Annotated in this window: 97 protein-coding genes, 5 tRNA genes and 3 pseudogenes; 33 read left to right on the plus strand and 72 right to left on the minus strand. The window is 66.9% G+C overall.

The genetic code is table 11. The features are described from left to right. Positions 1-3: 3 nt before the first annotated feature. The 4 genes from DIE03_RS27340 to gltX form a co-directional block, all read right to left on the minus strand. Positions 4-80, minus strand: a tRNA-Asp gene (locus tag DIE03_RS27340). A 78-nt stretch (positions 81-158) separates the two neighbouring features. Then, positions 159-234, minus strand: a tRNA-Glu gene (locus tag DIE03_RS27345). Positions 235-371: 137 nt separating this feature from the next. Further along, a tRNA-Ala gene (locus DIE03_RS27350) sits at positions 372-447 on the minus strand. A 128-nt stretch (positions 448-575) separates the two neighbouring features. After that, on the minus strand, positions 576-1,985 hold the full coding sequence (gene gltX, locus DIE03_RS27355) for a glutamate--tRNA ligase (protein ID WP_124455399.1): 1,410 nt from the start codon (positions 1,983-1,985) through the stop codon (positions 576-578). A gap of 279 nt (positions 1,986-2,264) precedes the next feature. On the opposite strand from gltX, the gene DIE03_RS27360 reads away from it, so the two are divergent. Continuing rightward, on the plus strand, positions 2,265-3,179 hold the full coding sequence (locus DIE03_RS27360; RefSeq protein ID WP_124455400.1) for a patatin-like phospholipase family protein: 915 nt from the start codon (positions 2,265-2,267) through the stop codon (positions 3,177-3,179). A gap of 150 nt (positions 3,180-3,329) precedes the next feature. Here the strand turns inward: DIE03_RS27360 and DIE03_RS27365 are convergent, their stop codons facing one another. The 6 genes from DIE03_RS27365 to DIE03_RS27390 form a co-directional block, all read right to left on the minus strand. Then, positions 3,330-4,004 (minus strand): C40 family peptidase, encoded by a 675-nt coding sequence (locus DIE03_RS27365; RefSeq protein WP_124455401.1) that lies wholly within the window; start codon positions 4,002-4,004, stop codon positions 3,330-3,332. A gap of 128 nt (positions 4,005-4,132) precedes the next feature. Then, complete coding sequence (locus tag DIE03_RS27370; protein WP_124455402.1) at positions 4,133-5,755, minus strand: ABC transporter ATP-binding protein; 1,623 nt, start codon at positions 5,753-5,755, stop codon at positions 4,133-4,135. Next, a complete protein-coding gene (locus DIE03_RS27375) occupies positions 5,752-6,849 on the minus strand; it encodes an ABC transporter permease (protein WP_124455403.1) in 1,098 nt (365 codons plus the stop codon). Before DIE03_RS27375 ends, DIE03_RS27370 begins: the two co-directional genes overlap by 4 nt. 48 nt (positions 6,850-6,897) lie before the next feature. After that, positions 6,898-7,941 (minus strand): microcin C ABC transporter permease YejB, encoded by a 1,044-nt coding sequence (locus DIE03_RS27380; protein WP_124455404.1) that lies wholly within the window; start codon positions 7,939-7,941, stop codon positions 6,898-6,900. A 50-nt stretch (positions 7,942-7,991) separates the two neighbouring features. Next, entirely contained in the window at positions 7,992-9,875 is a 1,884-nt protein-coding gene (locus DIE03_RS27385) for an extracellular solute-binding protein (RefSeq protein WP_124455405.1), read from the minus strand. A 164-nt stretch (positions 9,876-10,039) separates the two neighbouring features. Further along, positions 10,040-10,393 (minus strand): hypothetical protein, encoded by a 354-nt coding sequence (locus DIE03_RS27390; RefSeq protein ID WP_124455406.1) that lies wholly within the window; start codon positions 10,391-10,393, stop codon positions 10,040-10,042. A gap of 296 nt (positions 10,394-10,689) precedes the next feature. Between DIE03_RS27390 and DIE03_RS27395 the strand changes: the two genes are divergently transcribed. The 4 genes from DIE03_RS27395 to DIE03_RS27410 all read left to right on the plus strand — a co-directional run bounded on the left by DIE03_RS27395 (position 10,690) and on the right by DIE03_RS27410 (position 16,849). Next, a complete protein-coding gene (locus tag DIE03_RS27395) occupies positions 10,690-13,908 on the plus strand; it encodes an efflux RND transporter permease subunit (RefSeq protein WP_124455407.1) in 3,219 nt (1,072 codons plus the stop codon). Beyond that, positions 13,898-15,073 (plus strand): efflux RND transporter periplasmic adaptor subunit, encoded by a 1,176-nt coding sequence (locus tag DIE03_RS27400; RefSeq protein ID WP_124455408.1) that lies wholly within the window; start codon positions 13,898-13,900, stop codon positions 15,071-15,073. Before DIE03_RS27395 ends, DIE03_RS27400 begins: the two co-directional genes overlap by 11 nt. Continuing rightward, positions 15,066-16,481, plus strand: coding sequence for an efflux transporter outer membrane subunit (locus DIE03_RS27405; protein ID WP_124455409.1), 1,416 nt, complete (start codon positions 15,066-15,068; stop codon positions 16,479-16,481). Before DIE03_RS27400 ends, DIE03_RS27405 begins: the two co-directional genes overlap by 8 nt. A 110-nt stretch (positions 16,482-16,591) precedes the next feature. After that, complete coding sequence (locus DIE03_RS27410; protein WP_124455410.1) at positions 16,592-16,849, plus strand: DUF4148 domain-containing protein; 258 nt, start codon at positions 16,592-16,594, stop codon at positions 16,847-16,849. Positions 16,850-16,907: 58 nt separating this feature from the next. Here DIE03_RS27410 and DIE03_RS27415 read toward each other — a convergent pair whose 3' ends face one another. The 3 genes from DIE03_RS27415 to DIE03_RS27425 are packed head-to-tail and all read right to left on the minus strand — an operon-like array spanning position 16,908 to position 19,670. After that, entirely contained in the window at positions 16,908-17,573 is a 666-nt protein-coding gene (locus DIE03_RS27415) for a response regulator transcription factor (RefSeq protein WP_124455411.1), read from the minus strand. Positions 17,574-17,592: 19 nt separating this feature from the next. Beyond that, on the minus strand, positions 17,593-18,984 hold the full coding sequence (locus DIE03_RS27420; RefSeq protein ID WP_124455412.1) for a HAMP domain-containing sensor histidine kinase: 1,392 nt from the start codon (positions 18,982-18,984) through the stop codon (positions 17,593-17,595). 11 nt (positions 18,985-18,995) lie between these two features. Then, entirely contained in the window at positions 18,996-19,670 is a 675-nt protein-coding gene (locus DIE03_RS27425; protein WP_124455413.1) for a response regulator transcription factor, read from the minus strand. A 218-nt stretch (positions 19,671-19,888) separates the two neighbouring features. On the opposite strand from DIE03_RS27425, the gene DIE03_RS27430 reads away from it, so the two are divergent. Next, a complete protein-coding gene (locus DIE03_RS27430; protein WP_124455414.1) occupies positions 19,889-20,188 on the plus strand; it encodes a DUF4148 domain-containing protein in 300 nt (99 codons plus the stop codon). Positions 20,189-20,298: 110 nt separating this feature from the next. Here DIE03_RS27430 and cyoD read toward each other — a convergent pair whose 3' ends face one another. The 8 genes from cyoD to DIE03_RS27470 form a co-directional block, all read right to left on the minus strand. Next, entirely contained in the window at positions 20,299-20,631 is a 333-nt protein-coding gene (gene cyoD, locus DIE03_RS27435) for a cytochrome o ubiquinol oxidase subunit IV (RefSeq protein ID WP_011352504.1), read from the minus strand. Beyond that, the gene (gene cyoC, locus DIE03_RS27440) at positions 20,632-21,240 is read right to left on the minus strand and encodes a cytochrome o ubiquinol oxidase subunit III (protein ID WP_034188894.1); all 609 of its coding nucleotides are present in this window, start codon (positions 21,238-21,240) and stop codon (positions 20,632-20,634) included. Beyond that, a complete protein-coding gene (cyoB, locus tag DIE03_RS27445; protein ID WP_124455415.1) occupies positions 21,240-23,246 on the minus strand; it encodes a cytochrome o ubiquinol oxidase subunit I in 2,007 nt (668 codons plus the stop codon). Before cyoB ends, cyoC begins: the two co-directional genes overlap by 1 nt. Positions 23,247-23,249: 3 nt before the next feature. After that, on the minus strand, positions 23,250-24,137 hold the full coding sequence (gene cyoA, locus DIE03_RS27450; protein WP_124455416.1) for a ubiquinol oxidase subunit II: 888 nt from the start codon (positions 24,135-24,137) through the stop codon (positions 23,250-23,252). Between the two features lie 276 nt (positions 24,138-24,413). After that, positions 24,414-25,943, minus strand: a complete 1,530-nt coding sequence (locus DIE03_RS27455) for a NuoM family protein (protein ID WP_124455417.1) — start codon at positions 25,941-25,943, stop codon at positions 24,414-24,416. A gap of 481 nt (positions 25,944-26,424) precedes the next feature. Next, entirely contained in the window at positions 26,425-27,807 is a 1,383-nt protein-coding gene (locus tag DIE03_RS27460) for a hypothetical protein (protein WP_311767313.1), read from the minus strand. Positions 27,808-27,941: 134 nt separating this feature from the next. After that, positions 27,942-28,035, minus strand: a tRNA-Ser gene (locus DIE03_RS27465). Between the two features lie 110 nt (positions 28,036-28,145). Further along, a complete protein-coding gene (locus tag DIE03_RS27470; protein WP_124455418.1) occupies positions 28,146-29,399 on the minus strand; it encodes an aspartate kinase in 1,254 nt (417 codons plus the stop codon). Here DIE03_RS27470 and DIE03_RS39090 point away from each other — a divergent pair. Then, positions 29,382-29,670 (plus strand): annotated as a pseudogene (locus DIE03_RS39090) (hypothetical protein). The gene DIE03_RS27470 and the pseudogene DIE03_RS39090 overlap by 18 nt on opposite strands. Positions 29,671-29,742: 72 nt before the next feature. On the opposite strand, the gene tilS reads toward DIE03_RS39090, so the two are convergent. The 4 genes from tilS to cysS all read right to left on the minus strand — a co-directional run bounded on the left by tilS (position 29,743) and on the right by cysS (position 34,554). Next, on the minus strand, positions 29,743-31,164 hold the full coding sequence (tilS, locus tag DIE03_RS27480; RefSeq protein ID WP_124455419.1) for a tRNA lysidine(34) synthetase TilS: 1,422 nt from the start codon (positions 31,162-31,164) through the stop codon (positions 29,743-29,745). Positions 31,165-31,210: 46 nt separating this feature from the next. After that, a complete protein-coding gene (locus DIE03_RS27485; RefSeq protein ID WP_006478433.1) occupies positions 31,211-32,182 on the minus strand; it encodes an acetyl-CoA carboxylase carboxyltransferase subunit alpha in 972 nt (323 codons plus the stop codon). Between the two features lie 103 nt (positions 32,183-32,285). Then, the gene (locus DIE03_RS27490) at positions 32,286-33,113 is read right to left on the minus strand and encodes a DNA-3-methyladenine glycosylase (RefSeq protein ID WP_124455420.1); all 828 of its coding nucleotides are present in this window, start codon (positions 33,111-33,113) and stop codon (positions 32,286-32,288) included. Positions 33,114-33,156: 43 nt separating this feature from the next. Further along, positions 33,157-34,554 (minus strand): cysteine--tRNA ligase, encoded by a 1,398-nt coding sequence (gene cysS / locus DIE03_RS27495; protein ID WP_124455421.1) that lies wholly within the window; start codon positions 34,552-34,554, stop codon positions 33,157-33,159. A 233-nt stretch (positions 34,555-34,787) separates the two neighbouring features. On the opposite strand from cysS, the gene DIE03_RS27505 reads away from it, so the two are divergent. From DIE03_RS27505 to DIE03_RS27520, 4 genes are all read left to right on the plus strand, one after another. Next, on the plus strand, positions 34,788-35,510 hold the full coding sequence (locus DIE03_RS27505) for a tetratricopeptide repeat protein (protein WP_185658229.1): 723 nt from the start codon (positions 34,788-34,790) through the stop codon (positions 35,508-35,510). A gap of 39 nt (positions 35,511-35,549) precedes the next feature. Beyond that, positions 35,550-36,125: a peptidylprolyl isomerase gene (locus tag DIE03_RS27510; RefSeq protein WP_059233797.1), complete on the plus strand. Its 576-nt coding sequence runs from the start codon at positions 35,550-35,552 to the stop codon at positions 36,123-36,125. Positions 36,126-36,213: 88 nt separating this feature from the next. Next, on the plus strand, positions 36,214-36,705 hold the full coding sequence (locus DIE03_RS27515; RefSeq protein WP_006478428.1) for a peptidylprolyl isomerase: 492 nt from the start codon (positions 36,214-36,216) through the stop codon (positions 36,703-36,705). A 23-nt stretch (positions 36,706-36,728) separates the two neighbouring features. After that, positions 36,729-37,529, plus strand: a complete 801-nt coding sequence (locus tag DIE03_RS27520) for a UDP-2,3-diacylglucosamine diphosphatase (protein WP_124455422.1) — start codon at positions 36,729-36,731, stop codon at positions 37,527-37,529. A gap of 46 nt (positions 37,530-37,575) precedes the next feature. On the opposite strand, the gene cysE is transcribed toward DIE03_RS27520, so the two are convergent. Together cysE and DIE03_RS27530 are read right to left on the minus strand one after the other, a co-directional pair. Next, on the minus strand, positions 37,576-38,349 hold the full coding sequence (gene cysE, locus DIE03_RS27525; protein WP_124455423.1) for a serine O-acetyltransferase: 774 nt from the start codon (positions 38,347-38,349) through the stop codon (positions 37,576-37,578). Between the two features lie 296 nt (positions 38,350-38,645). Next, complete coding sequence (locus DIE03_RS27530) at positions 38,646-39,470, minus strand: RNA methyltransferase (RefSeq protein ID WP_124455424.1); 825 nt, start codon at positions 39,468-39,470, stop codon at positions 38,646-38,648. Positions 39,471-39,749: 279 nt separating this feature from the next. On the opposite strand from DIE03_RS27530, the gene DIE03_RS27535 reads away from it, so the two are divergent. Together DIE03_RS27535 and DIE03_RS27540 are read left to right on the plus strand one after the other, a co-directional pair. After that, positions 39,750-40,553 (plus strand): inositol monophosphatase family protein, encoded by an 804-nt coding sequence (locus tag DIE03_RS27535; RefSeq protein ID WP_124455425.1) that lies wholly within the window; start codon positions 39,750-39,752, stop codon positions 40,551-40,553. Between the two features lie 316 nt (positions 40,554-40,869). Beyond that, positions 40,870-42,492 (plus strand): NAD(P)/FAD-dependent oxidoreductase, encoded by a 1,623-nt coding sequence (locus tag DIE03_RS27540; protein ID WP_124455426.1) that lies wholly within the window; start codon positions 40,870-40,872, stop codon positions 42,490-42,492. Positions 42,493-42,609: 117 nt separating this feature from the next. Here DIE03_RS27540 and DIE03_RS27545 read toward each other — a convergent pair whose 3' ends face one another. Then, on the minus strand, positions 42,610-43,305 hold the full coding sequence (locus DIE03_RS27545) for an isoprenylcysteine carboxylmethyltransferase family protein (RefSeq protein WP_124455427.1): 696 nt from the start codon (positions 43,303-43,305) through the stop codon (positions 42,610-42,612). 491 nt (positions 43,306-43,796) lie between these two features. Here DIE03_RS27545 and mutS point away from each other — a divergent pair, with 491 nt between their 5' ends. Next, positions 43,797-46,454, plus strand: a complete 2,658-nt coding sequence (gene mutS / locus DIE03_RS27550; RefSeq protein ID WP_124455428.1) for a DNA mismatch repair protein MutS — start codon at positions 43,797-43,799, stop codon at positions 46,452-46,454. Then, complete coding sequence (locus DIE03_RS27555; protein WP_124455429.1) at positions 46,435-47,706, plus strand: hypothetical protein; 1,272 nt, start codon at positions 46,435-46,437, stop codon at positions 47,704-47,706. The genes mutS and DIE03_RS27555 overlap by 20 nt, the downstream gene beginning before the upstream one ends. Here DIE03_RS27555 and DIE03_RS27560 read toward each other — a convergent pair. Continuing rightward, the gene (locus tag DIE03_RS27560; protein ID WP_059554208.1) at positions 47,686-48,228 is read right to left on the minus strand and encodes a peptidylprolyl isomerase; all 543 of its coding nucleotides are present in this window, start codon (positions 48,226-48,228) and stop codon (positions 47,686-47,688) included. The two genes, DIE03_RS27555 and DIE03_RS27560, sit on opposite strands and share 21 nt — an antisense overlap. 32 nt (positions 48,229-48,260) lie before the next feature. On the opposite strand from DIE03_RS27560, the gene DIE03_RS27565 reads away from it, so the two are divergent. Beyond that, entirely contained in the window at positions 48,261-49,481 is a 1,221-nt protein-coding gene (locus tag DIE03_RS27565; protein WP_124455430.1) for a cupin domain-containing protein, read from the plus strand. A gap of 56 nt (positions 49,482-49,537) precedes the next feature. Further along, positions 49,538-49,784 (plus strand): annotated as a pseudogene (locus DIE03_RS39015) (hypothetical protein). Here the strand turns inward: DIE03_RS39015 and DIE03_RS38410 are convergent. The 11 genes from DIE03_RS38410 to DIE03_RS27625 all read right to left on the minus strand — a co-directional run bounded on the left by DIE03_RS38410 (position 49,692) and on the right by DIE03_RS27625 (position 59,161). Further along, the gene (locus DIE03_RS38410) at positions 49,692-50,048 is read right to left on the minus strand and encodes a hypothetical protein (RefSeq protein WP_185658230.1); all 357 of its coding nucleotides are present in this window, start codon (positions 50,046-50,048) and stop codon (positions 49,692-49,694) included. The pseudogene DIE03_RS39015 and the gene DIE03_RS38410 sit on opposite strands and share 93 nt — an antisense overlap. A 43-nt stretch (positions 50,049-50,091) precedes the next feature. After that, positions 50,092-50,868: an MBL fold metallo-hydrolase gene (locus tag DIE03_RS27580; protein ID WP_124455431.1), complete on the minus strand. Its 777-nt coding sequence runs from the start codon at positions 50,866-50,868 to the stop codon at positions 50,092-50,094. Between the two features lie 4 nt (positions 50,869-50,872). Further along, positions 50,873-52,018, minus strand: a complete 1,146-nt coding sequence (gene bamC / locus DIE03_RS27585) for an outer membrane protein assembly factor BamC (RefSeq protein WP_124455432.1) — start codon at positions 52,016-52,018, stop codon at positions 50,873-50,875. A gap of 111 nt (positions 52,019-52,129) precedes the next feature. Further along, the gene (dapA, locus tag DIE03_RS27590; protein ID WP_124455433.1) at positions 52,130-53,032 is read right to left on the minus strand and encodes a 4-hydroxy-tetrahydrodipicolinate synthase; all 903 of its coding nucleotides are present in this window, start codon (positions 53,030-53,032) and stop codon (positions 52,130-52,132) included. 46 nt (positions 53,033-53,078) lie between these two features. Further along, entirely contained in the window at positions 53,079-53,681 is a 603-nt protein-coding gene (locus tag DIE03_RS27595; RefSeq protein ID WP_124455434.1) for a bifunctional 2-polyprenyl-6-hydroxyphenol methylase/3-demethylubiquinol 3-O-methyltransferase UbiG, read from the minus strand. A gap of 8 nt (positions 53,682-53,689) precedes the next feature. Beyond that, positions 53,690-54,892, minus strand: coding sequence for a tryptophan--tRNA ligase (locus DIE03_RS27600; protein WP_006487046.1), 1,203 nt, complete (start codon positions 54,890-54,892; stop codon positions 53,690-53,692). Positions 54,893-54,900: 8 nt separating this feature from the next. Further along, a complete protein-coding gene (locus DIE03_RS27605; RefSeq protein ID WP_124455435.1) occupies positions 54,901-55,563 on the minus strand; it encodes a site-2 protease family protein in 663 nt (220 codons plus the stop codon). 47 nt (positions 55,564-55,610) lie between these two features. Further along, positions 55,611-56,243, minus strand: coding sequence for an L-threonylcarbamoyladenylate synthase (locus tag DIE03_RS27610; protein WP_069744852.1), 633 nt, complete (start codon positions 56,241-56,243; stop codon positions 55,611-55,613). 69 nt (positions 56,244-56,312) lie between these two features. Beyond that, entirely contained in the window at positions 56,313-57,143 is an 831-nt protein-coding gene (locus DIE03_RS27615; protein ID WP_185658232.1) for a 3',5'-nucleoside bisphosphate phosphatase, read from the minus strand. Between the two features lie 82 nt (positions 57,144-57,225). Beyond that, positions 57,226-58,116, minus strand: a complete 891-nt coding sequence (locus DIE03_RS27620) for an alpha/beta fold hydrolase (RefSeq protein ID WP_124455437.1) — start codon at positions 58,114-58,116, stop codon at positions 57,226-57,228. Between the two features lie 178 nt (positions 58,117-58,294). Further along, positions 58,295-59,161 carry a ferritin-like domain-containing protein gene (locus DIE03_RS27625; protein WP_124455438.1) on the minus strand — a complete coding sequence of 289 codons (867 nt, stop codon included), beginning with the start codon at positions 59,159-59,161 and terminating at the stop codon, positions 58,295-58,297. 143 nt (positions 59,162-59,304) lie between these two features. On the opposite strand from DIE03_RS27625, the gene DIE03_RS27630 reads away from it, so the two are divergent. The 3 genes from DIE03_RS27630 (at position 59,305) to DIE03_RS27640 (ending at position 61,296) form a co-directional block, all read left to right on the plus strand. Next, complete coding sequence (locus DIE03_RS27630) at positions 59,305-59,829, plus strand: gamma carbonic anhydrase family protein (RefSeq protein WP_124455439.1); 525 nt, start codon at positions 59,305-59,307, stop codon at positions 59,827-59,829. A 25-nt stretch (positions 59,830-59,854) separates the two neighbouring features. Beyond that, the gene (gene hslO, locus DIE03_RS27635; protein ID WP_124455440.1) at positions 59,855-60,805 is read left to right on the plus strand and encodes an Hsp33 family molecular chaperone HslO; all 951 of its coding nucleotides are present in this window, start codon (positions 59,855-59,857) and stop codon (positions 60,803-60,805) included. 134 nt (positions 60,806-60,939) lie between these two features. Further along, on the plus strand, positions 60,940-61,296 hold the full coding sequence (locus DIE03_RS27640; protein WP_124455441.1) for a hypothetical protein: 357 nt from the start codon (positions 60,940-60,942) through the stop codon (positions 61,294-61,296). An 82-nt stretch (positions 61,297-61,378) separates the two neighbouring features. On the opposite strand, the gene ftsB is transcribed toward DIE03_RS27640, so the two are convergent. From ftsB to DIE03_RS27685, 9 genes are all read right to left on the minus strand, one after another. Then, on the minus strand, positions 61,379-61,804 hold the full coding sequence (ftsB, locus tag DIE03_RS27645) for a cell division protein FtsB (protein ID WP_027784847.1): 426 nt from the start codon (positions 61,802-61,804) through the stop codon (positions 61,379-61,381). Between the two features lie 81 nt (positions 61,805-61,885). Then, entirely contained in the window at positions 61,886-63,169 is a 1,284-nt protein-coding gene (gene eno, locus DIE03_RS27650) for a phosphopyruvate hydratase (protein WP_011352544.1), read from the minus strand. A gap of 106 nt (positions 63,170-63,275) precedes the next feature. Further along, positions 63,276-64,130 carry a 3-deoxy-8-phosphooctulonate synthase gene (gene kdsA / locus DIE03_RS27655; RefSeq protein WP_047898480.1) on the minus strand — a complete coding sequence of 285 codons (855 nt, stop codon included), beginning with the start codon at positions 64,128-64,130 and terminating at the stop codon, positions 63,276-63,278. Positions 64,131-64,133: 3 nt separating this feature from the next. Then, positions 64,134-65,786: a CTP synthase gene (locus DIE03_RS27660; RefSeq protein WP_124455442.1), complete on the minus strand. Its 1,653-nt coding sequence runs from the start codon at positions 65,784-65,786 to the stop codon at positions 64,134-64,136. A 181-nt stretch (positions 65,787-65,967) separates the two neighbouring features. Next, positions 65,968-66,813: an alpha/beta fold hydrolase gene (locus tag DIE03_RS27665; RefSeq protein ID WP_124455443.1), complete on the minus strand. Its 846-nt coding sequence runs from the start codon at positions 66,811-66,813 to the stop codon at positions 65,968-65,970. A 92-nt stretch (positions 66,814-66,905) separates the two neighbouring features. Then, a complete protein-coding gene (locus DIE03_RS27670; RefSeq protein ID WP_124455444.1) occupies positions 66,906-69,389 on the minus strand; it encodes a DNA internalization-related competence protein ComEC/Rec2 in 2,484 nt (827 codons plus the stop codon). Between the two features lie 57 nt (positions 69,390-69,446). After that, positions 69,447-70,235 (minus strand): TatD family hydrolase, encoded by a 789-nt coding sequence (locus DIE03_RS27675; RefSeq protein ID WP_124455445.1) that lies wholly within the window; start codon positions 70,233-70,235, stop codon positions 69,447-69,449. Between the two features lie 67 nt (positions 70,236-70,302). Next, complete coding sequence (gene lolD / locus DIE03_RS27680; RefSeq protein ID WP_034174517.1) at positions 70,303-70,998, minus strand: lipoprotein-releasing ABC transporter ATP-binding protein LolD; 696 nt, start codon at positions 70,996-70,998, stop codon at positions 70,303-70,305. A 58-nt stretch (positions 70,999-71,056) separates the two neighbouring features. After that, a complete protein-coding gene (locus tag DIE03_RS27685; RefSeq protein WP_069744837.1) occupies positions 71,057-72,310 on the minus strand; it encodes a lipoprotein-releasing ABC transporter permease subunit in 1,254 nt (417 codons plus the stop codon). A gap of 162 nt (positions 72,311-72,472) precedes the next feature. Between DIE03_RS27685 and DIE03_RS27690 the strand changes: the two genes are divergently transcribed. The 5 genes from DIE03_RS27690 (at position 72,473) to DIE03_RS27710 (ending at position 79,198) form a co-directional block, all read left to right on the plus strand. Further along, positions 72,473-73,537 carry a regulator gene (locus tag DIE03_RS27690; protein WP_124455446.1) on the plus strand — a complete coding sequence of 355 codons (1,065 nt, stop codon included), beginning with the start codon at positions 72,473-72,475 and terminating at the stop codon, positions 73,535-73,537. A gap of 13 nt (positions 73,538-73,550) precedes the next feature. Continuing rightward, positions 73,551-75,248 (plus strand): single-stranded-DNA-specific exonuclease RecJ, encoded by a 1,698-nt coding sequence (gene recJ / locus DIE03_RS27695; protein WP_124455447.1) that lies wholly within the window; start codon positions 73,551-73,553, stop codon positions 75,246-75,248. A gap of 155 nt (positions 75,249-75,403) precedes the next feature. Then, a protein-coding gene (prfB, locus tag DIE03_RS27700) for a peptide chain release factor 2 (RefSeq protein ID WP_124455448.1) occupies positions 75,404-76,508 on the plus strand; the annotation gives its coding sequence in 2 pieces (ribosomal slippage) (positions 75,404-75,484 and positions 75,486-76,508; 1,104 coding nt in all). Positions 76,509-76,581: 73 nt separating this feature from the next. Continuing rightward, the gene (gene lysS, locus DIE03_RS27705) at positions 76,582-78,108 is read left to right on the plus strand and encodes a lysine--tRNA ligase (protein WP_043190322.1); all 1,527 of its coding nucleotides are present in this window, start codon (positions 76,582-76,584) and stop codon (positions 78,106-78,108) included. A gap of 346 nt (positions 78,109-78,454) precedes the next feature. Next, positions 78,455-79,198, plus strand: coding sequence for a glycine zipper 2TM domain-containing protein (locus DIE03_RS27710; RefSeq protein ID WP_124455449.1), 744 nt, complete (start codon positions 78,455-78,457; stop codon positions 79,196-79,198). 145 nt (positions 79,199-79,343) lie between these two features. Here the strand turns inward: DIE03_RS27710 and iscX are convergent, their stop codons facing one another. From iscX to DIE03_RS27770, 12 genes are all read right to left on the minus strand, one after another. Then, on the minus strand, positions 79,344-79,553 hold the full coding sequence (gene iscX / locus DIE03_RS27715; RefSeq protein WP_059583326.1) for a Fe-S cluster assembly protein IscX: 210 nt from the start codon (positions 79,551-79,553) through the stop codon (positions 79,344-79,346). Between the two features lie 19 nt (positions 79,554-79,572). Beyond that, entirely contained in the window at positions 79,573-79,914 is a 342-nt protein-coding gene (fdx, locus tag DIE03_RS27720; protein ID WP_006478392.1) for an ISC system 2Fe-2S type ferredoxin, read from the minus strand. A 90-nt stretch (positions 79,915-80,004) separates the two neighbouring features. After that, positions 80,005-81,873 carry a Fe-S protein assembly chaperone HscA gene (hscA, locus tag DIE03_RS27725; RefSeq protein ID WP_124455450.1) on the minus strand — a complete coding sequence of 623 codons (1,869 nt, stop codon included), beginning with the start codon at positions 81,871-81,873 and terminating at the stop codon, positions 80,005-80,007. Positions 81,874-81,927: 54 nt separating this feature from the next. Further along, on the minus strand, positions 81,928-82,455 hold the full coding sequence (hscB, locus tag DIE03_RS27730; protein ID WP_124455486.1) for a Fe-S protein assembly co-chaperone HscB: 528 nt from the start codon (positions 82,453-82,455) through the stop codon (positions 81,928-81,930). 94 nt (positions 82,456-82,549) lie between these two features. Continuing rightward, positions 82,550-82,873 (minus strand): iron-sulfur cluster assembly protein IscA, encoded by a 324-nt coding sequence (iscA, locus tag DIE03_RS27735; RefSeq protein WP_012492710.1) that lies wholly within the window; start codon positions 82,871-82,873, stop codon positions 82,550-82,552. Positions 82,874-82,938: 65 nt separating this feature from the next. Next, positions 82,939-83,346 carry a Fe-S cluster assembly scaffold IscU gene (gene iscU, locus DIE03_RS27740; protein ID WP_006481982.1) on the minus strand — a complete coding sequence of 136 codons (408 nt, stop codon included), beginning with the start codon at positions 83,344-83,346 and terminating at the stop codon, positions 82,939-82,941. A gap of 67 nt (positions 83,347-83,413) precedes the next feature. Then, the gene (locus DIE03_RS27745; protein WP_124455451.1) at positions 83,414-84,637 is read right to left on the minus strand and encodes an IscS subfamily cysteine desulfurase; all 1,224 of its coding nucleotides are present in this window, start codon (positions 84,635-84,637) and stop codon (positions 83,414-83,416) included. A 69-nt stretch (positions 84,638-84,706) separates the two neighbouring features. Continuing rightward, a complete protein-coding gene (gene iscR, locus DIE03_RS27750; protein ID WP_009691731.1) occupies positions 84,707-85,246 on the minus strand; it encodes a Fe-S cluster assembly transcriptional regulator IscR in 540 nt (179 codons plus the stop codon). Between the two features lie 114 nt (positions 85,247-85,360). Further along, complete coding sequence (locus DIE03_RS27755; RefSeq protein WP_124455452.1) at positions 85,361-85,843, minus strand: low molecular weight protein-tyrosine-phosphatase; 483 nt, start codon at positions 85,841-85,843, stop codon at positions 85,361-85,363. A gap of 101 nt (positions 85,844-85,944) precedes the next feature. Next, entirely contained in the window at positions 85,945-86,172 is a 228-nt protein-coding gene (locus DIE03_RS27760; RefSeq protein ID WP_124455453.1) for a hypothetical protein, read from the minus strand. Positions 86,173-86,301: 129 nt separating this feature from the next. Beyond that, entirely contained in the window at positions 86,302-87,714 is a 1,413-nt protein-coding gene (locus DIE03_RS27765; RefSeq protein ID WP_124455454.1) for a lactate utilization protein B, read from the minus strand. 35 nt (positions 87,715-87,749) lie between these two features. Next, positions 87,750-88,472 (minus strand): (Fe-S)-binding protein, encoded by a 723-nt coding sequence (locus tag DIE03_RS27770; RefSeq protein WP_124455455.1) that lies wholly within the window; start codon positions 88,470-88,472, stop codon positions 87,750-87,752. Positions 88,473-88,655: 183 nt separating this feature from the next. Here DIE03_RS27770 and DIE03_RS27780 point away from each other — a divergent pair, with 183 nt between their 5' ends. After that, positions 88,656-89,465 carry an IclR family transcriptional regulator gene (locus DIE03_RS27780; protein ID WP_059233713.1) on the plus strand — a complete coding sequence of 270 codons (810 nt, stop codon included), beginning with the start codon at positions 88,656-88,658 and terminating at the stop codon, positions 89,463-89,465. 105 nt (positions 89,466-89,570) lie between these two features. Here DIE03_RS27780 and pbpG read toward each other — a convergent pair whose 3' ends face one another. Then, on the minus strand, positions 89,571-90,740 hold the full coding sequence (pbpG, locus tag DIE03_RS27785; RefSeq protein WP_124455457.1) for a D-alanyl-D-alanine endopeptidase: 1,170 nt from the start codon (positions 90,738-90,740) through the stop codon (positions 89,571-89,573). Between the two features lie 654 nt (positions 90,741-91,394). Between pbpG and DIE03_RS27790 the strand changes: the two genes are divergently transcribed. Further along, the gene (locus DIE03_RS27790; RefSeq protein WP_124455458.1) at positions 91,395-91,961 is read left to right on the plus strand and encodes a phasin family protein; all 567 of its coding nucleotides are present in this window, start codon (positions 91,395-91,397) and stop codon (positions 91,959-91,961) included. 206 nt (positions 91,962-92,167) lie between these two features. On the opposite strand, the gene lpdA is transcribed toward DIE03_RS27790, so the two are convergent. The 4 genes and pseudogenes from lpdA to DIE03_RS39095 form a co-directional block, all read right to left on the minus strand. Continuing rightward, entirely contained in the window at positions 92,168-93,937 is a 1,770-nt protein-coding gene (gene lpdA, locus DIE03_RS27795) for a dihydrolipoyl dehydrogenase (protein WP_124455459.1), read from the minus strand. A 282-nt stretch (positions 93,938-94,219) separates the two neighbouring features. After that, on the minus strand, positions 94,220-95,863 hold the full coding sequence (gene aceF, locus DIE03_RS27800; RefSeq protein ID WP_124455460.1) for a dihydrolipoyllysine-residue acetyltransferase: 1,644 nt from the start codon (positions 95,861-95,863) through the stop codon (positions 94,220-94,222). A gap of 68 nt (positions 95,864-95,931) precedes the next feature. Continuing rightward, positions 95,932-98,628 carry a pyruvate dehydrogenase (acetyl-transferring), homodimeric type gene (aceE, locus tag DIE03_RS27805; RefSeq protein ID WP_124455461.1) on the minus strand — a complete coding sequence of 899 codons (2,697 nt, stop codon included), beginning with the start codon at positions 98,626-98,628 and terminating at the stop codon, positions 95,932-95,934. A 136-nt stretch (positions 98,629-98,764) separates the two neighbouring features. Continuing rightward, a pseudogene (locus tag DIE03_RS39095) lies at positions 98,765-98,982 on the minus strand (hypothetical protein); the annotation flags it as partial. Between DIE03_RS39095 and fixL the strand changes: the two are divergent. The 4 genes from fixL to DIE03_RS27830 all read left to right on the plus strand — a co-directional run bounded on the left by fixL (position 98,902) and on the right by DIE03_RS27830 (position 105,509). Beyond that, positions 98,902-101,418 (plus strand): oxygen sensor histidine kinase FixL, encoded by a 2,517-nt coding sequence (gene fixL / locus DIE03_RS27815; RefSeq protein ID WP_124455462.1) that lies wholly within the window; start codon positions 98,902-98,904, stop codon positions 101,416-101,418. The pseudogene DIE03_RS39095 and the gene fixL overlap by 81 nt on opposite strands. Beyond that, positions 101,415-102,053 carry an oxygen response regulator transcription factor FixJ gene (gene fixJ / locus DIE03_RS27820; protein ID WP_006493245.1) on the plus strand — a complete coding sequence of 213 codons (639 nt, stop codon included), beginning with the start codon at positions 101,415-101,417 and terminating at the stop codon, positions 102,051-102,053. Before fixL ends, fixJ begins: the two co-directional genes overlap by 4 nt. A 246-nt stretch (positions 102,054-102,299) precedes the next feature. Then, positions 102,300-103,160, plus strand: a complete 861-nt coding sequence (gene folD, locus DIE03_RS27825; protein WP_124455463.1) for a bifunctional methylenetetrahydrofolate dehydrogenase/methenyltetrahydrofolate cyclohydrolase FolD — start codon at positions 102,300-102,302, stop codon at positions 103,158-103,160. Between the two features lie 261 nt (positions 103,161-103,421). Then, positions 103,422-105,509, plus strand: a complete 2,088-nt coding sequence (locus tag DIE03_RS27830) for a M3 family metallopeptidase (protein ID WP_124455464.1) — start codon at positions 103,422-103,424, stop codon at positions 105,507-105,509. 58 nt (positions 105,510-105,567) lie between these two features. Here DIE03_RS27830 and dinB read toward each other — a convergent pair whose 3' ends face one another. Next, complete coding sequence (gene dinB, locus DIE03_RS27835) at positions 105,568-106,731, minus strand: DNA polymerase IV (RefSeq protein WP_124455465.1); 1,164 nt, start codon at positions 106,729-106,731, stop codon at positions 105,568-105,570. A 151-nt stretch (positions 106,732-106,882) separates the two neighbouring features. Between dinB and DIE03_RS27840 the strand changes: the two genes are divergently transcribed. Then, positions 106,883-107,575 (plus strand): aspartate/glutamate racemase family protein, encoded by a 693-nt coding sequence (locus DIE03_RS27840; protein ID WP_124455466.1) that lies wholly within the window; start codon positions 106,883-106,885, stop codon positions 107,573-107,575. Between the two features lie 108 nt (positions 107,576-107,683). On the opposite strand, the gene DIE03_RS27845 is transcribed toward DIE03_RS27840, so the two are convergent. Beyond that, positions 107,684-107,760, minus strand: a tRNA-Met gene (locus DIE03_RS27845). A 183-nt stretch (positions 107,761-107,943) separates the two neighbouring features. Here DIE03_RS27845 and xth point away from each other — a divergent pair. Further along, a complete protein-coding gene (xth, locus tag DIE03_RS27850; protein ID WP_124455467.1) occupies positions 107,944-108,720 on the plus strand; it encodes an exodeoxyribonuclease III in 777 nt (258 codons plus the stop codon). 19 nt (positions 108,721-108,739) lie between these two features. Here xth and DIE03_RS27855 read toward each other — a convergent pair whose 3' ends face one another. From DIE03_RS27855 to glnA, 4 genes are all read right to left on the minus strand, one after another. Continuing rightward, positions 108,740-110,848: a prolyl oligopeptidase family protein gene (locus tag DIE03_RS27855; RefSeq protein WP_124455468.1), complete on the minus strand. Its 2,109-nt coding sequence runs from the start codon at positions 110,846-110,848 to the stop codon at positions 108,740-108,742. An 89-nt stretch (positions 110,849-110,937) separates the two neighbouring features. Beyond that, positions 110,938-112,455, minus strand: a complete 1,518-nt coding sequence (ntrC, locus tag DIE03_RS27860; protein ID WP_124455469.1) for a nitrogen regulation protein NR(I) — start codon at positions 112,453-112,455, stop codon at positions 110,938-110,940. A gap of 45 nt (positions 112,456-112,500) precedes the next feature. Further along, entirely contained in the window at positions 112,501-113,643 is a 1,143-nt protein-coding gene (gene glnL / locus DIE03_RS27865; protein WP_031399495.1) for a nitrogen regulation protein NR(II), read from the minus strand. A gap of 160 nt (positions 113,644-113,803) precedes the next feature. Further along, positions 113,804-115,219, minus strand: a complete 1,416-nt coding sequence (gene glnA, locus DIE03_RS27870; protein ID WP_124455470.1) for a type I glutamate--ammonia ligase — start codon at positions 115,217-115,219, stop codon at positions 113,804-113,806. Between the last annotated feature and the right edge of the window lie 124 nt (positions 115,220-115,343).

Here is a 115,343-nt window from a genome sequence, read left to right on the forward strand (position 1 = left end):
TTCTGGCGGAGCGGACGGGACTCGAACCCGCGACCCCCGGCGTGACAGGCCGGTATTCTAACCGACTGAACTACCGCTCCAGCTTTCTTACCCAACCTGCAGGACGTCGGTTACGTTCCTGCAAGCCTCGCGACACTTCTACGAAACGCCGCTGAATCTGGCGTCCCCTAGGGGATTCGAACCCCTGTACTCACCGTGAAAGGGTGATGTCCTAGGCCTCTAGACGAAGGGGACATGATCTTTTCAGACCTGTCTGACTTTCGCTATTCACTTCTGGTCAACAGCGAAGGCCGAAATTCTAACTGCTTTGAATCATTTTGTGAAGCATTTATTACTACCGCTGCTTCGCAAATCAATCCAGCTTGTTCTGTTGGTGGAGGTAAGCGGGATCGAACCGCTGACCTCTTGCATGCCATGCAAGCGCTCTCCCAGCTGAGCTATACCCCCTTGCAGAACAGAAATGAGATTATATGGACCTACTTTGAACTTGTAAATACCCTTTTTGCGATTCGCGCGAAATATTTTGCGAAGCTGCCGCGCGCTCACGCGCAGACAGCTTCATCGACGCACGAACCTCAGGCGAGCGCGCCCTCGATGCGCGACACCACGACGTCCCGACCGAACAGCACCAGCACCGCATCGATCGACGGCGTATGCGTGGTGCCGGCCACCAGCAGACGCACCGGCATCGCGAGCTGCGGCATCTTCAGCTTGTGCGTGGCGAGCGTCGCCTTCAGCGCAGCGGACACCGCCTCCTTCGTCCAGTCGGCCGCCTTCAGCGCGGCGGCGAGATCGGCCAGCGCCGGCCGCACGGCATCGGTCACGTGCTGCGCGAGCGCGTCGGCTTCCGGTGCCGGCACACGATAGAACATCGTCGCGCCCTCCGCGATCTCCTTCACCGTCGTCGCGCGATCCTTCATCAGGCCGACCACCGCGTCGAGCGCCGGGCCCGTCGCGATCGCCGCGTCGTCGATGCCGAGCGCATCGAGGAACGGCTTCGCGAGTTCGGCGAGGCGTGCGTTATCGGCTTCCTTGATGTAGTGCGCGTTCAGCCAGCTCAGCTTGCTGTGGTCGTACTGCGCCGGCGACTTGCCGAGATGCTCGAGATCGAACCATTCGACGAACTGCTCGCGCGAGAAGATCTCGGCGTCGCCGTGCGACCAGCCGAGGCGCGCGAGATAGTTGACGACCGCTTCCGGCAGGAAACCCGCGTCGCGGTACGCCATCACGCTCATCGCGCCATGCCGCTTGCTCATCTTCTCGCCCTGCTCGTTCAGCACGGTCGGCAGGTGCGCATAGACGGGCGGCTCGCCGCCGAGCGCATTCAGGATGTTGATCTGGCGCGGCGTGTTGTTCACGTGGTCGTCGCCACGGATCACGTGCGTGATGCCCATGTCCATGTCGTCCACCACCACGCAGAAGTTGTAGATCGGCGTGCCGTCCGGGCGCGCGATCACGAGATCGTCGAGTTCCTCGTTCGAGATCTCGACGCGCCCCTTCACGGCGTCGTCCCAGACGACCGTGCCCGTCAGCGGATTGCGGAAGCGCAGCACGGGCTTCACGCCGGCCGGCGGCTCCGGCAGCACCTTGCCGGGCTCCGGACGCCACGTGCCGTCATAGCGCGGTTTCAGGCCGGCCTCACGCTGGCGTTCGCGCAGTGCGTCGAGCTCCTCGGCCGACATGTAGCACGGGTACGCGAGACCCTTCTCGAGCATCTGCGCGAGCACTTCGCGATAGCGGTCCATCCGCTGCATCTGGTAGATCGGGCCTTCGTCGAAATCCAGGCCGAGCCATTGCATCCCTTCGAGGATCGCATCGACCGCTTCCTGCGTCGAACGCTCGACGTCGGTATCCTCGATGCGCAGCACGAACGTGCCCTTCATCTTGCGGGCAAACGCCCAAGGATAGAGTGCGGAGCGGATGTTGCCGAGGTGAATGAAGCCGGTGGGACTCGGCGCGAAGCGGGTACGGACAGGACGGGTCATAAACGGTAACTCGAACGCCTGGGGCGCATGAATGATTCGACGCGGCGCGACGGCGGCAGCCCGGACAGCAACGGAGCCGGCGACGCCCGGAACGGGAAAGAAGCCGGAATTATACTCGCGCCGGACATCGCGCCAAGCGCACCGCTTGCTTTATGATGTGCGCGCCGCGGCCGCCAGCCGGCGCGGCGCCGGCCGCACGGAACCCGCCGCGCGGCCGCTCGGAACCTATCGCCGCCGCGGGCCGTGTGACCCGCCGCCAAGCCGCCGGAGAACCATTCGATGTCGTCCCCTCGCCTGTCGCGCCGCCACTTCACGATCGCCTGCGCGTCCGCCAGCCTCGCCGCCTGCACGTCATTCGGCGACAAGTCTCGCCCCGGCACCGCCCAGCCGCAAGAGAAGCCCGTGAAGATCGGCATCGCGCTCGGCGGCGGTGCCGCGCGCGGCTTCTCGCACATCGGCGTGCTGAAGGCGCTCGAGGCGCGCGGCATCCCGGTCGAGATCGTCGCCGGCACGAGCGCGGGCTCGGTGGTCGGCGCGCTCTACGCGTCGGGCATGAACGCGCTGCAGATCAACAAGATCGCGCTCGACATGGACCAGGCGGCCATCAGCGACTGGGCGCTGCCGTTCCGCTCGCGCGGCCTGCTGCAAGGCGTCGCGCTGCAGAACTTCCTGAACAAGACGCTGAACAACCGGCCGATCGAGAAGATGGCGAAGCCGCTCGGCATCGTCGCGACGGACCTGCAAAGCGGCCAGCCGATCCTGTTCCAGCAGGGCAACACGGGCCTCGCGGTCCGCGCGTCGTGCAGCGTGCCGTCGGTGTTCGAACCGGTGAAGATCGGCAACCGCGAATATGTGGACGGCGGCCTCGTGAGCCCGGTGCCCGCGTCGTATGCGCGCAAGATGGGCGCGAGCTTCGTGATCGCGGTCGACATCTCGGCCCGGCCGGACGGCGCGGCGACCAACAACCCGATCGAGATGCTGCTGCAGACCTTCACGATCATGGGCCAGACGATCAAGACCTACGAGCTCGACAAGTACGCGGACGTCGTGATCCGCCCGAACCTCGCGGCGATGGGCGGCAGCGACTTCAACCAGCGCAACGCGGCGATTCTCGCGGGCGAGGAAGCGGTCGCGCGGATCATGCCGGAACTGCAGCGCAAGCTGGCGGCCGCGCGCGGCGTGGCTGCCGCGTAGTCGCACCCGTCAGCGCGGGGGCGGCCCAGGTCGCCGCCCCGCTGCGGCCAGCCGTGCGAGATCCAGCCGTCGCCCGCTCGGCCCCCAAAACAAAAAACCCTGCCGCCTTTCGGTGACAGGGTTTTTTTTCGGCCTGACCGACCGCGAACGTCAGTTGTTGCCGTTCGCCGAATCGTCGCCGATCGTCGCGCGCACGCGCTGACGGAGATCTTCGGGCTTCATCGGGAATTCCGATTCGATCCGGCGCGCGCCGGTGAAACGCTTTTCCCAGTAGCCGCTGTCGAGATCGTCGACGCGAACGGTGCTGCCCGTCGACGGCGAATGCACGAACTTGTTGTCGCCAATGTAGATGCCGACGTGCGAGAACGTGCGGCGCATCGTGTTGAAGAACACGAGATCGCCCGGCTTCAGGTTGCTCATGCTCACCTTCTCGCCGACGCGGCTCATCTCTTCCGCGCGACGCGGCAGCGACATGCCGAGCGTGTCCTGGAACACGTAGCGGACGAAGCCGCTGCAGTCGAGGCCCGAATCCGGCGAGTTGCCGCCCCAGCGGTAACGGACGCCGATCATGTTCAGCGCGCCGACGACCACGTCGCCTGCCTTGCCCGCCATGCCGGCAAGGAACGACTTCGCGCCGCCGCTCGACGGCTGTGCGCTGGCCTGCTGGAGGGAGGAACCCGACCCGATCTGAGTCGAATTGCTGACATTCTGGTTAAAACTGCTGACTTCGTCGGCGAACGCGCCGGGAGCAGCTGCGAACAGGGCGCCGATGAACAGCCCGGCGATGGTGCGCGCGCATGCCTGGGTCAGGGATCGATGCTGCATTGGTCGATGGAATGTGCTTAAAAATCAGCTGATTGGCGGAAAATTTCGGTCGATACTAGCCAGCGCGTAATCGTTTGTCAAAACAAATTAATAAATACAATCGAGATGGTCAGACCATTGGACGCCTATCACGCTTTCCAGACCGCTTTCAACAGCTTTTGTGTGTAAGGATGTGACGGTCTCGCGAAGATGTCGGACACCTCCCCCGACTCGACGACGGCGCCGTCCTGCATCACCGCGACGCGGTGCGCCATCGCGCCGATCACCTCCAGGTCGTGGCTGATGAACACATAGCCGAGGTTGTATTTCTGTTGCAAATTCGCGAGCAGTTTCAGCACCTGCTGCTGGATCGACACGTCGAGCGCCGACGTCGGCTCGTCGAGGATCAGGATCCGCGGTTCCAGCACCAGCGCACGGGCGATGGCGATCCGCTGGCGCTGCCCGCCCGAGAATTCGTGCGGATACCGGTGCAGCACCGTGCGGTCGAGGCCCACTTCGCGCAGCACCTGGAGCGACTTCGCGCGGCGCGCGTCGGGCGTCATGTCGGGGCGATGCAGCTCGAGCCCCTCGCCGACGATCCGCTCGATCGTATGACGCGGAGAAAGCGAACTGAACGGGTCCTGAAAGACCACCTGCATGTTCGAGCGCAGCGCGGTCTGCTCGCGCCCGCGATAGGTCGACAGCGCGCGCCCCTGGAATTCGATCTCGCCGCCGGCCGTCTTCTGCAGCCCGAGCAGCGCCATCGCGAGCGTCGACTTGCCCGATCCCGATTCGCCGACGATGCCGAGCGTCTCGCCCTGCCGCACCGACACCGACACGTCGGCTACGGCCGTCACCGGCACCGTACCGAACCAGCCCGCGATGCCCGGCCGCTTGCGCGCGAACTGCACGCTCACGTGGCGCGCGTCGAGCACGACGGGCGCGATCGGCATCACCGGCATGACCGTGCGCTGCGGCCGGCTGTTCAGCAGCCGCTGCGTATACGGATGCTCGGGGTTCGCGAAGATCCGCTCGACCGGCCCGCTCTCGACGAGCCGGCCGTGCTCCATCACCGCGATGCGCTCGGCGAAATGTCTGACGAGATTCAGGTCGTGCGTGATCAGCAGGATCGCCATCCCGCGCTTTTCCGCTTCCTCGCGCTGCAGCTCCAGCAGGAGATCGACGATCTGGGCGCGGATCGTCACGTCGAGCGCGGTGGTCGGTTCGTCGGCGAGCAGCAGCCGCGGCCGGCACGCCAGCGCCATCGCGATCATCGCGCGCTGCCGCTGGCCGCCCGACAACTGATGCGGATAGCTGTCGACGCGCTTGTCCGGCTCCGCGATGCCCGTGCGCGCGAGCAGCGCGATCGCGCGCTTGCGCGCCTCGGCCGCCGATACGCCGTCGTGCAGCACGATCGTCTCGCCGATCTGCACGCCGATCGTATACAGCGGGTTGAGCGCCGTCATCGGCTCCTGGAAGATCATCGCGATGTCCGAGCCGCGCAGCCCGCGCATCTCGCGCTCGCTCTTGCCCACCAGGTCCTGCCCCGCGAACCGGATCGCGCCGCCGACTTCGGCGTCGCGCAGCAACCGCAGGATCGACAGCGCGGTCACGCTCTTGCCGGAACCCGATTCGCCGACGAGCGCGACGCGCTCGCCGCGGCCGATCGCGAGCGTCACGTCGTCCACCGCGACCGTGTCGCCGAAGCGCACGTGCAGACGCTCGAGCGACAGCAGCGGTTCGCTCTGCGTCGATACGGTCGTCTCGCTCATCGCTGGCCTCCCGCCGCGCGCACCGAATCGGCGATCCGCGTGTCGAGCGCGTTGCGCAGCGCGTCGCCCATGAAAGTGAGCAGCAGCAGCGTCGCGACCAGCACGCCGAACGTCGACAGCGAGATCCACCACGCGTCGAGGTTGCCCTTGCCCTGCGCGAGCAGCTCGCCGAGGCTCGGCGTCGGCGGCGGCACGCCGAGCCCGAGGAAATCGAGGCTCGTGAGCGCGAGGATCGAACCGCTCATCCGGAACGGCAGGAACGTGATCACCGGCGTGAGACTGTTCGGCAGCACGTGGCGCCAGATGATCTGCCCGTTCGTGAGCCCCATCGCGCGGGCCGCGCGCACGTAGTCCTGCGTGCGGTTGCGCAGGAATTCCGCGCGCACGTAGTCGGCGAGCCCGATCCAGCCGAACAGCGACAGCAGCACGATCAGCAGCAGGAAGCTCGGCTCGAAGATCGACGCGAAGATGATCAGCAGGTACAGCTCGGGCAGCGAGCTCCAGATCTCGATCAGCCGCTGCCCGACGATGTCGATGCGCCCGCCGAAGAAGCCCTGCACCGCACCCGCGGCGATCCCGAGCAGCGTGCCGATCACGGTCAGGATCAGCCCGAACTCGACCGAGATGCGGAACCCGTACACGAGCCGCGCGAGCAGGTCGCGCCCCTGCGCGTCGGTGCCAAGCCAATTCTCGCGCGACGGCGGCGCCGGGTTCGGCACGTTCGAGAAGTAGTTCAGCGTGTCGTAGTAATAGCGGTTCGGCGGATAGACGACGAAGTTGCCGGGCGCCTCGAGCCGCTTGCGCACATACGGATCGAGATAGTCGGCCGGCGTCGGGAAATCGCCGCCGAAGGTCGTTTCCGGATACGCATGGAACATCGGGAAATAGGTCTGGCCGTCGTAGCGCACGACGAGCGGCTTGTCGTTCGACCACAGCGGCGCCGCGAGGCTCGCGGCGAATGCGACGACGAAGATCACGAAGCTCCAGTAGCCGAGGCGCTGCTGCCTGAAGCGCTGCCACACGCGCCGCGCGGGCGACGGCGACACGCGCGCGCGCGCGGCGTCGATGCGGGATGATGCGATGGCCCGGTTCATCGCGCGCCTCGCCCCATGGCGCCGGACAGGCGGATGGATCGTTTCATGTCAGCGCTCCAGGTTGTCGAATTGAATGCGCGGATCGACCCACACATAGCAGAGATCGGAGATCAGCTTGGTCGCGAGCCCGATCAGCGTGAACAGGTACAGCGTGCCGAGCACGACCGGATAGTCGCGCCGCACGACCGACTCGTACGACAGCAGCCCGAGGCCGTCGAGCGAGAACAGCGTCTCGATCAGCAGGCTGCCCGTGAAGAACGCGCCGATGAACGCTGCCGGGAAGCCGACGATCAGCGGCAGCATCGCGTTGCGGAACACGTGCTTCCACAGCACGCTGCGCTCGGAGAGCCCCTTCGCGCGCGCGGTCAGCACGTACTGCCGGCGGATCTGGTCGAGGAACGCGTTCTTCGTGAGCATCGTGACGACCGCGAAGCTGCCGACGACCGACGCCGTGATCGGCAGCGCGATGTGCCACAGGTAGTCGAGCACCTTGCCGACGAGCGACAGCTGCGCGAAGTTGTCCGACGTGAGGCCGCGCAGCGGAAAGAGCTGCCAGAACGAGCCGCCGCCGAACAGCACGAGCAGCAGCACGCCGAGCACGAAACCCGGGATCGCATAGCCGACGAGCACGACGAGGCTCGTCGCGACGTCGAACGGCGACCCGTTGCGCACGGCCTTCGCGATGCCGAGCGGCACCGCGATCAGGTACGTGAGGAAGAACGTCCACAGCCCGATGCTGATCGACACCGGCAGCTTCTGCACGACCAGCGACCACACGCTCTGGTGGCGGAAGTAGCTCTCGCCGAGATCGAATCGCGCGAAGCGCTTCAGCATCAGCCAGTAGCGTTCGAGCGGCGGCTTGTCGAAGCCATACAGCGCCTTGAGCTGCGCGAGCTGCTGCGCGTCGACGCCGGTGTGCGCACGCATCCCGAACGGCACCGCGCCCTGCTCCGTCGCGCCCTTGCGCAATTCCTGCACGGCCTGCTCGACGGGCCCGCCCGGCACGAACTGGATCACCGCGAACGTGAGGGTCAGCACGCCGACGAGCGTCGGGATCATCAGCAGCAGGCGTTTGAGGATGTAGCTCCACATAGGGCGTCGACTCGTGATCTGTGGCGGGTTTGACGAAGGGGCGGCGCGGGTCAGTGATCGGGCTTTGCCCACCAGGTCGACACGACCCAGCCTTCGGCCGAATAGTACAGCGGCAGCGTCTGCGGATAGGCCAGCGTGCGCCGGTACGCGATCCGGTGCGTCGTGCTGTACCACTGCGGCACCGCGTAGTAGCCGTGCATCAGCACGCGGTCGAGCGCGTGCGTCGCATCGAGCAGGTCTTCGCGCGTCTGCGCGGTACCGAGCGCGTGCAGCAATGTATCGACGGCCGGTGACTTCAGTCCGATGAGGTTGTCGGAACCCGGCTCGTCAGCGAACTTGCTCGCGTAACGCGAGTACTGCTCGGAGCCCGGCACCTGCACGCCCGGCAGGCGGATCGTCGTCATGTCGTAGTCGAACGCGTCGAGGCGCTTCTGCAGCAGCGCGTAATCCGCCGTGCGAAAGCGTGCGTCGATGCCGAGCTTCGCGAGATTGCGCTGGTAGGCCGTCACGATACCTTCCATCGCGGCGCCCGAATCGTCGAGGATCTCGAACGTGAACGGCTCGCCCTTCGCGTTGCGCAGCGCGCCGTCGCGATAGGTCCAGCCCGCCTGCGCGAGCAGTGTGCGCGCCTTCAGCAGGTTCGCGCGCAGCGAGCCCGGCGGGTTCGTGTCCGGCTGCGTGACCATCGGGCCGAACACGGCCGGGTCGAGCTGCGCGCGCAGCGGCTCGAGCAGCTTCAGCTCGCCTTCGCCCGGTGTACCGGTGGCCTGCAGGTCGGTATCGGCGAAATAGCTGTCGAGGCGCGTGTACGCGCTGTAGAACACCTGGCGGTTCAGCCATTCGAAGTCGAACGCGAGGTCGAGCGCCTGGCGCACGCGCACGTCGCGAAACAGCGGCCGGCGCAGGTTCATGAAGAAGCCCTGCATGCCGGCGCCGTTATGCTGGCGGAATTCGCGCTTGACGAGTTCGCCGCTGTCGAAGCGCTTGCCGACGTCGCGCCGCGTCCAGTTGCGCGCGATGTACTCGACGAGCACGTCGTATTCGCCGGCCTTGAACGCCTCGAGCCGCGCGACGCCGTCGCCGTACAGCTTGTAGACGATCCGCTCGAAGTTGTAGGTGCCGACCCGCACCGGCAGGTCGGCGCCCCAGTACGCAGGGTTGCGCCGGTAGGTGATCGTGCGGCCGTTGTCGTAGCGCTCGATCAGGTACGGGCCGCTGCCGATCGGCTGCTCGAACGCGAGCTGGTCGAACGGGATGCGCGAGCCGTCCGCGCGCAAGCCCCACTTGCGCGAGAACACGGGCACGCCGCCGGCGATCAGCGGCAGTTCGCGATTCGCGCTGCGGAACTCGAAGCGCACGGTGGCCGGGTCGACCACCACGGCCTTCGCGATCTCCGCGAAATACGCGCCGAACTGCGGCGCGGCCTGCTTGCTCTTCAGCGTATCGAACGAAAACTTGACGTCGTCTGCCGTGACGCGATCGCCGTTCGAGAAGCGCGCGCGCGGATTCAGGTGGAACGTGACCGAACGGCGGTCGGGCGCGATGTCGATGTCGTCGGCCAGCAACCCGTAGGCGGACGCCGGTTCGTCGGAGCTGCCGGTCGCGAGGCTCTCGAACAGCATGTCGATGCCCGGCGCGGAATTGCCGCGCATCGTGAACGGATTGAACTTGTCGAACGACGTCAGCCGGTTCGGGTTCGCGAGCACCAGCGTGCCGCCCTTCGGCGCATCGGGATTGACGTAGTCGAAATGCTTGAAGCCCGGCGGATACTTCGGCTCGCCGTACTGCGCGATCGCATGGGCCGCGTGAGCGGCCGGTGCGGCCAGCGCCGCATACAGCGCAAACGCCGCGGCCACGCGGCCGGCGGCCCGTACGGCACGCCGCGCGCCGAGGCAGGCTCGCGCGGCGGCGGCCCGGGGCGAACCCTTCGTCATAAAGGCCCTGTCGGTCGAATGAGGGTTGTAACGTGGGACGATTCTACCCATTCAATCCGTCGGGCCAAAAGAAAACCGCCACGCGGGCGGTTTTCTTGTCCTGTTTGCCGCCAGACAGCGCGCACGCGTCACGCGTCACGCATCACGCGTGCGCGGCGCGCCGATCAGCGCCAGCCGTTGTGGCGGCCATGATCCCAGTGACCGCGATCGTCGCCCCAGCCGCGACCATGGCGGCGATACCACTCGTCGCGGCCCCAGTAGCGGCGGCCATCCCAGTAACGGTCGCCGTGCCAGCCGATCACGATCGTCGGCGCCGGCGCGTAGGCCGGTGCATACACCGGCGCAGGCTGGTAGACGACCGGCGGCGGGGGCGGCGGCACATACACGGGCGCGGGTGCGACGTAGACCGGTGCCGGCACGCCGACATTGATCCCGACATTGACTCCCGCCATTGCTGCGCCCGACACGAGCAAGGCCGTCATACCGGTCAAGAGCGAGGCAACACGCAAAGTCTTCATGGATTCCTCTTCTGGTTGTTTCATGTGTGATCCGACTATAACGGCAAGCCCCTTCTCCGCATATTTCAAGTTTGTAAGAACTGATGCGCGGCATCGCAACGGGAAGCCGCGCTAACGTCTTGTAACAATCGGCGCCCGTCCCACCCGCTTCGCGCCCTTTCCTAAAACATCTTTCATCCTGCCCCGCGCCCGGCGTTAAGCGGCGCCACGCACACTGCGCGAGCCGAATCGGGTTCCCGCCACGCTTCGGCACTTCGCTGACAGGCCGGCGCCCCGCGCCGGCGGAGACCTCGCCGATGCTGAAACTCGTCCGACTTGCGCTCGCGCGCCCCTACACGTTCATCGTCCTCGCGCTGCTGATCCTGATCGCGGGGCCGCTCGCGGCGCTGCGCACGCCGACCGACATCTTTCCCGACATCCGGATCCCGGTCATCAGTGTCGTCTGGAACTACGCGGGCCTGCAGCCGGCCGACATGTCGGGGCGCATCGTCACGTATTACGAGCGCACGCTCGGCACGACGGTCAACGACGTCGCGCACATCGAGTCGCAGTCGTTCCGCAGCTTCGGGATCGTCAAGATCTTCTTCCAGCCGAGCGTCGACATCCGCACCGCGACCGCGCAGGTCACGTCGATCTCGCAGACGGTGCTCAAGCAGATGCCGCCCGGCACCACGCCGCCGCAGATCCTCAACTACAACGCGTCGACGGTGCCCGTGCTGCAGCTCGCGCTGACGAGCGACACGCTGAACGAGCAGCAGCTCGGCGACTACGCGACCAACGTGATCCGGCCGCAGCTGCTGTCCGTCGCGGGCGTCGCGATTCCGTCGCCGTACGGCGGCAAGGTGCGCCAGGTGCAGATCGACCTCGATCCGCAGGCGCTGCAGGCCAAGGGGCTGTCCGCGCAGGACGTCGCGACCGCGCTCGCGCAGCAGAACCAGATCATCCCGGCCGGCACGCAGAAGATCGGCGGCTTCGAATACAACATCCGGCTCAACGACAGCCCGCTGACCATCGACCAGCTCAACGCGCTGCCGATCCGGACCGTCGACGGCGCGGTGATCTTCATGCGCGACGTCGCGCACGTGCGCGACGGCTTTCCGCCGCAGGGCAACATCGTGCGCGTCGACGGCCGCCGCGCGGTGCTGATGAGCGTGCTGAAAAGCGGCTCGGCGTCGACGCTCGACATCATCGCGGGCGTCAAGGCGCAGTTGCCGCGCATCGAGGCGACGCTGCCGCCGTCGCTCCGGCTCGTCGTGATGGGCGACCAGTCGGTGTTCGTCAAGGGCGCCGTGAGCGGCGTCGCGCGCGAAGGCCTGATCGCCGCCGCGCTCACCTCCGCGATGATCCTGCTGTTCCTCGGCAGCTGGCGCTCCACGCTGATCATCGCCGCGTCGATCCCGCTCGCGGTGCTGGCGGCGATCGCCGCGCTCGCCGCCGCGGGCGAGACGCTCAACGTGATGACGCTCGGCGGGCTCGCGCTCGCGGTCGGCATTCTGGTCGACGACGCGACCGTCACGATCGAGAACGTCAACTGGCATCTGGAACAGGGCAAGGACGTGCGCAGCGCGATCCTCGACGGCGCATCGCAGATCGTCGCGCCGGCCTTCGTGTCGCTGCTGTGCATCTGCATCGTGTTCGTGCCGATGCTGCTGCTCGACGGCGTCGCGCGCTTCCTGTTCGTACCGATGGCCGAAGCCGTGATCTTCGCGATGATCGCGTCGTTCGTGCTGTCCCGCACGTTCGTGCCGATGATGGCCCGTTACCTGCTGAAGCCGCATGCCGCGCATCCGGCGGCCGTGCTCGCACCGCACGGCGCGCCGTTCGCGCCGCCGCGCGCACGCAATCCGCTCGTCGCGTTCCAGCAGGGCTTCGAGCGCCGCTTCGCCGCACTGCGCGGCGGCTACCGCATCGCGCTCGGCCTCGCGCTTGCCCGCCCCGGCCGCTTCGTCGTGTCGTTCCTCGCGGCGGTCGCCGTGTCGTTCGTGCTGGTGCCGGGGCTCGGCCGCAATTTCTTCCCGTCGGTCGACTCGGGCGAGATCGCGCTCCACGTGCGCGCCCCGATCGGCACGCGCATCGAGGAAACGGCCGCGCTGTTCGACCGCGTCGAGCGCACGGTACGCGGCGTCGTGCCGCCGCGCGCGCTCGCGAGCATCGTCGACAACATGGGTTTGCCGAACAGCGGGATCAACCTCACGTACAGCAACAGCGGCACGATCGGCCCGCAGGACGGCGACATCCTCGTGTCGCTCACCGGCGACCACGCGCCGACGGCCCGCTACGTGAAGCAGCTGCGCACCGCGCTGCCGCGTGCCTTTCCGGGCGTGACGTTCTCGTTCCTGCCCGCCGACATCGTGAGCCAGATCCTCAACTTCGGCGCCCCGGCCCCGATCGACGTGCAAGTGACGGGCCCCGACCGGGCGGCCAACCGGGCGTATGCGACCGAGCTGCTGCGCCGCATCCGCGCGGTGCCGGGCGTCGCCGATGCGCGCGTGCAGCAGGCGTCGACCTATCCGCAGTTCACGGTGTCGGTCGACCGCGCGCGCGCCGCGCAGCTCGGCGTCACCGAGCAGGACGTCACCAATGCGGTGGTCGCCAGCCTGTCCGGCACGAGCCAGGTGTCGCCGACCTACTGGCTCGATCCGCACAACGGCGTGTCCTATCCGATCGTCGCGCAGACGCCGCAATACCGGATGACGTCGCTGTCCGACCTGCGCGCGCTGCCCGTCACCGGCCGCACGGGCGCCCCGCAACTGCTCGGCGGCCTCGCGACGATCGTGCGCGGGCAGACCGACGCGGTCGTGTCGCACTACGACATCGCGCCGCTGTACGACATCTTCGCGACCACACAGGATCGCGATCTCGGCGCGGTCAGCGCCGACATCGAGCGCGTGCTGCACGCGAGCGCCGCCGACCTGCCGAAAGGGTCGCGCGTGACGGTGCGCGGCCAGGTGCAGACGATGAACAGCGCATTCGGCGGGCTGCTCGCCGGCCTCGCCGGCGCGGTGCTGCTGATCTACCTGCTGATCGTCGTGAACTTCCATTCGTGGCGCGACGCGTTCGTGATCGTGAGCGGGCTGCCTGCCGCGCTCGCCGGCATCGTCTGGATGCTGTTCGTCACGCGCACGCCGCTGTCGGTACCCGCGTTGACGGGCGCGATCCTGTGCATGGGCGTCGCGACCGCGAACAGCATCCTCGTCGTCACCTTCGCACGCGAACGGCTCGCGCACACCGCCGACGCGGCCGTCGCCGCACTCGAGGCCGGCTTCACGCGCTTTCGTCCCGTGATGATGACCGCGCTCGCGATGATCATCGGCATGGCGCCGATGGCCCTCGGCCTCGGCGACGGCGGCGAGCAGAACGCCCCGCTCGGCCGCGCGGTCATCGGCGGCCTGCTGTGCGCGACCGTCGCGACGCTGGTGTTCGTGCCCGTCGTGTTCAGCCTCGTTCATCGGCGCGATCGCGCGCCGCGCTCCGAATCCCTTTCCGTCACTCCGGGAGAACAGCATGTCCACTGAATTCGAAGTCCGTCCCCCCGGCACGCCGCGCTACCTGAAGCCGCTCGCGATCGCGGGCGCTGCCGCCGCGCTCGCCGTCGCGGCCGCCGGCGTCTTTGCCCGCCTGCACGACGCGCACGCGGTCGCCGCATGGACCGCGCAGCAAGCGATCCCGACCGTCGCAACGGTCGCGCCGCAGCCGGCCGCGGCCGACGCACTCGTGCTGCCGGGCCGCCTGTACGCGTATGTCGACGCCCCGATCTACGCACGCGTGCCGGGCTACCTGCATGCGTGGTACGCCGATATCGGCGCGCACGTAAAGGCCGGCCAGCTGCTCGCGTCGATCGACACGCCCGATCTCGACCAGCAGTTGCAGCAGGCCCGCGCGGACCTGCAAAGCGCGAGCGCGAACGAGCGGCTCGCCGCCGTCACGGCCGCACGTTGGGCCGCGATGCTTGCGCAGGACTCCGTATCGCAGCAGGAGGCCGACGAGAAGCGCAGCGACCTCGACGCGAAACGCGCGGCGGTCGCGGCCAGCACCGCCAACGTGCGAAGGCTCGAAGCACTCGAATCGTTCAAGCGGCTCACCGCGCCGTTCGACGGCGTCGTGACGGCCCGCAAGACCGACGTCGGCGCGCTGATCGACGCGGGCAGCGGCAACGGCGCCGAACTCTTCACCGTGTCGGATGCACGGCGGCTGCGGCTGTACGTCCACGTGCCGCAAGACGACGCGGCCGCGATCCGCGCTGGCATGCAGGTCGCGCTGACCGTACCGGAGCGCCCCGGCACGACGTTCGACGCGACGCTCGCGGATTCCGCGCAGTCGATCGATCCGGCTTCCGGCACGCTGCTCGCGCAGTTCTCGATCGCCAACCCGGCCGGCACGCTGTTTCCCGGCGAATACGCGCAGGTGCGGATCGCGGTGCCCGGCGCCTCGCACGCGCTGACGATTCCGGCCAGCACGCTGATCTTCCGCCATGACGGATTGCAGGTCGCGGTACTCGACGCGAACGGCCATGCAAGATTGCGCAACGTATCGATCGCGACCGATCTCGGCACGCGCGTCGAGATCGCGTCGGGGCTCTCGGCCGGTGACCGCGTGATCGACAACCCGCCCGATTCGCTCGCAGATGGCGACCGCGTGCGCGTCGCCGGCACCACGACCACGGAGCGCGCGCATGGCTGACCGACTGCTTGCCGCGTGGCTGGGCAGCATCGCGCTGCTCGCGGGCTGTTCGCTTGCGCCGACCTATCGCGCACCGGACGTTCCGCTACCGGCCGCGTTTCGCGAAACGGGCCCGTGGGTCGATGCCGCACCGGCCGATCGCCTGCCGCGCGACGGCTGGTGGCGCGTGTATGGCGACGCGACGCTCGACCGGCTCGAACCGCTCGTCGCACAGGCGAATCCCGACCTTGCAGTCGCCGTCGCACGCCACGACGAAGCTGCCGCGCTGTTCGACGAAGCGCATGCGGCATTGCTGCCGACCATGGGCATCGATGCCGAAACCGACCGCGACCGCCAGTCGGCGCGCCGGCCGCTGCGCGGCAGCGGCCAGCCCGACGTCTACGAATCGAACACGCTCGAAGCCGGCATCGGCTACGACGTCGATCTGTGGGGCAAGGTCCGCAACACGGTCGCGGCCGGCCGCAACGATGCGCAGGCGGCCGACGACGATCTCGCGTCGGTCCGGCTCAGCCTGCAGGCCGGCGTGGCCAGCACCTACTTCGACCTCGCGGGCCTCGACCGCGAAGCCGACACGCTCGCGCAAACGATCGACACGTACCGCCGCGCGTGGCAGCTGACGGTCAGCCGCCATCGCGGCGGTCTCGCGTCGGGGCTCGACGTGTCGCGTGCGCAGACGCAACTCTCGCTTGCCCAGGCACGCGCGTCCGACATCGCCGCGCGCCGCGCACTCGACGAGCATGCGATCGCGGCGCTCGTCGGCGCATCCGCGTCGACGTTCACGTTGCCCCCCGTCGCGGCGCTGCCGGGCGTGCCGTCGATTCCGACCGGGCTCGCGTCGACGCTGCTCGAACGCCGGCCGGACGTCGCCGCCGCCGAACGCCGCGTCGCGGCCGCGAACGCACGGATCGGCGTCGCCCGCGCGGCCTATTTCCCCGACCTGTCGCTCGGCCTCGATGCCGGCTTCCAGAGCGATACGTTTTCGCCGTGGCTCGCCGCGCCGAACGAGATCTGGTCGATCGGGCCGCGTCTCGCGATGACGCTGTTCGACGGCGGCCTGCGCGCCGCCGGCGTACGCAAGTCGCGCGCGCAGTTCGCCGAACAGGGCGCACGCTATCGCGCCGTCGTGCTGCAGGCGTTCCGCGAGGTCGAGGACGATCTCGCGCTGCTGCACCGTCTCGGCGACGAATCGGACCAGGACGACGCGGCGCTCGTCGCGGCACGGCAGTCGCTCGCACTCGCGATGTCGCGCTATCGCGACGGTGCGGTCAGCTATCTCGACGTGGTCACGGCGCAGACGACCGAACTCGATACGCAGATCGCGTCGCTCGATGCCGAGGCACGACGCCTGCAGGCCTCCGTCGGGCTCGTGCGCGCGCTCGGCGGCGGCTGGCACGCCGCGCGTTCATGAACGTTTCTTCATCGGCACGCCCGGTGCCCGCACCGGCGCGCCCGATAACGTGGTACCTGCCGGCATCGCCGTCGCGGCACCGGCCACTGTCACTTGAAAAGGATCACGCCATGAAGACCTTGATGTCCGCCACCCTCCTCTCCGCCCTCTGCGTCGCGCTGCCCGGCCGGGCCAGCGCGATGCCGCCCGCTGCGCCGACGGCTTCGCAGACGCTCGCCTCCAGCGCACCCGCACGGGTGTCATCGCAATCGGCATGGAATGCCCCGCAAGCCGCGCCGCTGACGCGTGCGCAGGTCTACCGCGAACTCGTCCACGCCGAACGCGACGGCCAGCTCGCGCAACTCAATCGCGAACTCTATTCGCACTGACCGTACGCAAGCGTGCGTGCCGTGCGGCGCGCGGCACGCGCGGCGCGATATCGCGCCGTCACCTGCCCGTGTCGAACCGGAACCCGAATCGCGCAACCGTTTCGATCCGCGCGGAGAACGCATGCGCGGCCAGCTTGCGCCGCAACCGCACGACCAGCGCATTGACCGTTTCGGGTTCGATGTCTGCGTCGCCCCATGCATACCGCAGCACGACATCGCGCCCGACCGGCCGTCCCGATTCGCGCAGCAGGCATTCGACGAGACGGAATTCCCGCGCGCTGAGCGCCAGCCGCCTGCCGGGCTCCTCGAGTGCGCGTGTCGCCGCGTCGAGCCGGACCGATTCACGCTTGTCGATCGCACCGGCGCGGCGCCACAGCGCGCGCAGCCGCTCGTGCAGTTCAACGAACGAACACGGGTGGGCAAGACATACGTCGCAGCCGGCCTGCAGCATCCGCGCCCGCTGCGCGGGTGTTGCGCCGGTGACGATCGCGGCGATCGTCGCGCCGCCGGCCGAGACGGCGAGTCGCGGCAGTCCGGCGAGGATCGCCGGGTCGGCCGCGGCATCGGGCGCAGCAATCACGACGGCATCGAACCGGTCCTGCGTCGCCGCGAAACAGCCGTCGCGCCATCCGTCGACGCGTTCGACCCCGTGCATGCTTTCGCGAAATGCCTTGTCGAGCCGCGCGGCCTCCGGGGTCGGCGGCGCAATCAGCAGGATGCGCATCGATCGTTCTCCTGCGCGGTCATGCGAGCGAGCGCGGCCAGCATTCGACCGTGATCGCCGCGCCGGCCGGCTGTGCAGCGCCGATCCGCAGCGCGAAACCGTGCACGCGCATCACGGCCGACACGATGCTCAAGCCGAGCCCCGACCCGTTCACATGGCGCGTGCGCTCGCCGCGATAGAAGCGTTCGAGTACCGCGTCGCGCTCGCCGGGCGGAATGCCGGGACCGGTGTCCTCGAAACGCACGAGCGGGCCGTTCGCGGTCGTGTGGAGCACGACGCGCACGCGACCGCCCGGCGGCGTGAACTTGATGGCGTTGTCGGCGAGATTGCTGAACGCCTCGAACAGCAATGCGCGGTCGCCATGAATGCCGTCGACCGATGCCGCATCGAGCATGAACGACACGTCGGCGGCTTCGGCCAGCGGTTCATAGAGTTCGCACACGTCGCGCAGCAACGCCGCGACGTCGACCGCGGCAAAGCCGCCGCGCCGACTCAGTGTGCCGATCTCGGAGATGCGCAGCATCGCGCGAAAGCGTTCGAGCAACCGGTCGGTTTCGTCGCGCGCGCAAGCCAGCAGCGCCGCCGACGCAGGATCGTCCGCGCAGAACGGCTGGTCGGCCAGCCGCGCCAGCATCGTGTGCACGCGTGCGAGCGGTGTGCGCAGGTCGTGCGCGATGCCGTCGCAGGTATGTCGCACCTCGCCCATCAGCCGCTCGACTTCGTCGAGCATGTGGTTCACCAGATGCGCGAGCAGGTCGAGTTCGTCATAGCGGCCGACCGGCAGCCGCTTGCCGAGATCGCCTTCGGCGATCTGCCGCGTGACGCGCCGGATCGCGGCGACGCGGCGCATCTGCCGCATGCCGAGCATGCTGCCGCCCGCGATGCCCGCGATCAGGATCATCACGCCGCCGATCACGAGCCCGCGGATCGCGACATCGCGGATCTGGATGAAATGCGACAGGTCGCGCGCGACGACCAGCGTCATTCCGTTGTCGCGGCGCACGGCCATCGCACGCGTGATCGGCGCGGGCTGGCCGTCGAGCGGCGCGAGCGTGCGGTTCAGCGTCCGCCCCTGGCGGTCCGCGCGCAGCGCGGGCGGCGTTGCGATGTCGCCGGCCACGCGGTGCCCGGCCGCGTCGAACAGCCCGTAGAAATTCGTATGCATGTGCTCGTGCTCGAGCCGCCGGTGGATCGCGAGCGGCAGCTCGGCATCGGGGATCGAATCGAAATAGATCAGCTGCCACGCGAGCACCTCGTCGGTGTCGCGCGCCATCGTGTGCGTCGCCGCCACGTTGATCACGCCCGCGAGCAGCAGCAGCGACACCGAGAAGATCGCCGCATACGCGCACAGCCAGCGAAACGTCGTCGTATGCCAGCGGCGCGTGAAGTTCGCCGCGCGAGCCGCGTCCATTCCCGCCTCCGTCACGCGAGCATGTAGCCCGAGCCGCGCACCGTCTGGATCATCGGTTGCGCGCCGGGCGGATCGATCTTCTTGCGCAGCCGGCCCATGTGGACGTCGATCAGGTTGGTGCCGGGATCGAAGTGATAGCCCCACACGGTCTCGAACAGCATCGTGCGCGTGATGGTCTGGCCCGCGTTGCGCATCATGAATTCGAGCACGCGGAATTCCGTCGGCAGCAGCGGAATCTCGTCGCCGCCGCGGCGCGCGCAGCGCGAAATGAGGTCGAGTTCGAGCGCGCCGACTTTCAGCAGCGTCTGCTGCGGCACGCCCGATGCCTGCCGGCGGCGCAGCAGCACCTCGATGCGCGCGCTCAGCTCGCCGGAATCGAACGGCTTCGTCAGGTAGTCGTCGCCGCCCGCGCGCAGCCCGCGGATGCGCTCGTCGACGTCGCCGAGCGCGCTCAGCATCAGCACCGGCGTATCGATGCCGACCGTGCGCATCGCGGTGAGGATCGCGAGGCCGTCCGCGCCCGGCAGCATCCGGTCGAGCGTGATCGCGTCGTACGATGCGCTCATCGCGCGCATCATCCCGTCGCGGCCGTTGTCGATCCAGTCGACCTCGAACCCGCGCGCGGTCAGCTCGCCGACGATCTCGTTCGCGGTCACCGCATCGTCCTCGACTGTCAGCACTCGCATGGTTGTCCTCGCAATGAACGTCACGTCGGGCGCACACGGTGCGCCCGCGACTATCGTAGGCGACGCGGCCGCCGTCCGGCGCTACATGAAAAATGCTTCATCCGGCGCCGCGGCAAGCGCGCGTGAAACATGTTTCATCCGTGCGTCGCCCGCTTCGCCGTGCGCGCCGCCTACGCTGACGTCCTGCGGCATCGGGCCGCGAAACCAGGAGCTACCGGATGAAACTGTCGACCACCGTCGCCTGCATGCTGCTCGCATGCGCCAGCACCGCCGCCTTGGCGGGGCCGCACCTCACCCCGCAGGAATGCAACGCGTACCCGTTCGTTCACACGGGCCGCGACGTCACGCATGCGGACCTCGTGCGCGAGCTGACCGAGCTCGAACAGGTCGGCTACGATCCGGCGCACGCGAGCCCCTACTACCCCGACGATCTCGACGGCGCGAAGCATCGGCTCGCCGCCGAATACCGCGTGGACTGCACGCATGCGCTGACGGCCGACGCGGGCGTGCAGCACTGAGCGCACGGCCGCGCGCAACACGGCCGGGGAGAAACGAGAAAGGCGGCACTTGCGTGCCGCCTTTTCTTCATGAACGCGCATCGATGCCGACCGCTGCGCCGCGATGCCGCTCAGCGCGACATCATGTTCATGCTGACGTTGTGCATCACCCACAACGTGCCGACGATCAGGATCGCCGCGGTCAGCACCGTGTAGCTGAACGCCATCACGTTCCAGCGCTGGCCCGACGAGCCGTTCATGTGCAGGAAGTACACGAGGTGCACGACGATCTGCACGAAGGCGAGCACGGCGAGCGCGATCAGCGACGCATGCGGCGACAGCACGCCGCCCATCACGAGGCCGAACGACGCGGCCGTGAGCAGCACCGACAGGATGAAGCCGGCGACGTAGCCGCCGACGCTGCCGTGCCCTTCTTCGAGTTGAGACGAATGCGAATGGGCCATTTAGATCACGCTCGCGAGATAGACAAAGGAAAACACGCAGATCCACACGATGTCGAGGAAGTGCCAGAACAGGCTCAGGCACGTCAGGCGCCGCAGGTCGCGATCGGTCAGGTCGCCGCCGCGGAACACGATCTGCCCGGCGAGCACGATCATCCACAAGAGGCCGGCCGTCACGTGCAGCCCGTGCGTGCCGACCAGCGTGAAGAACGCCGACAGGAACGCACTGCGCTGCGGGCCCGCGCCTTCGGCGATCAGGTGCGAGAACTCGCGCAGTTCCATCGCGAGAAACGCCGCGCCGAGCACGAACGTCACCGCGAGCCACGCGAGCAGCGCGCCGCGGCGCTGCTTGTATGCCGCGAGCATCGCGAATCCGTACGTGATGCTCGACAGCAGCAGCGCGGCGGTTTCCACCGCGACGCCCGGAATGTCGAACAGCTCCTTCGCGGTCTGGCCGCCCGCATACTGGTGGCCGAGCACCGCGAACGTCGCGAACAGCGCCGCGAAGATCACGCAGTCGGTCATCAGGTACAGCCAGAAACCGAACACCGAGTGCGACGGCGGATGGTCGTCGTGCTCGAGCAGGGTTGCGCTCAACGTTTTCTGCAACATCAGTTGGCCTCCAGTTCCACGTCGTCGACGCGCGCGGCCACGCGCTGCGTCGGCTGCTTGTCTTCGATCTTCCGCACCGTCGACGCGGGGATGTAATAGCCGTCGTTATCGCGCGAGCTGTAGATCACGAGCGTCGCGATGATCCCGACGAGCCCGCCGATCGCCATCCACCAGATGTGCCACACCAGCGCGAAGCCGAGCACCAGGCTGAAGATCGCGATCACGAGGCCCGCGCAGGTATTCGACGGCATGTGGATGTCGCGGAACGTTGCCGGGTTCGGCCGGCCTTCGCCGCGCGCCTTCATGTCGGCGTACGCGTCGAGCGTGCGCACCTGCGGGATCACCGCGAAGTTGTAGTCGGCCGGCGGCGACGAGGTCGCCCACTCCAGCGTGCGGCCGCCCCACGGGTCGCCCGTCGTGTCGCGGTACTCGGGCAGGTGGCGGTTGCGGATGCTGACCACCAGCTGCAGCACCTGGCACGCAATGCCGATCGCGATCAGCACGGCGCCGAACGCGGCGACCAGCAGCCAGGGATGCCAGGCCGGGTTGTCGTAGTGGTTCAGGCGGCGCGTCATGCCCATGAAGCCGAGCACGTAGAGCGGCACGAACGCGACGTAGAAGCCGATCTGCCAGAACCAGAACGCGGCCTTGCCGAGCTTCTCGTTCAGCTTGAAGCCGAACGCCTTCGGGAACCAGTAGTTGAAGCCCGCGAGATAGCCGAACAGCACGCCGCCGATGATCACGTTGTGGAAGTGCGCGATCAGGAACAGGCTGTTGTGCAGCACGAAGTCCGCGCCCGGGATCGCCATCATCACGCCGGTCATGCCGCCGAGCGTGAACGTGACCATGAAGCCGATCGTCCACAGCACGGGCGTCGTGAATTCGATCCGGCCGCGATACATCGTGAACAGCCAGTTGAACACCTTCACGCCGGTCGGGATCGCGATGATCATCGTCATGATGCCGAAGAACGCGTTCACGTTCGCCCCCGAGCCCATCGTGAAGAAGTGATGCAGCCACACGAGGAACGACAGCACCATGATCGCGCAGGTCGCGTACACCATCGTCTTGTAGCCGAACAGCGGCTTCTTCGCGAACGTCGCGATGACTTCCGAGAAGATCCCGAACGCCGGCAGGATCAGGATGTACACCTCCGGATGGCCCCACGCCCAGATCAGGTTCAGGTACAGCATCGCGTTGCCGCCGGCTTCGTTCGTGAAGAAGTGCATGCCGAGGTAACGATCGAGGCCGAGCAGCGCGAGCGTCGCGGTGAGGATCGGGAACGACGCCATGATCAGCACGTTCGTGCAGAGCGCGGTCCACGTGAACACCGGCATCTTCATCAGCGTCATGCCGGGTGCACGCATCTTGATGATCGTCACGAAGAAGTTCACGCCGGTCAGCAGCGTGCCGACGCCCGAGATCTGCAGCGCCCACAGGTAGTAGTCGACCCCTACCCCCGGACTGAACTGCAGCTCCGACAGCGGCGGGTACGCAAGCCAGCCCGTCTGCGCGAATTCGCCGATCACGAGCGACACGTTGATCAGGATCGCGCTGACGGCCGTCATCCAGAACGACAGCGAGTTGATGAACGGGAACGCGACGTCGCGCGCGCCGATCTGCAGCGGCACGATCAGGTTCATCAGGCCGACCATGAACACCATCGCCATGAAGAAGATCATGATCACGCCGTGTGCCGTGAAGACCTGGTCATAGTGGTGCGGCGGCAGGTAGCCGGGCCCGTTGTACGCGAGCGCGAGCTGCATGCGCATCATGATCGCGTCGGCGAAGCCGCGCAGCAGCATGATCAGCGCGACGATGATGTACATCACGCCGAGCCTCTTGTGGTCGACCGTGGTCAGCCATTCCGTCCACAGCCATTTCCACCGGCCGGTGATCGTCAGCGCGGCGAGAATGCCCAGCACGACCAGCCCCATGAAGGCGCCTGCCCCCATGATGATGGGCTGGTCGAACGGGATCGCCGAGAGTGTGAGTTTGCCGAACATGCGTTACCCCTTCGTGCCGCAGGCGGCGTCCTTCAGGTCGAGGACGTGGCCATCGTTGTATTTCGCGATGATGTTGTGGAAGAGCCGCGGATCGACCGACGAGAAGTAGCGCACGGGCGCCTTCTCGCTCGGTTGCGCGACGGTGCCGTACACGGTCGCGTCGAGCCGGTCCGGCGACGCCTTCACCTTCTGCACCCATGCATCGAACTGTTCGCGCGGCTCGGCGAGCGTGCGGAACTTCATGTCGGAGAAGCCGCGGCCGCTGAAGTTGGCGGACGTGCCCGCGTAGTTGCCGGGTTCGTCGGCGATCAGGTGCAGGCGCGTCTGCATGCCGGCCATCGCGTAGACCTGGCCGCCGAGCTGCGGGATGAAGAACGAGTTCATCACCGAATCCGACGTGATGCGGAAATTCACCGGCGTGCCCACCGGAATCGCGAGCTGGTTCACCGACGCGATGCCGAGTTCCGGATAGATGAACAGCCATTTCCAGTCGAGCGCGACGACCTCGACGTTGATCGGCTTCACCGACGACTCGAGCGGCTTGTACGGGTCGAGCTCGTGCGTGGTCTTCCACGTGAGCACGCCGAGGAACAGGATGATCAGCGTCGGCACCGTCCAGATCACGACCTCGATCGCGGTCGAGTGCGACCAGTTCGGTGCATAGGTGGCGTTGCGGTTCGATGCGCGATAGCGCCACGCGAACCACAGCGTGAGCAGGATCACCGGCACGACGACGACCAGCATCGCCCAGGTGGACGTCGCGATCAGCGCCTTTTCCGCGGCGCCGACGCTACCTTTCGGATTTAGTACATCTAAATTACAGCCTGACAGGCTCAACGCCGCGCCGATTGACATCAGCGCCGACCAGCCTCTTGAAGCTTTTCTTTTCATCACACAGCCCGAGGGTCATTGAATCCGTTTGCGTATGCCCGATGCGCATTCGATCCACGAAAGTGGCCGAATCATACGTCGCGCGGGTGTGATGAAAAACCGGTGGATGCGGCAAATCATCATTGCAGAATCTGCCGTGAGTCACATTGTCGCGGGGCAATTTCACGCAGCCGGAAGCGGGCCCGGCACGCGCCGTGCCGGACCGCGATCGATGCGCGCGCAACGAGCCGGACCGCCGTGCGATGCGGCCCGCTCGCGCGGCTCGACGTGCCGCGATCAGTCGTGCGTCGACGCCATGTACGACGGCGGCGTCGGCCCGGTGCCATCCCCTGCCGGCACCTTCGAATGGCTTGCTTCCTGGATCAGCCTGCCGACGGTCGGATCGATCGCGTCGGTGAACGGCTTCGGATCGATGCCGACCGCCAGCACGATCAGCGCGAGCGACGCGAACATCACGACCTCGCGACGGTTCAGGTCGGCGAGCTTCGCGATGCCCTGGCTCGCGACCTTGCCGAACACCACGCGCTTGAGCATCCACAGCGTGTACGACGCGCTGAGGATCAGCGTCAGTGCCGCGATCGCGCCGATCCAGAAGTTGAAGCGGATCGCGCCCATGATGACCATGAACTCGCCGACGAAGCCCGACGTGCCCGGCAAGCCCACGTTAGCCATCGCGAACAGCACCGTGAAGGTCGCGAAACGCGGCATCACGCCTGCCACGCCGCCGTATGCGGCGATCTCGCGCTGCTTCGTGCGATCGACGAGCACGTTCACGCACAACAGCATCGCGCCGGCGACGAAGCCGTACGACACGAGCTGAACGATCGCGCCTTCGACGCCGATCCGGTTGAACAGGAACAGCCCGAGCGTGACGATCCCCATGTGCGCGACGGTCGAGTACGCGAGCAGCTTGCCGAGATCGGTCTGCGCAAGCGCGATCAGGCTCGCATAGATGATCGCGAACAGCGACAGCGCGATCACGGCCGGCGCGAAGAAGTGGCTCGCATCGGGCGTGATCGGCAGCGCGAAGCGCAGGAACCCGTAGCCGCCGAGCTTGAGCATCGCGAGCATCAACGCGGCGCCGGTCGGGCCGTCGGTGTAGACGTCGCTCAGCCACGTGTGGACCGGCCACATCGGCACCTTCACCGCGAACGCCGCGAAGAAGCCGAGGAACACCAGCAACTGCGGCGCGAAGCCGAGCTGCAGCGTGCGCCACGCGGCCATGTCGAACGTATGCGACTGCGCGTACAGGTACAGCATCGCCATCAGCAGCAGCAGCGAGCCGGCGAACGAAATGAAGAAGAACTTCACGGCCGCATATACGCGGCGCTCGCGGCCCCATGTGCCGATCAGCAGGTAAAGCGGGATCAGCGTCGCCTCGAAGAAGATGAAGAACAGCAGCCCGTCCTGCGCGACGAATACGCCGACCATCAGCCCCGACAGGATCAGGAACGATGCGTAGTACTGCGCGACGCGCACCGTGACCGATTCCCACGATGCGATCACCACCACGAGCGTCGTGAAGGCGGTCAGCACGACGAGCCACAGCGACGCGCCGTCGATGCCGACGCGCCACCCGGAATTGAACGCCGCCAGCCAGTCACGGCTTTCGACGAACTGCATCGCCGACGAATGCGCGTCGAAGCCGGCGACCAGCGGGACGACGGCTGCGAGTCCCACGATCGCGCCCGCAAGCGCGATCAGCCGCGTCCGGCGCGGGTGACGGTCGGAACCGGCACGCAGCAGGCACGCGCCGAACAGGATCGGAGCCCAGATGGCCAGGCTCAGGAAGGGAAAATCATGCATGTCAACAGGGCCTTGATGAGGTCGCGCTCTGCATCGGGGACAGGCGAGACGAAAGGAACGAAATCGAATCGACAGGTAGATTTCGTGAATCGCCAGTGTTGGCAAAATGTAAAGCGACATCACGGACAAACTTGATGTCGCTCAAACGCGATCGGGTTAACCAGCATAAGGCGATTGATTATTTTCTGCAGCGCAGCAGAGCCTCAATTTTCCACGCCGACGCATGATGCTGATTTAATTAAGTAATTTTTTGTATTGCGCGTCACGGCGAACCACGAAAAACGACGCAATGCCGCATTTTTGGTGTCGGCGTGTCGTTTCCCGGGGTCTGAACAGGATGATCGAGGTCGGGTGGGGCAACGGTCCGGCACCTCGCTTTTTCTTACATCGATACTTACATTGATATTTCAGATCGCCAGTGAATGGCCGCTCTGCCCGCCCGGTGTCGCGGCAGGCATCGCATCGCTGATGTTCCCGGCCGTCAGCGCTGATGACTCAGCCGGTCCCAGACGCGCATCGTCACCGCGCGATAGTGGTCGTGTTGTGCGGGGAAATGAACGAAGCGGCTGTCGCGCGTCGCATAGATCGGCGATGACGCAAGCGTCGTCGCGTCGACGATATGGCGTGCGTCGATCATGCCGGATTCCAGCAGCTCCACGTAGATCGCCTGCTGGTCGCCGCCGCTCGCGTAGACCGACGACCGATCGTCGAAGCGCTCGATGCGCGCACAGATGCGCTCGACGAGTTCACGCATCGGCGCCACGTTGCGCACGCCGATCATGCACGAGTTGATCGCCCAGGCCGTGTGATCGGTACCGATCACGAAGTCGCGGCCGTCGATCACGCTGTCGATGGCCCGACGCTGGTCGATCGCCAGGATGTCCGCATCGACCCAGAACACGAATTCGTGATGCGGCAGATGTTCGCGAATCAGATGCAGCTTCGCCCAGTTCGCGTCGATGCCGCCCGGCAGGAACGCGGGCGCCTCGCGATACGTGTGGTACGCATAGCCGTGCCGCGTGCAGTAGCGGACGAAGTTCTCCTCGTGGAGATCGCCATAGCCCGCGACATGCGACGTATGCAGGCTCACGAACGCAATGGGTGCGTGCGGATTCACATGCCGCTCCGCTTCGCGCGGTCGCTGCTGCGCGGCGCGCCAGTCGTCCAGCGCGCGCGGGTGATCGCCGCGCTGGTACCGCTCGGCATCGTCGACGAGCGCGACCACGTAGCGGAAGTCGTAATCGGCCGCCGCCGCCCAGGTACCGCCCACCGCCTGCCACTCGGGCGCATGGTGCGCGACGAGCGGCCGCGCGCCGGCGAGCGAATCGATCGCGACGCCGTCGCTCCAGACCGTCTGGGCCGACGCGAAATGGCCGTTCGCGAGCGGCACATCGAACGGCAGCGGCGGAAAGTGCTCCGCGAGCAGCGTCGCCTCGCACGCATTACGCCGCTCCGGAAGGCGCATCGCCCATTTGCCCAGCTCGAGTGCGAGCCTGCGCAATCGCTCCCGCACGTCGGGCACGTTGCGGAAGATCATGCCGCTTGCGGCGGGCAACGGCGACTTCGACGTCTGCGTGGTGACGATTGCGTCGTAGCCGTGCGCGACGTCCGGCAGCGCGTGCGGATCGAATACGACGGAGAACGGATCGAGCACGAGCAGCCATGCGCCCGGCTCCATCGCGACGAGCTGCGCGATGATCGCGTGGTACTTGTGCAGGATCGGCTGGCGCTCGCCGTACACGTGCATGCTGTCGACTGTCGCATGCCGGTAGCCGTGCAGCTGCACGTAACGCGCGTGGTTGTCGACGAGTCCGTCGACAGGCCGATGAGAGAGGAAAGTCAGGACGGCATGCGGGCTTGCCAAGAGCGTCACCTTGAGTTGCGCCGGACGATACGCGATATGTAGCGCATGACGGGGGCTCAAGTCGAGCAATCATTGCCGCGGAAAAAGAAAAAGCCCCGCAAGTCCGAAAACTTGCGGGGCTTTGTCACCGCTTTTGGCGGAGACGGAGGGATTCGAACCCTCGATCCAGGTTTTGGCCCAGATGCTCCCTTAGCAGGGGAGTGCCTTCGACCTCTCGGCCACGTCTCCCAAACTTTCGCTCGCACCAGGGAGGCAGTGCGACGAGAACGAGATAATATAGGGTTTCGAACCGCGCGTCAAATTCCGTGATGCATTTTCTTCAATGCATCACGAAAAATTCACGATGTCTGGTCGAGTTCGAATGCCTTGTGCAGCGCGCGGACGGCCAGCTCCATGTATTTCTCGTCGATCAGCACCGAAATCTTGATTTCGGACGTCGAGATCATCTGGATGTTGATGCCTTCTTCCGACAGCGTGCGGAACATCTTGCTCGCGACGCCCACGTGCGAACGCATGCCGACGCCGACGACCGACACCTTCGACACCTTCGGGTCGCCCTGCACGCGCTCGGCGCTGACATGGCCCTTCACCTGGTTGGTGAGGATGTCCATCGCCTTCTGGTAGTCGCCGCGGCCGACCGTGAACGTGAAGTCGGTCTTGCCTTCGACGCTCTGGTTCTGGATGATCATGTCGACGTCGACGTTCGCGTCGGCGACCGGGCCGAGGATCTGATATGCGATGCCCGGCTTGTCGGGCACGCCCATCACAGCAATGCGTGCTTCGTCGCGCTGGAACGCGATGCCGGAAATGACTGCCTTTTCCATGGTCTCGTCTTCTTCAAAAGTAATCAGGGTGCCCGAGCGCATTTCTTCGTCGAGCGGAATCAGCGGATCGGTCAGGCTCGACAGCACTCGCGTCTTCACCTGGTATTTGCCGGCGAATTCGACCGAGCGGATCTGCAGGACCTTCGAGCCGAGGCTGGCCATTTCCAGCATCTCTTCGAACGTCACGCGATCGAGGCGGCGCGCCTCTTCGACGACGCGCGGGTCGGTCGTGTAGACGCCGTCGACGTCCGTGTAGATCAGGCACTCTTCCGCGTCCAGCGCAGCCGCGACCGCCACCGCCGACGTATCGGAGCCGCCACGACCCAGCGTCGTGATGTGACCGTCCGGATCGACGCCCTGGAAGCCCGTGATGATCACGACCTTGCCGGCGTTCAGATCGGCCTTCACGCGCTCGTCGTCGATCGAGTGGATGCGCGCTTTCGTGAACGCGCTGTCGGTCTTGATCGGCACTTGCCAGCCGGCGTAGCTCACGGCCTCGACGCCGATTTCCTGCAGCGCGATCGACAGCAGGCCGACGCTGACCTGCTCGCCGGTCGAAGCGATCATGTCGAGCTCACGCGGGCTCGGCTGGCTCGAAATCTCTTTCGCGAGACCGAGCAGACGGTTGGTTTCGCCGGACATCGCCGAAGGCACGACCACCATCTGGTGCCCGGCCTGATGCCATTTTGCGACGCGTTTCGCGACGTTCTTGATGCGCTCGACCGAGCCCATCGAAGTGCCGCCGTATTTGTGTACGATGAGTGCCATTGTCGTTCTGAACTGGAGGAGAAACCGCACGGGCGCGCTGGGCAGGCCGCGTAGCCGTTCGGTCACGCGGCTTGTGGCTGTGGACGGACGACGAGGGGGACGGCTGGGACGCAACACGCAAGCGTGGCGGATTTTGCCCGGAAGGCCGATCAGGCCGCGCAAACCGGGTACGTCACGCGGAAAACCTGCACAAAACGCTCAAAAATCGAGCCGAGCAAACGACCGAGCGTACCCGATAGACGCCCGCTTGACAAGCCGCTCGCCGTGTTGACGGCCGTTCCGGCGCTGTTTACCAAATGGTGAAAATGGGCGCGCCATCGCGCCACCGGAAGCCCGCCCGCCGCTATGCGACCAGCAGGTCGGGACGCCATTCGATCCGGCGCCAGGCGCCGTCGCCGGCCGTCTCGCTGTCGAACACGCCGACATCGCGATTGATGCCGAGCCGCGGCACGTAGATCAGCCGCTCGCCTGCGAACAGCAGCGGCACGTCGCGCTGCCAGGCCGGCACGCCGCGCTCCTGGAACAGGTTCTTCAGCGTGCGGCCCGGCCCGCCCGGCGACGTGCGCATCCGCTCGCCGCCCGCGCGGGCGCGCGCCGCGAGCCGCACGCCGCGCAGCAGCGCCTCCGGCACGGCGTCGGCACTCCCCGCCGCGGCTTGCGCAAACACGTAGGTGCCACGCCAGCCCGGCAGGTGCCACACTTCCTGCCCGTCCCACGCGAGCGCCGCCTCCGGGTGCGGCGAACCCGTGCCGTCGTCGGCCGGTTCGCTGCTGTCGCCCGCTTCCCAGTAGACGACATCGCGATAGAGCCGCAGGCACTGCCCCGCGTGATCGACCCGCAGCGCATGGGCGTCATGCGCGGCGCGCAGCTGCCGCATCATGTTGGCGAGCCGCGCGGCCGACGCCCCCGGCAAGCCGAGCCGGCGCATCCAGAAGCGCAGCAGGTTCGCACCGCGCGTGTCGTCGAACGCAACCAGCGCGTCGCGCGACAGCGCCTGCCCGTCATCGCGCACGGCGGCGGCGAAATCCAGTTCGGCCAGATCGTCGAGCAGCCGCTGCGCGGCGGCCGCATGCTGGGCCGCACGACCGAGTGCATCGCGAAAACCGGGAAAATGCACGGCCAGCGCCGGCAGCACGTCGATGCGCAGTGCATTGCGCGCATAGCGCGTGTCGCCGTTCGATTCGTCGTCGATCCAGGCGAGCGCGTGCTGCTCCGCATAGCGCTCGAGTTGCGCACGCAACAATCGCAGCAACGGCCGCACACGCTCGACGCTCACGCCGTCGGGGCGATAGCGCGGCGCCATCGCGGCGAGCCCGGCGATGCCCGCGCCACGCAGCAACTGCAGCAGCACGGTCTCCGCCTGGTCGTCCGCATGCTGCGCGAGCCACAGCACGGTTACGCCGTGGCGTTCGCACATCGTGTCGAGCGCCGCGTAACGACGTTCACGCGCCGTCGCCTCGATACCGAGGCCGCTGTCGCGCGGCACGTCGACGCGCATCGATTCGAATGCGACGCCGAGCCGGGCGGCTTCCGCTTCGGCATGCGCAACCCATACGTCAGCGTTCGCGCTCAGGCCGTGATGTACGTGCAGCGCGACGCAACGCGACGCGCCCGCGACACGCACGGCCGCATCGAGCAGCACCGTCGAGTCGAGGCCGCCGCTGTAGGCAATCGCGATGCGCGCATCGGCCGGCAGGCCGGAAAGCGCAACGCCGACCGCGTCGAGGACGACGCGGTCGGCGGAGAATTCGGTCGGCGGGATCACGAGAGGAACACGCGCGCAGCGGCGCGCGAATGGAATACGCAGCCGGTCATGCGCCGGGCGTGGTTTCCTTGAACTTGCCGTAGGCCATCAGGCGTTCGAAGCGGCGCTCGCGCAGCGCATCGATGCTCATGCCCTGGAACTGGCGCAGCGAATCGGCAAGCGCGCGGCGCAGCAGTGCGGCCATGCCCTTCGGATCGCGATGCGCGCCGCCGAGCGGCTCGTTGATGATCTTGTCGATCAGGCCGAGCGCCTTCAGGCGGTGCGCGGTCAGGCCCAGCGCTTCGGCGGCTTCCGGCGCCTTCGCGGCGCTCTTCCACAGGATCGACGCGCAGCCTTCCGGCGAGATCACCGAATAGGTCGAGAACTGCAGCATCATCACGGTATCGGCCACGGCGATCGCCAGCGCACCGCCCGAACCGCCCTCGCCGATCACGGTCGTGATGATCGGCGTCTTCAGCTCGGCCATCACGTAGAGGTTGCGGCCGATCGCTTCCGACTGGCCGCGCTCTTCCGCGCCGATGCCCGGGTATGCGCCCGGCGTGTCGACGAACGTGAAGATCGGCAGCCCGAACTTCTCGGCGAGACGCATCAGGCGTTCGGCCTTGCGATAGCCTTCCGGACGCGGCATCCCGAAGTTGCGCGCGGCGCGCTCCTTCGTGTCGCGGCCCTTCTGGTGACCGATCACCATGCACGGATGACCGCCGAAGCGCGCGAGGCCGCCGACGATCGACAGGTCGTCCGCGAACGCGCGGTCGCCATGCAGTTCGTGAAAGTCGGTAAACAGTTCCGCAACGTAATCGAGCGTGTACGGACGCTGCGGATGCCGTGCGATCTGCGAGACCTGCCACGGCGACAGGTTCGCGTAGAGGTCTTTCGTCAGTTGCTGGCTTTTCTTCGACAGCCGCTCGATTTCTTCCGAAATATCGACAGCCGAGTCGTCCTGCACGAACCGCAGCTCTTCGATCTTGGCCTCGAGTTCGGCGATCGGCTGTTCGAAATCCAGAAACGTGGTCTTCATGTGTTCGAATCCTTGGGTCTTGCGGCAGCGCGTATTCTACCCGCGCGGGCGACGCTCAAAACCGGCTCTCAACTATTGATGTTTAAAACCCGATAGCCGACGCTCAGGCGTCGGTGTCGAGCGCATCGAGGCTGCGCCACATGTACCAGGTCGCGACGGTGCGCCACGGCTCCCAGTTGGCGGCGACTTCACGCGCCTCGCTGCGCGTGACGGGTTCCCCGCTGAAGTAATTGACGCTGATAGCGCGGATCAGGCCCGGGTCGTCGAGTGGCAGCACGTCCGGCCGCGACAGGTTGAAGATCAGGAACATCTCGGCCGTCCAGCGGCTGATGCCGCGGATCTGCGTGAGTTCCGCGATCACGTCCTCGTCGTCCATCGACGTCCATTTGTCGACGTGCAGCGCGCCCGATACGAAATGCTGTGCAAGATCGAGGATGTACTCCGTCTTGCGTTTCGACAGACCACACGCGATCAGCTTGTCCGCGCCGAGCCGGATCACCGGCTGCGGCGCGAGCTTCGGACAGGCGTCCTCGATGCGCGCCCACAGCGACTGCGCGGACGGCACCGAAATCTGCTGGCCGACGACCGAGCGCGCGAGCGTGACGAACGGATCGCCGCGCTTCACGAGATGCGCGGGACCGAACTTCGGAATCAGTTTCTTCAGGATGCGGTCGCGCTTGACGAGGTCGGCGCACGCCTTGTCCCAGTAGGCAGGACGCACGACGACCTCCTCGCCGTCCGCTTCGGACGCACGTGTCTTGCGGGCCGCGTCGGCGGCCGGCTGCGCAGCCGCCGGCTGCGCATGCCCGTTCAGCGCGCCGTTCGGCGCGGCACGCGTGGCGTCCGTCTTCGCCGCAGGCACGCGCCTGGCTGCCGGACGCGCGGCGACCGCGGTCGCGCGCCTGACCGGCGCTTTTCTAGCCGTTGCCATCTTGCCTCCTACCTGACGGATCGGTCAGTGGAATGCATCGCGCTCATACGCGACGCCATTCGGTCGATCCGCCCGGTTTGTCTTCAAGTGCGACGCCGGCTTCGAGCAGTTCCGCCCGGATCCGGTCCGCTTCGGCATAGTCCTTCGCTTGCTTCGCCGCGACGCGCGCGGCGATCTTCGCTTCGATCTCGTCGGCCGAGAGCGCGCCCGCCTGCGCGGCGCCGGACGCCTGCTGCAGGAATGCGCGCGGTTCGCGGCCCAGCAGGCCGAGCAGGCCCGCCAGCTGTTTCAGCTGCCGCGCGAGCGACGCGTCGCGCGTACGATTCACTTCGCCCGCGAGCTCGAACAGCGTCGCCACCGCGACCGGCGTGTTGAAGTCGTCGTTCATCGCGGCCGCGAAACGCTGCGCATGCGGCTCGTTCCAGTCGAGCGCGAGCGAGTCGGCCTCGACGTCCTTCAGCGCCGTGTACAGACGCGTGAGCGATGCACGCGCGTCGTCGAGATGCACGTCGCTGTAGTTGAGCGGCGACCGGTAGTGCGTACGCACGATGAAGAAGCGCATGACTTCCGCGTCGTACCGCTCGAGCACTTCGCGGATCGTGAAGAAGTTGCCGAGCGATTTCGACATCTTCTCGTTGTCGACCTGCACGAAGCCGTTGTGCATCCAGTAGTTGACGAACGTCTGGCCGGTCGCCCCTTCGCTCTGCGCGATCTCGTTCTCGTGGTGCGGGAATTGCAGATCCTGCCCGCCGCCGTGGATGTCGAAGTGATTGCCGAGCAGCGAGCAGCCCATCGCCGAGCACTCGATGTGCCAGCCCGGGCGCCCCATCCCGTACTTCGAGGCCCACGACGCGCCCTCCGGATCTTCCGGCTTCGCGCGCTTCCACAGCACGAAATCGAGCGGATCTTCCTTCGCGTCGTTCGCCGCGACGCGTTCGCCCGCGCGGAGATCGTCGAGCGACTTGCCCGACAGCTTCCCGTAGTTCGCGAACTTGCGCACCGAGTAATTGACGTCGCCGTCGGTCGCCTGGTACGCGTAACCGTTCGACTCGAGCGTCTCGATCATGCCGAGCATCTGCGGGATGAACTGCGTCGCGCGCGGCTCGATGTCGGGCCGCTGGATGCCGAGCGCACCTTCGTCCTCGTGCATCGCACCGATGAACCGGTCGGTCAGCGACTTGATCGTCTCGCCGTTCTCGACCGCGCGGCGGATGATCTTGTCGTCGATGTCGGTGATGTTGCGCACATACGTGACCCGATAGCCGATCGCACGCAACCAGCGCTGGACGAGGTCGAACACGACCAGCATGCGCGCGTGGCCCACGTGACAATAGTCGTAGACGGTGATCCCGCATACGTACATCCGCACTTCGCCTGACTGGCGCGGCACGAAAACTTGCTTGTCACGCGCGAGCGTGTTGTAGATGCGCAGTGATTCCATAGAGATGAACCGTGAGCCGAAGGAAACCGCCCTGGCGAAGCTCGCCCAGCATGCGACACGGACGGACCATCTGCTGCGGCACCGGGCCGAGCGTCCTCGTATCACATGGGGCGGTCAGGCTGCAAGCACAGCGGTGACGGCCACGAGAGGCTAAGAAAGACTGTCTGCCGCTCGCCGGAACGGGCAGACGTTTTGTTAGAATGGCTCGGAGTATAACATTCCGATTTACGCCTATGAAACCTCATCGCGGCCGCGCGCAGAGCGCTGCGACCCTCGTTGCGACCACCGTCATGGGCGTCGCGCTGACGCTTTTCGCGGTCCCCGCGGCGCATGCGCAGAAGGCCCCGGCGGTCGCCGACGGCACGCCCGAAATCGACGCGTCGATCGCCGGCAAGCAGTGGCAGCAGGCGCTCGCGCAGCTCGACGCGCGCATCGCATCGAACCCGCGCGACGTGCAGGCGCAGTTCAAGCGCGGCACCGTGCTGGCCCGCCTGAACCGCGACGACGACGCGATCCAGCAGTTCGTCGCGATCACGCAGGCGTACCCCGAACTGCCCGAGCCGTACAACAACCTGGCGGCGCTGTACGCGAAGCATGGCCGCTACGACGAAGCGCGCACCGCGCTCGTCACCGCGACGCAATCGAACCCGAGCTACTCGCTCGCGTACGAGAACCTCGGCGATCTCTACCTGCGTCTCGCGGCCGAGTCGTACAAGCGCGCGCAATCGCTCGGTCGCACGAGCGGCGCCACCGCGCAGCGCCTCGCCGATCTCCAGAAGATCGTGTCGCCGTCGAAAGCCGCACCGAATGCACGCGCGACGACGCCGGCCACGCGCGACTACACCGACCGCGCCGCCGCGAACGTGAGCACCACCACGCTGCCGATGTCGCCGACGTTCCAGTTCAGCGGTCCGTCGGGCGCACTGGCGGCGCCGTACGTCGCGCCGTCGCACTGAGCGGCGCGGCCTTCTTCCCCTCCCAACCTGAGGATCGCAATGAAACGTCTGTTGCTGGCGCTTGGCGGCGCCGCCCTTCTCGCGACCGCGCCCGCGTTCGCGCAATCGGCTACCGCGCACCCCGTCGTGCAGCTGAAGACCTCGCAGGGCGACATCCGCGTCGAGCTCTATCCGGAGAAGGCGCCGAAGTCGGTCGCCAACTTCCTCGATTACGTGAAGGCCGGCCAGTACAACGGCACGATCTTTCATCGCGTGATCAAGGGCTTCATGATCCAGGGCGGCGGCTACAAGACCAACTTCGAGGAGAAGCCGACCCGCGCGCCGATCCCGCTGGAGAGCCGCAATGGTCTGAAGAACCTGACGGGCACGATCGCGATGGCACGCACGAGCGATCCGAATTCGGCCACCGCGCAGTTCTTCATCAACACGGTCGACAACGGCGGCCTCGACTACCCGAACCCGGACGGCAACGGCTATGCGGTGTTCGGCAAGGTCGTGTCGGGTCTCGACGTCGTGAAGAAGATCGAAGGCGTGGCGACGACCTCGCGCGGCCCGATGCAGGACGTGCCGGCGCAACCGATCGTGATCGAATCGGCCAGCATCGTCTCGAAGTAAGAACCTGCCGGCACGTCCGGCGCCACACGCGGCCGCGTCGCACGACCGGCCGCGTGCCATTTAAACCGCCTCACCGAAGGAATTCATCATGGTTGAACTGCATACGAACCACGGCGTGATCAAGCTCGAGCTCGACGCCGCGAAGGCACCGAAGACGGTCGAGAACTTCCTGAACTACGTGAAGAAGGGCCACTACGACGGCACCGTGTTCCATCGCGTGATCAACGGCTTCATGATCCAGGGCGGCGGCTTCGAGCCGGGCCTGAAGCAGAAGCCGACCGACGCGCCGATCGACAACGAGGCGAACAACGGCCTGAAGAACGACAACTACACGGTCGCGATGGCGCGCACGAACGATCCGCACTCGGCCACCGCCCAGTTCTTCATCAACGTGAACGACAACGACTTCCTGAACCACTCGTCGCCGACGCCGCAGGGCTGGGGCTACGCCGTGTTCGGCAAGGTCGTCGAAGGCCAGGACGTGGTCGACAAGATCAAGGGCGTCAAGACCGGCAACGCCGGTTTCCACCAGGACGTGCCGACCGACGACGTCGTGATCGAAAAGGCCGTCGTGGTCTGACGCACGGTTACGGAGACACTTCGATGTTGCAGGAGAGTCCGCCGCGAAGCGTCTCCGCGGGCGTGCCCGGCGAGCGCGAGTACGCGCAAGCCGCACGCCCGTTCCTGTTTCTCTCCGATCTGCATCTGAGCGAGGCGATTCCGAAGACGGTCGCCGCGTTCGAGCATTTCGTGAAATACACCGCCGACAGTGCCGATTCGGTATTCATTCTCGGCGACCTGTTCGAATACTGGATCGGCGACGACATCCTCGACGACGATCCGTTCGCGGCCCGCATGGCCGCGCTGATGCACACGTTCTCCGAGCGCGGGATCGCGCTCTACGTGATGCACGGCAACCGCGATTTCCTGCTCGGCCGGCGCTTCATGAAGGCGGCCGGCGCGATGCTGCTGCCCGACCCGTCGCTGATCATGGCGTTTGGCCAGCGCATCGTGCTCGCGCACGGCGACGCACAATGCACGGCCGACCGCGGCTACCAGGTGTTCCGCCGCTTCGCGCGCAATCGCGCCGCGCAATGGCTGTTTCTCGCGTGGCCGTTCCGCTGGCGCCGTGCGCTCGCGCAGCGCATGCGCTCGAACAGCGAAACGGGCCGGATGCGCCCTGCTTCGGCCATCTACGATGTCACGCGCGATGGCGTGGCCGCCCTGTTCCGGAAGAGCCGCGCGAGCGTGATCATCCACGGCCACACGCACCGCCCCGCGCGCCACCTGGAACCCGGCGGCATTCGCTGGGTGCTGCCCGACTGGGATCTCGATCACGGCAAGCCGCGCGGCGGCTACCTGCGCGTCGACGCGGAAGGCATCCACGCGATGCCGCTCGACTGACACCGCCGTCGCACCGACCGGCGGCTGTCGGCGCGCATCGCGCCCGTCACACCTGGCGCTCGACCGTCTTTCCTTCCAGCACCGCAGACAGCCGGCGCAGGTCGAGATGCGCCGCATCGGCGCCCTGCAGCGTTTCCAGATGCGTGCCGAGCTGCTCGAGCGCCGCGACGATCTCGTCGACACGGCGGCTTTCCTTCGCCGCGTGATCGATCAGGCCGTGGATCGCGAGCGACATCGGATCGTCGGCGTTCGGCGTGATCCCGTATGCGCAGAATGCCGCGCGCTCGGGCTGCGGCTTCGGCTGTGCCGGCATCACGATGCGTGCCGGATTGCCGACCGCGGTGCCGCCCGCCGGCACCGGCTTCACGACGACCGCGTTGGAGCCGATCTTCGCGCCCGCACCGACCGTGAAGCCGCCGAGCACCTTCGCACCCGCGCCGACGATCACGCCGGCTTCGAGCGTCGGGTGGCGCTTCGCGCCGCGTGTAAGCGACGTGCCGCCCAGCGTAACACCCTGATAGATCGTGCAGTCGTCGCCGATGATCGCCGTCTCGCCGATCACGACACCCATGCCGTGGTCGATGAACACGCGCCGGCCGATCGTGGCGCCGGGATGGATCTCGATCCCCGTGAGGAATCGTCCGGCCTGCGACGCGAAACGCGCGAGCCAGTAGCGCTTCGCGCGCCAGCAAGCGTGCGCGAAACGATGCAGCACGAGCGCATGCAGCCCCGGATAACAGGTCAGCACTTCCCATGCACTGCGAGCGGCGGGATCGCGCTCGCGAATCGTTGCAACGTCTTCGCGCAGTCTCGTGAACATGATGGGGTCTGGGAAAAGGCCGGCGCGCATCGCCGGCTATGGCCGGCCGTTATCGCGCCGGGTAATTTGCTTATGACGTTCGGCGATTGTAGGGCCAGTCGCGCACGGCCGCACGCGGTCGCGCGTTCACCCCGCCATCGGCGCGGGTATTCGGGCGAAAGGCCTGCTGGAGTAGGCGTCCGGATGGGTCGGCCGGATGGAATGCGCGAGGCCCGGCGCTTCCGCGCTGCCCGACGCACGGCCGGCCCGGCCCGAAGCGGCGGCCGGGGCGACCGGGCAGCCGGTGCGCCGGCCGCTTACGCGTCGCCGTCGGGCTTGCCCGATTTCAGCAGGATGTGCTTCGCGACGCCGCGCAGGATGTTGACCTCCTCACGTTCAAGCCCTGTGCGTGCGAACAGGCGCCGCAGCCGCGGCATCAGCTTCTTCGGATTGCGCGGATCGAGGAACTCGAGCGCGATCAATGCGTTCTCGAGGTGCACGTACATCCGCTCGATCTCGTCGCTCTGCGCGAGCGTGCCGGCTTCGGCCGACGGTTGCGCCGGCGGCTCGCTCGCCTGCTCGAGAAACGCGACGCGCAGCTCGTACGCGAGCACCTGCACGGCCTGCGCGAGGTTCAGCGAACTGTAGGCCGGATTCGCCGGAATGTGCGCGAGCGCGCTGCACTGCTCGACGTGCTCGTTCGCGAGGCCCGTGCGCTCGTTGCCGAACACGAGCGCGATGTCGCCCGCGCCGACCTGCGCGCTCGCCTGCGCGGCGGCCGCGCGCGGCGCGAGGCGCGGCGGCCCGTATTCGCGCGTGCGCGCGGTCAGCGCGATCGACCAGTGAACGCCGGACAGCGCGTCGCCGAGCGTCGGCACGACATGCGCGGACGCGAGGACGTCGTCCGCGCCGCTGGCCATCGCGATCGCCTCGGGGTCGCTCTGCACGTGCGGCACGCGCGGCGCGACCAGCACGAGGCGCGAGAAGCCCATCGTCTTCAGTGCGCGGGCGGCCGCCCCGACATTGCCGGGATGGCTCGGCTCGACGAGCACGAAGCGGGTGGACGTGAAGCCGCCGGACGGCGGCAGGGACGAGGCCGCGCCCGGCTCGGACGGCGCGGCGGTGTTCTGCGGGGTTTCCACTACGATACGACTCGGTTCATCAGAATGGCAGTATGGTATCGCCATCGCCGCGGCAAACCCACTCGTCCGGACGGACAGTGGGGGTTTCCCCGCATTCCGGTCGCCTGAAACAGCCAAAAATCGGGTAAAATCATGCCTTTACGCGTCGCACACCGCGCGGCGCGGGTCGTACCCCGTTCTTTGTCAATTCGCGTCTCACCTCGCCCGGCATGCTTGCGCCGTTCCGGGCGGTCGTTCCACTTCGTGGCGGCCCGTGCCGCCAGCTACAGGATCCAGCTCATGCATCCCATGCTCAACATTGCTGTCAAGGCTGCGCGCCGCGCCGGACAGATCATCAACCGCGCGTCGCTTGATCTCGACCTGATCGAGATCCGCAAGAAGCAACAGAACGACTTCGTCACCGAAGTGGACAAGGCCGCCGAAGACGCGATCATCGAGACGCTGAAGACTGCCTACCCCGATCACGCGATCCTCGCGGAAGAATCGGGCGAATCCGACAACGAATCCGAATTCAAGTGGATCATCGATCCGCTCGACGGCACGACCAACTTCATCCACGGCTTCCCGTACTACTGCGTGTCGATCGCGCTCGAGCACAAGGGCGTCGTCACGCAGGCCGTCGTCTACGATCCGAACAAGAACGACCTGTTCACGGCCACGCGCGGCCGCGGTGCGTACCTGAACGACCGCCGCATCCGCGTCGGCCGCCGCGACCGCCTGGCAGATGCGCTGGTCGGCACCGGCTTCCCGTTCCGCGAGAAGGACGGCCTCGACGCGTACGCTCGCCTCTTCACCGAAATGACGCAGGCCTGCACGGGCCTGCGCCGCCCGGGCGCTGCAGCACTCGATCTCGCGAACGTCGCGGCCGGCCGCCTCGACGCGTTCTTCGAGCAAGGCATCAACGTATGGGACATGGCCGCAGGCAGCCTGCTGATCACCGAGGCCGGCGGCCTCGTGGGCAACTACACGGGCGACGCCGATTTCCTGCATCGCCACGAGATCGTCGCGGCGAACCCGAAGATCTACGCGCAGATGATCCCGATCCTGAACCGCTACACCCGAGTCCACCCGGCAGCGGAGTAAGCCCGGGCCGCGCCGGCACGGCGCGGCTTTCGCGCATGCCGTTCGCGGGCATCGTCAAGATCGCGCGGCACCCGCCTCCTGCTCGTCCGGGAGGCACGACAATCTTCCGTGCGCAAGGGGCGCTTCGTGCGCCTATCCTGAAGTTGCCTGAATTGTCCGGGAGGCGGCGTACCGCCGCCCGCACTGCGTTACCCGCAACGACAACGAATGGTTTGCGTCCGGCAGCCGCCGCGCGGCGGACAACGCCGCCGCCGGCATGCCGGCCCCACCTGTATCAACACCGCCACGACGCCGTGGCAATCGCATCCGAGTCCCCATGTTACGGCTAAGCGAAATTAAACTCCCCCTCGACCACCCCGAGAGCGCACTCGAGGCCGCGATTCGCGCGCGCCTCACGGAGCTTGGCGTGGCCGCGGACGAGCTCCTCCGTTACACCGTGTTCCGCCGCGCGCACGATGCGCGCAAGCGTTCGGACATCAAGCTCACGTACATCGTCGATCTCGAGGTCAAGGACGAGGCGGCCGCGCTCAAGCGCATCGCCGGCAAGCCGCATTGCGGCAAGACGCCCGACATGGCGTATCACTTCGTCACGAAGGCGCCCAAGCGCGCCGATTTCCTGCGCCCGGTCGTCATCGGCATGGGGCCGTGCGGCCTGTTTGCAGGGCTGATCCTCGCGCAGATGGGCTTCCGCCCGATCATCCTCGAACGCGGCAAGGCCGTGCGCGAGCGCACCAAGGACACCTTCGGCCTGTGGCGCAAGAGCGTGCTCAACCCCGAATCCAACGTGCAGTTCGGCGAAGGCGGCGCCGGGACCTTTTCCGACGGCAAGCTGTACAGCCAGATCAAGGATCCCCACCACTATGGCCGCAAGGTGCTGGACGAATTCGTCAAGGCCGGCGCACCGGAAGACATCCTGTATCTGAGCCGGCCGCACATCGGCACGTTCCGCCTCGTCAGCATGGTGGAAAAGATGCGCGCGTCGATCCATGAACTCGGCGGCGAAGTGCGTTTCGAGACGCGCGTCGACGACATCGAGATCGATCAGGGCAAGGTGCGTGCGCTCAAGCTGTCGAACGGCGAAACGCTCCGGTGCGACCATGTGGTGCTGGCCGTGGGCCACAGTGCGCGCGACACGTTCCAGATGCTGCACGATCGCGGCGTCTATATCGAAGCGAAGCCGTTCTCGCTCGGTTTCCGGATCGAGCATCCGCAGGGGCTGATCGATCGCAGCCGCTTCGGCAAGTTCGCGGGCCACAAGCAGCTCGGCGCGGCCGACTACAAGGTGGTCCACCACGCCAACAACGGCCGGGCCGTCTACAGCTTCTGCATGTGCCCGGGCGGCACGGTGGTCGCGGCGACCTCCGAGCCGGGCCGCGTCGTCACCAACGGGATGAGCCAGTATTCGCGCGCCGAGCGCAACGCGAATGCGGGCATCGTCGTCGGCATCACGCCGGACGACTACCCCGGCGGTCCGCTGGCCGGCATCGCGTTCCAGCGCAAATGGGAGGAGCGTGCGTTCGAACTCGGCGGCGGCGACTACCGCGCGCCGGGCCAGCTGGTCGGCGATTTCATCGCAGGCCGGCCGTCGACGTCGCTGGGTTCCGTGGAGCCGTCGTACAAGCCGGGCGTCAATCCGACCGACCTCAGCACCGCACTGCCGGACTACGTGATCGAAGCCATCCGCGAGGCGCTACCTGAGATCGACAAGAAGATCTCCGGCTTCGCGATGCACGATGCCGTGCTGACCGGCGTGGAAACGCGCACGTCGTCGCCGATCCGGATTCGACGCAAGGACGACTACCAGAGCATGAACGTCGCCGGCCTGTATCCGGCCGGCGAAGGCGCCGGCTATGCGGGCGGCATCTATTCGGCAGCCATCGACGGTATCGAGGTCGCGCAGGCGGTCGCCCTCAGCATGACGTCGGGACACACGTCCTGACAGAGCGGACGCGGTCGGCGCGCGACGGTCCGTGACCCGAGTGCGCCGACTTTTTCATGTCCGCGGCGCCGATATGTTTCATCGACGCCCGGCCATTGCCCGCTTTCGGCATGCCCGTCAAAACACGCCGGGAATCAACCGGTACCGCACCTTCGACTTGTACGCACGATAATCGGCGTCCTCCGACAGCACGCGCTCTTCCATCCTGATTCGACCGATCTGCAGCAGCATCCAGATGCCGATCGTGAGCAGATTTCGCGTACTGAAGTTGGCAAGCAGGAAACCGATTTCGGACAACAGGTAACCGGCATAGATCGGGTGGCGCATGAACCGGTACGCACCGGTCGAGACTACCCCGCGATTGGCTGGCAGCAGACCGAACGAGCGCCCGAGCGACATTTTCGCGAACAGCTGCCACGCAATCCCGCAAATTTGCCAGGTACCGCCCGCCCACTCGGGAATCAGTTGGGTACTGGCGGTCAGCTGATAGGTCAGGCAGTAGAACGAGCCACCGAGAGAAAAACACACCGCGACGGGATGCCAGTCGCGCCGTTTCGGCAATTTGGCAAAAGCCGACATGCCGACGGTCAGTACCGCGGATACCAGCAGCAGGATCAGCGTGATCCGGCTCGGCTCCGCTCGCCACGGCATATAAATCAGATAGGCAAATACGCCCAGCACGGTCACTGACGACACGCGAGCACACAGCTCGATCAGGTCGATCCGCCCCGATTCATCCGCGACCGTTGCCGCATGCGGCACCAGAGTACTTTGCGCGCATGCGCTCCCCGCATCCTGTATGGCCTGGTTCATGTTTTGTGCCCCGAGACTTATTGCGTTTTTATATATTGCCGTTTCAGACTAGCACGCTCCCTTCATTGAAACTTGCCTAAGTTTCGGTTTTGCACGCTTGATTGGTGTAAGTCCCGAGAGCATGGGCAATTAAAACAAACGACCGATTAACTGGATTACGCGGCATGCCAAACGTTTCACAGTTTGTTGCGCTCTCCAGGCGGACGAAATCGTCTGCGGTAATCGGCGGCTTTTATTTCAGAAGAAAAAGGGCCGAATGAAAGCGACGAAACGGGCGGCCATGATCGAAACCGGACAACGATGCTGCGCCGCAAGATTCAAAGCCGCAGCACGCCGCCCGAGGTCCAGACACCGGGATGACATGCGGGGCGCGGTCAGCACGCGTGGGTTCGCGCGATCGTCCACCCCTGGCCAAACGGCAAACTTCGCGCGTGCCCGCGGAAGCGACTGGTAAACTCGGGCAACCCAAGCAACAACTTCATGCCTGACCTATGACCACGCTGTCGCCCGACGCCTTTGCCGGCCACACCCCGATGATGCAGCAGTACCTGCGCATCAAGGCCGATCATCCCGACACACTCGTCTTCTACCGGATGGGCGACTTCTACGAGCTGTTCTTCGAAGACGCGGAAAAGGCCGCCCGCCTGCTCGACCTGACCCTCACGCAGCGCGGAGCGACGGCCGGCACGCCGATCAAGATGGCTGGCGTGCCGCATCACGCGGTCGAGCAGTATCTGGCGAAGCTCGTGAAGATGGGGGAATCGGTCGCGATCTGCGAGCAGATCGGCGATCCCGCCACGTCGAAGGGGCCGGTCGAGCGCAAGGTCGTGCGCGTCGTCACGCCCGGCACGCTGACCGATGCCGCGCTGCTGTCCGACAAGAACGACGTGTACCTGCTCGCGATGTGCACGGGCCACAACAAGCGCGGCGTCGCGGTCAATGTCGGCCTCGCGTGGCTGAACCTCGCCAGCGGCGCGCTGCGGCTCGCCGAAATCGAGCCCGATCAGCTCGCAGCCGCGCTCGAGCGCATCCGGCCGGCCGAAATCCTGACGCCGGACGGCGCAGTCGATGCCGTGCCCGCAGGCGCGGGCGCAAGCAAGCGCGTGCCGGCCTGGCACTTCGACATCGCATCGGGCACGCAACGCCTGTGCGACCAGCTCGACGTCGCGGGCCTCGACGGATTCGGCGCACACTCGCTGACGAGCGCATGCGGCGCGGCCGGCGCGCTGCTGCTCTATGCGGCGGCCACGCAGGGCCAGCAGCTGCGGCACGTGCGCAGCCTGAAGGTCGAGAACGAAACCGAATACATCGGGCTCGATCCGGCCACGCGCCGCAACCTCGAACTGACCGAGACGCTGCGCGGCACCGAATCGCCGACGCTGTATTCGCTGCTCGATACCTGCTGCACGACGATGGGCAGCCGCCTGCTGCGTCACTGGCTGCATCACCCGCCGCGCGCGTCGGTCGCCGCGCAATCGCGCCAGCAGGCCATCGGAGCGCTGCTCGATGCGCCGGCCAGCGCAAGCCTCGATGCGCTGCGCAGCGCGCTGCGCCAGATCGCCGACGTCGAACGGATCACCGGGCGTCTCGCGCTGCTGTCCGCGCGCCCGCGCGACCTGTCGAGCCTGCGCGACACGTTCGCCGCGCTGCCGGCGCTGCGCGAGCGCATCAGCGCGATCGTCGCGAATGCCGATGCGCTCACGCGCGTCGACGCGGCACTCGCGCCGCCCGCCGAATGCCTCGACCTGCTGACGAGCGCGATTGCGCCCGAGCCGGCCGCGATGGTGCGCGACGGCGGCGTGATCGCACGCGGCTACGATGCCGAGCTCGACGAGCTGCGCGACATCTCGGAGAACTGCGGGCAGTTCCTGATCGATCTCGAAGCACGCGAGCGCACGCGCACCGGCATCGCGAACCTGCGCGTCGAATACAACAAGGTGCACGGCTTCTACATCGAGGTCACGCGCGGCCAGACGGACAAGGTGCCCGACGATTACCGCCGCCGCCAGACGCTGAAGAACGCCGAACGCTACATCACCCCCGAACTGAAGACCTTCGAGGACAAGGCGCTGTCCGCGCAGGAACGTGCGCTCGCGCGCGAGCGCGCGCTGTACGACTCGGTGCTGCAGGCGCTGCTGCCGTTCATCCCCGAGTGCCAGCGCGTGGCATCGGCACTCGCCGAGCTCGACCTGCTCGCCGCCTTCGCCGAACGTGCGCGCGCACTCGACTGGGTCGCGCCGACCTTCACCGACGAGATCGGCATCGACATCGAGCAGGGTCGCCATCCGGTCGTCGAGGCGCAGGTCGAGCAGTTCATCGCGAACGACTGCCGGTTCGGCACCGAGCGCAAGCTGCTGCTGATCACCGGTCCGAACATGGGCGGCAAGTCGACGTTCATGCGGCAGACCGCGCTGATCGCGCTGATGGCGTACGTCGGCAGCTACGTGCCGGCGAAGTCGGCGTGTTTCGGTCCGATCGACCGGATCTTCACGCGCATCGGCGCAGCCGACGATCTCGCGGGCGGCCGCTCGACGTTCATGGTCGAGATGACCGAAGCCGCGGCGATCCTCAACGACGCGACGCCGCAAAGCCTCGTGCTGATGGACGAGATCGGTCGCGGCACGTCGACGTTCGACGGTCTCGCGCTCGCGTGGGCGATCGCACGCCACCTGCTCGCGCACAACGCGTGCTACACGCTGTTCGCGACGCACTACTTCGAGCTGACGCAGCTGCCGGCCGAATTCCCGCAAGCGGCCAACGTCCACCTGTCGGCCGTCGAACACGGCCACGGCATCGTGTTCCTGCACGCGGTCAACGAAGGCCCGGCGAACCAGAGCTACGGCCTGCAGGTCGCGCAGCTCGCCGGCGTCCCGGCACCGGTGATCCGCGCCGCACGCAAGCACCTCGCGTATCTCGAACAGCAGTCGGCGTCGCAGCACACGCCGCAACTCGACCTGTTCAGCGCGCCGCAAGCGGTCGTCGACGATCTCGAATGCGCGGACGCGCCGGCCCTGCCCGACACGCCTCATCCGGCGCTCGACAAGCTGCGCGCCATCGATCCCGACGGTCTCAAGCCGCGCGAGGCGCTCGACCTGCTGTACGAACTGCGCACGCTGGTCCGGTCGCACGATGCCGACGGGCACGCGTAAGCACGTCTCGCCGGGCCGGTCCGCCCGTGTGGCTTCCGCGCTGGTCGCGGCGGTTCTCGCGCTCGCGCAGGCCGGCGCACAGGCTGCCCCGCCGAAACGCACCACCGCGCCCTACTCGTTCGCGGTCGTGTCGGGCGTCGTCAACGCGCCGGCGGACGAACCGTCCGCCCAGCGGCTGCTCGATGCGATCGCGCGCGAGCGCAACCTCGCTTTCGTCGTCTATGCGGGCGATCTCAAGGGTTCGAAGGAAGCGTGCCGCGATTCACTGTATTCACAGCGCGGCGCGATCCTGGATTCGGCGCGCGTGCCGCTCGTGTTCATTCCCGGCCACGACGACTGGCTGACGTGCAACACGGCAGCCGGCGGCGGCTACGACCCGGTCGAGCGGCTCGACTTCCTGCGGCAGACGCTGCTCGCGGATGCGGCGCTGCCCGACTCCGGCGCGCTGCAGATCACGCGGGAAAGCGAAGTCGCACGGTTCCGGCCGTATCGCGAGAACGCCCGCTGGATGCGCGACGACATCGTCTACGTCGCGCTCAACGCACCGGCGCCGAACAATCACTACCTGACGGCCGGCGGCCGCAACGGCGAATTCGAGGATCGCATCATCGCGAACGGTTTCTGGATCGACCACGCGGCCGAATACGCGAAACGGCGCGAAGCGCGTGCGATGGTGGTGATTTTCGAAGGCGATCCGCAGTTCGAACGCTATGAACGCGCGGAACGCTTTGCCTGGCTGCGTTTCAACCGGCCGCGCGTACGCGACGGCTTCCGTGAACTGAAACGAACGCTGGTGAAGGCTGCGGCGACATTCCGCGGCCCGATCCTGGTGATGCACGCGAGCGGCGAACCGCTGGCGAACGGCTTCCTGATCGACCGGCCGCTGCACGGCGACGATGGTGAACTGATCGGAAACGTGACGCGCGTCGCGATCGGACCGCGTCATCCGGCGAATCAATGGGTCAAGGTGAGCGTGTCGCCGTCAAGGCAGACGATCTTCAACGTGAGCCTGCAGGAGGTGCCGAAGAACCTGCCGGTGCCGCCCGCGCTGCCGCTCGTGCCGCACGACGACGTACCGCTGCCACAGATGCCGGAAATCCCCGCGCTGCCGGCGCTGCCCGATTCGTCGTCGGTCGCGCCGCCGCTGCAGGGTGACGGCGCCGCCCCGGGCGGCGCGTCGCGGCCTGCGCCGCCCCCCGCATCGGGGCCGGCGCCCGGCCTGCCTGCAAGCTCAGTGCAGGGTACGCCCTGACGGTGCTTCGCCGTCTTCGTCGTCGTCCTCGTCGACGATCTCGAGCCCTTCCGCGCCGTGCGCGTGCTCATGCTCGATTTCGTCTTCGGTGGCTTCGCGAACGTCCTTCACGGTCAGTGCGAACCGCAGCGCCATGCCTGCCAGCGGGTGGTTGCCGTCGAGCACGACCTTGTCTTCTGCGACGTCGGTGACCGTATAGATCAGCGAATCGACTTCCTCGTCGCCGTCTTCCGGCGTGCCTTCGAACTGCATGCCCACTTCGAGCGGCTCGGGAAAACGATCGCGCGGCTCGATCTTCACGAGTTCGGGATCGTAGTCGCCGAACGCGTCCTGCGGCTCGAGCTGAACCTGCGCCTCGTAGCCCGGCTCGTGGCCGTCGAGCTGTTCCTCGATCTTGGGGAACGTGCCATCATAGCCGCCGTGCAGATAAACCATCGGCTCGTCGCTTTCCTCGATCAGATTGCCCTGTGCGTCCGACAGCTTGTAAGTGACCGACACGACAGTGTTTTTTGCGATTTTCATCCAATTCTCCCAAATACAACTCTCATTATACGATGCGCAACCGGTCTCAAGCCGAACCGCGGGAAGCCGCTGCCGCCCCGCTCGGCGCGCCGCCCTCCGATCTTCCCACACCGCTGCTCGGCGGTCTCACGCCGGCGCAATTCATGCGCGGCTACTGGCAGAAGAAGCCGCTGCTGATCCGCCAGGCGATCCCCGGCGTCGCGTCGCCGGTCTCGCGTGACGCGCTGTTCGAACTGGCTGCCGACTATGACGCGGAATCGCGACTGATCACCCATTTTCGTAACAAGTGGCAACTGGCGCACGGCCCGTTCGAACCGGGCTCGCTGCCGGCCGTCACGCGCAAGGCGTGGACCCTGCTCGTGCAGGGGCTCGACCTGCACGTCGACGCGGCGCGCGCGCTGCTCGACCGCTTCCGCTTCATCCCCGACGCGCGGCTGGACGACCTGATGATCTCGTATGCGACGGACGGCGGCGGCGTCGGCCCGCATTTCGATTCGTACGACGTCTTCCTGTTGCAGGTCGAAGGCCGGCGCCGCTGGCGCGTCGGCGCGCAGAAGGACCTGTCGCTGCAGCCGGACGTGCCGCTGAAGATCCTCGAAAACTTCGAGCCGAGCGACGAATGGGTGCTGGAGCCCGGCGACATGCTTTACCTGCCGCCGCACATCGCGCACGACGGCGTCGCCGAAGGCGAGTGCATGACCTGCTCGATCGGCTTCCGGGCGCCGTCCGCCGGCGAACTGGGCGCCCAGTTCCTGTACTATCTCGCGGAGCGCGGCGGCCTGCGCGACGGCGGCGGCGACGACCTTTACCGCGACCCGAAGCAGCCGGCCGTCGACACGCCCGCGCAATTGCCCCCGGCGATGGTCGAACGTGTCGCCGAGATCGTCGACGCGATCCGCTGGCGCAAGCGCGACGTCGCCGAATTCCTCGGTTGCTACCTGAGCGAGCCCAAGCCGAACGTCGTATTCGACCCGCCGGCGCGCCCGCTGTCCGAGTCCGCGTTCGTCACGCAAGCGTCACGGCGAGGCGTATGTCTCGACAGAAGAGCCGCATTGATGTATAACGCGCGCTCGTACTTCATTAATGGCGAGGAAGGACCGCTCGAGCAGGCCGGTGAATGGCTGCCCGAACTGGCCGATCAACGCCAGATGGAGGCGAAACGGTTTGTAACACTATCCCGGGTTCCCTCGATGACAGCCTTGTTGCACGAGTGGTATCGTGCGGGCTGGATACGGGTCGGAAGCCGGAATTAGTGTGAGTCGCCCCGTATGCCCGTACGGATCAAATTCTGTATGGGAAAGACAACGTATTGACCCCGCATTTGTCGACGGTCGATAGGAAAGTGCATATAATTTCCGCCCAAGCCGTAGGGAAGATTCACGCTCTAAGAAGTGCATCTCCACCAGCGGCCCAGGTCGGTGTTGGAGCACATTACCGGTATTGTTTCGCGCTGTTGCTTACCTTTAACCATAAAAGGACGTGATCATGAAGAAATCCCTCCTCGTAGCTTCCCTGTTGGCTGCTGTTGCACTGGCTGCTTGCAACAAGAGCGCTGACCAAGCTGCTTCGTCGGCTGCAAGCGACGCGGCTGCTGCTGCTTCGACGGCTGCTTCGGCAGTTGCTGGTGCAGCAAGCGACGCTTCGGCCGCTGCTTCGTCGGCAACGGCTGCTGCGAGCGACGCTGCTGCTGCAGTGGCGTCGGCTGCTTCGGCAGCGACGGCTGCTCCGGCTTCGGGCGCAAGCCAGTAAGCCTTCAGCATCAGCTGAAAAAAAACCGGCCCGAGGGCCGGTTTTTTTACGTCTGCCGTTTCGGTACACATCGCCCGGCAGCCGCACGGGGCCGCCGCAGCGGCCCTGCCCCGCTCATCCGAGCATCAGCCAGTCGAAGCCCGCGTCCTGCGAGGCCACGATCACGTCCTCCCCGTCCGTCCCCAGCACGCCGCCGAACGCCCGGCGGGCCAGTTCCGGCAGGTTGTTCTGCTGGCTCAGGTGCGCCGCGACCAGGTGCTTGAGGCGGCTGCGTTCGAGCGACGCGAGGATGTCCGCCGCCGCATCGTTGCTCAGGTGGCCGTGGTTGCCGCCGATCCGCGCCTTCAGCGACTGCGGATAGCGGCTCGCAGCCAGCATCGCGGTATCGTGGTTGGATTCGAGCACCAGCGCGTCACAGCCGCTCAGGACGGCCTTGATGTGCGGCGTGGCCATTCCGACGTCCGTCAGCACGCCGAGCCGGCTGCAGCCGTCCATGAAGACGAACTGCAGCGGTTCCCGCGCATCGTGGGGGACCGTGTAGGGCATCACGGCCAGATCGCGTATCGCGGCCGTCTCGTCGCCCCACAGCACGTGGAGATCGACGTCGGCCTCGTCCGCGCCGACCGCGCGCGCGGTGCCCCAGCTCATATAGAGCGGCAGCGACGCGCGGCGGGCGAGCGTCAGCGCACTGCCGACGTGGTCGCTGTGTTCGTGGGTGATGAGGATCGCATCGAGATCGTCGATGCCGAGATTCAGGCGGCCGAGCCGGCGCTCGACCTCCTTGGCGGAGAAACCGCAATCGAGCAGCACGCGCGTGGTCGTCGTGCCGCTCGAGGCCTCGACGACCAGCGCGTTACCTTCGCTGCCGCTTCCGAGGCTGGCGAATCTCACGCGCTCAGTTCAGCTGAGCTTGCAGCAGCGAGATGATCCGCTGCGCGTCCGACGAGTTGTCGACCTGGCCATTCGCGCCGATCACCGCGACCTGCGTGCCGCTGGCGCCTTGCGCGCGGACGTTGACGAGGTATTCCTTGCCCGGCTTCGCCGCCGACGGGCCGCCGTAGAACAGCTTGCCGAACAGGCCGTCACGCTTGAGCTCTTCCATCGTATTCGCGTAGCGCACGGTGTACACGCCCTTCTCCCGGTCGCGATTGTCGACCGTGAAGTTGGTGCGGTCGAGCGCCAGGCCCACACGCAGCCACGCGCGATCGAACGACTCGGCCAGCTGCAGCGTCGCCGCGCCGCCGCTCGTGTCGCTGACCTGCGCCGGCGCCGTCGCGGAACGTGCGTCGGTCAGCAGCTGCTTCGCCTGCGCGTCGGTCAGGCCGAACTTCTGCATCAGCTTCGACAGGAACACGGCTTCGAGCACCGGGTTGCGCGGACGCTCTTCCCAACGCGACGACGTACCGCCCTGCGGGCCGACCATCATTTCCTCCATCGCGCTGTGCGTGATCGAGATGTCGGTGTTGCCGTCCGACGTGCGGTTCACGAGCGTGCGGAAGCGATCGCGCGTGCCCGACGAGTAGGCGAAATCGATGACCTTGCCGATCGTGCGGCGGAACCAGTCGTCCGGGATATTCGCGCGGTTTTCGGCCCAGTCGGTCGCCATGATGCCGGTCGACGGCGCATCGGTCTTCAGCGAGAAGCCGTTCTCCTGCCAGAACTCCTTCAGGATCGGCCACAGCTGCTCGGGCGTCCGGCCGTCGACGACGAGCCAGCGGCGATCGCCGTCGCGCTCGATATGCATGCCGAGCGGATCCTGCGCGCTCGGGATGCCGTCGGTCGCGTTGCCGGCCTGCGTCGTGACCCGCGGCGGCAGCGTGCCGAGCCCGGCGTTGCTCGGCGGCGCAACGAACTGCTGCGTCGTCGGCACCGGCTTCAGGTCGCTCGGCACGGCCAGCGGCGGCGCCGAACCGGTGTTCTTGTAGTTGACCCGGTCGGGGGCCAGGTAGTCGTTCAGCGTATCGCAGCCAGCGAGCGCGCCCAGCGCCAGCGCCACCACCGACAACTGGATGGCGCGAGAGGAAATGGCGAAACGTTTCATGAAATCCTTCGTCTTGCTAGAACGCTCGTCAGGAGCGGCGCCGGACGGAGCCGGCCGGTGCGGGTTGATCAGGGGTCGAGCCGGCAGCCGCAGGACGCGGCCGCCTCGGCATCAGAGAACGCCGGCCTCGACGAGGGCCGAACGCACGGCATCATGGCAGCGCTCGTCGAGCGCCGTGAGCGGCAACCGGATGCCGCCCTGCATCTTGCCCATCGCCTGCAGCGCCCACTTCACCGGGATCGGGTTCGCCTCGATGAACAGGTTCTTGTGCAGCGACAGCAGCTTCATGTGCAGCGCGCGGGCGGTCTGGACGTCACCGGCCAGCGCCGCGCGGCACAGGTCGCTCATGGCACGCGGCGCGACGTTCGCCGTCACCGAGATGTTGCCGTGGCCGCCGAGCAGCATCAGCGCGATCGCGGTCGGATCGTCGCCGCTGTAGATCGCGAAATGCTTCGGCGCGGCCTTGATCAGGTGCGCGGCGCGATCGATGTTGCCGGTCGCGTCCTTCACGCCGATGATGCCCGGCACTTCCGCGAGGCGCAGCGTCGTCTCGTTCGCCATGTCCGCGACCGTACGGCCCGGCACGTTGTACAGGATCACCGGCAGGTCGACCGCTTCGGCGATCGTCCGGAAGTGGCGATACATGCCTTCCTGCGTCGGCTTGTTGTAGTACGGCACGACCTGCAGCGTCGCGTCCGCGCCGACAGCCTTCGCGTGCTTCGTCAGCTCGATCGCCTCGGCGGTCGAGTTGCCGCCCGCGCCCGCAATGATCGGGATGCGTTTCGCCGCATGCTCGACCGCCGTGCGGATCATCAGGATGTGCTCTTCGACGTTGAGCGTTGCCGACTCGCCGCTCGTACCGACCACGACCAGCGCATCGGTGCCTTCCGCGATGTGCCAGTCGATCAGTTTGCGAAACGCCGGCAGGTCGAGACTGCCGTCTTCGAGCATCGGAGTGACGATCGCGGGGATGCTGCCGCGGATTTGAATGCCGTCTTGGGTGCCGTTAGCCATGAAACGCGATTGAATGTGTACCGGTAAACGTTGAGATTGTAGCGGATTAGCCGGGCAGTTCGTAACGTGGAATTCCCGCCCCCGCCTTCGGGGTCGCGCCCTCGCGCACCGCGCCAAGACGCTGGACGAACGCCTCGCGCGGCGCGGCGACGAAACCGTCCTCGTACGCAACCACCCGGAGGCGGCCGTGCACGGCGTCCAGCAGCTCGCCCGGGGCGAGCAGGAACGCGGGGTTGGACGGTTTGCCGACCGTTTCGTTTCCTTGCGCGAAGGTTTCGTAGATCAGCACGCCGCCCGGCGCCACTGCATCGAGCAGATGGGGCCAGAGCGGACGATGCAGGTAGTTCGTGACGATCACGGCCGCAAACTGCTCGCCGGCCGGCAGCGGCCACGGCGCGCCTTCGAGATCGGCCGCGCGGGCGTCAACGCCGGGAATCGCGCGCAATGCAGCCAGCGCGGCCGGATCGCGGTCGAGCGCGACGACCGGATGCCCGTGCGACGCGAACCAGCGCGCATGGCGGCCGCCGCCCGCGGCGACGTCGAGCACCGCGCCGCCGGCCGGCACGAGCCGCGACCATTGCACGACCCAGCGTGACGGCTCGGCCTGCGCGACGTGGCCGCCCGCGGCGGCGATGACGGATTCGCTCATGCGCGGGATCAGTTGTACGACAGGCCCATCGCGTCGCGCACGTCGCGCATCGTTTCCGTCGCGTACTTGCGCGCCTTGTCGCAACCGTCCGCGACGATCGCGCGCAGCAGCGACGGATCGTCCATGTACTTCTGCGCGCGCTCGAGCATCGGCTGCTGTTCGCGCAGGATGCCTTCGACGACCGGCTGCTTGCAGTCGAGGCAGCCGATGCCCGCCGAGCGGCAGCCCTTCTGCACCCACTCGTGCGTCGCTTCGTCCGTGTAGACCTGATGCAGCTGCCACACCGGGCACTTGTCCGGATCGCCCGGATCGGTGCGGCGTACGCGCGCGGGATCGGTCGGCATCGTGCGGACCTTCTTCGTGATCGTCTCGGCGTCTTCGCGCAGGCCGATCGTGTTGCCGTACGACTTGGACATCTTCTGCCCGTCGAGGCCCGGCATCCGCGATGCTTCGGTCAGCAACGCCTGCGGCTCGACCAGGATGATCTTGCGCGCGCCTTCGAGATAGCCGAACAGGCGCTCGCGGTCGCTCATCGACAGGCTCTGCGATTCCTGCAGCATGGCACGCGCCTGTTCGAGCGCCTCGTCGTCGCCCTCCTGCTGATACGCGTTGCGCAGCTCGTGATAGAGCTTCGCGCGCTTGCCGCCGAGCTTCTTCGCGGCCTCGAGCGCCTTCTCCTCGAAGCCGGGCTCACGGCCGTACAGATAGTTGAAGCGGCGCGCAATCTCGCGCGTCATCTCGACGTGCGGCACCTGATCCTCGCCGACCGGCACGAGCGAGCCGCGATACAGCAGGATGTCGGCCGCCATCAGCACCGGGTAGCCGAGGAAGCCGTAGGTCGACAGGTCCTTGTCCTTCAGCTTCTCCATCTGCTCCTTGTAGGTCGGCACGCGTTCGAGCCAGCCGAGCGGCGTGCTCATGCCGAGCAGCAGCGCGAGCTCCGCGTGCTCGGGCACCTTGCTCTGGATGAACAGCGTCGCCTGCGCCGGATCGATGCCCGATGCGAGCCAGTCGATCAGCACGTCCCATACGTTCTTCTCGATGACCTCGGGAGTCTCGTAGTGCGTCGTCAGCGCATGCCAGTCGACGACGCAGAAAAAGCACGGGTACTCGGACTGCAGCTTCACCCAGTTTTTCAGCACGCCGTGGTAGTGGCCGAGGTGCAGCGATCCGGTGGGTCGCATGCCGGAGAAAATACGTTCTGGGAACATGATTGTCGTTAGAAAAGCGAGGCGAATGGGGACAGGATGGCGCTCAGCACGGCGTAGCCGACGTTGACGAGCGGGCGCAGCCAGAAATTCGTCAGCACGCCCGTCGCGACCAGCGCGAGGACGATGATGAAACCGTACGGCTCGATGCGCGACAGCGCGATCGATTGCTTCGGCGGCAGCAGCGCCGCCAGGATGCGGCCGCCGTCGAGCGGCGGCAGCGGAAACAGGTTCAGCACGCCGAGCACGAGGTTCGCGCTGACGCCGGCAAACGCCATCCGCGTGAAGAACGGCTCGTCGACGCCGACGGCGGGCAGCACGAGCGTCAGCACGCCCCAGACCAGCGCCTGCGCGAAGTTGCAGGCCGGACCCGCGAGAGACACCCACAGGCTGCCCCAGCGCGGATTGCGCAGGTTGCCGAACGAAACCGGCACCGGCTTCGCATAGCCGAACAGGAACGCACCGCCCGTCAGGAAGTACATCACCAGCGGGATCGCGATCGTGCCAAGCGGATCGATGTGGCGCATCGGGTTGAACGACACGCGGCCCATCACGTAGGCGGTGTTGTCGCCGAGCAGGCGGGCGGCGTAGCCGTGCGCGGCCTCGTGCAGCGTGATCGCGAAGATCACGGGCAGCGCGTAGACGGCGATCGTCTGTATCAGGGAAGCATCCATATCGCGTTATTGTAACAAGCGCACTCGCGCAAAAATGAACGGCCCGCTCAGGCGGCCGAGAGGCCGAACGGTTCCAGCGCGCCGCGCCCCGCGCGCACGAGCTCCGGCTCGTCGCCGGTCAGGTCGATCACCGTCGACGGTTCGCGCGGGCACGCGCCGCCGTCGATCACGAGGTCGACCTGCTTCTCGAGCCGCGTGCGGATTTCCTCGGGATCGTTGAGCGGCTCGTCGTCCGGCGGCAGGATCAGCGTCGTGCCGAGCAGCGGCTGGCCGAGCGATTCCAGCAGCGCGAGCGTGATCGCATGGTCGGGCACGCGCAGCCCGATCGTCTTGCGCGACGGGTGCGACAGCCGGCGCGGCACTTCCTTCGTCGCCTGCAGGATGAATACGTAGGGGCCCGGCGTCACCGACTTGATCTGCCGGTACTGGCGGTTGTCGACCATCGCGAAGTTCGCGAGCTCCGACAGGTCGCGCACGAGCAGCGACAGGTGCTGCTTCTCGTCGAGGCCGCGAATCCGGCGCACGCGCTCGACCGCATCCTTGTCGTCGAGATGGCACGCGAGCGCATAGCTCGAATCGGTCGGCATCGCGATCACGCCGCCCTTGCTGACGATCTCCACGGCCTGCTTGATCAGGCGCGGCTGCGGATTATCCGGATGAATCCTGAAGAACTGGGACATGGGGGCACGTAAAGGGGGAGGAATCGGCAACGCACGGCGGCGGCACGGGCGGCGGTCGGCCGCCCGGCGTCAGAGCCAGCGTTCCCAGACCGGCGTGAGGTCGGACGGCAACGGCGGCAGGCTGCCGAGCTCGACGCGGCCCTCGCCCGGCGCATGGAAATCCGAGCCGCGCGACACTTCGAAGCCGAAGCGGCGCGCAACGTCCGCGTATTCGCGGTACTGGTCGGGCGTATGACTGCCCGTGATGACTTCGATCGCGCGGCCGCCCAGATCGATGAACTCGCCGAAGAACGCGTCGAATTCGACCGGCGTGTAGCGGTAGCGGCCCGGATGCGCGACCACGGCTTCGCCGCCCGCCGCGCGGATCCAGCCGACCGCGTCGGACAGCGACGCCCAGCGATGCGGGACGAAGCCGGGCTTGCCGTCGCCGAGCAGGCGGTCGAACACGTCGGACGTCGATTCGGCGTGGCCGTTCTCGACGAGAAAGCGCGCGAAATGCGTGCGCGAGATCAGGTCGGGATTCGACACGTACTTCAGCGCGCCGTCGTACGCGCCGGGAATGCCGAGCGTCGCAAGCTGCTCGCCGATCGCCACCGCGCGCGCCGCGCGGCCGTGGCGCGTGCGGTACAGGCCGTCGACCAGCGCCGGGTTCGCGGGATCGATGTTCAGGCCGACGATGTGCACGGTGCGCGACGCCCACGTGACCGAAATCTCGACGCCGCTCAGGTAGCGCATGCCGAGCGCTTCCGCCTCGCTGCGTGCCGCTGCCTGGCCGCCGATTTCATCGTGGTCGGTCAGCGCCCACAGGGTCACGCCGCCCGCATGCGCGCGGCGCGCGACGTCGGCAGGCGGCAGCAACCCGTCGGAAACATTGGAATGGCAGTGGAGATCGGCGTTCATCGTAGGCATGGCAGGTAAGGCTTCATTCTACTGCAATGCGGCAATTGCGCCGCCCGCCTGCCCTGCCGCCGGCGTCGCGCGCCTACGCGCAGAACGCCTCGATCAGCGCCGCGACCTGCTCGGGCTGGTCGTGATGCACCATGTGGCCGGCATCCTCGACGAGCTTTTCGCGCCAGTCGGGGAACGCGTCGAAGCGCGCCTTGAATTCGGGCAGCGGAATGTCGCCGGCGATGTGCGCGAGCGTCGGCGAATTGACGGCTTCGACATGCAGCACCTTCGCCCGCACCTGCTTCCAGGTGGCCATCACTTCATCGAGCCGGTACAGCAGCGGGCCCGGCATCTTGTGCGCCGGGTCGGCCAGCAGGTGGTAAAGGCCGTCGTCGCCGCGCTTCGACCAGTGCTCGGCGAGAAACGCGGCACGGCGCGGTGCGAGCCGCGGATTGGTCTTGATCAGGCGCGCCGCCACGTCGTCGAGGGACGCGTACGGCCGCAGCGCGGGCGGCTCGCGCAGTTCGTCCAGCCAGCCGCGCAACCGGCGCGGCGCCTGCTCGGCACGCGCGGGCGCGAGCCCGAAGCCTTCGAGGTCGACCACGCGCCGCACGCGCTCCGGCCGTGCGCCGGCGTACAGGCACACGACGTTCGCGCCCATGCTGTGGCCGACCAGGTTGACTTCGCCGCCCGGCGCATAGTGGTCGACGAGCGCATCGAGGTCGCCGAGGTATTCGTGGAACCAGTAGTGGCCGCCGCCCTGCCGCGCGACCGGCCAGTCGGACAGCCCGAAGCCGCGCGCATCGGGCGCGATCACCTGCCAGTCGCCCGCGAGCGCATCGACGACGAACTGGAACGACGCCGCGACGTCCATCCAGCCGTGCAGCATGAACAGCATCGGCGCATCGGGCCGGCCCCAGCGCCGCACATGCAGCTGGACGCCGCGCACCGTGACGAAATCGGAAACAGAACTCGAGGCACTCATTGCAGCCGCCAAAAAAAAGAATGGTCGTTCGATTATAGCGGCGACGCCCCCGTTCCGGCGGCCGGCAATCGAGGCTCCGCTCTAGCGGCGCGGGCATTCGAAGGCCGGCCGGGAATCCCCACGGGCCGCGTGCGCGGGCCGCCGGGCGGCCGACCGGACACGGCCGGACGCGATCCGGCTAATGCGCGGCGTTACCCTCCGCCGCGTTCGCCGCGTCCTGCGCGGCCAGTGCGTCGAGTTCGGCCTGCTCGAAGCCGGCGTCGCGCCGTGCATCGAAGTTGAACGGGCCGCGCAGCCGCGGCGCATGGTACTGCTCCGCAAGCTGCCGGTAGGTCGGCACCGGATCGCGGCCGGCTGCGTCGCACAGATGCCGGAACCAGCGGTTGCCGATCGCGACATGGCCGATCTCGTCGCGCAGGATCACGTCGAGGATCGCAGCCGACGCGTCGTCGCCCGCCTGCAGGAGCCGTGCGCGGATCGGCGGCGACGCGTCGAGCCCGCGCGCCTCCAGCGTGCGCGGCACGAGCGCCATGCGCGCCAGCACATCGCGCTTGGTCCGCTCGCACATCTCCCACAGCCCGTTGTGCGCGGGAAAATCGCCGTACGCGTGCCCGAATGCCGCGAGACGGTCCGACAGCAGCGTGAAGTGATAGGCCTCCTCGGCCGCGACCTTCAGCCAGTCCGCATAGAACGCGTCCGGCATGCCGGCGAAACGCCAGACTGCGTCGAGCGCCAGGTTGATCGCGTTGAACTCGATATGGGCGAGCGCGTGCAGCAGCACGGCGCGCCCTTCGGGCGAACGCATGCTGCGCCGCTGGAGCTGGCGCGGCTCGACCAGCGGCGGCCGCGCCGGGTGCCCGGGCAGATCGGCCGGTTCGGGCAGCGCGAGCGACGGCATGATCGTGGCCTGCCCGGCCCGCAACGCCTCGTGCAGCGCGCGCACCTGCGCGGCCTTGGCCGCGGGTTCGGACACGCGCAGCGCGTCGAGCGCCGCGCCGCGCATACAGGCCGGCGCATTGCCGATGGAAAAAGACGCCATGCTCATAAACGGGGACACCCTGCGTGCGCGTCGCGGGAGCAGTTGCACGCGACGGTTTACAATATGCGATTGTTCCGCGGCGCCATGCGCCGGGCAAACCGGACGCGCCATTCTACCGGCGCCCATCACCGAAGAGACAAGGAGACTCCGTGACGATCTACAAGCTGGGCGATACGGCCCCGACGATCCACGAAAGCGTATTCGTCGCCGATACGGCGGCCATCATCGGCAAGGTCGTGCTCGAGGAGAACGCGAGCGTATGGTTCGGCGCGACGATTCGCGGCGACAACGAAACGATCACCGTCGGCGCGGGTAGCAATGTCCAGGAAGGCGCGGTCCTGCATACGGACCCGGGCTTTCCGCTGACGATTGCCGAAAACGTGACGATCGGGCACCAGGCGATGCTGCATGGCTGCACGATCGGCGAGGATTCGCTGATCGGGATTCAGGCGGTGGTCTTGAATGGAGCGGTCATCGGCCGCAACTGTCTGGTTGGTGCCGGCGCGGTCGTGACGGAAGGCAAGACGTTCCCGGACAACTCGCTGATTCTCGGCGCGCCGGCGAAGGTCGTGCGCGAGCTGTCGGCGGAAGACATCGCGCGGCTGCGCGCAAACGCGAAGACGTATGTCGAGCGGCGTGCGCATTTCAAGGAGCAACTCGTGCGGATCGGGTGATTCGCACGGATTTCAAGGAAGAAGAGTGAGCGACCAGTTACAGAAATTCATGTTCAATGCGGCGCCCGTGCGCGGCGAGATCGTTTCGCTGCGCAATACGTGGCAGGAAGTGCTCGCCCGCCGCGACTACCCTGCCCCGGTGCGCACGGTGCTCGGCGAGATGATGGCCGCGTGCGCGCTGCTGTCCGCGAACCTGAAATTTCACGGCACCCTGATCATGCAGATCTTCGGCGACGGGCCGGTCCAGATGCTGGTCGTCCAGTGCGGTTCGGATCTGTCGATGCGGGCCACCGCGAAATTCGCCGGCGACGCGGCGCAGACGATCGGCGACGACACGCGCTTCGCGTCGCTCGTCAACGCGAGCGGCCACGGCCGTTGCGTGATCACGCTCGACCCGGCCGACAAGCTGCCGGGCCAGCAGCCGTACCAGGGCATCGTGCCGCTGAACGGCGTCGACGGCCCGCTCGAATCGGTGTCGCAGGTGCTCGAGCACTACATGCACCACTCGGAGCAGCTCGACACGCGGCTGTGGCTCGCGGCCGATCGCGATCGCGCGGTCGGCATGCTGCTGCAGAAGCTGCCGGGCGACGGCGGCATCGTGCCGCGCAACGCCGAAACCGATATCGACACGTGGGAGCGCGTCTGCACGCTCGGCGGCACGCTGTCGGCGAAGGAACTGCTCGAGGTCGAACCGGAAGTCGTGTTCCGCCGGCTGTTCTGGCAGGAAAACGTGCAGCACTTCGAACCGGCCGGCACGCGCTTCCAGTGCTCGTGCTCGCGCGAGAAGGTCGGCGCGATGCTGCGCATGCTCGGTCGCGAAGAAGTCGACAGCGTGATCGTCGAACGCGGCCACGTCGAGATCCACTGCGAGTTCTGCAACCAGCGCTACGAATTCGATCCCGTCGACGTCGCGCAGCTGTTCGCGGCGCCCGGCGTCGAAACCGGCATCGCGCCGGCAACCGACCAGCGTCACTGAGCGGCGTGCTCGTGCCTGCCATCCGGGCACGGGCGCATAATGACGCACGAGCGCCGCACGCACGGCTCAGGCGCCGGAGGCCCGGCCTTCGGCGCACGCCGCTTCCCGCCGTCGGCGCGCTGCAGGAGATACACATGAATCGCCTCCGCCCGTTTCGTACCCTCATCCTGACGAGCGTCGCCGCCAGCACGCTCGCGCTCGCCGGCTGCGCGATGCCGCCGCCGACTTCCACGATCCTGAGCCGCCTGCCCGAGCCGGGCGCGTCGAGCGGTAAGCCGCCCGCGCTGTCGAGCGCCGAACGCAAGCGCTACGACGAAATCGACCAGCAGGTCCTGCGCGAGCAGAACAGCGCCATCGCGGCCGAGGCAGCCGCGCGTGCATGGGCGTACTACTCGCCGCCGCCCGTGACGGTCTACGGCGGCTATTACGGCGGATGGGGAAATCGCTGGGGAACGGGTGTCAGCTACGGCTACCCGGGCTGGTGGTGGTAAGCGGTCGATCGATTGACGACTGGCAGGAAATAAAAAAGCGCGGCATTTCCCGCGCTTTTTCAATGGGTCCGACGTATCGCGATCAGTGATGCGCGGCCTTGCCCTTATCGCCGCCATGATGCCGCGACGGCTTCGCGATCGACTGCGGATTCGGCACGACACGCACCGGCGCCGCGGAGACGGTACCGCGCGTCGACGTGTTCGACGGCGTGTTGTTCAGCGGCCCTGCAGGTGCATTCGGCGACACGAACTGCACGAATACTTCGCCGTCCTTCACCATGCCCATCTCGTAGCGCGCACGCTCTTCGATGGCCGCGGTGCCGCTCTGCAGATCCTGCACTTCGCCTGCAGTGCGCTCGTTGCGCAGCTTCTCGTCCGCATTCTTCTGGAGCTGGTCGTCGAGCTGCTGACGCAATTCATGCACCCGCAGCCAGCCGCCGTGTCCCCACCATAGGGGGTACTGAATGAGCGCCAGCAAGGCAATCAGGACGACAGTGACAAGCCGCATGTAAGAGACGCAGATATAAGAAGCGCCGCTCCGCGCACATGCACAGAGCGGCGTCGATATGACGAACCCGATAGTAGCGCGTTAGCGCAGGTTATAGAAAGCCGATTTACCGGGGTAGCTTGCGATGTCGCCGAGATCTTCCTCGATGCGCAGCAACTGGTTGTACTTCGAGATGCGGTCGCTGCGCGACAGCGAACCCGTCTTGATCTGGCCGGCGTTCAGGCCGACCGCGATGTCGGCGATCGTCGAATCTTCCGTTTCGCCCGAACGGTGCGAGATCACGGCCGTGTAGCCCGCGCGCTTCGCCATTTCGATCGCCGCGAACGTTTCGGTCAGCGTACCAATCTGGTTGATCTTGATGAGGATCGAGTTCGCAATGCCCTTCTCGATGCCTTCCTTCAGGATGCGCGTGTTCGTGACGAACAGGTCGTCGCCGACCAGCTGCACCTTCTTGCCGAGGCGGTCGGTCAGCAGCTTCCAGCCTTCCCAGTCGCTTTCGTGCATGCCGTCCTCGATCGACACGATCGGGAACTTGTCGGCGAGCGTCGCGAGGTAGTCGGTGAATTCGGCCGACGACAGTTGCAGGCCTTCGCCCGCGAGCTGGTACTTGCCGTCGTGGTAGAACTCGGATGCCGCGCAGTCGAGCGCGAGCAGCACGTCTTCGCCCGCACGGTAGCCGGCCTTCTCGATCGCCTGCAGGATCGTCGACAGGCACTCGTCGTTGCTGCCGAAGTTCGGTGCGAAACCGCCTTCGTCGCCGACTGCCGTGCTCATGCCGCGGTCGCTCAGGATCTTCTTCAGCGCGTGGAACACTTCCGCGCCGCAACGCAGGGCTTCACGGAACGTCGGCTGGCTGACCGGGACGATCATGAATTCCTGGATGTCGAGGCTGTTGTTCGCGTGCGCGCCGCCGTTGACGATGTTCATCATCGGCACCGGCAGTTGCATCGCACCCGAACCGCCGAAGTAGCGGTACAGCGGCAGGCCTGCCTCTTCGGCAGCCGCCTTCGCGACGGCCATCGACACGGCCAGCATCGCGTTCGCGCCCAGGCGCGACTTGTTGTCGGTGCCGTCCAGCTCGAGCAGCGTCTTGTCGAGGAACGCCTGTTCCGACGCGTCGAGGCCCATGATGGCTTCGGAGATTTCGGTGTTGATGTGCTCGACCGCCTTCAGCACGCCCTTGCCGTTGTAGCGGCCGGCTTCGCCGTCGCGCAGTTCGATCGCTTCACGCGAGCCGGTGGACGCGCCCGACGGCACCGCCGCGCGGCCCATCGTGCCCGATTCGAGCAGCACGTCGCATTCGACGGTGGGGTTGCCGCGCGAATCCAGAATCTCGCGGCCGATGATATCTACGATTGCACTCATGGGTTTCCTCTGAGAATGACGATGGATTCTTCAAACTGCGACGGCGTGCGCGCCGGAACCGCTTTCGCTACAGACGCGCGAAGCCGTCGCAAGGTTCATTCGATCTTTAATTGAAATCGTTTTCCAGGAACGGATTGCGCTTCACCGCCTGGTCGAGCGTGACGAGCGTCTCCAGCAGCGCACCCATCCGGTTCAGCGGCACCGCGTTCGGGCCGTCCGACTTCGCTTCCGCGGGATTCGGGTGCGTTTCCATGAAGAGGCCCGCGACGCCCGTCGCGACCGCCGCACGCGCGAGCACCGGCACGAATTCGCGCTGGCCGCCCGAGCTCGTGCCCTGCCCGCCCGGCAGCTGCACCGAGTGGGTCGCGTCGAACACGACCGGCGCGTTCGTCTCGCGCATGATCGCGAGCGAGCGCATGTCCGACACGAGATTGTTGTAGCCGAACGAGACGCCGCGCTCGCACGCCATGAAGCGGTCTTCCGACAGCCCCGCCTCACGTGCCGCGTCGCGCGCCTTGTCGATCACGTTCTTCATGTCGTGCGGCGCGAGAAACTGGCCCTTCTTGATGTTGACGGGCTTGCCCGAGCGCGCGCACGCGTGGATGAAGTCGGTCTGGCGGCACAGGAACGCCGGCGTCTGCAGCACGTCGACGACCGACGCGACCTGCTCGATCTCGTCGATCGAATGCACGTCGGTCAGCACCGGCAGGCCGAGCTGGCGCTTCACCTCGGACAGGATCCGCAGGCCTTCGTCCATTCCGAGGCCGCGGAACGACTTGCCCGAGCTGCGGTTCGCCTTGTCGTAGGACGACTTGTAGATGAACGGAACGTTCAGCTTCTCGCAGATCTCCTTCAGGCGGCCCGCCGTGTCGATCGTCATTTGCTCCGATTCGACGACGCAGGTACCCGCGATCAGGAAGAAAGGCTTGTCGAGACCGACCTCGAAATCGCACAGCTTCATGCTTTACACTCCGCGCGCTTGCTTGTTGGCGAGCGCGGCTTCGACGAACGACTTGAAGAGGGGATGACCGTCACGCGGCGTGGACGTGAATTCCGGGTGGAACTGGACACCGACGAACCACGGGTGCATCGAGCGCGGCAGCTCCATCATTTCCGGCAGATCCTCGCTCGGGGTACGGGCGCTGATGATAAGGCCGCCGGCTTCGAGCTGGGGCACGAAGCGGTTATTGACTTCATAACGGTGGCGATGGCGCTCGTTCACGTCCTTGCCGTAGATTTCTTCCGCCATCGTGCCCGGCTTGATCGGGCAGCGCTGCGAACCGAGGCGCATCGTGCCGCCGAGGTCGGATTCCTCGGTGCGCGTCTCGACCTTGCCGTCGCGGTCGTACCACTCGGTGATCAGCGCGACCACGCGTTCCGGCGTGTCCGGCTCGAATTCCGTGCTGTTCGCCTGCTTCAGGCCGACGACGTCGCGCGCGAATTCGATCACCGCGAGCTGCATGCCGAGGCAAATGCCGAGATACGGCACCTTCGCTTCACGGGCGTACTGGATCGCCTTGATCTTGCCTTCCGTGCCGCGACGGCCGAAACCGCCCGGCACCAGCACGGCGTCGAGATGCTTCAGGCTGTCGACACCGTTCGCCTCGATCTCTTCCGAGTCGATGTACTCGATGTTGACCTTGGTCGACGTGTGCAGCGATGCGTGGCGCAGCGCCTCGATCAGCGACTTGTACGACTCGGTCAGGTCGACGTACTTGCCGACCATACCGATCGTCACTTCCTGCTTCGGGTTCTCGAGCTTCTCGACGAGCGCCGACCACATGCTCAGGTCGGCGTCCTTCGGCGACAGCTTCAGTTCCTCGCAAATGATGCGGTCGAGGCCCTGGTCGTGCAGCATCTGCGGGATCTTGTAGATGCTGTCGGCGTCCCACACCGAGATCACGGCGTCTTCCGGCACGTTCGAGAACATCGAGATCTTCTTCGATTCGTCGTCGGGGATGCGGCGGTCCGCACGGCACAGCAGCACGTGCGGCAGGATGCCGATCTCGCGCAGCTTCTGCACGCTGTGCTGGGTCGGCTTCGTCTTCAGCTCGCCGGCCGTCGCGACGTACGGCACCAGCGTCAGGTGCACGAAGCACGCGCTGTTGCGGCCGAGCCGCAGGCTCATCTGGCGCGCCGCCTCGAGGAACGGCAGCGACTCGATGTCGCCGACCGTGCCGCCGATCTCGACGATCGCGACGTCCGGCTCGCCGCAGGTGGCCGACGCGGCCCCGCGCTCGATGAACGCCTGGATTTCGTTCGTGATGTGCGGGATGACCTGCACGGTCTTGCCGAGATAGTCGCCGCGGCGTTCCTTGCGGATCACCGATTCGTAGATCTGGCCGGTCGTGAAGTTGTTGGCCTTGCGCATCTTCGTGCTGATGAAGCGCTCATAGTGGCCGAGGTCGAGGTCGGTCTCCGCTCCGTCTTCCGTCACGAACACTTCGCCGTGCTGGAACGGGCTCATCGTGCCGGGGTCGACGTTGATGTACGGATCGAGTTTGAGGAGGGTGACTTTCAGACCGCGCGATTCAAGGATCGCGGCGAGGGAAGCGGCGGCAATACCCTTGCCAAGGGAAGAAACTACGCCGCCGGTGACGAAAACATATTTGGTCATCGCTGGATGCTCGCGGGAAAAACGGATTATACCGTAAAGCCCGCCCTTCTCTCAGCAATTGGCGTGATGATCGCGCCCTTTCGCGCCGCCCCGCGCCGACCGTGCGCGCCGGGGCGAACCGGTGCGGCCGGTCGGCGCGCGGCGGCTGCGCCGGCGTACGGCCGGGTGACCGCGCGGCGTGTCAGGCGCGCTTCGCGAGCGCAACGCCGCCCTGCGACGCGCCGCCCTCCTCCGCCTTCAGCGAATTCAGCATCCGCTGCAATGCGCGGGCCGTCTCGAGCGGCCGTTCCATCGGGAACAGGTGACTGCCTTCCAGCCATTCGACACGGCCGCGCGCCGCCCGCCGCGTCGCATCGAGCCCGACCTGCCGCACCTCGCGCGAACGCGTGCCGGCGAGGAAGCCGAGCGGCACCGGCGCGCCGTGCGCGAGCCGCGGGCCGAGCGTGTGCGGCAGCGTCCGGTAGATCAGGTACTCGACCTGCCGGTCGAACGCGAGCGCCCGCTCGCCGTCGGCGCCGGCCTGCGGAATCCCGTAGTCGATGTAGTCGGCCAGCATCCGTTCGTCCCAGCGCGCGAACGCCGGCTTCTCGCGGAAGTGCCGCCAGACTTCGTCGCGGCTCACCCAGCGCGTGCGCCGGTTGCGCGTCGCGGCGGCCGGCGACAGCCGCTCGTCGAGCCCTGCCCACTGGCTCGCGCGCAACGCGCCGGCACGCCAGCCCGCGATGATCGGCGAATCGATCATCACGACGCCGCGCACCCATTGCGGCTTCTTCAGCGCGGCCATCAGCGACAGGTAGCCGCCGAGCGAATGGCCGACGAGCCACACCGGGCGCTCGTAGCGGCTGCCGATGTCGTCGAGCAGCTGCTCGACGAGGTGCGGCCAGTCGCGCGTCACCGGGTAGCGGCGGTCGTGGCCGATCCGCTCGATGTAGCGCAGCTCGTAGTCGTCGGCCAGTTCGGCGAAGATCGTCCGGTACGTCGACGCCGGGAAGCCGTTCGCATGCGAGAAGTGGAGGATGTCCTTCAAACGCCGATGTCTCCTGGTTCTGCCGGGACCGTGCTTCGGCACGTTCCGCCGGCCCCGGGTGTGCTTTGCCGATACGGCGGCCGTCGCCGCGCTCACCGGTCCATCCAGTACCGGCGCCGCTCGTCGCGATAACGCCCGAATGCGAACCGGCCATCGGCCGGCGCGACGTCGAACCGTATGGCGCCGTCGCGATCGGTGCGCGGCAGCGGAATCCCGCGCGCCTCGTAGCGGGCGAGGACGCTCCGGTGCGGATGACCGAAACGATTGCGATAGCCTACAGGAAATACCGCGACGCGCGGCCCGACCGAATCGAGGAAAGGCTCGACCGACGACGTGCGGCTGCCGTGGTGCGCCACGACCAGTATCTGCGCGGCCAGCGCATCGCGCGCATCGGCCACCAGCCGACGCTCGGCGGCGGCCTCGATGTCACCCGTCAGCAGTGCCGACGTACCGCCCGCGTCGATGCGCAGCACACACGATTGCCCGTTCGACGAACCCGTGCCCACCCCGCCCGGCGGCCACAGCATCGTGAAGACGACACCGTCCCAGGTCCACCGCTGCCCGGCCGCACAAGGCAGCCGATCGGCCACGCCGGCCGCCTGCGCATCGCGCCACAGCCGGTGCCGCGGCGCAATGCCGGCCAGCAGCTGGCGCACGTCGGCCGCCGCATAGACGGCCGGTGCGCCGCCCGCATGATCGGCGTCCGCGTGGCTGAGCACGAGCGAATCGATCGTCGCGATGCCGCGCGCGCGCAGCACCGGCGCAACGATCCGCGCACCGGCATGGGTCGATTCCGCGCCCGGCCCCGCGTCGAACAGCAGCGTTCGGCGTGCGGTTTCGACCAGCACCGAAGCGCCCTGCCCGACGTCGAGCACGGTCAGCCGGAAACCGCCCGGCGGCGGCGCGTCAGGCGCCGGCGCGACAAGCGGCAGCCACGTGAGCGGCGCCGCCCAGCGCAACGGCCAGCCGCGCGGCATCAACGCCCACACGACACCCACGCAGGCCAGCGCGAGCACCGGCCAGTCCGGCATGCGCAGCCAGAACACGCCGGCCGGCCAGTCGGCGAGGTGTCCGAGCAACGTCATCATCGGGCCGAGCGCCGCGTGGGCGAGCCGGAACGCAAGGGCATCGAACGGTGCGGGCAACGCGATGCCGGCCAGCACGACCGGCGTCACGACCGAGCTGACCCACGGAATCGCGAACGCATTGCCGAACGGGCCCGACAGCGAAATCTGCGCGAACCATGCGGCCGTGAGCGGCGCGAGGCCGATCGTCACCGCGTACTGCACGCGTGTGGCTTCGGCAATGCGGCGGCCGGCGCGCATGCCCCACGCGCGCAACCAGCTCGACAGGCCGGCCGCGCCGCCGTCCTCGTCGCCTTCCGCGTCCGCCTCTCGCACCGCGCGCCAGCCGGCGACGGCCAGCAGGATCACGGCGACCGCGCCGAACGACAGCCAGAACCCGGCCGACAGCACGGCCCACGGATCGGCGAGCAGCACGCCGCCGAGCGCCGCGCACAGCACCGCTGAGGTCGGCACGCTGCGTCCGGCCAGATACGCGATGCCGCCGCCCGCAATCATCCACCACGCGCGCTGCGCCGGCACGTTGAAACCGGCGAGCGCCGCATAGCCGGCCGCGGCCGCCAGGGCGGCAAGCGCGGCCGCGTACGGCGCGGGCAACACGAGCGTCGCGGCCCGCGCGCGCCAGCGCAGCCGGCGCCAGACCATCGACACGAGCCCGCCCGCGATCGCGCCGACCAGTCCGACATGCAAGCCGGAAATCGCGACCAGGTGGCTCGTGCCGGTGTTGCGCAGGACGCGCCAGTCGTCGTCGCCGATGCCCGACTGGTCGCCGATCGCCAGTGCGGCGACGATGCCGCGATGCGCGGCATCGATACCGAGCGTCTCGCCGATGCGCGTCCGCAACGTATCGCGCAGCCGATCGATCGTCGCGCGCCATCCCGAGGTGCGCGCATCGAGCAATGCCGCCCGCCGCGGCGCGCTGACATAGCCGATCGCACGGACGCCCGCGGCGAGCCACGCGGCCTCGCTGTCGCGCACACCGGGATTGGCCTCCGCATGCGGGCGCTTCAGGCGCACGACGAAGCGCCAGCGCTGTGCGGCACGCAGATCAGGAAGCGCATCGCGTGTCGCAGCTGCGCCATACGCGCGCCACGACAACCGGATCAACGGCGGGAAACGGGCCAGCCCCGCATCGTTCGACTCGACCGCGAACAGCAGGCGCGCGCCGGTGTCGTCGACGACCGGCAGCCCCCTGATCACGCCGGTGACGACGATGTCGCGCCCTTCCCATTCCGCCGGCAAGCGGTCGCTCAACCGCCATTCGGCCCGGGCAGCGGCATAGCCGAACCCCGCGACGCCGGCCGCGAGCGCGCACAGCACCCATCCGAGTGCGGTCGTCGTGCGCTTGCGCCGGCCGCACCTGCACCACGCACCCAGCGCCGCGCAGCCGGCGAGCACGGTTGCCCCGATCGTCCATGCGATCGCACCCGGCAACGCCGCCTGCCGCTGCAGCACGACGACGCCGAGCGCGAACGCGATCCACCCCACGCGCATCGCGCCTCCTCGTCGACCCGGCGCCGCGATGACGAATGCGGCACCTTCCGGCAACGATTATGCGGACGAAAGTGCGAGTCGCGGCAGCGCGGCGAGCGCGTTAGCCGAAGTGCATAGGGACACTGTGTCGGCATCGAGCCCGCGCAATTCGGCGAGCACGTCGCCGATGCGCGGCACCTGGTCGGGCGTGTTGCGGGACTTGTACGCCCATTCGGGCGCGATGTCGGGTGCGTCGGTCTCGACGACGAGCGCGTCGAGCGGCAACTCCGCAGCGAGCCGGCGAATCTGCAGCGCGCGCGCGAACGTCACGTTGCCGCCGAAGCCGAGATGCAGCCCCTGCGCGAGATACGCGTCGGCCTGCTGGAAACTGCCGTTGAATGCATGCGCGATGCCGCGCCGCACGCCGACACGGCGCAGCCCGGCGAGCACGCGGTCCTGCGACTTGCGCACGTGGCACAGCACGGGCAGGTCGAATTCGCGCGCCAGCTTGAGCTGTCCCTGGTAGAAGAATTGCTGCCGGCCTTCGTCGAGCCCCGGCACGAAGTAGTCGAGGCCGATCTCGCCGATCGCGACGAAGCGCGGATCGTCGAGGCTCGCCTCGATCTCCATGCGCAGCCGGTCGAGATCCTCGTCGCGTGCCTGCGGCGTATACATCGGGTGGATGCCGAGCGCATAGACCGCGCCTGGCGTGCGTTGCGCGAGTTCGCGCACCGTCGTGAAGTTGTCGCGCCCGATGCTCGGGATCACGATGCGCGACACGCCGGCCGCGCGCGCCGCATGCGCGACCGCGTCGCGGTCGGCGTCGAACTCGGCAGCATCGAGATGGCAGTGCGTGTCGATCCACATGGCGGCAGTCCTGCGCCCTTGCGCCGCACCGGGGCGAACCCGGCCGCAGCCCGAACGCGTTCGCTTCTTACACCGGCAGCGCCGGCTCCTCGTGCAGCACGCCGTCGCGCAGCCGCATGATGCGGTCGCAGCGCGCGGCGAGATCGGGATCGTGCGTGACGATCACGAAGCTCGTTTCGAGCGTCTCGGACAGTTCGAGCATCAGGTTGAACACCGTGTCGGCCGTCGTACCGTCGAGGTTGCCGGTCGGCTCGTCGGCGAGCACGCACGCGGGCTTCGTGACCAGCGCACGCGCGATCGCGACGCGCTGCCGCTCGCCGCCCGACAGCTCGCCCGGCCGATGCTTCGCGCGCGGGCCGAGACCGACGCGCTCGAGCATCGCCTGCGCCTGCTCGCGCGCGTCCTCGGTCGTCATCCGGCGGATGCGCAGCGGCATCGCGACGTTGTCGAGCGCCGTGAATTCGGGCAGCAGGTGATGGAACTGGTAGACGAAACCGAGCGCGCGGTTGCGCAACTCGTTGCGCTCGCGCTCGGCGAGTTGCGTAAACGGCTTGCCGAGCAGCGACACCTCGCCTGCGCTCGGCTCGTCGAGCCCGCCGAGCACGTGCAGCAGCGTGCTCTTGCCGGAACCCGACGCGCCGACGACCGCGAGCTTCTCGCCGCGCCGCACCGTCAGCTCGGTGTTGTTGAGCACCTGCACGTTGAAGCCGCCCTGCACGAACGCCTTCGTGATCCCGCGCGCCTGAAGCACGTATTCCTGCATACCTGCCGAATCCTGTCTGTTGTGTTGTTGTCGTGAATCCGCGAATGCGGCCGCGCGGTCATTCATAGCGGAGCGCCTCCGCCGGCTTCACCTTCGCGCCGCGCCAGCTCGGATAGAGCGTCGCGACGGCCGACAGCGCGAACGCGATCAGCCCGATCCGGATCACGTCGCTCGCGACGAGTTCGGACGGCAGCTCGCTGATGAAGTACACCGACGGCGGCAGGAACTGCACGCCGAACAGGTGCTCGATCATCGGGATCAGCCACGGGATGCTCCACGCGATCAGGCAGCCGAGCGCGACGCCGGACGCGGTGCCGACGAAGCCGATCGTCACGCCCTGCACGACGAAGATCTTCATGATCGACCCCGGCTGCGCGCCGAGCGTGCGCAGGATTGCGATGTCGGCCTGCTTGTTGGTCACCGTCATCACGAGCGACGACACGAGATTGAACGCGGCCACCGCGATGATCAGCGTGAGGATGATGAACATCATCCGCTTCTCGATCTGCACGGCCGAGAACCAGGTCTTGTTCTGCTGGGTCCAGTCGCGGATGTACAGGCTGCCCGACAGTGTATGCGACAGCTCGACCGCGACTTGCGGCGCCTTCTGCATGTCGGTGAGCCGCAGCCGCACGCCGGTCGGCGCGCTCATCCGGAACAGCGCCTCGGCGTCGCGGATGTTGATCATCGCGAGCGTGCTGTCGTATTCGTAGTGACCCGATTCGAACACGCCGACGACCGTGAACTGCTTCAGGCGCGGCATCATGCCGGCCGGCGTGATCGAGCCTTCGGGCGCGACGAGCGTGACCTTGTCGCCGACCGTCACGCCGAGGTTGCCGGCGAGCGCATCGCCGAGCACGATGCCGAACTGGCCCGGCACGAGCGCGCCGAGCTGGCCGGCCTTCATGTCCTTGCCGATGTCGGACACCTGCGGCTCGAGCGTCGGCTCGACGCCACGCAGCATCACGCCGCTCACCGCGTCCTGGCGCGTGAGCAGCGCCTGCGCGTCGACGTACGGCGCCGCGCCGACCACCGACGGGTTGCGGCGCGCTTCCTGCGCGGTCAGCTGCCAGTCGGGCATCGAGCCCGTCGGCGAGAACACCTCGACGTGCGCGAGCACCGACAGCATGCGATCGCGCACTTCCTTCTGGAAGCCGTTCATCACCGACAGCACGACGATCAGCGCCGCGACGCCGAGTGCGATCCCGAGCATCGACACGAGCGCGATGAAGGAAATGAAACCGTTGCCGGTCGTGCGTTTGCCGGCGCGCGTGTAGCGCCAGCCGATCTGCCATTCGTACGGAAGTTTCAAGCGAATCCTTTCTGCTGGTTACGGCGGACAGGCGCCCCGCGGCCGGCCCGCCGCCCGGCGGCGGCCATCGGCCCGGGCACGGTCGAAAAACGGCCGCCGGACGCGAACGGGCCGTCGGCCGGCCCGATCACGCGCGCAGTTTGCCATACAATGCGCACCATCATGCACGACCGACGCCTCCATTTTCTCGTTCCGTTCGCGCTGCCGTCGGCGGCCGATGCGGCCTCGTCCCTGCACACGCTGGACAGCCCCGCGCTCGAAAAGTTGCTCGCCCGCGCCAGCCTCGTCGAGCGCGTGGCCGGCGAGGACTTCCAGCGCACACTGCCGCACGAACGCTGGCTGGCCCGCCAGTTCGGCGCGACGCAGGGCAACGCCGCGGACGAGGCGCCGCTCGCGCCCTACATGCTGCTGGCGGACGGCGGAGACCCCGGCCCGCACGCGTGGGCATGCGTCGAGCCCGTGCACGTCGAAATCGCGCACGATCACCTGGTGCTCGTCGATCCGGCCGCCCTCGCGCTCGACGACGGCGACGCGGCCGCGCTGCTCGCGGTTGCACGCCCGCTGATCGAGGAGCTCGGCGTGCGGCTCGAAGCGCCGAATCCGGCACGCTGGTACCTGTCGAGCGACCAGCTCGCACGCCTCGCCGGCGCCGCGCCGCTGCGCGCGAGCGGCCGCAACATCGAGATCTGGCTGCCGCACGAGGCCCACACCGGCGAACGCTCGCGGATGTGGATGAAGCTGCAGAACGAGGTGCAGATGGCGTGGTTCCAGCACCCGGTCAACGAAGCCCGCGAAGCGCGCGGGCTGCCGGCCGTCAATTCAATCTGGTTCCATGCGCAAGGCACGCTGAAGCCGGTCGGCAAGCCGTTCGCGCGCGTGCTGTCCGCATCGCCCGCCGCGCGGGGCCTCGCGCGCGCCGCACAGACCGAAGCCGGCAGCACGCCCGCGACGTTCGGCGCGCTGGCGGCCGTCGACGGCGCGACGCTCGTCGAGCTGCCGACGCTGACCACCCCGTTCATCGAGCAGGACTGGGCGCGCTGGCACGACGGCCTCGCCGCGCTGGAGCGCGACTGGTTCGCGCCCGCGCTCGCCGCGCTGCAGAACGGCGCACTGTCGAGCGTCGCTGTCACGCTGTGCGGCGACACGAGTTCCGTGACGCTGCACGCGACGCGCGGCGACCTGCGCAAGTTCTGGCGCCGCCGCGCGCTTGCCTCCCTGTTCGAATAACCCGCCCGCACGTATGACCCGGATCGTTACCCGCCCCGTCGCACCCACCGACGCCGAAGTGCTCGCGCGCCACGGCCTGCACCCCGTCCTCGCGCGCCTGTACGCGTCGCGCGGCGTGCAGTCGCCCGCCGACATCGAGACCGCGCTCACGCGTCTCGTCCCGCCCACCGAGCTGAAGGGCTGCGCCGATGCGGCGTCGCTGCTCGCCGACGCGATCGCCGACAAGCGGCGCCTGCTCGTCGTCGCCGACTACGACTGCGACGGCGCGACCGCGTGCGCGGTCGCGGTGCGCGGCCTGCGGATGTTCGGCGCGCAGATCGACTACCTGGTGCCGAACCGCTTCGAATACGGCTACGGGCTCACGCCCGAGATCGTCGAGCTCGCGGCCGCGCGCAAGCCCGACCTGCTGATCACCGTCGACAACGGGATCGCGAGCGTCGCGGGCGTCGAAGCCGCGAACGCACGCGGCATCGACGTGCTCGTGACCGACCACCACCTGCCCGGCGACGCGCTGCCCGCCGCCCGCGCGATCGTCAACCCGAACCAGCCCGGCTGCGCGTTCCCGAGCAAGCACCTCGCCGGCGTCGGCGTGATGTTCTACGTGCTGCTCGCGCTGCGCGCCGAACTACGCCGCCGCGGCGTGTTCGCGAGCAAGGAAGCCGAGCCGCGCCTCGACGGGCTGCTCGACCTCGTCGCGCTCGGCACCGTCGCCGACGTCGTGCGGCTCGACGGCAACAACCGCGTGCTCGTCGCACAGGGGCTGCAGCGCATCCGCAACGGCCGCATGCAGCCGGGCGTCGCCGCACTGTTCCGCGCCGCCGCGCGCGAAGCGCGCACCGCGTCGGGCTTCGACCTCGGCTTCGGCCTCGGCCCGCGCCTGAACGCCGCCGGACGGCTGTCCGACATGTCGCTCGGCATCGAGTGCCTGATCACCGACGACATCGGCCGCGCGTGGGACCTCGCACAGCAGCTCGACGTGATGAACCGCGAGCGCCGCGAGATCGAGGCCGGCATGCAGCAGCAGGCGCTCGCCGATCTCGCCGACGTCGACCCGGCCGACGCGTGCACGATCACGCTCTTCAACCCCGAGTGGCACCAGGGCGTGATCGGCATCGTCGCCGGCCGGCTCAAGGAAAAATTCCACCGTCCGTCGTTCACGTTCGCGCACGCCGACGAAGAAGGCAAGCGGGTCAAGGGATCGGGCCGGTCGATCGCCGGCTTCCACCTGCGCGACGCACTCGACCTCGTGTCGAAGCGCGAACCGGACCTGATCGTCGCATTCGGCGGCCACGCGATGGCGGCCGGCCTCACGCTCGACACCGAGAACGTGCCGCGCTTCGCGGCCGCGTTCGAGGCCGTCGCGCGCGAATGGCTGTCCGACGACGCGCTCGCCCGCGTGATCGAGACCGACGGCGAGCTCGAGGACGCGTACTTCACGCCGCAGTTCGTCGGCCTGCTCGACGAAGCCGTGTGGGGGCAAGGCTTTCCGGCCCCGCTTTTCTCGGGCGAATTCGACGTCGTGTCGCAGTCGCTCGTGAAGGAGAAGCACCTGAAACTGCAGCTCGCACGCGGCCGCCAGCGCTTCAATGCGATCTGGTTCAACCACACCGAACCGCTGCCCGAGAGCGCGCTGGTCGCGTACCGGCTCGTCGCCGACACCTGGAACGGCGTCACGCGCGTCCAACTGATCGTCGAGCACGCGGCAGGCTGAGCGCAGGCCGCACGGCCCGCTGCCGTGCGCGCCCGTGCATGCACGCCGCGCCGGACGGGGCCGCGACACGTCTGCGCGCACCGTTTGCGTCACCGGGTAAGTTTGCCGATCGGCTATAATTCCGCTTTTTTACGAAGCAAGAATAGCGAACGATCATGGAAGCGGAACGTCTCAACGCGATCGAAAGCTCCCTGCTCGACCTGCGCAACCGCGCGGGCGAGCTTCGGGGGTATCTTTGACTACGACGCCAAAGCTGCGCGTCTGACCGAAGTCAACAAGGAACTCGAAGACCCGAACGTCTGGAACGATTCGAAGAACGCCCAGGCGCTCGGTCGCGAGAAGAAGCTGCTCGAAGGCGTCGTCACGACGCTCACCGCGCTCGACGGCGACCTGCGCGACGCGCTCGACCTGTTCGAGCTGGCCCGCGAGGAAGGTGACGAGGACACGCTCCTCGCGTCGGAAGAAGACGCCGCGAAGCTCGAGGCGCGCGTCGGCGACATCGAGTTCCGCCGGATGTTCTCGAACCCCGCCGACCCGAACAACTGCTTCATCGACATCCAGGCCGGCGCCGGCGGCACCGAGGCGTGCGACTGGGCATCGATGCTGCTGCGCCAGTACCTGCGCTACTGCGAGCGCAAGGGCTTCAAGGCCGAGGTGCTCGAAGAGTCCGACGGCGACGTCGCCGGCATCAAGAACGCGACGGTCAAGGTCACGGGCGAATACGCGTACGGCTTCCTGCGGACCGAGACGGGCATCCACCGCCTCGTGCGCAAGTCGCCGTTCGACTCGTCGGGCGGCCGCCACACGTCGTTCTCGTCGGTGTTCGTCTATCCGGAAATCGACGACTCGATCGAAGTCGAGATCAACCCGGCCGACCTGCGCATCGACACGTACCGCGCATCGGGCGCGGGTGGCCAGCACATCAACAAGACCGACTCCGCGGTGCGGATCACGCACATGCCGACCGGTATCGTCGTGCAGTGCCAGAACGACCGCTCGCAGCACCGCAACCGTGCCGAAGCGATGGCGATGCTGAAGTCGCGCCTGTACGAAGTCGAGATGCGCAAGCGCCAGGCCGAACAGGACAAGCTCGAATCGAGCAAGACCGATGTGGGCTGGGGCCACCAGATCCGCTCGTACGTGCTCGACCAGAGCCGCGTGAAGGACCTGCGTACGAACGTCGAAATGAGCAACACGCGTGCGGTGCTCGACGGCGATCTCGACGACTTCATCAGCGCGAGCCTCAAACAGGGCGTGTAAGCGCCGCGGCGCGGCCTGGCCCGCGCCGCCCTTCCCGTTTGCGTTGCCGCACCCACTCCGAATTCCGACCATCATGACCGAACCGACCCAAACGCAGCCCGCCGTCACGGCGGACGAAAACCAGATCATCGCCGAGCGCCGCGAGAAGCTGCGCGCCCTGCGCGAGCAAGGCGTCGCCTACCCGAACGATTTCCGGCCCGAGCACCACGCAGCCGACCTGCAGGCGAAATTCGCCGACTCGGACAAGGCCGCGCTCGAAGCGAACCCGGTCGAGGTGTCGGTCGCCGGCCGCATGATGCTCAAGCGCGTGATGGGCAAGGCGAGCTTCGCGACGGTGCAGGACGGTTCGGGCCAGATCCAGTTCTTCGTGACGCCCAACGACGTCGGCGCCGAAACCTACGACGCATTCAAGAAGTGGGACCTCGGCGACATCGTTGCCGCGCGCGGCGTGCTGTTCCGCACCAACAAGGGCGAGCTGTCGGTCCAGTGCAAGGAGCTGCGCCTGCTGTCGAAGGCGCTGCGTCCGCTGCCGGACAAGTTCCACGGCCTGTCCGACCAGGAAATGCGCTACCGCCAGCGCTACGTCGACCTGATCGTCACGCCGGAAACGCGCGACACGTTCCGCGCCCGCACGAAGACGATCGCGTCGATCCGCAAGTTCATGGACAACGCCGAGTTCATGGAAGTCGAGACGCCGATGCTGCACCCGATCCCGGGCGGCGCGGCAGCAAAGCCGTTCGTCACGCATCACAATGCGCTCGACATGCAGATGTTCCTGCGCATCGCGCCGGAGCTGTACCTGAAGCGCCTGATCGTCGGCGGCTTCGAACGCGTGTTCGAGATCAACCGTAACTTCCGGAACGAAGGCGTGTCGCCGCGTCACAACCCGGAATTCACGATGATGGAGTTCTACGCCGCGTACACCGACTACCGCTGGCTGATGGACTTCACCGAGCAACTGATCCGCCAGGCGGCCATCGATGCGCTCGGCACCGCGACGATCCAGTACCAGGGCCGCGAGCTCGACCTCGCGAAGCCGTTCCATCGCCTGACGATCACGCAGGCCATCCAGAAGTACGCGCCGGACTACACCGACGGCCAGTTGTCGGACGACGCGTTCCTGCGCACCGAACTGAAGCGCTTCGGCGTCGACGTGTCGCAGCCGGCGTTCCTGAACGCAGGCATCGGCGCGCTGCAGCTCGCGCTGTTCGAGGAAACGGCCGAAGCGCAACTGTGGGAGCCGACGTTCATCATCGACTACCCGGTCGAGGTGTCGCCGCTCGCACGTGCATCGGATACGGTGCCGGGCATCACCGAGCGTTTCGAGCTGTTCATGACCGGCCGCGAGATCGCGAACGGCTTCTCGGAGCTGAACGATCCGGAAGACCAGGCCGCGCGCTTCAAGAAGCAGGTCGAGCAGAAGGATGCGGGTGACGAGGAAGCGATGTTCTTCGACGCCGACTACATCCGCGCGCTCGAATACGGGATGCCTCCGACCGGCGGCTGCGGGATCGGCATCGACCGTCTGGTGATGTTGCTGACCGACAGCCCGACGATCCGCGACGTGCTGCTGTTCCCCCACCTGCGCCGCGAAGACTGATCGCCGCACCCGCGTGTGCGCCGCGCCCCGCGGCGCGCACGCGTCAGCTTTGTAACGACGCGTAAGTCCCGCCAGCCGGCATTCGCCGGCTTTCGATCCTCCCCCGTTTTATTCCCTCGCCGCGCCGGCCTTCTGCGGGTTTTCCCTGCCATGAACGCGTGCGCCCCGCTGCAATTCGTTACACCTTGATACGGTGCGCCGCGCGCCGGTGGATGACACTCCTGTTGCGTCACCACGCATGACCACGGGACCAGAACCAGGCGCAGGAACGCCAGGTCTGCTCGCTCCCGAGCGTGGGATCCGGTCCGGCCCGCAGTGCCGACCCGGATCGACACCGGAGAAAAAAATGGACAGCCAGAATCAGACCACGCCGCAAAAGCAACGCCTCCACCCGCTCATCGCCACCGCAGCCGGCGCCGTCATCGTCGCCAGCCTCGCGGCGACGGCAGCGATCACGGGCATCTTCCCGAAGGCCAACAGCAACAACGCACAGAACGGCCAGACCCAGGCCGCGCTGATCGCATCGCAGCCGGCCGTCGATACGGCCGCGGCCGCCAGCGCTGCGCTGGCCGCGCAAGCCCAGCAGCAGGCAGCCGAACAGGCCGCCGCGCAGCAAAAGGCTGCCGAGCAGAAGGCCGCCATCGCGCAGGCTGAACCGAAGCCCGCGCCGCGTCCGGCCGCGCCGCATCGCCGTCACGCGACGGCGCCGCAGCCTCCGCAATACGCACAGCAGCCGTCGACGCCGGCCCAGAGCTACTGCCAGACCTGCGGCACGGTCGTCGCGATCTCGCAGACGCGCACGCCGGGCCAGAGCTCGGGGATCGGCGCCGTGGGCGGCGCTGCAGCCGGCGGCCTGCTCGGCAACCAGTTCGGGCATGGCAACGGCCGCACCGCGATGACGATCATCGGCGCGCTGGGCGGCGGTCTGGCCGGCAACCAGGTCGAGAAGCAGGTGCGCGCGGAAACCGACTATCAGGTGCAAGTGCAGATGGAGAACGGCGCGACGCGCACGTTCACGTACCACAACCCGCCGCCGTTCGGCCAGGGCCAACGCGTGCGGATCGAGAACGGCACGCTGGTCGGCGCGTAATCGCCTGATCGTATCAGCGCCCCCTGCCCGCATGTCGTGCGCAGGCAAGCGGCCTGAAAACGAAAACGGCTCGTGAGCAATCGCTCAGGAGCCGTTTTTTTCATTGCGCCGTGCGCGCCCATGCGGCGCACGCGGTGCCCGTCGGTCAGTCTTCGTCGTCGAAGTCCGATTCGTCGATCCAGTGTGCCTGGATCGCTTCGAGGATCTTCTCGCCCGAGTGCGCCGGATCGTCGTCGAAGCCGTCGAGTTCGAGCACCCACTGGCGCAGGTCGACGAAGTTGATCCGCTGCGGGTCGATGTCCGGGTGCTTGTCCGCCAGCGCAATGGCTATTTCACGCGAATCGGTCCATTTCATCGCCTGCCTCCGGTCTGGGTCAGTGGTTTTCCTTCGCGTGGTTGATCGAGTACTTCGGGATCTCGACCACCAGGTCCGAATCTTCCTTCACAATCGCCTGGCACGACAGGCGCGACGTCGGCTCGAGGCCCCACGCCTTGTCCAGCAGATCGTCTTCGTCCTCTTCGGACGGCGTCAGGTCGTTGAAGCCCTCGCGGATCACCACGTGGCACGTCGTGCAGGCGCACGACTTCTCGCATGCGTGCTCGATCTCGATCCCGTGATCGAGCAGGTTGTCACAGATACTCTTGCCGGGCGTCGCGTCGATCACTGCGCCATCCGGGCACAGTTCGACGTGAGGCAGCACCACCAGTTGAGGCATGTCCGTTCCGTCAGTCAGGGTGCGGCGCGACGCGCCGCACGGTTCATCATCGCGCGCGGGCCGTCGCCGGCCGATGCGCGGTTCGCAAGTTCAGATCTCGTCGAGCCGGCGGCCCGACAGCGCGCGCTTGATGCTCTTGTCCATCCGGCGCGCCGCGAATTCGTCGGTGCCGTCGGCCAGCGCCTTGGTCGCCGCCTCGATCGCGTTCGTATCGTCGCCCTGCACGATCGCACGCAGCGCGGCGGCAAGCGTATCGACCTGCGTGCGCTCGTCCGCATCGAGCAGTTCGCCGTCGGCCGCGAGCGCGGCCTGCGTCGCCTCGAGCATCCGCTCGGCCTCGACCTGCGCTTCGCGCAGCGCGCGCGCGCGCATGTCGATTTCGGCCGTCTTGAAGCTGTCCTCGAGCATCTTCGCGATGTCGTCGTCGGCGAGGCCGTACGACGGCTTCACGACGACCGACGCCTCGACGCCCGACAGCTGTTCGCGTGCGAACACCGACAGCAGGCCGTCCGCGTCGACCTGATAGGTCACGCGAATGCGCGCGGCGCCGGCCGTCATCGGCGGAATGCCGCGCAGCTCGAAGCGCGCGAGCGACCGGCAGTCGGCGACGAGCTCGCGCTCGCCCTGCACGACGTGGATCGCCATCGCCGTCTGGCCGTCCTTGAAGGTCGTGAATTCCTGCGCACGCGCGATCGGAATCGTCGAGTTGCGCGGAATGATCTTCTCGACGAGGCCGCCCATCGTCTCGACGCCGAGCGACAGCGGAATCACGTCGAGCAGCAGCCAGTCGTCGCCGGTACCGCGATTGCCCGCGAGCAGGTCGGCCTGGATCGCCGCGCCGAGCGCGACGACCTGGTCCGGATCGAGGTTCACGAGCGGCGGCTGGCCGAAATATTTCGCGACCGCGTCGCGGATCACCGGCATGCGCGTCGCGCCGCCGACCAGCACGACACCCTTGATGTCGGCCGGCGTGACCTGCGCGTCGCGCAGCGCCTTGCGGGTCGGCGTGAGCGTGCGCTGCACGAGCGGCTCGACGAGCGACGCGAACGTGTCGTGCGTAATCGTCTGCACGAGGTGCGCACCGCCCGACAGCGTGACGTCCAGCGACGCCTGCGGCGCGGCGGACAGCGCTTCCTTCAGCACGCGCACGCGGTCGAGCAGCAGGCGAACGTCTTCGGGCGCCAGCGTCTTCGCGTCGATGCCGGCCTGCGCGAGCACGTGCCCGAACAGCGCATGGTCGAAATCGTCGCCGCCGAGCGCGGAATCGCCGCCCGCAGCCAGCACTTCGAACACGCCCTTCGTCAGCTTCAGGATCGACAGGTCGAACGTGCCGCCGCCGAGGTCGTACACCGCGTAGAGGCCTTCGGCGCCATTGTCGAGGCCGTAGGCGATCGCCGCGGCAGTCGGTTCGTTCAGCAGGCGCAGCACGTTGAGGCCCGCGAGGCGCGCCGCATCCTTGGTCGCCTGGCGCTGCGCGTCGTCGAAATACGCAGGTACCGTGATCACCGCGCCGACCAGATCGTCGCCAAGCGAATCCTCGGCGCGATAGCGCAGCGTCGCGAGAATCTCGGCCGACACTTCGACCGGGCTCTTCACGCCGTCGATGGTACGGATCTGCACCATGCCCGGCGCGTCGATGAATTCGTACGGCGCGTTCGCCGCGCCTTCGACCTCGGCCTTGCCGCGGCCCATGAAACGCTTGACCGACACGATCGTGTTGCGCGGATCGGTGGCGGCCTGCTCCTTCGCTTCGTGGCCGATGCGACGGCCGCCCTTCTCGAGGTAGCGGACCACCGACGGCAGCAGCACGCGGCCCGCCTCGTCCGGCAGCACTTCCGGCACGCTGTTGCGCACGGCCGCGACGAGCGAGTTCGTCGTGCCGAGATCGATCCCGACGGCGAGTCGCCGCTGGTGCGGCGCCGGCGCCATGCCCGGTTCGGAAATTTGCAGTAAAGCCATCTTGGTTCGTTCGGGCGCTCGGCCCGTTTGCTGCGCGTGCCGCGAGGCACGCGGTTAAGTTTCGAGGCGCTCGATCTGCGCGCCCACTTCCGACGCGACGCGTTCGATGAACATCAGCTGGCGCACGGCTTCCGCCGCGGCCTGGTCGGCGCCGCTGTCGAGCAGCGTGCCGAGGCGCTCGACGCGCACGCGCTTCTCGTCGCGCAACTCGGCGAGCAACCCGTCGAGCGCGTCGACGTTGCGGGCGGCCGCGGCATCCTCGATGCCTTCGCGCCACTCCATCTGCTGCATCAGGAACGCAGGCTCCATCGCCGTGTTGTTTTCCGCGCCGATGTCGACGCCGCGCAGCGACAGCAGGTAGGACGCGCGCTTCAGCGGATCGCGCAGCGTGCGATACGCCTCGTTCGCGCGGGTGGCCCATTGCATCGCGATACGTTTCTGCGCATCGCCGGCCGCCGCGAAGCGGTCCGGATGCACCTGCGTCTGCACCGTCCGGTAGGCGGCGTCGAGCGCCGTTTCGTCGAGCGCGAATTGCGCCGGCAGGTGAAACAGGTCGAAGTGGCTGTCTTTCAGCGAGACCATCGTCGCGTTCAATTCCGGTTCGTCGCGCGGCAAACGCCGCACATTAAAAAGGCGGCCCGTGCCGCCTCTTGCCCGCATCGCGCGGAGATCCGCGTCACACGCGGAACGATTCGCCGCAACCGCACTCGTCCTTCACGTTCGGGTTGTTGAACTTGAACCCTTCGTTCAGGCCTTCGCGGGCGAAATCGAGCTCGGTGCCGTCGATGTACGCGAGGCTCTTCGGATCGACGATCACCTTCACGCCATGGCTCTCGAACACCTGATCCTCGGGAGCCAGCTCGTCGACATACTCGAGCTTGTACGCGAGCCCCGAGCACCCGGTCGTGCGAACGCCAAGCCGCAGGCCCATACCCTTGCCGCGACGGACGAGGTATTTCTGAACGTGCTGTGCTGCTTTTTCGGTCAGTGTAATTGCCATGATGTCCTTGCCGCGGCGCGCCGCCCGGGCCCGCCGCGTTTCCTTCTCTAGCCGCTCGATGCCGCTCAGGCTGCTGCCTGATCGCCTTCCTTGGTATCGTGGCGCTTCTTGTAGTCGGCCACGGCTGCCTTGATCGCGTCTTCCGCGAGGATCGAGCAGTGAATCTTCACCGGCGGCAGCGCGAGTTCCTCGGCGATCTGCGTGTTCTTGATCGACAGTGCTTCGTCGAGCGTCTTGCCCTTCACCCACTCGGTGACGAGCGAGCTCGACGCGATCGCCGAACCGCAACCGTAGGTCTTGAACTTCGCGTCTTCGATCACGCCGTCCGCGCCGACGCGGATCTGCAGCTTCATCACGTCGCCGCACGCCGGCGCGCCGACCATGCCCGTGCCGACCGTGTCGTCGTCCTTCGCGAACGAACCGACGTTGCGCGGGTTTTCGTAGTGATCCAGAACCTTGTTGCTGTAAGACATGACTCAGACTCCTTGACTCGTTACGTCTGCGTGCGTCAATCCGCCCGCGGGTGCATTCAATGCGGTATTAGTGTGCGGCCCATTCGATCGTCGACAGATCGATGCCTTCCTGGTGCATTTCCCAAAGCGGCGACAGTTCGCGCAGCTTCGCGATCTTGCTGTTCAGCAGATTGATCACGAAGTCGACTTCCTGCTCCGTCGTGAAGCGGCCGACCGTGAAGCGGATCGAGCTGTGCGCGAGTTCGTCGTTGCGGCCCAGTGCACGCAGTACGTACGACGGCTCGAGCGACGCCGACGTGCATGCGGAGCCCGACGACACCGCGACGTCCTTGATCGCCATGATCAGCGACTCGCCTTCGACGAAGTTGAAGCTGATGTTCAGGTTGTGCGGGACACGGTGTTCCATGTCGCCGTTCACGTAGGTTTCCTCGATCTGCGACAGGCCGCGCAGCAGCTTGTCGCGCAGCATGCGGATGCGCTCGTTCTCGGTCGCCATTTCTTCGCGGGCGATGCGGAACGCTTCGCCCATGCCGACGATCTGGTGCGTCGCCAGCGTGCCCGAACGCATGCCGCGCTCGTGGCCGCCGCCGTGCATCTGCGCTTCGATGCGCACGCGCGGCTTGCGGCGCACGTACAGCGCGCCGATGCCCTTCGGGCCGTAGGTCTTGTGCGCCGAGAACGACATCAGGTCGACCTTCAGCTTCGCGAGGTCGATCACGACCTTGCCGGTCGACTGCGCGGCGTCGACGTGGAACACGATGCCCTTCTCGCGGCAGATCTCGCCGATGGTCTCGATGTCCTGGATCACGCCGATCTCGTTGTTCACGTGCATCACCGACACGAGGATCGTGTCCGGGCGCAGTGCGGCCTTGAACACGTCGAGGTCGATCAGGCCGTCATCCTTCACGTCGAGGTAGGTGACTTCGAAACCGTCGCGCTCGAGCTCGCGGCACGTATCGAGCACGGCCTTGTGCTCGGTCTTCACCGTGATGATGTGCTTGCCCTTGCCCTTGTAGAAGTTCGCGGCACCCTTGATCGCGAGGTTGTCCGATTCGGTTGCGCCGGACGTCCAGATGATCTCGCGCGGATCGGCGTTCACGAGTGCGGCCACCTGTTCGCGCGCCTCTTCGACCGCACGCTCCGCGTCCCAGCCGTAAGCGTGGCTGCGCGACGCCGGGTTGCCGAACTGCTCGCGCAGGTACGGCACCATCTTGTCGACCACGCGCGGATCGACCGGCGTCGTCGCGCTGTAATCCATGTAGATGGGCAGGTGGAGAGTCTCTTGGGTCATCTGTCGCTCCGGGTATTCTGTGCAGGGACTAACTATGTGCGTTATGGGGTATGGCGGGCGCCTTCGCGCTCACGAACTCGCGATGTTGAACACCGAATTGGGGCCGAGCGGCATCGTGCGCACGGGCTCGGCCGGTGCGGCGACGGGCTCCGGTGTGCGGCGATCGCGCAGCACCGCAGGGGCGCCCTCGCGTGCACGCTGCTGATCGACGAGATCCTGCAGCGACACGGAGTCGAGGTATTCGACCATCTTCTGGTTCAGGGTCGACCACAGCTCGTGCGTCATGCAATGGCCGTCGGGCTGCTTCGAGCCGTCGCACGTGCCCTTGCCGCCGCACTGCGTGGCATCGAGCGGTTCATCGACCGCGATGATGATGTCGGCAACGGTGACGTCCTGCGCGCGACGCGCGAGGTTGTAGCCGCCGCCCGGGCCGCGCACGGATTCGACGATTTCATGCCTGCGCAGCTTGCCGAACAGCTGTTCGAGATACGAGAGCGAAATCCGCTGGCGCTGGCTGATGCCTGCAAGCGTCACCGGGCCCTGCTCCTGGCGCAGTGCCAAGTCAATCATCGCCGTGACGGCGAAACGGCCTTTGGTGGTGAGTCTCATGGTGTCTAGGGGACTGCAATCTTGACGATTTTGGTCAAGTATAAATATTTGACGATTTTAGTCAAGTATCCATGTCTTTGAAAGGGTATTCGCAGACCGCTGAATACCGTGCGATCAGCGCGCCGTACGGGCCCGAAGCGTTTCCAGCAGGCCCGCGCACGCGCGCTCGACCTGGTCGAGCACCTGCTCGAACCCCTGCGCGCCGCCGAAATACGGGTCGGCCACTTCGGTTTCGCCCGATCCCGGTGCGAACTCCATCAGCAGGCGCACCTTGTCGCGATGCTGCGGCGGGCAGCGCCGCCGCAATTCCGCGAGATTCGCCTCGTCCATCGCCAGCAGCAGGTCGAAGCGCTCGAAATCCGCCGCGCTCACCTGCCGCGCGCGCAGCGCCGACAAGTCGTAGCCGCGGCCGAGCGCGGCTGCCTGCGCCCGCGTATCGGGCGGCTCGCCCACGTGCCAGTCGCCGGTGCCGGCCGAATCGATCGCGATCCGGTCGGCCAGCGCGGCCGCGTCGACCTGGTGGCGCATCACGCCTTCCGCGGTGGGCGAGCGGCAGATGTTGCCGAGACAGACGAAACAGATCGCAACGCGGGTCATCGCACTATCGGGAAGTTGCGGCGGACCGCGTGAGGAAATAGCCGGCCATTATACAAAGACGGCCGAAATCGCGCCGCCGCGCAAAGCGACGGCGCCGTGCATTACAGCGCCTTCGGCGCGGCGAGCACGACGTCGCCGGCTGCCGCCGGCAGCGGCTTGGCCGCGTCGCCGACCAGCCCGAACGACACCGCGCGCGCCAGCTCGGCAGACGCCTGGTGCACCGCCAGCGGGCCACGCGACGGCGCATCGGCCATCGCATGCAGATAGGCTGCCGCTGCCAGCGGGACGACGATTGCCAGCGGCCAGTACATCGATATTGTCTTTCTCATGATGCGAACCTCCTTGACCGGGTACCCCGAAATCCACTTCCGGGGACTACAGACAGGATTCTATAGACCGCATCTATCGAGATAAATATGCAAATAGCGAACGCACTGTTGCCGCCCGATGAACAGTCGTCAGCCGAGGTGGCTCTGGGACGCCGCGTACAGCTCGCGGAACGTGCGCCCGGTCGGCGTCGGCATGTCGCGCGTATCCATCCAGCCGCCCATCATCGGCAGGCGCCGCAGCATGCCGCCGCTGCCGCCCAAGCGCTCGAGGACGCGCACCGCGAGCTTGGTCGTCAGCGCGTACAGCATCGGCCGCCGCGCGAAGAAGCCCCACGCGGCGAGCGCCGCCCGCTCGCGCCACGGCCGCAGGTGCCGCTCGACCTGCTTCTCGCGCAGCGTGCGCAGCAGGTGCGACAACGGAATGCCGGCCGGGCACACGCTGTCGCATTCGCCGCACAGCGTCGCGGCCTGCGGCAGGTCGAGCGTGCGGTCGAGCCCGACGTAGCTCGGCGTCAGCACCGACCCCATCGGCCCCGGATAGACCCAGCCGTAAGCGTGGCCGCCGACCTTCTGGTACACCGGGCAGTGGTTCATGCACGCGCCGCAGCGGATGCAGCGCAGCATGTCCTGGAACTCGCCGCCGATCAGGCCCGTGCGGCCGCCGTCGACCAGCACCACGTAGTTGTGCTCGGGACCATCCTCGTCGCCGGGCCCGCGCGGGCCGGTCAGCAGCGAGAAATAGTTCGACGTCTTCTGCCCCGTCGCGGAACGCGGCAGCAGTCGCATCGCGGTCGCGAGATCCTCGAGCGTCGGCAGCACCTTCTCGATGCCCGTCACCGCCACGTGCACGCGCGGCATCACCGTGCACATGCCCTCGTTCCCTTCGTTCGTCACGATCGCGACCGAGCCCGTCTCGGCGATCACGAAGTTGCCGCCCGTCACGCCCATGTCGGCCGACATGAAATGCGGGCGCAGCACCTCGCGCGCCTCGCGCGTCATGTCCGGGATCTCGGTGAGCCGCTCGCGGTGGTGCGTACGCGCGAACAGGTCGGCGATCTCGTCCTTGTCCTTGTGCACGACGGGCGCAATGATGTGGCTCGGCGGCTCGTTATCGTTGATCTGCAGGATGTATTCGCCGAGGTCCGTCTCGATCGACTGCACGCCCATCTCCGCGAGCACCGCGTTCAGGCGCATTTCCTCCGACACCATCGACTTGGTCTTGATGACCTTCTTCACGTCGTGCCGGCGCGCGATGTCGGCGACGAGCCGCGCGGCATCCGCGGTCGTCTCGGCGAACAGCACCGTCGTGCCGCGCCGCGTCGCCTCGCGCTCGAACGCCTCGAGCCAGACATCGAGGTTTTCCAGCGCACGGTTGCGGCGTGCCTTGAGCGCGGCGCGCGTGGCCGGGAAGTCGATCGCGGTCATCGCGTCGGCGCGCGCGGACACGAACTTCGTCGACAGCTTCTTCAGGTTCTGCTGCAGGCGCTGGTCGGCCAGCTTCTGGCCGGCGCGCGCCTTGAAATGCATCGATTGGACTTGCATCGCGGTATCGGGGGAAAAGTGAGCGGAACCGGGCGTCAGACGTCGCCCGCCAGCACCTGCGCGACGTGCAGCACGCGTGTGTCGCGGTCGCCGGTGCGGCGCAACCGCCCTTCGATGTTCAGCATGCAGCCGAGATCGCCGAGCACGACGGCGCCCGTGCCCGATGCGCGCACGTTCGCGCATTTCTCGTCCGCGATGGCCGCCGAGATGTCGCCGTACTTGACCGCAAACGTGCCGCCGAAGCCGCAGCAGTGCTCGCAGTCCTTCATCTCGGTGACCGCGACGCCGCGCTGCGCGAGCAGCGCGCGCGGCTGCGCCTTCACGCCGAGCTCGCGCAGGCCCGAGCACGAGTCGTGATAGGTGACGGGCCCGGTGAATTCGCCCGGCGCGAGCGACACCTTCGCGACGTTCGCGAGGAAATCGGTCAGTTCGTAGACTTTCTGCTGGAACCGCGTGTAGCGCCCCATCAGTTCGGGGTCGTCGCGGAACAGGTCGCCGTAGTGCGCGCGAATCATCCCGCCGCACGAACCCGACGGCGCGACGACGTAATCGAACTGCTCGAACTCGCGCAGCGTCTTTTCGGCGAGATCGCGCGCCAGTGCGCGGTCGCCCGAATTGTAGGCGGGCTGGCCGCAGCAGGTCTGCGCGGGCGGCACGATCACCTCGTAGCCGGCGTCGCGAATCAGCTTCAGCGCCGAGAAACCGATTTCGGGGCGCATCAGATCGACCAGGCAGGTCACGAACAAACCGACTCGCATACGTGCTCCTTCGAGAAAACGGCTCTCATTATCCGCCGTTTGGCTGGCAAGACCAACGCCTGCTCGCGCGCAACCCGGCCGCGCGAGAAACGAGGACTTCCTCGAACGGCGTTCGCTTTTTTCACGATACGAGATACAATCGTTGCAACACCGCTTGACGCGTCAACCGATTTCTCCCCCGACATGAGCCAACCCACCCCGGATTCAAAAACGTCGATCCAGGTGATCGAACGCATGATGCGGTTGCTGGACGCGCTCGCCGCGCACAGCGATCCTGTCAGCCTGAAGGAACTGGCGCAGCGCACGGAGCTGCACCCGTCGACCGCGCACCGCATCCTCAACGACATGGTGACCTGTCGCCTCGTCGACCGTTCCGATCCCGGCACCTACCGCCTCGGCATGCGGCTGCTGGAGCTCGGCAACCTCGTGAAGGCGCGCCTGTCGGTGCGCGACGCGGCGCTGATGCCGATGCGCGAACTGCACCGCCTCACCGGGCAGACCGTGAACCTGTCGGTACGGCAGGGCGACGAGATCGTCTACATCGAGCGCGCGTATTCCGAACGCTCGGGGATGCAGGTCGTCCGCGCGATCGGCGGCCGCGCGCCGCTGCACCTCACGTCGGTCGGCAAGCTGTTCCTCGCGGCCGACGAAACGTCGCGCGTGCGCGCCTATGCAACGCGCACGGGGCTGTCCGGCCATACGCAGAACAGCATCACCGACATCGCGAAGCTCGAGCGCGAGCTCACGATCGTCCGCCAGCAATCGTGCGCGCGCGACAACGAGGAGCTGGAGCTCGGCGTGCGCTGCATCGCGGCCGGCATCTACGACGATTCGGGCAAGCTCGTCGCGGGCCTGTCGCTGTCGGCACCGGCCGACCGCCTGCAAGACGCGTGGCTCGGCCAGTTGAGCCGCACGGCGCTCACCATCTCGGAATCGCTCGGCTACCGGCCCGCGCCCTCGAAAGACGTGGACGGACTGCAGCGGCAGGCGTAAGCCCGCCCTCGCCCACCCCGGTTTTTTCCCGACGAAAAAAAGCCCCGCGATTGCGGGGCTTTTTCCTTTGCGCCTGCAAAGCGGCGGCGAACCGCCGCGACGCGATCAGGTGCCGCCGTTCGGCGTGTTGGCTGCCGTCAGGCGCTCGCCGCCACCGGCGTCGAGCCAGTTGCGCAGGCGCGATGCGTCGGCGAAGCGCGAGTACTTGCCGAACGAGTCGAGCAGCACCATCACCATCGGCCGGCCGTGGATCGTCGCCTGCATCACGAGGCATTCGCCTGCTTCGTTGATGAAGCCCGTCTTCTGCAGGCCGATGTCCCACGAGCCGTTGCCGCGGATCAGCGCATTGGTGCTGTTGTAGACCAGGTTGCGCTTGCCCGTGTACACCTCGTACGTGCGATCGGTCGAGAACTGACGGATCATCGGATACTGGTACGCCGCATTGACCATCTTCACGAGGTCACGTGCGCTCGACACGTTCGAGCTCGACAGGCCCGTCGAATTCTCGAAGTGCGTATCGGTCATGCCGAGCGCCTTCGCCTTCGCGTTCATCGCGGCGATGAACGCCGGACGGCCGCCCGGGTAATAACGCGACAGCGACGCGGCCGCGCGATTTTCCGACGCCATCAGCGCGATGTGCAGCATGTCCTCGCGCGACAGCACCGAGCCGACCGACAGGCGCGAGCCCGTGCCCTTCTCGTAGTCGCGGTCTTCGTCGGTGACTTCGATCTGGTCGGTCATCGGCGACTTCGAGTCGAGCACGACCATCGCCGTCATCAGCTTCGAGATCGACGCGATCGGCACGACGGCGTGCGAATTCTTGTCGAACAGCGGCTCCCCGGAATTCTGGTCGACGACGTACGCGACGCTCGAACGCAGCGCGAGCGCGTCGGGCGTGTCGTGCAGGCCGAACGCCTGGCCGACCGTCGGACGGCGCGGCTGGAACGCGACCTTGCGGACCGCGCCGCGGTGGCCGCCATGCAGGTTGTTCGCGGCGAGCGTCACCCGCTTTCGCGACGCCTTCGCACGCGGCGCATCGGCCTCGGCGACCTTGGCGGATTTGTCGGAGGTCGCCTTGGCCGACTTCTTCTTCGCTGACGAAGCAGGAGCGACGGCCTTTTTCTTGGCGGCTTGTTGGGTCTTCGCAGTGGCGGCAAAGGCGTCAGCAGGCGCGACGGACGCTGTCGTCGCCAGCAAGGCGACTGCGACCGACACAGCCGTGCCGAGCGTCATGCTCTGCAACAGTCTGCGCGGTGAAAACGATTCGGCTTTCATTGGGGTCTGGACAAAGCGGGCGGGAGGTTTCCGCAAGTGTAGTTAAAGCTGAAAAAAAGAGCAATATTAGGCACTTACCGATCGTCGTTAAACCGGAATGTAAGGGTCGGCCAACCTCAGACCAATGACCCCTCCCGCCCCCATCGAAAAAACCAATGAGTGCACCGCCCGACAGCGCCCGTCTCCCGATTACCACACGGTTAATTGAGATAACGTCACTTTGGAGGCGATTTAAAGCGGGGAAACTACGTATCCGGTGCTCGACGTGCCAAGGGCGCCGGTCTCGACCGTGGCGGCGGCACGTCGCCACGGCACGCGCATCGAAACGGCGCGTTCTTCGACAGGAACAGAAGGATAACGTTCCAGGGGCCTGTCAGGTTTACCTGTGCGTGATCATGGTGCGCCGCGCTCGCCCTGCGGCCGTGCGCACCATTTGGGATTACGCATGAAACCGATTCCGAACGGCCACGATAACTCGTTGTTTTATCGATAATTTACGATGATTGTGCAACGCACAAAAAGTACTTGACATCCGCTTCCTCTGCCCTAAAATAGGCCTCATTGCTGCGTTGCACAAAGCACGCGCATCCGAGGTTCCCCAGCGTAGTGCCCTTTATCTCTGCGATCGACGCGATCGCTTTTCAGGAGCTTGACATGTCCTTGCTGACCCCCGAGCAAATCGCCGCTGCACAAAAAGCCAACCTCGAAAGCCTGTTCGGTCTGACGACCAAGGCATTCGAAGGCGTCGAAAAGCTGATCGAACTCAACCTGCAGGTCGTGAAGTCGACGCTGACCGAGGGGCAGGAAAACGCACAGCGCCTGCTGTCGGTGAAGGACGCTCAGGAACTGATCGCACTGCAAGCCAGCCTGTCGCAGCCGGTCGCCGAAAAGGTGCTGTCGTACGGCCGTCACCTGTACGAAATCGCATCGTCGACGCAAGCCGAGTTCGCGAAGGTTGCCGAAGCGCAATTCGACGAGCAGAACAAGAAAGTCCAGGCACTCGTCGACAACGTCGCGAAGAACGCCCCGGCTGGTTCGGAAACGGCTGTCGCCGCGCTGAAGTCGGCACTGAACGCTGCGAACACCACGTACGAAACGGTTCAGAAGGCCACGAAGCAAGCCGTCGAAATCGCCGAAACGAACTTCAACGCTGCTGCTGCCGTCGCAACGAAGGCTGCTACCGCCGCTGCCGCACGTCGTTCGAGCAAGCCGGCCGCGTAAGCGTCTCCTGCTCCTGAAAGAGCCGCGCCGAGCGCGGCTTTTTCGTTTCCGGCGCCGGAACGTGCGCGAACGGCCCGCCGCTCGCCGCGCTCGATCAAGCGGTTTGATCGCCGCATCGGCCGCAGGCAAAAGAAAACGCCGCCGTCCGGATTGCCCGGGCGGCGGCGTTTTTCGTGACCGGCGCATGGCCGGCCGTGCGCGTCGCGTTACTTCTTGCGTTGCGGCGGCAGGTCCGTACAGACGCCTTCGTACAGTTCGGCGGCCATGCCGACCGATTCGCCGAGCGTCGGGTGCGGATGGATCGTCTTGCCGATGTCTTCCGCGTCCGCGCCCATCTCGACGGCGAGGCACACTTCGCTGATCAGGTCGCCCGCGTTCAGGCCGACGATGGCGCCACCGATCACGCGGTGGGTTTCCTCGTCGAAGATCAGCTTCGTGAAGCCTTCGTCGCGGCCGTTCGCGATCGCGCGGCCCGACGCGGCCCACGGGAACACGGCCTTGCCGTACTTGATGCCTTCGGCCTTGCACTGGTCTTCCGTCTTGCCGGCCCACGCCACTTCCGGATCGGTGTACGCCACCGACGGAATCTGCAGCGCGTCGAAGTATGCCTTCTCGCCGTGCGCGGCTTCCGCGGCGACGTGGCCTTCATGCACCGCCTTGTGCGCGAGCATCGGCTGGCCGACGATGTCGCCGATCGCGAAGATGTGCGGCACGTTCGTGCGCATCTGCTTGTCGACGTCGATGAAGCCGCGATCCGTGACCGCGACGCCGGCCTTGTCGGCACCGATCTTCTTGCCGTTCGGGCTGCGGCCCACCGCGACGAGCACGAGGTCGTAGCGCTGCGCTTCCGCCGGCGCCTTCTCGCCCTCGAACTTCACATAGATGCCGTCTTCCTTCGCTTCCGCGCCGACCGTCTTGGTCTTCAGCATCACGTTGCCGAAGCGCTTCGCGTTGTACTTTTCCCAGACCTTCACGAGATCGCGGTCGGCGCCCATCATCAGGCCGTCCATCATTTCGACGACGTCGATCTCGGCGCCGAGCGTCGAGTACACTGTGGCCATTTCGAGGCCGATGATGCCGCCGCCGATCACGAGCATGCGCTTCGGCAGCTGGCGCAGTTCGAGTGCGCCGGTCGAATCGACGACGCGCGGGTCTTCCGGCATGAACGGCAGCTTCACGGCTTGCGAGCCTGCGGCGATGATCGCCTGCTTGAACTTGACGACCTTCTTGCCGTTTTCGCCCTGCACTTCCATGTGGAACGGGTCGACGAATGCGCCGACGCCCGTGACCACTTCGACCTTGCGTGCCTTGGCCATGCCGGCGAGGCCCGTCGTCAGTTTCTTGACGACGCCGCCCTTGAAGTCGCGCAGTTTGTCGAGGTCGACCTGCGGCTTGCCGAACGTGATGCCGTGCGACGCGAGCGCCGCGGCTTCCTCGACGACGAGCGACGTGTGCAGCAGCGCCTTCGACGGGATGCAGCCGACGTTCAGGCACACGCCGCCGAGTGTCGAGTAGCGTTCGACGAGCACGGTCTTCATGCCAAGGTCGGCGGCGCGGAACGCGGCCGAGTAGCCGCCGGGGCCGGCGCCGAGCACGAGCATGTCGCATTCGATGTCGGCGGCACCGCTGTAGCTGCCGGCTTGCGGCGCGGGCGCCGGCGCGGCGGCCGGTGCGGGTGCAGCTGCTGCGGGCTTCGGCGCTTCGGGTGCTTTCGCGGGTGCGGGTGCGGCGGCGCCTGCCGAAGCTTCGACGATGGCGATGACGGTGCCTTGCGAGACTTTCTCGCCGGCTTTGACCTTGATTTCCTTGACGGTGCCGGCGACGTCGCTGGGCACTTCCATGGAGGCTTTATCGGATTCGAGCGTGATGAGCGTTTGCTCTTTTTCGATCACGTCGCCGGGTTTGACGTTGACTTCGATGACATCGACGCCGCTGAAATCGCCGATATCCGGAACCTTGACTTCGATGAGACTCATTACTGTCCCCTTCTTGATTGACTGCAGACAGAGGGGGGAGGAACCCGCAGAAAGAACCTGCAACGACGGCCTGGCAAAAGAACGCGAACCTGGGCAGGACCACCTTTGCTGTCCGCCCAAGGACGCGCCTTTCTTTTGGTTACTTTTCTTTGGAAGACAAAGAAAAGTGACCGCCGCCCCGCGCAGGGGCGACGCTAGCAGACCGTCAGCAATACAGGTTCAACGACAGGGCGCGGATAACAAACAAAAAACCCACGCCCCCGCGAGCCCCCTCCCCGCTCATCAAAGAGCGATGCGACGGAAATCGCCGAGCAACGCGCCGAGATACGCATTGAACCGCGCGGCTTCGGCGCCATCGATGACGCGATGGTCATACGACAGCGACAGCGGCAGCATGAGACGCGGCACGAACTGCTTGCCGTCCCACACCGGCTTCATCTGCCCGCGCGACAACCCGAGGATCGCCACTTCCGGCGCGTTGATGATCGGCGTGAAGTTAGTGCCGCCGATCCCGCCGAGCGACGAGATCGAGAAACAGCCGCCCTGCATCTGGTCCGGCTTCAGCTTGCCTTCGCGCGCGGCCTTCGACAGATCGCTCATTTCCTTCGCGATGTCGACGAGACCCTTCTTGTCCGCATCGCGGATCACCGGCACGACGAGGCCGTTCGGCGTATCGGCCGCGAAACCGACGTGGAAGTACTGCTTGAACACGAGGTTGTCGCCGTCGAGGCTCGCGTTGAAGGTCGGGAATTTCTTCAGTGCGGCGACGACTGCCTTGATCACGAACGCGAGCATCGTGAACTTCACGCCCGCCTTCTCGTTTTCCTTGTTCAGCTGGACACGCAGCGCTTCGAGCTCGGTGATGTCCGCTTCGTCGTTGTTCGTGACGTGCGGGATCATCACCCAGTTGCGATGCAGGTTCGCGCCCGAGATCTTCTTGATGCGCGACAGCGGCTTCGCCTCGAACGGGCCGAACTTCGAGAAGTCGACCTTCGGCCACGGCAGCAGGTTCAGCTCGCCGCCGCCTGCCGGCGCGGCTGCCGCTGCCGGTGCCGCGCGCTGGCCGGTCATCACGCCCTTCACGAAGCCCGTGACGTCTTCCTTCGTAATGCGGCCCTTCGGACCCGAACCCTGCACGCGTGCGACTTCGACGCCGAGTTCGCGCGCGAACTTGCGCACCGACGGCGATGCGTGGCTCGCGCGGTATTCGCCCGACGGCGCAGCGGCCGGGGCCGGAGCCGCGGCAGCCGGGGCCGGCGCAGCCTGCGCGGGTGCCGGAGCAGCAGCCGGCGCGGCAGCGGCCGGAGCCGGCGCGCTCGCCTGCGGCGCGGCAGCCGGTGCGCCTGCGGCTTCGAGCAGCACGATCAGCGTGCCTTCCGAGACCGAATCGCCCACCTTGACCTTGATATCCTTCACGACGCCGGCGGCCGGGCTCGGCACGTCCATCGTCGCCTTGTCCGACTCGAGCGTGACGAGCGACTGTTCCTTCTCGACCGTGTCGCCGACCTTCACGCCGATCTCGATCACCGGCACGTCCTTGTAGTCGCCGATGTCGGGCACCTTCACCTCGAGCGTGCCGCCGGCTGCTGCCGGTGCGGCCGCCGGGGCTGCCGCGGCCGGGGCCGGCGCTGCGGCCGGAGCCGGTGCTGCGGCCGGCGCAGCCGCGCCGTTCGCCTGCGCTGCAGCGCCGCCTTCGAGCAGGATGATCAGCGAGCCTTCCGACACGGAATCGCCCACCTTGACCTTGATTTCCTTCACGACGCCGCCGACCGGGCTCGGCACGTCCATCGTCGCCTTGTCCGACTCGAGCGTGACGAGCGACTGCTCGGGCTCGACCGTATCGCCGACCTTCACGCCGATCTCGATCACCGGCACGTCCTTGTAATCGCCGATATCCGGCACCTTCACTTCGATCGCTTGACTCATCTGTTTCTGTCTCCATGGCCGCGCGCGCTCCTCGCGGGAGCGGCGCGCGGCATCACACGGCGTGTGCGTTAAACGGTCATCGGGTTGGGCTTGGACGGATCGAGGTTGTACTTGGCGATCGCGTCCGCGACCACCTTGCGCTCGATCGTGCCTTCGTCGGCCAGCGCGTTGAGCGCGGCGACGGTGACCCAGTGACGGTCGACTTCGAAGAAGTGACGGAGCTTCTCGCGGGTATCCGAGCGGCCGAAGCCGTCGGTGCCCAGCACGACGAAGCGGCGATCGACCTGGCCGCGGATCTGGTCGACCAGCGCTCGGACGTAGTCGGTCGATGCGATGACCGGGCCCTGCGTGTCCTTCAGGCACTTCTGCACGTGCGACAGGCGACGCTCTTCGGTCGGATGGAGCAGGTTCCAGCGCTCGACCTGATGGCCTTCACGCGCGAGCTCGGTGAAGCTCGGCACGCTCCACAGGTCGGCAGCGACGCCCCAGTCGTTCTTCAGCAGGTCGGCCGCGGCGATCACTTCGTTGAAGATCGTGCCCGCGCCGAGCAACTGGACGCGCGGCGCCTTCTTGTCGGCGTCGGCCTTGCGGAACGCGTACATGCCCTTGATGATGTCGGCCGCTACGTGGTCGCCCTGCGGAATCGCCGGGTGCTCGTAGTTCTCGTTCATCACCGTGATGTAGTAGTACACGTCTTCCTGGTCCTGCACCATGCGGCGCAGACCGTCCTGGATGATCACGGCGAGTTCATAGCCGAACGTCGGGTCGTAGCTCACGCAGTTCGGCACCGATGCCGCCCACAGGAGCGAGTGGCCGTCTTCGTGCTGCAGGCCTTCGCCGTTCAACGTCGTGCGGCCCGCGGTACCGCCAAGCAGGAAGCCGCGCGAACGCATGTCGCCCGCGGCCCAGGCGAGGTCGCCGATCCGCTGGAAGCCGAACATCGAATAGAAGATGTAGAACGGCACCATGATCTCGCCGTGCGTCGAGTACGACGTCGCCGCAGCGATCCAGTCGCACATGCCGCCCGCTTCGTTGATGCCTTCCTGCAGGATCTGGCCGGTTTCCGATTCCTTGTAGAACATCAGCTGGTCGGAATCTTCCGGCACGTACTTCTGGCCCTGCTGATTCCAGATGCCGATCTGGCGGAACAGGCCTTCCATGCCGAACGTACGCGATTCGTCCGGGACGATCGGCACGACGCGCTTGCCCAGCGCCTTGTCCTTCAGCAGGATGTTCAGGATCCGCACGAACGCCATCGTCGTCGAGATCTCGCGACCTTCGCCCGTGCCCTTCAAGAGCGGCTCGAACGCGTCGAGCGCCGGCACCGGCAGCGACGTTGCCTTCTCGCGGCGATGCGGCAGGTAGCCGCCGAGATCCATGCGCTGCTTGCGCATGTATTCGAGCTCCTTCGAGCCTTCCTCGAACTTCAGGTACGGCACGTCGGCGATCTGCTCGTCGGTGATCGGCAGGCGGAACTGGTCACGGAACTTCTTCAGTTGCTCGACCGGCAGCTTCTTCTGCTGGTGCGTGATGTTCATCGCCTGGCCCGACTCGCCCATCCCGTAGCCCTTGATGGTCTTCGCGAGGATGACGGTCGGCGCGCCCTTCGTGTTCGTGGCTTCGTGGAAGGCCGCGTAGATCTTGTGCGGATCGTGGCCGCCGCGGTTCAGCGCCCAGATGTCGTCGTCCGACCAGTCGGCGACGAGCGCCTTCAGCTCAGGCGTGTTGAAGAAGTGCTCGCGCACGAACGCGCCCGATTCCGACTTGTACGTCTGGTACTCGCCGTCGACGACGTCCATCATGCGGCGCATCAGCGCGCCCGACTTGTCGCGTGCGAACAGCGCATCCCAGCGGCTGCCCCAGATGACCTTGATCACGTTCCAGCCGGCGCCGCGGAATTCCGATTCGAGTTCCTGGATGATCTTGCCGTTGCCGCGCACCGGGCCGTCGAGACGCTGCAGGTTGCAGTTGATCACGAACACGAGGTTGTCGAGCTTCTCGCGGCTCGCCATCCCGATCGCGCCGAGCGATTCCGGTTCGTCCGTCTCGCCGTCGCCGAGGAATGCCCACACCTTGCGGCCTTCCGTCTTCGCGATGCCGCGTGCCTCCAGGTACTTCATGAAGCGCGCCTGGTAGATCGCCATGATCGGGCCGAGACCCATCGACACAGTCGGGAACTGCCAGAAGTCCGGCATCAGCCACGGGTGCGGGTACGACGAGATGCCCTTGCCGTCGACTTCCTGGCGGAAGTTGTCGAGCTGCTCTTCCTTCAGGCGGCCGAGCAGGAACGCGCGCGAGTACACGCCCGGCGACGAGTGGCCCTGCACGAACACGAGATCGCCGCCGTGCTGGTCGGACGCTGCGTGCCAGAAATGGTTGTAGCCGACGTCATAGAGCGTCGCGGCCGATGCGAACGATGCGATGTGGCCGCCGACGTTCGTGTCCTTGCCTGCACGCAGCACCATCGCCAGCGCGTTCCAGCGCGTGTACGAACGGATGCGGTGCTCGAGGTCCTGGTCGCCCGGGATCTTCGCCTGGGCTTCGACCGGAATCGTGTTGATGTACGGGGTGTTGGCGGAGAACGGCAGGTGTTCGCCGTGCATGCGGGCGAACTCGATTTGCTTTTCGATCAGGTAATGCGCGCGGCCGGTGCCCACGGAGGAGATCACGCCATCGAGCGACTCCAGCCACTCGACGGTTTCTTGCGGGTCGTCGTCACGTTCGGCGGCGACATACTTCATCACTTCGTTCGGTACAGCGGACATTCTCGTCTCCTGGGTCCTGGAATGTGAGGATCGCTCTCATGCAGACGACGCGACGCGGCCGGCTGCGGGCAAGCTCCAGCGGATTGTAATGAGCGTGCACGGGGCTGCGCAACAAAATTTTCGAATTGTGAGATCTTTTCTCGTAATGCGGAATATTGCTGCGCTGCACCCATGTTTCGGGGCGCTCCGGCACGCGGCAGCGGAACAAATCCGTTTCCGTTCAACATATCCGGTACAGGTTTTCCATGTATTGCGCTGCGCTACAATCCTGCCATGTTGACCGATCGGCTTTTCGCACGCTCGGCGCGACCGTCGGGCCCGCCGGCGGAGTCGCAGCCGTCCCGTTGGCACCACGGACCGTGGTGGTCCAATTCCTATTTGCTGACGCCGCTGCTGTCGATCCTGGTGTTCCTCGTGGTGATGAGCCTCATCCTGTGGAGCCTCAATCGCCGCGAACAGCAGCAGCAGGAAGACACCCTCTTCCGCAACGTCGCATGGGCGCAGCAGCAGATCCGCCTGTCGATGACGGGCGCGCAGGAACAGCTGCAGGCGCTGTCGCGCGATCTCGCGTCGGGCCGCCTCGACCAGAACGCGTTCCAGATGGCCGTCGCAGACGTGATGCAGACGCATCCGGAAATCCTCTACCTGAACTGGTACACCGCGCCCGGCGTGCAGCGCTGGCCGACCGTGCATCCGCCGCTGCTCGGCCAGCGGCTCGCGAAGCCCGGCGACGCACAGATGCAGGAAGCCGTGCGCGGCGCGTACGACGAGGCGCGCAGCACGCGCCGCCAGGCCTATTCGCCGCTGATCTACGACGACTTCGGCAACGGCTTCATCACGCTGCAGACGCCCGTGATGCGCGGCGACCGCGAATATCTCGGCTCGATCGCCGCGGTGTTCTCGGTCGAGGGCATCCTGAAGCACGACATCCCGCAGGAACTGTCGTCGAAGTACAAGATCTCGATCACCGATTCGAACAACCGCGAGCTGTCGTCCACGTCGACGCGCCCGCGCCTGCCGCGCGACTCGCACTACGATCTTCCGCTCGATCCGCCCGGCCAGGGGCTGACGGTACGCGTGTACGCGTTCCCGCAGCTCACGAACCTGACCAACAACACGCTCGTGTGGCTCGTCGCCGGCCTGTCGTGCTTCGTGCTGTGGAGCCTCTGGAGCCTGTGGAAGCACACGCGCCAGCGCTTCGAGGCGCAGCAGGCGCTGTACGCGGAAGCGTTCTTCCGCCGCGCGATGGAAAACTCGGTGCTGATCGGCATGCGCGTGCTCGACATGCACGGCCGCATCACGCACGTGAACCCCGCGTTCTGCCGGATGACGGGCTGGGACGAAACCGACCTCGTCGGCAAGGTCGCGCCGTTCCCGTACTGGCCGCGCGACGCGTACCCGGAAATGCAGCGCCAGCTCGACATGACGCTGCGCGGCAAGGCGCCGAGCTCGGGCTTCGAGCTGCGCGTGCGGCGCAAGAACGGCACGCTGTTCCATGCGCGCCTGTACGTGTCGCCGCTGATCGACAGCTCGGGCCGCCAGACCGGCTGGATGTCGTCGATGACCGACATCACCGAGCCGAAGCGCGCCCGCGAGGAACTCGCGGCCGCGCACGAGCGCTTCACGACCGTGCTCGAAAGCCTCGACGCAGCGGTGTCGGTGCTGGCCGCCGACGAAGCCGAGCTGCTGTTCGCGAACCGCTACTACCGCCACCTGTTCGGCATCCGCCCGGACGGCCATCTCGAGCTGTCGGGCGGCGGCTTCGACCGCGCGCAGGCCTCGTCCGACTCGATCGACATGGTCGACGCGTTCGCGGGCCTGCCGGCCGCCGCACTGACGAGCAGCACGGCCGATGCGCAGGAGGTGTACGTCGAGAGCATCCAGAAATGGTTCGAAGTGCGCCGCCAGTACATCCAGTGGGTCGACGGCCACCTCGCGCAGATGCAGATCGCGACCGACATCACGACCCGCAAGAAGGCGCAGGAACTCGCGCACCAGCAGGAAGAAAAGCTGCAGTTCACGAGCCGATTGATGACGATGGGTGAAATGGCGTCGTCGATTGCACACGAATTGAACCAGCCGCTCGCCGCGATCAACAACTACTGCTCGGGCACGCTCGCGCTCGTCAAGAGCGGCCGCGGCACGCCCGAGACGCTGCAGCCCGCGCTGGAAAAGACCGCGCAGCAGGCGCTGCGCGCCGGGATGATCGTCAAGCGGATCCGCGAATTCGTGAAGCGCAGCGAGCCGAAACGCCAGCCGGCAAGGGTCGCGGACATCGTCGCCGACGCGGTCGGGCTCGCCGAAATCGAGGCCAGGAAGCGCAGGATCCGGATCGTCACGGAAATCCTCGCAAGAATGCCTATTATTTATGTCGACCCCGTGCTGATCGAACAGGTGCTGATGAACCTGATGAAGAACGCGGCCGAGGCGATGGCCGACGTGAAGCCGGCGTCGGCGGACGGCGTGATCCGCGTCGTCGCCGACATCGATGCGGGCTTCGTCGACATCCGCGTGATCGACCAGGGTCCGGGCGTCGACGAAGCGACCGCCGAGCGCCTGTTTGAACCGTTTTACAGCACCAAGTCCGATGGCATGGGCATGGGGCTGAATATCTGCCGTTCGATCATCGAATCGCATCGGGGGCGTCTGTGGGTGGTCAACAACGTCGAGCCGGATGGCCGCATTTCCGGCGCGACGTTTCACTGCAGCCTGCCCATTGGGGAACCCGCTGATCTCGGCCAAGGGGGGCGCGAGGCATCGGCATCACATACCGTTACGGGAGAACTATGAATAGCCCTGTCACCACCACTCAGGAAACCGTCTTTGTCGTCGACGACGACGAGGCCGTACGGGACTCGCTGCGCTGGCTGCTGGAGGCGAACGGCTATCGCGTGCAATGCTTCTCGAGCGCCGAGCAGTTCCTCGATGCCTACCAGCCGGCGCAGCAGGCCGGCCAGATCGCCTGCCTGATCCTCGATGTGCGGATGTCGGGCATGAGCGGTCTCGAGCTGCAGGAACGCCTGATCGCCGACAATGCCGCGCTGCCGATCATTTTCGTCACGGGTCACGGCGACGTGCCGATGGCCGTGTCGACGATGAAAAAGGGTGCGATGGACTTTATCGAGAAACCGTTCGACGAAGCCGAGCTGCGCAAGCTCGTCGAGCGGATGCTCGACAAGGCCCGAAGCGAAAGCAAGAGCGTCCAGGAACAGCGGGCCGCGAGCGAACGCCTGTCGAAGCTGACCGCGCGCGAGCAGCAGGTGCTCGAACGCATCATCGCGGGCCGCCTGAACAAGCAGATTGCCGACGATCTCGGCATCAGCATCAAGACGGTCGAGGCGCACCGCGCGAACATCATGGAAAAGCTCAACGTCAACACGGTGGCCGACCTGCTGCGCCTCGCGCTGTCGAAGAAGCAGGCCTGAGCGTCTTCAGCGGCCGCGGCGGCGCTTGCCCGCCCTGCGGCCCGCCAGCGGCGTCTGCCGCCCCGCGCGATGCGGCCCACTCGCGCGGCGGCGGCCTTTTCTCCCGGCGCACGCGCGCTGCGGCCATGACGCTTCTCGCTGATTCCCTGTCGGACGGCAGCAGGCGAACGGTATAATTGCGTGCTTTGCTGCGGCGCTTCGGGTGCCGCACGCCCGCATTCCAACTTCCCGGCAGGACCCACCACCATGACAGCCCTCCTCATCGACGGCAACGCCCTTTCGAAGACCCTGCGCGCGCAGGCCGCCGAACGCGCCGCCGCCCTGACCGCACGCGGCCACCAGCCCGGCCTCGCGGTGATCCTCGTCGGCGCAAACCCGGCGAGCGAAGTCTACGTGCGCAACAAGATCAAGGCGTGCGAGGACAACGGCTTCTTCTCGCAGAAGGATGCATACCCGGCCACGCTGTCGGAAGCCGACCTGCTCGCGCGCATCGACGAACTGAACCGCGACCCGAAGATCCACGGCATCCTCGTCCAGCTGCCGCTGCCGGCGCATATCGACAGCCACAAGGTGATCGAGGCGATCGCACCGGAGAAGGACGTCGACGGCTTCCACGTCGCGAACGCGGGCGCGCTGATGACCGGCAAGCCGCTGTTCCGCCCGTGCACGCCGTACGGCGTGATGAAGATGTTCGAGGCGCATGGCATCGCGCTGCAAGGTGCGAACGCGGTCGTGATCGGCCGTTCGAACATCGTCGGCAAGCCGATGGCGATGATGCTGCTCGACGCCGGCGCGACCGTGACGATCTGCCACAGCAAGACGCGCGACCTCGCCGCGCACACGCGTGAGGCCGATATCGTGGTCGCGGCGGTCGGCAAGCGCAACATCCTGACCGCCGACATGGTGAAGCCGGGGGCAACGGTGATCGACGTCGGCATGAACCGCGACGACGCCGGCAAGCTGTGCGGCGACGTCGATTTCGCGGGCGTGAAGGAAGTGGCCGGCCATATCACGCCGGTGCCGGGCGGCGTCGGCCCGATGACCATCACGATGCTGCTGATCAACACGATCGAAGCGGCCGAGCGCGCCGCCGACGCAGCCGCCTGACCCCTGCCCGTTCAGCCGGCGCACGGTTCCGTGCGCCGGCGTCCCGCCAGCCGCGTCGCCGCGGCTGCACCGCGCCGGCCGCCCCCTCGCCGATCGCCGGATGCCCGTTGCCCCCATCCGACCCTGCGTCAATCGCGTCATTAGAAACTAACGATTGGAAAGCGCACGATGCGCCCCAATAATGTCGGTATCGGGCGCCGTCGCGCCCCGCCGCCGTTACCCTTTTCATCCCGGTTCATCCGGCAACAGACAGGGAGTCTTATGTCCGCCAGCGCCAACACCAATCCGCTCCTCGACTTCTCCGGCCTGCCCCGTTTCGGCGAGATCCGCCCGGAGCACGTGACGCCCGCGCTCGATACGCTGCTCGACGCAGCCAGCCGCGCGGTCGAAGCCGCGAGCGCGAGCGCGACGCCGTCGACCTGGGCTGCCGTCGTCGAGACGGTCGAGCAGGCCACGGAGCCGCTCGGCCGCGCATGGAGCATCGTCGGCCACCTGAACGCGGTCGCCGACACGCCCGAACTGCGCGCCGCCTACGGTGAAAACCTGCCGCGCGTGACCGAGTTCTGGTCGAGCGTCGGACAGAATCTCGCGCTGTACGAGAAGTACAAAGCGATCGCCGCGAGCGCCGAATATGCGACGCTGTCCGCCGAGCGCAAGAAGATCCTCGACAACGCGCTGCGCGATTTCCGCCTGTCGGGCGCCGAGCTGCCCGAGGACCAGAAGCCGCGTTTCGCCGAACTGCAGGAACAGCAGGCCGCGCTGTCGAAGGCATTTTCCGACCACGTGCTCGACGCCACCAACGCGTACGCGTACTTCGTCGAGAACGAAGCCGACCTGGCCGGCCTGCCCGGCGACGCGATCGAGGCTGCCCGCGAAGCCGCGCAGAAGGACGGCAAGGACGGCTGGAAATTCACGCTGCACTTCCCGTCGTACTTCCCGGTGCTGCAGTACGCGGACAACCGCGCGCTGCGCGAGACGCTCTACCGCGCGTATGCGACGCGCGCGTCGGAGCTCGGGCCGCAGTATGGCGACGGCAAGGCCGAATGGGACAACACGGCGATCGTCGCCGACGAGCTGAAGCTGCGCCGCGAAGAGGCGCAGATGCTCGGCTACCGCAACTTCGCGGAAGTGTCGCTCGCGCCGAAGATGGCCGAATCGCCGCAGCAGGTCATTGCATTCCTCGAGGATCTCGCCACGCGCGCGCGCCCGCACGCAGACAAGGACTGGGACGAGCTGCGCGCATTCGCCGCGAAGGAACTCGGCCTGACGGAACTCGCGCCGTGGGACGTGGCATACGCGGCCGAAAAGCTGCGCCAGCAGCGCTACGCGTTCTCGGAAAACGAGGTCAAGCAGTACTTCCCCGAGCCGGCCGTGCTGAAGGGCCTGTTCACCGTCACCGAGACGCTGTTCGGCGTGCGCATCAAGCCGGACGACGCGCCGGTATGGCACAAGGACGTGCGCTTCTTCCGCGTCGAGAACCGCGACGGCTCGCTCGTCGCGCAGTTCTATCTCGACCTGTATGCGCGCGAAGGCAAGCGCGGCGGCGCCTGGATGGACGACGCGCGCTCGCGCGCGAAGCGCGGCAGCGACGTGCAGACGCCGGTTGCGTACCTCACCTGCAACTTCTCGGCACCGATCGGCGGCAAGCCCGCGTGCTTCACGCACGACGAAGTCATCACGCTGTTCCACGAATTCGGCCACGGGCTGCACCACATGCTCACGCGCGTCGACGAGCTCGGCGTGTCGGGCATCAACGGCGTCGAATGGGATGCGGTCGAGCTGCCGTCGCAGTTCATGGAAAACTTCTGCTGGGAATGGGACGTGCTGTCGTCGATGTCGTCGCACGTCGACACGGGCGCCACGCTGCCGCGCGAGCTGTTCGACAAGATGATCGCCGCGAAGAATTTCCAGAGCGGGCTCGGCACGCTGCGCCAGATCGTGTTCTCGATGTTCGACATGCTGCTGCACGTCGACTTCGACCCGGCCGGCGCCACCGGCGTGACCGCCTTCGCGCGCGAGATCAACGAGCGCTATCACGTGATCCCGCAGGCGGCGTTCTCGCGCTGGCCGAACACGTTCAGCCACATCTTCGCGGGCGGCTACGCAGCCGGCTACTACAGCTACAAGTGGGCCGAGGTGCTGTCGGCCGACGCGTACGCGGCGTTCGAGGAAGCGGCCGCCAAGAGCGGCAGCGTGCTCGACGCGGCCACCGGCACGCGCTATCGCCGCGAGATCCTCGAGGTCGGCGGCAGCCGCCCGGCGATGGATTCGTTCAAGGCGTTCCGCGGCCGCGAGCCGGAAATCGACGCGCTGCTGCGCCACAACGGGATGGCCGCGCCCGCACACTGAGCGCGCCGCCCGGCCTTTCCGGCTGCATCGACAGGCACCGCTTCGGCGGTGCCTTTTTTCATGGCGCGGGCGCGTCTTCGTCGAACAGCGAGAACTGCCCGTGACGCTCGGCCGTGTCCTCGTCGATGCGCACGCCGACGCCGAGCAGCCGCACGGCCTGCGCGCGCCGCTGCAGCCCCTTCGCGAGCAGCGTGACGGCCGTCTCCGCATTGGTCGCGTCGGCCACGCACTCGACCGTCGTGCGCTGGAAATCGGCGAAGCGGATCTTCACGTACAGCTTGCGGATCGACCGCGCGGCGCCTGCGCGCGCAATCCGCGCGTCGAGCTGCACGACGAGGCGGCAAATCTCGTCCGCGCATTGCTCGAGCGTCGTCAGGTCGGTCACGTAGGTCGTCTCGACACTGACCGACTTGCGCTCCTGGTCGGCCTGCACGGGCCGTTCGTCGATCCCGCGCGACAGTTCGTACAGCCGCCGCCCGAATGCACCGAACTCGCGGTGCAGGTCGATCAGCGGCCAGTCGCGCAACTGCGCGCAGGTCTGGATGCCGAGCCGGTCGAGCCGCGTGGCCGTCACCTTGCCGACGCCGTGCAGCTTGCGCACCGGCAGCGCCGCGACGAACGCGTCGATCTCGTGCGGCCGCACGACGAACAGGCCATCCGGCTTGTTCCAGTCCGACGCGATCTTCGCGATGAACTTGTTCGGCGCGACGCCGGCCGAGACGGTCACGCCGACCGTGTCGAACACACGCTGGCGGATCTCGCGCGCGATCAGCGTCGCACTGCCCTGGCACCGCTGCGACCCGCTGACGTCGAGGTACGCCTCGTCGAGCGACAGCGGCTCGACGTCGGGCGTGTAGTCGCGATAGATCGCCATGATCTGCCGCGACGCCGCGCGGTATTTGTCCATCGCGGACGGCAGGATCAGCAGGTCCGGGCACTTGCGCATCGCGAGTGCCGACGACATCGCCGAATGCACGCCGTAGCGCCGCGCCTCGTAGTTGCAGGTCGCAATCACGCCGCGCTGGTCGGGCCGGCCGCCGACCGCGAGCGGCCGATTGCGCAGCGACGGGTCGTCGCGCATCTCGACCGATGCGTAGAAGCAGTCGCAGTCGCAGTGAATGATCTTGCGCATGCGCGGCAGCGCGTCGCCCGGCGGCGGCACGTGCGGATCGGCGGGCGGAATGGTGGTCGGGTTCACGGTGCCGATACTGTACAAAAACACAGTGCCGGTTTCAACTGTCGCGTGCGGCAGAAACCGGTCGCCCGCGCCCGCCTGCGCCGTACCGGCCCGCTTTGCGCGGATCGTACCGGCCGGGTGCGGGCCGCCGCACCTATACTCGTCTGCCGCGACACACGAAACGAGAAGGTGACGGATGAAGACGATCGGACTGATCGGCGGCATGAGCTGGGAATCGTCGGCCGAGTACTACCGGATGATCAACCGGCATTCGAAGGCGCTGCACGGCGGCCATCACAACGCGAAGAGCGTGCTCGTCACGGTCGATTTCGCGGAAATCGAAGCGCTGCAGCGCACGCACGACTGGGCGGCGCTCGGCGAACGGATGGCCGACGCGGCACGGCAGCTCGAGGCGGCCGGCGCCGACCTCGTCGTGCTGACGACCAATACGATGCATCGCGTGCACGACGCGATCGAGGCCGCGGTGATGCTGCCGTTCCTGCACATCGCCGATCCGACCGGCAGCGCGCTGCGCGACGCGGGCGTCGAGCGCGTCGCACTGCTCGGCACGCGCTACACGATGGAGTTGCCGTTCTACGCGGAGCGGTTGCGCGAGAAATTCGGGCTGGACGTGCTCGTGCCGGACGAACGCGGGCGCGACGACGTGCACCGGATCATTTACGACGAGCTGTGCCACGGCATCGTCGCGGCGCAATCGCGTGCGACGTATGTGTCGATCATCGAGGCGCTGGCAAAGCGCGGCGCGCAGGCCGTGATCCTCGGCTGCACGGAGATCACGCTGCTGATCGGCGCGGACGATTCGCCGCTGCCGGTGTTCGACACGACCGCGCTGCATGCGAAGGCGGCCGTGGAGTGGGCTGCGCGATAACCGCGGCAACGAATATCGCGCGCAGAAAACAAAAAACCCGGCACGAGGCCGGGTTCCTGTCGACGAAGCGCGCATCGGTCACTTGCGCTGCACATCGTCTGGTGTGCTTGGTTGCGGGGGTAGGATTTGAACCTACGACCTTCGGGTTATGAGCCCGACGAGCTGCCAGACTGCTCCACCCCGCGTCAGAGAAATAAATTATAGGGTGAGGGAGTACTCACGTCAATACTTTTGTCACAATTTCTTCTCTCCCCTTCCAGGCAGCGTCGCACGCCCGCTGCTCCGCGTCGCGCATTGCGCGCGTTCGCACCCCATGCTCGCGGTAAGATGGCGGCCTTCGCATTCACGCCGCACGCACACTCCCGTTCATGAAAATTGCCACCTGGAACGTCAACTCGCTCAACGTCCGCAAGCAGCATGTGCTCGACTGGCTCGCGCACAGCGGCACCGACGTGCTGTGCCTGCAGGAACTGAAACTGCCCGACGAGAAATTCCCGCGCGCCGATCTCGAAGCGATCGGCTACCGCAGCTGGTTCACGGGCCAGAAGACCTACAACGGCGTCGCGATCCTCGCGCGCGAGTCGCTGACCGTCGACGAATCGGACGTCGTGCGCAATATCCCCGGCTTCGACGATCCGCAGCAGCGCGTGGTCGCCGCGACGGTCGACGGCGTGCGGATCGTGTCCGCGTACTTCCCGAACGGCCAGGCGCCCGACTCCGACAAGTTCGTCTACAAGATGCAGTGGCTCGATGCACTGCAGGCGTGGATGCGCGCCGAGTTGCAGCGCTTCCCGAAGCTCGCGCTGCTCGGCGACTACAACATCGCACCGGAAGACCGCGACGTGCACGATCCCGCGAAATGGGAAGGCCAGAACCTCGTGTCGCCGCAGGAGCGCGCGCACTTCGCGCAACTGATCGAACTCGGCTTCGTCGACGCGTTCCGCCGCTTCGAGCAGCCCGAGAAGACCTTCACGTGGTGGGACTACCGGATGATGGCGTTCCGCCGCAACGCGGGGCTGCGCATCGACCACATCCTGCTGTCGCCGGCGCTCGCGCAGACATGCACGTCGTGCGAGGTCGACCGCACGCCGCGCACGTGGGAACAGCCGTCCGACCACACGCCCGTCGTCGCGGTCGTCGGCTGATCGTCCAGTCCGCCCGCGCTCAGCGCCGCGCGGGCGCCGACCCGAGATGGGTCCACAGGAAGCCGAACTCGGCCGCATCGGCTTCCGCGCGCTCCAGATCGTCGGCACTGCCGTGACCGCCGTCGGTGTTCTCCCAGTACCACACCCGTTCGTGACCGAGCGCATGCATGCGTGCGGCCATCTTGCGCGCATGCGCGGGATGCACGCGGTCGTCGCGCGTCGACGTCGTCAGCAGCAGCGGCGGATACGCGACGCCTTCGCGCACGCGGTGATAAGGCGAATACGCGGCCAGCGCCGCGCCCTCGCCCGGATCGTCCGGGTCGCCGTATTCGTCGAGCCACGCAGCACCCGCGTGCAGCTTCGGATAGCGCTGCATGTCGAGCAGCGGCACGCGGCACAGCACCGCGCCGAACAACTCGGGCCGCTGCATCATGCACGCGGCGACCAGCAAGCCACCGTTGCTGCCGCCCTCGATCCCGAGCTGAGCGGCCGTCGTCACGCCGGTCGCGGCCAGATCCTCGGCCACCGCGATGAAATCGTCGAATGAACGCTGCCGGTGCTCGCGCTGCGCGTCGACGTGCCAGCGCGGCCCGAACTCGCCGCCGCCGCGGATATGCGCGAACGCCATCACGCCGCCGCGTTCGAGCCACCCGATGCCGAACGCGTCGCTGTAGCCCGGCAGGTTCGGGATCGCAAAGCCGCCGTAGCCCGACAGCAAACACGGCCGCGCGACGCGCGTGGCACCTTCGGCCGGATCGAGCGCATCGCGCGGCCCGATCAGCGTGTACGGCACCACCGTGCCGTCCCGCGAACGCGCGCTCGCGCGGCGCACGACGAGCCCGACCGCATCGAACTGCACCGGCGGCCGGTCGAGCAGCACGCGGCGCGACGGCGCATCGTCCGCACGATCGGCGAGATCGGCCAGCCAGCATTCGGGCGGATCGAGATAGGTGTCGACATCGACGTACACCTCGTCGTTCAGCGTCGCCTCGACGGGCTCGACGTCGATCTGCGCGTCGCCCGTCCATTCGAACGGCCGCGCGTCCCACACCCACGTGCCGTCGTCGGCCTGTCGCGGTTGCCACAGCATCGTGCGGCTGTGCACGTCGTCGAGCCAGCTCGCGATCAGCGTGGTGCGCGTGTGCGTCCACGTGCACGCGGACGTCGTCGGCTGCGGCGCGAACAGCGTCGTGAATTCGCGCGACCCGGCCAGGAACGCCTGCTCGCGGATCGCGAGCAGCGAGCCGCCCGCATGGCGCACGCCATCGCAGTCCCAGTCGAGGCGCGGCTCCAGCACGAGCCAGCCTTCCCAGAACCCGACTTCGACATGCGTCGGCACGTCGTAGCGCGCCCACTCGCCGGCGTCGGTCAGCCAGTACGCATGCGCGTCGAAGAAGTCGACGCTGCGCCACGCGACGTGGCGACGGTCGATCGGATCGAACCACGCGCCGGCACTGATGTCGTCGGGTTCGCCGCTGAAGACGACGGGCGCATCGGCGAGCGCCGTGCCGCGCACCCAGCGCCGTGCTTCGTACGGATAGCCGGCCGCGGTCGCATGCGCTTCGCCGCGATCCCAGCTCACGTAGACGGTGTCGCGGTCGATCCAGCCGACCGTGTGATGGCCCGGCTCGTCGATCGTGAAGCCGCCATCGACGAAACGGCGTTCGACGAGATCGAATTCGCGCACGACGACCGCGTCGGCGCCGCCCGGCGACAGCGACAGCAACGCGCGATCGCCGTCCGGGTACAGGATCGCGTCCTGCTCGAACACCCATGACTCGCCCTCCTCGGCACCGAGCGCGTCGACGTCGAGCAGCGTTTCCCACGCAGGTCGACCGGCACGCCAGTCGTCCCAGCGCGTGCGGCGCCACAGCCCCTTCGGATGGAGATCGTCCTGCCACAGGTCGTACGCCCAGTCGCGCCAGCGGGTCGGAATCACCGGGCGTTCGCGCGGCAGATAGGCCTTGGCGAGACGTGCGGTCAGCGCGCGATACGCGTCGTCGTCGCGCAGCGCGGCGCGCGTGCGCGCATTCTGCTCGTCGACCCACGTGCGGGCGCGCTTGCTGTCGAGCGCTTCGAGGAAACGGAACGGGTCGGCCCCGGTGGGCCAGCGGAAGGAATCGGACATTGCGGATCGGCGGAATGGCAAGCTGCGTGCAAACCGCGATTATGTCCGATCGCGGCATGCGCGACGCCCGCGCATGCCGCAAATCATGCTCAGGGCTCCAGATGGAGTTCCTGGATCTTGCGCGTGATCGTGTTGCGGCCGATGCCGAGCCGCTCCGCGGCCTCGACCTTGCGGCCGCGCGTGAAGTCGAGCGCCTCGCGGATCACGGCCGCCTCGAAGCGACGCGCGAGCTCGTCCATCACGTCGGCCGAATTCTCGCGCAACAGCCGCGCGACTTCGGTACGCAGCCCGTGCTCCCACAGCGGGTAGCCGGCCGGCGCGCCGCCGTTCGGCGCGGCCGCGACGGGCGTGCTCGCCACCGGCGCGGCACCGAGCACGGACGTTCCGGCCGCCGCGTTGCCGCTGCTGCCGGGCGCATCCGCGCCGTCACCCGTCACGACGACCGGCGCACCGCCCGGCACGAGGTCGGGTGGCAGGTCCTTGACCTCGACCGTCTGCGCCGGCGCCATCACGGTCAGCCAGTTCGCGAGGTTCTCGAGCTGCCGCACGTTGCCGGGAAACGCGAGCGACGTCAGGTACGCGAGCGCTTCGTCGGACACGCGCTTCGGCTCGACGCCGAGATCGCGGGCACTCTTCTGCAGGAAGTGGCGCGTGAGCAGCGCGATGTCCTCGCTGCGTTCGCGCAACGGCGGCAGGCGCAGCCGGATCACGTTGAGCCGGTGGTAAAGGTCCTCGCGGAACAGCCCCTGCCGCACGCGCGATTCGAGATTCTGGTGCGTCGCGGCGATCACGCGCACGTTCGCGCGCAGCGGGTTGTGCCCGCCGACGCGATAGAACTGCCCGTCCGACAGCACGCGCAACAGGCGCGTCTGCAGGTCGAACGGCATGTCGCCGATTTCGTCGAGGAACAGCGTGCCGTTCTCGGCTTGCTCGAAGCGGCCCTGCCGGGTCGTCTGCGCACCGGTGAACGCGCCGCGCTCATGGCCGAACAGCTCGGACTCGAGCAGGTCCTTCGGAATCGCCGCGGTGTTCAGCGCGATGAACGGCCCGTTCGCGCGCGGGCTGTGGCGATGCAGCGCACGGGCGACGAGCTCCTTGCCGGTGCCCGACTCGCCGGTGATCAGCACGGTCGCGGCCGAATGCGACAGTCGGCCGATCGCGCGGAACACGTCCTGCATCGCGGGGGCCTGGCCGAGCATCTCGGGCGCCTCGGCCACGCGCTCGTCCTGCGGCGCGCCGCCGCGCAGGCTTTCTTCCACCGCACGGCGGATCAGCTCGACGGCCTTGTCGACATCGAACGGCTTCGCGAGATATTCGAACGCGCCGCCCTGGAACGCCGCGACGGCGCTGTCGAGATCGGAGAACGCCGTCATGATGATGACGGGCAGGCCCGGCAGCCGCTCGTGCATCGCCTGCAGCAACTCGAGGCCCGAGCCGCCCGGCATCCGGATGTCGGACACGAGCACCTGCGGCGTCTCGTGGTCGAGCGCGGCCAGCGCGTCGCGCACGTTCGCGAAGCTCTTCGTCGCGAAGCTGTCCCGGGCGAGTGCCTTTTCAAGCACCCAGCGGATCGATTGGTCGTCGTCTACTATCCAGATCGGCTTCATAGGTCGGTCAGGTATGGGTGAATCCGGTGAATCGCAAGTCGCCGCTCAATGGTCGAGCGGCAGCAGAATCTGAAACTCGGTACGTCCGGGCCGGCTTTCGACCTCGATCATCCCGTCGTGCTGCTGCACGAAGGTCTGCGCAAGCGTGAGACCGAGGCCGCTGCCGTCCTCGCGCCCGGACACGAGCGGATAGAAGATCCGGTCGCGGATCTCTTCCGGAATGCCGGGCCCGTTGTCGATCACGTGCAAGTCCAGTGCCAGCCGGTACAGGCGCTTCGCGATCGTCACCTTGCGCGCGATGCGCGTGCGCAGTTCGATCTTCGCGTCGCCCTGCGCGATCCGCTCGCGCAGCGCCTGTGCTGCATTGCGGACGATGTTGAGCAGCGCCTGGATCAGCTGCTCCTTGTCGCCGCGCAGGTCCGGCACGCTCACATCGTAGTCGCGCTCGATCGTGAGCCCGCGCGGGAATTCCGCGAGCATCACCGCGCGCACGCGTTCGCACACTTCATGAATGTTCACGTCGCCGACGATGTGCGGATGCCGGTGCGGCTCCAGCAACCGGTCGACGAGCGTCTGCAGGCGATCGGACTCCTTGATGATCACCTGCGTGTATTCGCGCAACTCGCCGCGCTCGCGCTCGCCCAGTTCGAATTCGAGCAGCTGGGCTGCGCCTCGAATGCCGCCGAGCGGATTCTTGATCTCGTGCGCGAGGTTGCGGATCAGTTGCTTGTTGACCGCGGTCAGGTCGTGGATGCGCTCTTCCCGGTCGGTGCGCGACTGCCGTTCGTTCTCGAACAGCTCGACGAGCACGAAATCGGGCGCCGTCTCGAGGAAGCCGACGATCGCGTGCACGTGCAGCGGTTCGCGGCCGGGCCGGTCGAGCACGGTATCGAGGTGCGTCGCATGAAAGCGTTCCTCGCCGATCGCCGTGATCGTCGACGCCAGTTCGTTCGCGTTCGGGAAAATCTCGCCCCACGGCCGCTGCGCGAGCTGCCGTCGCGAGATGTCGAGCATCGCCTCCGCCGACGGGTTCGCGAACGCGATCCGCAGCGTCTTGCGGTCGAGCACGATCACGACCGTCGGCAGCGCTTCCAGCCCCGCCAGCAGGCCCGAGCGTGCGAGCCGCTCGTCGTCCGTCAGTCGCTCGGGCTGCCCCGTTCTCGCCTTGATCAGATTCTTCAGAACCATCTGCGTGCTTGTCGCGCCTCACCGGGCCAAAAATGAAAATCGTCGGAACAAAAAAGGGACGGCCGGACGCCGTCCCCTTTCAGACTCCGCCGCTCCCGCCGCGGGCCGCGCGACGGGAACGAACCGGCATGACGGCGCTGAATCGAAGCGCCATCGCCGATTAGAGCGAGTAGTACATCTCGAACTCGATCGGATGCGTCGTCATGCGGAACTTCGCCAGCTCCTGCTCCTTCAGCGCGAGGTACGCGTCGAGCATGCCGTCCGTGAACACGCCGCCACGGGTCAGGAACTCGCGATCCTTGTCGAGCGCTTCGATTGCCTGGTCGAGGCCCGCGCAGACGGTCGGGATCTTTGCATCCTCTTCCGGCGGCAGGTCGTACAGGTTCTTGTCCGCGGCTTCGCCCGGGTGGATCTTGTTCTGGATCCCGTCGAGGCCCGCCATCATCAGTGCCGAGAACAGCAGGTACGGGTTCGCCATCGGATCCGGGAAGCGCGTTTCGATACGGCGGCCCTTCGGGTTCGACACGTGCGGAATGCGGATCGATGCCGAACGGTTACGCGCCGAGTAAGCGAGCTTGACCGGTGCTTCGAAGTGCGGGACCAGGCGCTTGTACGAGTTCGTCGTCGGGTTCGTGATCGCGTTCAGTGCACGGGCGTGCTTGATGATGCCGCCGATGTAGAACAGCGCCAGTTCCGACAGGCCGGCGTAGCCGTTGCCCGCGAACAGGTTCTGGCCGTCCTTCCAGATCGACTGGTGAACGTGCATGCCCGAACCGTTGTCGCCGACGACCGGCTTCGGCATGAACGTCGCCGTCTTGCCGTACGAGTGCGCGACGTTATGGATGATGTACTTCGACCATTGCGTCCAGTCGGCGCGCTGAACCAGCGTCGAGAACTTCGTGCCGATTTCGTTCTGGCCCTGGCCCGCCACTTCGTGGTGGTGCACTTCGACCGGGATGCCGAGCTGTTCGAGCAGCAGGCACATTTCCGAACGCATGTCCTGGAACGTGTCGACCGGTGCGACCGGGAAGTAGCCGCCCTTCGTGCCCGGACGGTGGCCCGTGTTGCCGCCTTCGAATTCCTTGGCCGACGACCACGGTGCTTCTTCCGAGTTGATCTTCACGAAGCAGCCCGACATGTCCGTGTTCCACTGGACCGAGTCGAAAATGAAGAATTCCGGTTCCGGACCGAAGTAGGCCGTGTCGCCGATGCCCGTGCTCTTCAGGTACGCTTCGGCGCGCTTCGCGAGCGAGCGCGGATCGCGCTCATAGCCCTTGCCGTCGGCCGGCTCGACCACGTCGCAGGTCAGCACGAGGGTCGACTCTTCGTAGAACGGGTCGACGAAGGCTGCGTTCGGATCCGGCATGAGCAGCATGTCCGACGCCTCGATGCCCTTCCAGCCCGCGATCGACGAGCCGTCGAATGCATGACCGCTTTCGAACTTGTCTTCGTCGAATGCCGAAACCGGCACCGAGACGTGCTGCTCCTTGCCGCGCGTGTCCGTGAAGCGGAAATCGACAAACTTGCAGTCCTCGTCCTTCACGAGTTGCATGACGTCGGCGACGGTTTTACTCATAACCTCTTCTCCTGATTAGAACAATTCCGGCGGACTGGGAACCGCCTCGTTTATCGAGCTGACCGGGGTCTTGCTTTGGCGCAGCGCGCCCCGATTCGACCGAATTCTATATAGCAGCTTCCGT

The organism is Burkholderia sp. Bp8992, assembly GCF_003853705.1.
Lineage (GTDB): Bacteria > Pseudomonadota > Gammaproteobacteria > Burkholderiales > Burkholderiaceae > Burkholderia.

Excerpts from the sequence above, each read along its gene's own strand:
- DIE03_RS27365 (WP_124455401.1), bottom strand. The coding sequence starts at position 4,004 with ATGCAGCATCGATCCCTGACCCAGGCATGCGCGCGCACCATCGCCGGG.
- DIE03_RS27670 (WP_124455444.1), bottom strand. The coding sequence starts at position 69,389 with ATGCGCGTGGGGTGGATCGCGTTCGCGCTCGGCGTCGTCGTGCTGCAG.
- DIE03_RS27385 (WP_124455405.1), bottom strand. The coding sequence starts at position 9,875 with ATGACGAAGGGTTCGCCCCGGGCCGCCGCCGCGCGAGCCTGCCTCGGC.
- xth (WP_124455467.1), top strand. The coding sequence starts at position 107,944 with ATGAAAATTGCCACCTGGAACGTCAACTCGCTCAACGTCCGCAAGCAG.
- ftsB (WP_027784847.1), bottom strand. The coding sequence starts at position 61,804 with ATGCGGCTTGTCACTGTCGTCCTGATTGCCTTGCTGGCGCTCATTCAG.
- DIE03_RS27560 (WP_059554208.1), bottom strand. The coding sequence starts at position 48,228 with ATGAAAATCGCAAAAAACACTGTCGTGTCGGTCACTTACAAGCTGTCG.
- DIE03_RS27595 (WP_124455434.1), bottom strand. The coding sequence starts at position 53,681 with ATGAGCGAATCCGTCATCGCCGCCGCGGGCGGCCACGTCGCGCAGGCC.
- aceE (WP_124455461.1), bottom strand. The coding sequence starts at position 98,628 with ATGTCCGCTGTACCGAACGAAGTGATGAAGTATGTCGCCGCCGAACGT.
- DIE03_RS27605 (WP_124455435.1), bottom strand. The coding sequence starts at position 55,563 with ATGGATGCTTCCCTGATACAGACGATCGCCGTCTACGCGCTGCCCGTG.
- cyoC (WP_034188894.1), bottom strand. The coding sequence starts at position 21,240 with ATGTTGCAGAAAACGTTGAGCGCAACCCTGCTCGAGCACGACGACCAT.
- eno (WP_011352544.1), bottom strand. The coding sequence starts at position 63,169 with ATGAGTGCAATCGTAGATATCATCGGCCGCGAGATTCTGGATTCGCGC.
- iscU (WP_006481982.1), bottom strand. The coding sequence starts at position 83,346 with ATGTCTTACAGCAACAAGGTTCTGGATCACTACGAAAACCCGCGCAAC.
- DIE03_RS27400 (WP_124455408.1), top strand. The coding sequence starts at position 13,898 with ATGTCCACTGAATTCGAAGTCCGTCCCCCCGGCACGCCGCGCTACCTG.
- mutS (WP_124455428.1), top strand. The coding sequence starts at position 43,797 with ATGACCACGCTGTCGCCCGACGCCTTTGCCGGCCACACCCCGATGATG.
- DIE03_RS38410 (WP_185658230.1), bottom strand. The coding sequence starts at position 50,048 with ATGTGTACCGAAACGGCAGACGTAAAAAAACCGGCCCTCGGGCCGGTT.
- kdsA (WP_047898480.1), bottom strand. The coding sequence starts at position 64,130 with ATGAAGCTGTGCGATTTCGAGGTCGGTCTCGACAAGCCTTTCTTCCTG.
- DIE03_RS27565 (WP_124455430.1), top strand. The coding sequence starts at position 48,261 with ATGCGCAACCGGTCTCAAGCCGAACCGCGGGAAGCCGCTGCCGCCCCG.
- DIE03_RS27675 (WP_124455445.1), bottom strand. The coding sequence starts at position 70,235 with ATGTGGATCGACACGCACTGCCATCTCGATGCTGCCGAGTTCGACGCC.
- DIE03_RS27690 (WP_124455446.1), top strand. The coding sequence starts at position 72,473 with ATGCACGACCGACGCCTCCATTTTCTCGTTCCGTTCGCGCTGCCGTCG.
- DIE03_RS27755 (WP_124455452.1), bottom strand. The coding sequence starts at position 85,843 with ATGACCCGCGTTGCGATCTGTTTCGTCTGTCTCGGCAACATCTGCCGC.
- DIE03_RS27515 (WP_006478428.1), top strand. The coding sequence starts at position 36,214 with ATGGTTGAACTGCATACGAACCACGGCGTGATCAAGCTCGAGCTCGAC.
- DIE03_RS27375 (WP_124455403.1), bottom strand. The coding sequence starts at position 6,849 with ATGAACCGGGCCATCGCATCATCCCGCATCGACGCCGCGCGCGCGCGC.
- DIE03_RS27455 (WP_124455417.1), bottom strand. The coding sequence starts at position 25,943 with ATGCATGATTTTCCCTTCCTGAGCCTGGCCATCTGGGCTCCGATCCTG.
- DIE03_RS27390 (WP_124455406.1), bottom strand. The coding sequence starts at position 10,393 with ATGAAGACTTTGCGTGTTGCCTCGCTCTTGACCGGTATGACGGCCTTG.
- iscA (WP_012492710.1), bottom strand. The coding sequence starts at position 82,873 with ATGGCAATTACACTGACCGAAAAAGCAGCACAGCACGTTCAGAAATAC.
- DIE03_RS27615 (WP_185658232.1), bottom strand. The coding sequence starts at position 57,143 with ATGAACGCCGATCTCCACTGCCATTCCAATGTTTCCGACGGGTTGCTG.
- cysE (WP_124455423.1), bottom strand. The coding sequence starts at position 38,349 with ATGTTCACGAGACTGCGCGAAGACGTTGCAACGATTCGCGAGCGCGAT.
- DIE03_RS27660 (WP_124455442.1), bottom strand. The coding sequence starts at position 65,786 with ATGACCAAATATGTTTTCGTCACCGGCGGCGTAGTTTCTTCCCTTGGC.
- cyoD (WP_011352504.1), bottom strand. The coding sequence starts at position 20,631 with ATGGCCCATTCGCATTCGTCTCAACTCGAAGAAGGGCACGGCAGCGTC.
- DIE03_RS27620 (WP_124455437.1), bottom strand. The coding sequence starts at position 58,116 with ATGAGTGCCTCGAGTTCTGTTTCCGATTTCGTCACGGTGCGCGGCGTC.
- DIE03_RS27745 (WP_124455451.1), bottom strand. The coding sequence starts at position 84,637 with ATGACCCAAGAGACTCTCCACCTGCCCATCTACATGGATTACAGCGCG.
- hscB (WP_124455486.1), bottom strand. The coding sequence starts at position 82,455 with ATGGTCTCGCTGAAAGACAGCCACTTCGACCTGTTTCACCTGCCGGCG.
- dapA (WP_124455433.1), bottom strand. The coding sequence starts at position 53,032 with ATGGCTAACGGCACCCAAGACGGCATTCAAATCCGCGGCAGCATCCCC.
- cyoA (WP_124455416.1), bottom strand. The coding sequence starts at position 24,137 with ATGAAAAGAAAAGCTTCAAGAGGCTGGTCGGCGCTGATGTCAATCGGC.
- fdx (WP_006478392.1), bottom strand. The coding sequence starts at position 79,914 with ATGCCTCAACTGGTGGTGCTGCCTCACGTCGAACTGTGCCCGGATGGC.
- DIE03_RS27765 (WP_124455454.1), bottom strand. The coding sequence starts at position 87,714 with ATGCAAGTCCAATCGATGCATTTCAAGGCGCGCGCCGGCCAGAAGCTG.
- lolD (WP_034174517.1), bottom strand. The coding sequence starts at position 70,998 with ATGCAGGAATACGTGCTTCAGGCGCGCGGGATCACGAAGGCGTTCGTG.
- iscR (WP_009691731.1), bottom strand. The coding sequence starts at position 85,246 with ATGAGACTCACCACCAAAGGCCGTTTCGCCGTCACGGCGATGATTGAC.
- DIE03_RS27520 (WP_124455422.1), top strand. The coding sequence starts at position 36,729 with ATGTTGCAGGAGAGTCCGCCGCGAAGCGTCTCCGCGGGCGTGCCCGGC.
- bamC (WP_124455432.1), bottom strand. The coding sequence starts at position 52,018 with ATGAAACGTTTCGCCATTTCCTCTCGCGCCATCCAGTTGTCGGTGGTG.
- DIE03_RS27395 (WP_124455407.1), top strand. The coding sequence starts at position 10,690 with ATGCTGAAACTCGTCCGACTTGCGCTCGCGCGCCCCTACACGTTCATC.
- gltX (WP_124455399.1), bottom strand. The coding sequence starts at position 1,985 with ATGACCCGTCCTGTCCGTACCCGCTTCGCGCCGAGTCCCACCGGCTTC.
- DIE03_RS27370 (WP_124455402.1), bottom strand. The coding sequence starts at position 5,755 with ATGAGCGAGACGACCGTATCGACGCAGAGCGAACCGCTGCTGTCGCTC.
- DIE03_RS27545 (WP_124455427.1), bottom strand. The coding sequence starts at position 43,305 with ATGAACCAGGCCATACAGGATGCGGGGAGCGCATGCGCGCAAAGTACT.
- DIE03_RS27430 (WP_124455414.1), top strand. The coding sequence starts at position 19,889 with ATGAAACTGTCGACCACCGTCGCCTGCATGCTGCTCGCATGCGCCAGC.
- DIE03_RS27840 (WP_124455466.1), top strand. The coding sequence starts at position 106,883 with ATGAAGACGATCGGACTGATCGGCGGCATGAGCTGGGAATCGTCGGCC.
- DIE03_RS27425 (WP_124455413.1), bottom strand. The coding sequence starts at position 19,670 with ATGCGAGTGCTGACAGTCGAGGACGATGCGGTGACCGCGAACGAGATC.
- DIE03_RS27410 (WP_124455410.1), top strand. The coding sequence starts at position 16,592 with ATGAAGACCTTGATGTCCGCCACCCTCCTCTCCGCCCTCTGCGTCGCG.
- lysS (WP_043190322.1), top strand. The coding sequence starts at position 76,582 with ATGACCGAACCGACCCAAACGCAGCCCGCCGTCACGGCGGACGAAAAC.
- ntrC (WP_124455469.1), bottom strand. The coding sequence starts at position 112,455 with ATGAAGCCGATCTGGATAGTAGACGACGACCAATCGATCCGCTGGGTG.
- DIE03_RS27510 (WP_059233797.1), top strand. The coding sequence starts at position 35,550 with ATGAAACGTCTGTTGCTGGCGCTTGGCGGCGCCGCCCTTCTCGCGACC.
- DIE03_RS27485 (WP_006478433.1), bottom strand. The coding sequence starts at position 32,182 with ATGAAGACCACGTTTCTGGATTTCGAACAGCCGATCGCCGAACTCGAG.
- DIE03_RS27540 (WP_124455426.1), top strand. The coding sequence starts at position 40,870 with ATGTTACGGCTAAGCGAAATTAAACTCCCCCTCGACCACCCCGAGAGC.
- DIE03_RS27610 (WP_069744852.1), bottom strand. The coding sequence starts at position 56,243 with ATGTCCCAGTTCTTCAGGATTCATCCGGATAATCCGCAGCCGCGCCTG.
- DIE03_RS27405 (WP_124455409.1), top strand. The coding sequence starts at position 15,066 with ATGGCTGACCGACTGCTTGCCGCGTGGCTGGGCAGCATCGCGCTGCTC.
- fixJ (WP_006493245.1), top strand. The coding sequence starts at position 101,415 with ATGAATAGCCCTGTCACCACCACTCAGGAAACCGTCTTTGTCGTCGAC.
- DIE03_RS27415 (WP_124455411.1), bottom strand. The coding sequence starts at position 17,573 with ATGCGCATCCTGCTGATTGCGCCGCCGACCCCGGAGGCCGCGCGGCTC.
- folD (WP_124455463.1), top strand. The coding sequence starts at position 102,300 with ATGACAGCCCTCCTCATCGACGGCAACGCCCTTTCGAAGACCCTGCGC.
- DIE03_RS27535 (WP_124455425.1), top strand. The coding sequence starts at position 39,750 with ATGCATCCCATGCTCAACATTGCTGTCAAGGCTGCGCGCCGCGCCGGA.
- DIE03_RS27760 (WP_124455453.1), bottom strand. The coding sequence starts at position 86,172 with ATGAGAAAGACAATATCGATGTACTGGCCGCTGGCAATCGTCGTCCCG.
- DIE03_RS27360 (WP_124455400.1), top strand. The coding sequence starts at position 2,265 with ATGTCGTCCCCTCGCCTGTCGCGCCGCCACTTCACGATCGCCTGCGCG.
- DIE03_RS27770 (WP_124455455.1), bottom strand. The coding sequence starts at position 88,472 with ATGCGAGTCGGTTTGTTCGTGACCTGCCTGGTCGATCTGATGCGCCCC.
- DIE03_RS27855 (WP_124455468.1), bottom strand. The coding sequence starts at position 110,848 with ATGTCCGATTCCTTCCGCTGGCCCACCGGGGCCGACCCGTTCCGTTTC.
- glnA (WP_124455470.1), bottom strand. The coding sequence starts at position 115,219 with ATGAGTAAAACCGTCGCCGACGTCATGCAACTCGTGAAGGACGAGGAC.
- DIE03_RS27790 (WP_124455458.1), top strand. The coding sequence starts at position 91,395 with ATGTCCTTGCTGACCCCCGAGCAAATCGCCGCTGCACAAAAAGCCAAC.
- DIE03_RS27710 (WP_124455449.1), top strand. The coding sequence starts at position 78,455 with ATGGACAGCCAGAATCAGACCACGCCGCAAAAGCAACGCCTCCACCCG.
- hscA (WP_124455450.1), bottom strand. The coding sequence starts at position 81,873 with ATGGCTTTACTGCAAATTTCCGAACCGGGCATGGCGCCGGCGCCGCAC.
- DIE03_RS27420 (WP_124455412.1), bottom strand. The coding sequence starts at position 18,984 with ATGGACGCGGCTCGCGCGGCGAACTTCACGCGCCGCTGGCATACGACG.
- recJ (WP_124455447.1), top strand. The coding sequence starts at position 73,551 with ATGACCCGGATCGTTACCCGCCCCGTCGCACCCACCGACGCCGAAGTG.
- cysS (WP_124455421.1), bottom strand. The coding sequence starts at position 34,554 with ATGGAATCACTGCGCATCTACAACACGCTCGCGCGTGACAAGCAAGTT.
- glnL (WP_031399495.1), bottom strand. The coding sequence starts at position 113,643 with ATGGTTCTGAAGAATCTGATCAAGGCGAGAACGGGGCAGCCCGAGCGA.
- DIE03_RS27625 (WP_124455438.1), bottom strand. The coding sequence starts at position 59,161 with ATGAGCATGGCGTCTTTTTCCATCGGCAATGCGCCGGCCTGTATGCGC.
- DIE03_RS27490 (WP_124455420.1), bottom strand. The coding sequence starts at position 33,113 with ATGGCAACGGCTAGAAAAGCGCCGGTCAGGCGCGCGACCGCGGTCGCC.
- pbpG (WP_124455457.1), bottom strand. The coding sequence starts at position 90,740 with ATGAAAGCCGAATCGTTTTCACCGCGCAGACTGTTGCAGAGCATGACG.
- fixL (WP_124455462.1), top strand. The coding sequence starts at position 98,902 with ATGTTGACCGATCGGCTTTTCGCACGCTCGGCGCGACCGTCGGGCCCG.
- lpdA (WP_124455459.1), bottom strand. The coding sequence starts at position 93,937 with ATGAGTCTCATCGAAGTCAAGGTTCCGGATATCGGCGATTTCAGCGGC.
- cyoB (WP_124455415.1), bottom strand. The coding sequence starts at position 23,246 with ATGTTCGGCAAACTCACACTCTCGGCGATCCCGTTCGACCAGCCCATC.
- DIE03_RS27380 (WP_124455404.1), bottom strand. The coding sequence starts at position 7,941 with ATGTGGAGCTACATCCTCAAACGCCTGCTGCTGATGATCCCGACGCTC.
- DIE03_RS27505 (WP_185658229.1), top strand. The coding sequence starts at position 34,788 with ATGAAACCTCATCGCGGCCGCGCGCAGAGCGCTGCGACCCTCGTTGCG.
- iscX (WP_059583326.1), bottom strand. The coding sequence starts at position 79,553 with ATGAAATGGACCGATTCGCGTGAAATAGCCATTGCGCTGGCGGACAAG.
- DIE03_RS27555 (WP_124455429.1), top strand. The coding sequence starts at position 46,435 with ATGCCGACGGGCACGCGTAAGCACGTCTCGCCGGGCCGGTCCGCCCGT.
- DIE03_RS27600 (WP_006487046.1), bottom strand. The coding sequence starts at position 54,892 with ATGTTCCCAGAACGTATTTTCTCCGGCATGCGACCCACCGGATCGCTG.
- DIE03_RS27830 (WP_124455464.1), top strand. The coding sequence starts at position 103,422 with ATGTCCGCCAGCGCCAACACCAATCCGCTCCTCGACTTCTCCGGCCTG.
- DIE03_RS27780 (WP_059233713.1), top strand. The coding sequence starts at position 88,656 with ATGAGCCAACCCACCCCGGATTCAAAAACGTCGATCCAGGTGATCGAA.
- DIE03_RS27640 (WP_124455441.1), top strand. The coding sequence starts at position 60,940 with ATGAATCGCCTCCGCCCGTTTCGTACCCTCATCCTGACGAGCGTCGCC.
- aceF (WP_124455460.1), bottom strand. The coding sequence starts at position 95,863 with ATGAGTCAAGCGATCGAAGTGAAGGTGCCGGATATCGGCGATTACAAG.
- DIE03_RS27470 (WP_124455418.1), bottom strand. The coding sequence starts at position 29,399 with ATGGCACTCATCGTACACAAATACGGCGGCACTTCGATGGGCTCGGTC.